The sequence below is a fragment of the Mesorhizobium monacense genome, assembly GCF_056781675.1.
Map to the genome: position 1 here is coordinate 1,016,343 of NZ_CM165567.1, position 115,343 is coordinate 1,131,685.

Sequence of the window (115,343 nt, forward strand, 5' to 3'; positions counted from 1 at the left end):
AAGAGCTTCTTCGAGGCGTATTTGCAGCAATTTCCGGGTGGCGCTTTTGCAGCCCTTGCGAGGTTGAAGATCGACGCGATCGACAAGCGCATCGAAACGGAACGGCAGGTGGCGCACCTGCCGGAGACGGAGCGCGCCACTAAGCCAACCGACGATGCCAAGGGGACGGAAGTCGCAAGCCTTCAACACCCCGACCCGCTGGCGCAGTCATCGGCACCTACCACAGACTCCAGCGAACTTGCGCGCGCCACTCAAACGGAACTCTCCCGCATAGGATGCCTTGAAGGCCGGGCTGACGGAAAATGGGGGGCCGCCAGCCGCAAAGCGCTTCAGGAATATGCGGGGCGGCAAGGTGTCAAGCTTGCATCGCTGGAACCGACAGCGGGACTTCTGGAAAGACTAAGGGCGGTCGGAACTCGTATCTGCCCGCTTACTTGTGAAGACGGAATGAAGGTGCAGGGCAACCATTGTGTGCCTCAGACGAGTGGGCTAAGCGCCTTTAATGGCACATGGAAATTGGTCAGACGAGCCACAACGAACTGCGGCGATTGGCGAGAACTCTCAACATTCGTCGTCATAAATGACGGCAGAATATCGTCTAGCTCCGGATTTACCGGAAGTATTTCTAGCAGTGGCGCCGTCAATATGAAACAGCCCTTTGTTTATAAAGGAAGAACAGGCGGGAACACCCTGAATGGTGTCATAAAGGGTAACAACGGAACCGGCAAATTTAGAGGGACCGGAGCTGGCAGCGGGTGTTCAGGAAAAATTATCATGGAGAGAATGTAGAAATAGAGAAGGTCGGTTCTGGGTTCGTGTCCCTCTACCACCTTCAAAGTCCAAACAATTCTCCAGTCGCCGCATGGCTTCCCGGAAGCCCAGCGTTTGCAGAGTGTGTGGCCAAAAGCTGGGGAGTGCCACAGCGCCCTGAGCGTGCAAATTGCTCTCTGAATGCCGATCATTCTCCGAAGCTGGGGAGTAGCCCCAAAAATCCCCAGGTTTTGACCACAGCAATATCAATGCCTTAGCGTCAGCCTTGCTGCGGACGGTTTTGCGGTTCGCTCGCCTGTCAAGAAAGACCACAACTAAGGCATCGCTCTCTAGGTCCGGCTTGCGCCCACCGCCGATTACGGCCATTAGTCGGACGTCGCGTCTTGGCCGCAACCGGACTTTCCGTTTTCGGGTGACTGGGCTAGAATGCGGACTGGGTCCAGGGTGTCGCGAACCGGCTTTGCCCGGTCAGCTAAAGCCTGCCCGGCAACACGTCTTTGGTCCTTCGTTGATCCGTCGTGGGGTTCGTGGCCAAGCGGAGGATCCAGACGATGTCCAGTGCCGACTATTTGCTGTCGGACAGCGCTTCAGAGCTTGAGCGCCTGCGCCTCCAGGCGCGCGTGTGGGAGCCGGAGACAGAGGCGTGGCTCGACAGCCTTGGCCCGATGGAGGGCTGGCACTGCCTGGATCTCGGTTGCGGGGCCATGGGCATCCTTGGGTCTCTGGCGCGGCGCGCTGGTGCGTCAGGGCGCATCGTAGGTGTCGACATCGATGCCATGCAGCTTCGCGCCGCCCGCGCCTTTATCGCCGAAAACAATCTGCCGAAGGTTGAGATCCTGGAAGCTGACGCCTACGCCTCCCCGCTTCCCGCCAACTCGTTTGACCTCGCGCACGTCCGTTTCCTCTTTGCGCCGGTCGGCCGGGATGCGCAGCTGATGGACGAGCTTTGGCGGTTGACGAAGCCTGGCGGCATCATTGCGATCCAGGAGCCGGACAGCGCGGCGTGGCGCTGCTACCCGCCGTCTGACGCGTGGGACCGGCTGAAGGCGGCAATTCTCGAAGCGTTCCGCCGCGGCGGAGGTGATTTCGACGCAGGCCGACGTACTCACAAGATGCTGCGCGAGCGGGGAGCTGAGGACTTGCGCGTGCGCGCGGCCGTTGTCGCCCTAGCGCCCGGTCACCCGTACCTGCGGCTGCCTATCCAGTTCGCGACGTCGCTAAGGAACCGAATTCTGGAAGCCGGCCTGATGACCAAATCCGAGCTGGATAAGGCGATCGTTGAATGCGAGCAAGTTGCAGGTGATCCACAAACCACGGGCCTGACATTCGTCGTCACTCAAGTGCGGGGTCGCAAGCCGGTCTGAAATCGCGCTCAAACGACACTTAGCTGCGCTCGCTTGCCGACAACAAAGTGCCTCCAACCAGGCGCTGAGCGTGGTTCGAGGGGCAGATCGATCTCGACCCTGACCGGATGGTGTTCAGTGCGGCGCCTATGGTCCAGCGACGACTACGGGTGGCCCGGTAATCTCCATATCGAATTGGGCCGCGATCGCTTTGACTTCTGCGAGATCGCGCGGAATCTCCAACCCCTGTGCGGCAACCGTCGGGAAAAAGCTTTCGAGACCACCCGGGGACAGAATGGCGATCCATCGTGCACGCTCAACGACGACGAACGTGTGCTCAACGCCAGCGGGAATGTAGAATACTTCTCCGGCGGTACGTTCGGAAGCTTCGAAGCTTCCCCGGCACACCAGAAGCGTAGCCACCCTTGGAGAATGACGAAGACTTCGTCGGACTTGGGATGGCGGTGGCGCGGCGGTCCATCGCCCGGACCAGCACCGGATGCAAATGCCCCAAACTTTCCGCCGGTCTCACGCGGCGTCAGAAGCACTTCGTAGTGCGTACCATTCCAATCGGCTTGAGTACCAGGTGCTACTCGCGTTTGCATCTTTCGCCACATGTGGTTGGTGTGAACTTGAGCTTGAGGGCCGTACGTCGAAGCTGCTGACCCTTCAGCCCCCTCGCTGACCACATCGCGAGAGTCGTCTGCCTCAAGAGGTCCCTTGTTTTCACAATGATCAGTGCTGGCCCAGGGCCCTGGGCCAGGGGCCGAGCTTCCTCAAGGTTGGCGGCCGTGTCGTCTACCGCCTCGAAGACATTGAGGCTTTCGAAGCACGCGGCCTTCATTCCATCGAGAAGGACCTCCGCTAATGGCTCGCGCCCACGAACGCGGCCGACTCGAGAGCTATGCCTGTGTGTTCGCGGTATTCGTCGCGCTCCGCGCCCTATCCGTAGTGTGGCGGGGAAAGTAGCCGCGAGCACCAGCGCTGCGGCGATGTTGCCCGCAATCCCACTTCAAGAAGGAGGCGCCATAGCGCGCTGCCACCCGCTTCGGATCTTGCATGACGCGCGCGTCCCCCTTGCTGCACGCCTCCTTCAAAGTCCTACTCCTGCGACCTTTGGCGATCGTATCGGTTGAATTTGGACAGCCGCCCCTTTCCAGGGCAAAGGCAGTGTGTCGGCTCTACCGAGAGGCCTTCAGCCATGTGTGCCGCTCGCGCGCCAATTGGGATGGCACCGCACCGGCTTGCGTCTCTCAGGGCCGGTTCGCTCGGCTCCGAGTCATGGGCGCTCCGCTCCGCTCACCGGACGTCGAGACACAACACAAGGGGCCACGTCTGGCACGTTGTCTCGACGCACACGACGACCTGTGTCCGAATGACCGCGAGAAATCCAATATCCAAGCTCATGGATCGTTGCGCCCGGCACAACTGTCATGCAATGCGATGGCACGCGCCACAATGCGCATCCCCGCCGACTGCTGCCGTCGATTTCGTTAGCTTTGAAGGGTTCATGCGATCCCCGCGTATCTCAGTCCCGGCAACTACCAGACATGGTTAGGGCCGCATGCGGACTGGCAGCTTCGAGGTTCGGATTTTGAGAAGCGGACACTCCCGGTAGCCGCAGGCGTCGACGTGATCTGACCCAACGCGGACCTTCGCGGTAACGGAGATGACCGTCCTCCTTTAGGAGCCAAGCGGTCGTTGGACGCTTCCCCAAAGCCACGGCAGCAAATCTCTGGTAAGAATGAAGTCCAGTCTGTCGATCGGATCAAAAGGGAGGAACCGATGTCGAATAGCGTCTACAAGATTATCGAACTGGTTGGCACGAGCACCAAATCCTGGGACGACGCTGCGCGCGCCGCTGTGGAACGCGCCTCGAGTAGCTTGCGTGACCTGCGCATCGCCGAGGTAGTGAAACTCGACCTCCAAATCAAGGACGGGAAGGTCGAGGCCTACCGCGCCAAGGTCAGCGTATCCTTCAAATACGAGGACAAAGCGTAGCGAGACCGCGCCCGCGCGACCTGGCCCGGCTTGTCCGCGGGCGCTCGAAACCGACAGGAGATAGGCACGCGCCGCAACCCCAGGGCCACCCTCGCTCGAGCAGGCATCTGATCGCCGAGCGCCCCACCGCGGCAGGAGGAAGCCTGTCATGATGAAACGTGTCACGGTAATATTTCTCTCAGCAGCCGTGCTTTCTTACGGTGCCGTTCTACATGCCGGGGAGATTGAGTTTCTGAAATCCATGAACGGTAGTTGGAGAGGGAATGGTACGGTCAAAATCCGCGTCAATTCTCTGCCACTGAACATCTCTTGTAAATTTACCTCGGGCGCTACCGACACTTCGCTTACGCTGGCAGGCAAATGTACTGGTTTCATGGGCCTTTCCCGAGCCATTGGTGCAGACATAAGGACGAATGGGTCAACTTACACCGGCTCCTACGTTGGAGCGGGCACGGGCATCGCTGGTGTGAACGGCAAGCGCTCAGGCAATGCCATCAAGCTCGCCATCCGTTGGGCCAAGGCTGTCAATGGTGATCGCAGCGCTAGAATGACAATCGAGAAAATCGGAAGCGATGGCATGCGTCTGACCACAGTCGATACCGATCCGAGAACCGGCAAGAGCGTTGTCACCAGCCAGATAAATCTGCGCAGAGGCCCCTAGCCGTTTACGCTGACGATATTTGCCCTATCCCGATTCAAGTGGCTACCAGGCCCTGGGCATCCGCCCCCCTTTTGATCCGTGCCAGACGAGAGGAATGGCAGCATTCCACATCCAAAACAGAAGTTCGTTCGACGGCGGTCGAATTCACACCCGTGACCCCAAGTGGGCTTTCGGCGTGACAGTGTCCAATGTCCCGAAAGCGTAATGGAGTGGTCATTGCCCAGCTATGCCCGCTGGCGGGCCTCGATCTCACCCCAGTCGCTCTGAGTAGACCCGAAAGTTCCCTCCTTTCCTATGTCTTCCTGCTATCGTGGAGACGAGGAGATGCCCATGAGCGAGAATCGCAAGCTAGCCGCAATCCTGGCCGCCGACGTGGTCGGGTACAGCCGGCTCGCTAGCGCGGATGAAGATCGTATTCTGGCGAGGTTGCGCGCACTGCGCAGCGACCTGATCGACCCGACGATTGCCGTGCACAACGGACGCGTGATCAAGCGCACAGGGGACGGAGCGCTGGTCGAACTCCGCAGTGTGGTCGACGCTGTGCGCTGCGCTATCGAGGTACAGAACGGCATGATTGAGCGCAATGCCGGCGTGCCGGAGGACCGCCGGATCGAATTCCGGATCGGGATCCATCTGGGCGACGTCGTCGAGGAAAGCGATGGCGATCTGATCGGCGATGGCGTCAATATCGCCTCGCGTCTGGAGGGCGTCGCGGCGCCGGGCGCCACCTGCCTCTCGGAGGACGCCTATCGCCAGGTTAAGGCGAGGCTCGACCTTTCGGTCAGCGATCTTGGCAACACCCAGCTCAAGAATATCGCCGAGCCGATTCGGATATATTAGCTGCGGGTCGGCTCTGCCGAAAAAAGGCAGCGGCGACCTCGGAATTTTCGGCAACCCAGCCGCCGCAGTCGAAGCTCTCGATCGCCGTCTTGCCTTTCGCCAATATGAGCGGCGATATGGAGCAGGACTATTTCGCTGACGGAATCTCGGAAGATCTCATCACTGCCTTGTCGAAGCTGTCGCAGCTCTTTGTCATCGCCCGCAATTCGTCGTTCACCTTCAAGGGCAAGAACGTCCATGTGCGGGAGGTGGGCACAATACTCGGGGTGCGGTATGTACTTGAGGGCAGCGTCCGCAAATCCGGCAACAGAGTACGCATCACCGCGCAGCTCATTGATGCGACCACGGGCGGACATTTGTGGGCGGAGCGTTTCGATCGCGACCTGACCGACATCTTCGCCGTACAGGACGACGTGACGCAGCACATTGTCGGCGCGCTCGCGCTCAACCTGACGGAGCGTGATCAGCAGCGGATCGCGACCGAGCATACCGACAATTTGGAAGCGTATGACTGCTTTCTGCGCGGCCGAGAGCAGCTGTGGCGGTTCACGAGAGAGCAAAACACGCAAAGTCGGGAACTGTTGCAACGGGCCATTGAGCTGGACCCGAAATTCGCTTCCGCCTACGCGATTCTCGCTATCGCACACGGGCTGGACTACATAAACCGATGGAGCAGGTCCCCGTCGACATCAATCGAACAAGCGGAAAAGATTGCGACACGTGCAGTGGCGCTCGATGATCGAAATCCTTACGCGCATTGGGCGCTGTGCATCATCAATCTGCATTTGCGACGGCATGATATGGCTATCCGCGAGGCTGAGCGTTCGATCTCGCTTGCCCCAAATCTTGCGGAGGGCCACGAAAGCCTTGGCAATACGCTGCACTATTCGGGTAGGTCCGAGGAGGCACTTGCGTGTTTTGACCGGGCAACGGCCCTGAACCCGTACTATCCGGACATCTTCCTGCACTTCCAGGCACAAGCGATGTTCCAGTTGGGCAAGTACGAAGAGGCCGTCGTTTCTCTCAAGCGGCGACTTGTTCGTAACCCTGACACCGACGTTTCACGTGTGCTCCTGGCGGCGAGCTATGGTCAGTTGGGCCGCTTCGCGGAAGCGCGCGAGCAGTGGCAGGAAGTCTTCCGTGTCAATCCCTTGATATGCATGTGCAATGCACGTGCATTGCACGCGCAACGGATGACTAGAGTGCGTCAACACTCCAGCCAGCCTGACCACAACCAAGCTGATTGGAGCTCGGATCATGGGTGATTCCGACAATAGCATGACTCTGCCTTTCGTCACCCGCAGGCGACTGCTTGCGGGAGGGATGATCACGTCCACCGCATTGGTGCTTGAGAAAAGTACGTTTGCCGGCAACAAAACTGCAACGAGTATGCCCCCCGACCCAGCGCTGGCGCTTTGGTGGGAATGGGAGACAGCCCACAAGGTAACCGAGCGGCTTTGCCGCAGGCAGCAGCGTCTGGAGACGAGCCTTGTCGAGAGCGTCGGTTTTCCTTGTGTAACCGTCCACCTGCCAGAGGGTGAGGACGTGACGGTCCACTCGATCGGGGCGCTTAACGACGTGTTCGGCAAAGGCCCCGATATGGCGGCTCCACGCCAGACGGCCGAAGCCGAATTCGCGGCGCATCAGTCACGCTGGGATGCGGCTGCCGAGGAGACCGGTTATACCGCCGCGCTCAGAGCGGAGCGCGAGGCTGGCGACCGGGCGGAGGATCTGCTGGAAGCGTTCTCAACGACCCCCGCCGCGACTCTCGCCGGTGTCGCGGGCAAGCTCGATGCTGTGTTGCGCGAGGGCGAGGCCTGGGAGGAATGCTCCGAGTTCCCCTGGCCGCAAATCCGCTCGGCGCTTAGCGATCTCGTGCGCATCGCCCGGCAGACGATGCCGGAACAGTTCTTTCACGGCGAGCGGCGTCGCAAGCTCCGCAGGCGGCAGGCTGGCTGCTGTTCTCGCGCCTGAAAGACGAAGATGGAGACGAGCCATGAAGAACCGTCCAACCCGACTTCTGGCTTCAGCCGAGAACCCCTTAACCTGCAGCGAAGCGTCTATCTCCCGTCACCCTTCAACCCCAGGGAGTTAGCAGCACTGGACGCTCCTGCGTCTCACCATGCGGCGGTGGCCGATCCCGATCTGCTGGACGCCTTCAGCCGCGACGCCGCCTTGGAAAAATGGACCGTGCCTGAAGCTGCCGAGGCGGCAAAAGCCCTGTGGGGAGAGGCAGCCGCGACGGCAATGGCCTGGTGCGCCGTGTCGGCGCACTGCGACGGGAGGACACAGGAGTTCCGATTCTGGTTTCGGGCATTCGCCTGCCTTCAAGCGGGTTCGCCCGATTCCGAATCGAAAGCAACCTCCGGGAAGGCTCGTCTAGGCTCTTCCCGAAGGGAGATTATGTCCAACGACGGAGCTGCTTGCTTGTCGAGAGGAAGTCGGATCGTGTCACCTGGTGATACCGAGCGCGGTATTTAGCTTGGCTTCGGAATTCCCAGGTCGCAGCGCGCAAGTATTTGCACGCCACCGCACGACCGAGCGAGTTTTGACCTTTTTGTTGTGATCGTTTCGCGCCTCAATGCCTGCTTGATCTCCACAGAAGAGCAGGCATCGCCATGATGGATGAGACCAAACCGGCCAATGACAACCAGGGTGCTGGTATTGCCGACATTGCGGCACGCGACAAGGTAGACAAGGTTGTGTTGTCGATCGCCCGCCTCATCGGCCGCCAGATCGCGCGGGAGCATGTCGAGGCGCAGCAGGGAGCCAATGACAATCGGATGTCCCCCAGCCGAGCAGAAGCACCACGCGACGGGAGCGGGAGCGGTGCAGAGAACGAAGCAGGGTAGGGGACGAGGAGGGAGATCAGCCGATGGCCCGTGTAGCACTCTATGCGCGCTATTCTTCCGACAATCAGAGCGAAAGCTCGATTGACGACCAGTTCCGCCTTTGCCGACTGCAGGCGACGCGTGAGCAATGGGAGGTGGCCGGCACCTATCATGATGCCGCGATTTCCGGAGCGAGCACGATTCTGCGGCACGGCATCCAGCAACTCGTCCGCGAGGCCCAGCGCGGCCTATTCGAGGTGGTGCTGGCCGAAGCGCTCGACCGGATTTCCCGCGACCAGGCCGATGTCGCCAGCCTCTTCAAACACCTGCGCTTTGCCGGCGTAAGGATCGTCACTCTAGCGGAAGGCGAGATTTCCGAGCTTCATGTCGGCCTGAAGGGTACGATGAATGCGCTGTTCCTGAAGGACCTTGCCATGAAGACCCATCGCGGCCTGCGGGGCCGGGTGGAGAAGGGCAAGGCTGGTGGCGGGCTGTGCTACGGCTATCGCGTGTTGAAGAAGACGGATTCCGGCGGCGAGCCGATCCGCGGAGACCGCGAGATCGTGCCGGAGGAAGCGGAAGTCATCCGCCGCATCTTCCGCGAGTTTGCTTCCGGCAAGAGCCCAAGGGCCATCGCCGTCGATCTCAACAAGCATGGCATCCCCGGCCCGCTCGGCCGCGCCTGGGGCGACACCAGCATCCGCGGCCATGCCTGCCGAGGCACCGGCATCCTCAACAACGAGCTCTATACCGGCGTTCTGGTGTGGAATCGGCAGCGCTTCGTCAAGGACCCATCCACCGGCAAGCGCGTGTCGCGCCCGAACCCGCAGAGCGAATGGATCAGGGCGGAGGTGCCGCATCTGCGGACCGTTGACAACGAACTCTGGCAGGCGGCGAAGGCCCGCCAGCAGCAAATCGCCATGCTCTTCGAGACAACGACGACCGGGGTGCGGGAGGCGAGGGCGAAGCGGCTGCACGCCGCACGCCGGCCGATCTCGCTTCTTTCCGGCCTGCTTACATGCGGCTGCTGCGGCGGCAAATATGGTCTCATCCTGCGCGACCGCTTCGGGTGCCTCAACCATCACCGGCGCGGCACCTGTAACAACAACCGCACCATTGCTCGTCCCAGGATCGAGGAGCGGGTTCTTTCCGGTCTCAAGGACCGGCTGGTCTGCGCCGAGTCCGTCGCAGAGGCGGTACGTGCCTATGCGGAGGAGATGAACCGCCTCAACCGCGAGCGGCGGGCGCAGACAGAAGCGGACCGCGAGGCGCTGGACAGGATCGAGCGCGCCATTGCCGGCATCGTCGCGGCGATCGAGGACGGCATGTATCAGCCGGTGATGAAAGCGCGCATGGGGGAACTGGAGCGGCAAAAGGCAGAGATCGTCGGCCGGATGGCTGAGGCGCCGGCCGACATGCCGGATGTTCATACCAACATCGCCAACATCTACCGCGTCAGGGTTGTTGCCCTCGCTGAGGCGCTCAACGATACGGTCGGTGGCCGGGAAGCGGCCGAGGCGCTGCGCTCGCTTGTCGGGGAGGTGGTTCTTTCGCCCGGCAGTAAGCGGGGCGAGGTCATCGCCGAGCTACGCGGCGAACTGCTCGGCATCCTTGACTTTGCCAATCCTCAGCAAGATCACCGGGTCGGAGAAGTTATGACAAAGGTCGAAGCCGGTCCCCGCAACCAAATTTCGAAAACGGCCCGCCTTGTGCGGGCCGTTTTCGTTTGGGAACATGCAAGAGGGAAATTGCGGAACCCCAAGAGGGCAGCAGACAGTTCCCGTACGCATGCACACAGGAGCCGTCATGGACGCCAGACCCAATTCCCCTGAAGCCCGTGACATACGCTACCATCTGCATGGCTATACCAATGCCCGCAAGCATCAGGAATCGGGCCCGCTCGTTATCGAGAAGGGCGATGGCATCTATGTCGAGGACGCGGCCGGCAATCGCTACATCGAAGCGATGGCGGGCCTGTGGAGCGTAGCCGTCGGCTTTTCGGAAAAGCGGCTTGTCGACGCCGCCACGAGGCAGATGTCGAAGCTGCCCTATTATCACGACTTCGGTTCGAAATCGCATTCGCCGCTGATCGACCTGGCTGAAAAGCTGGTCCAGATGGCGCCGGTCCCGATGAGCAAGGCGTATTTCACCAATTCGGGCTCCGAGGCCAACGACACGGCCATGAAGATGGTCTGGTACCGGTCAAATGCGCTCGGCCAGCCGGGGAGAAAGAAGATCGTCAGCCGCAAACGCGGCTATCACGGCGTGACGATTGCCGCGGCAAGCCTGACCGGGCTGCCCAACAACCATCTGTCATTCGACCTGCCGATCGCCAACGTGCTCCACACATCGACGCCGCATTACTGGCGCGAAGCGGAACCGGGCGAAAGTGAAGAACAATTCTCGAGCCGTCTTGCCGAGGATCTCGAGACGCTGATCCTTGCGGAGGGACCGGAGACCATCGCCGCCTTTATCGGTGAGCCGATCATGGGCGCGGGCGGAGTCATTGTTCCGCCCGCAGGCTACTGGGCGAAGATCCAGGCGGTGCTGTCGAAATACGACATCCTGCTCGTCGCCGACGAGGTCATCTGCGGCTTTGGCCGGACAGGCGAGATGTTCGGCTCGCAAACCTTCGGCATCAAGCCCGACATCATGGTGCTGTCCAAGCAGATCTCTTCCTCCTACCTGCCAATCTCGGCCCTGCTCATCAATGAGAAGGTTTTTGAGCCGATTGCGGACGAGAGCGACCGCATCGGCACGTTTGGGCATGGCTTCACGGGCGGCGGCCATCCAGTCGCCGCGGCCGTGGCGCTGGAGAATCTCAAGCTGATCGAGGAGCGCGACCTTGTCGGCAATGCGCGTACGGTCGGTGCGCACATGCAGGCACGGTTGCGCAAGCTCGCTTCGCATCCGCTCGTCGGAGAGGTGCGCGGCGTCGGCCTGATCGCCGCCGTCGAACTGGTCGTCGACAAGGCCAGCAAGGCGCCGTGGGGCAAGCCCGGCGCGCTTGGCGGACTGGTCAACGGGTACCTGCAACAGAATGGCGTCATCTCGCGCAATATGGGCGATGCGATTGCCTTCTGCCCGCCGCTCATCATTACCGAGACCCAGGTCGATACGCTGATCGATGCTTTCGAACGGTCGCTCGCCGCCGCCCTGCCGCAAGTTCGGCCGCCGGGCTGAACAAGGTCTGTGATTGCCTCCGAGTTTGAAGTGCCCGATCGTGATCGAACAACTCGGCGGGACAGGAGAAGTCAAATCCTGTCGGTGTGGCGGAACTATGCGGGGCGTTGCGGGAAGATTTCTGATTTTGGCCCACGAAAAAGTCAATAAAATCAACGATGCTGTCACATCCTCCGGGCCCACCAGATTATTACATATCAACGGCTTACGCTTAATTCTTTGAGTTTGAACTGAGCGCTATCGGGTAGGCCTGCGACTTTTGGGTGAAATGGTTTTGGGCCCGTTCGTCAATTTTCTCCGTCTCGTTGATGTACCCGTCACACGTAGCTCAACACCGCCGGTCCCGAAAGACCCTGCAACGATGCGTGCGGTAATCGGCGGCACCGACGTGCAATTGGGCCGGTTCGGATTTCGGCCGCAGGCTTAAGTGCTCGAAGGCGCTCGCCATTTTCTGCCGATTGGACAGCCGATCGCTAGTGTCACCGGCGCTGGGGGCGCAGAACCCGATCCTGATTTCCCGTGATCGAACTCTCTTGCTAGTTGGGTGGAGGGCGTGTGATCAAGTTTCGCGCGCCACGACTCGGAATTCTTCGCCCTCTAAATCGGTGGGCTCTGTTAGGCGCCCATCCACGATTTTCCATGATGGCGTGATTCCCTTGATCTAAATACCTAGCGTCAGCGTGCAACTGTTGTTCAGGAGCGCCAAATCTCGCACGCCAAGGCCGGCGATACTATTCGCGTTCGCACGCCCTCGACCTCCGCGGCGTCTATGCCGCAGCGATCACGCGTGTTGGCGGTGCGCGGCGCGCTTGACGCCGAACTCATTGTCCAACCATGCGTTCGGCCGCGGCGATCGAATCCGCAACGTCCATTGATCCGTAATCCAGCATGCGGCCAGCGCCTGGCCGATCCTGTCGTTGCTGATGTCGGCGACCTGACTCAGACAATCGAGCAGGCCAAGTGCGTGCAAAACAGCGCATGCTGCAAAGTCTATTTCGCAGCAGATGTTATCCTCACCATGCGAGTTCGAGGCCGCGTCCACACCCTGGTTTGTTTGAGGGGCAGACATGATCCGGATGATATCGACCGGGAGGAGGGAATCGGCGGACGAGGCGCCGGCTCAATACCGTGGCCCCGCGACCATCCGGGCAATCCGCGTCATGTCGGCGCTCATTTCGCGGTCGTCGTCGAGCGGGCTGACGAGCGCGCGCACGGCGGCATAGGTGCGTTGCGGCCCTTCGCCCATACTGTCGACAACGCCGCGCAGTTCCACCCCGGTCGCGGCAAAGATCAGTTCCATCGCAACCAGGTAGCGCATGCGCACGATGATCTCGGCCGTCTTTGCCACCACCCGCGGCGCCATCGACGACTGATCCTCGATGCCGTCCGAAACGGCAAGCGGGCTGAGCGACATCGGATTGGCCAGATGCCGGATCTCGGCCTCCAGGCCGGCAAGCGGTTTCTGCAATTCGGCATAACCCTGGCGGCTGCCGCCCCTGGCCGACAGGAAGCGCGGCAGTTCCGCCACCGTCGGCGACATCAGCTTCATGCAGCGGTTGGCGGTGCCCACCGCACAATGCGCGAGGGCCTGCCCGAGCTGTTCCCAGGTCAGCGTCAACGCCGTAAGGTCGAAATTGCCGTTCGAGATGACCCGTTCGGCAGCAGGCAGGATCACCGGGTTGTCGCCTGAATGGGTCAGCTCGATCTCGGTCGCCAGCCTTGCCTGTTCCAACACGTAGAGCAGGCCGCCCCACACCTGGGGCACGCAGCGATAGCTGAGCGGGTCCTGGATGCGCCGCGCCGCATTCTCCTGCCACAGCCCGCTTCCCTCGAGCTCCGCCCGCAGGCGCGCGCCGATCTCGCGCTGGCCGAACGCCGGTCGCGCCGACAGCGCGTCCTCGTCGATTGCGGTCAGCGACGAACGGAAGGCCTCGTAGTTGAGCGCCACCGCGGCCATCGACCAGTCGATGAGATGCGCGACGTCCTCGAGGTAGAGGCAGGCCGTTCCGGTCGAAAGGCTGTTGGCGACAATGATGGCGTGGCCGTCCTTCTCGCGCAGGTCGAGCGGCGCGAGCCCGGCAAGCGCGAGCCCCTCGGCAGACGGCATGACCTTGCCCTGGAACTCCACCTCGCCATCGCCGCGCAGCGCCCTCGCCATATGGCCGAGAGGCGCGAGGTCCGCCGCCCCGATCGATCCCCAGGCGGGGATGACCGGGTGGACGCCGGCGTTCAGCGCCGCCACCAGGCCCATGACCACACGCTCGGAGGCGCCGGTGCCGCCCGCGGCCATGCCCGAGATGCGCGCTACCATCATTGCCCGCACGGCATCGGTCGCCAGCGCCGGTCCGATGCCCATGCTGTGGCTGAGCGGCACGCTATGCTGGAAGGCGATCAGATCGGCCTGCGCCAGCGGCGTGTCGACACAAGCGCCGAGGCCGGTGGTGACGCCGTATATCGGCTTGCCGAGTTGCGCGAGACGCTCGATGACGGCACGGCTCGCGCGGATGCGGCGCATCGCCTCCTCGCCCAGAATGAGGCGAGCATTTCGACGTGCGATCTCGGCGACATCGGCCGCGCCGAGCGGCTTGGCGTCGAGGAGTATCATTCTGAGCGTCATGTCCTGCATGTATCCTATGAATCGATGTCCCGAAACGGGAGCTTGTCGCCAAGTGGCTCGGGCCGGACCGCCTGCGGTAGGCCACGCCGCTTCTGATGGCCTCTCCCACTGGACTGCGAGCCATCAGGCTTCTCCGCTCAATTCGTTCGCTGTGGACACAGCGGCGCGGTCCAGCTCTATCAGGGTCTGGAACAGCACTGCGGCTCCGGTGGCGATGTCGGCACTGTCCGTCCATTCGTCGGGGCAGTGGCTGCGCCCGCCCTTGCAGGGCACAAAGATCATCGCGGCGGGCGCTATCTTGCTGATCCATGCGGTATCGTGGCCAGCGCCCGAGACCATCCGGCGCGAGGGGGCACGCAGATGGCGCGCGGCGGCTTCCAGACGGTCGCACAGATCGGTTGCGCATGGGCAGGACGGGTTGTCGGAAATGATCCGCATCGGCGCTTCGATGGCTCGATTGCGCTCGGTAAGCCAGTCGAGGAAGCCCGTCATGGCGGCTCGTTGCGAGGCGCGTGCGTCGATAAGCATCTCGACCGCGCCGGGCACGACATTGGCCGCGCCGGGCGAGATCGTGAATTCGCCGACCGTTGCCGTGAAATGACCCGGCCCGTCGGCGGCACGGCGCAGGGCTTCGGCGCGGATATCGAGCACGAGTTGGGCCGCTTTCACCAGCGCGTCGTCGCGGGCGTTCATCGGGGTGGTGCCGGCATGGTCGGCGCGGCCGGGAATGTCGACGGCGACGCGGGTTATCCCCGCGATCGCAGTAACGATGCCGATTGTCTCGCCTTCGCTCTCCAGCACCGGCCCCTGCTCGATGTGAAGTTCGAGGCTGGCCAGGATGTCGGCGCGTGCGCGGAGGTCGTCGGGACGGCCGCCCACCTCCGCTATCGCCTCGCGCAGGCTGCGCCCGTCGTGTTGCCGCGTCAGCCATTCCGCCGGGATCTGTCCCGTCATCGCTCTGCTGCCGACACAGGACACACCGAACACCGAAACTTCCTCGGCAAGGAAATCGACGATCTCCAGGTCATGATCCAGTTCGATTCCTGCGTCGGAAAGGGCGCGGGCGACCTCAAGACCAGCGACCACGCCCGCCACGCCGTCGAACCGTCCCCCGTCGGGCACGGTGTCGGAATGCGAGCCGATGATCAGCGTTCCCGTTCCGGGTCGCCTGCCGGCGCGGTGTCCGATCAGATTGCCGCCCACGTCGATGGAGGGTACGAGGCCGGCCTCGCGCATGCGGCGTTCGAGCCAGGCGCGGCCCTCAAGGAAAAGCGGGGAGAAGGCGCGACGGGTCCAGGGGCGTCCGGGTTGCTTTATTTTGGCCATGGCGACCAAGTCGGCCTCGATCCGTGCGGCGTCGACCGGCAGGTTTCCCTTGCTCATTCATTCGTCTCCGGCCGAGGGCTTGAGACGAGGGGCCGGGTGGCGTCGATGCTGGACGGTGGTGTGACGAACCGACCGCGCCCCGGTTCCGCCACGACCCTGGTGCCGTCCCACACCATCTCGCCCCGGTTCCAAACACCCGAAACGCGCAAGGGCAACATTATGCCGTCATAGGGCGACCAGCCCGAAACGCTATTGCCCGAGGCTGCCGTGTCGATCATGCGAGGCTCGGGCGTCAGTACCACTATGTCCGCGTCGCGGCCGACACTCAGCGCGCCCTTGACATGATCGATGCGGAAATGGCGCGCCGGGTTCTGTGCCATCAGGCGCGCCGCCCAGGTGAGGGGAACACCGCGTTCCAGCGCGCCCTTCACGAAGAGCGGGAGCATCACCTCCAGCCCCGGCAGGCCCGAGGCGTTCGAGAGCATGTCCGAGTTCGTCTTGCGTTCGAGAGACCAGCTGACATGGTCGGTCGAGACCAGCGTGACGTTGCCCTTGACGATCTGATGCCACAGACCCTCGACCGCGGCACGCGGGCGGACCGGCGGGTTGCACTTCGAACGGCCGCCGAGCCGCCTGGCATCGGTCTCCTCGTCGAGGACGAGGTAGTGGATGCAGCATTCGGCGGTCGCGGCATGGCCTTGTGCCCTATAGCCTGCGGCGATCTCGTAACCGCGTGGCAGCGAGCAGTGCACCACATGCGCCGGGCAGCCGGTGTAGGCGCCGATCTCATAGATCTCGTGCATCGCGAGAAGCTCGGTCAGAGGTGGGCGCGACATGCCATGCGCGCGGTAGTCGGTGATGCCCGATGCCTTCACCGCCACCATGGCCTCGCGCACATATTCGTCGTTCTCGTTGTGAACGCCGGCGGCGAGGCCGGTCTTGGCCACCTCGGCGAAGCATTCCGCCATCAGGGCCGGGGGGATGCGCGGGAACCGCTCGGGATCGGTGCCGAAGGTGGAGAACTTGAAACCCGCGACCCCCGCTCTTGCCTGCTCAGCGATCCGGCTCGCGCCCTCCGCGGGCCGGATCGTGCCGTAGAGCGCAAAGTCGACCCGCGCCTGCTGCAGGGCATGGCCGGCCTTCTGCCTCACCGCCTCGGCCGAGCAGACGAGATTGCCTTCGTCATAGGGCATGTCGACAATGGTGGTCACGCCGCCCGCCGCGGCGGCCTTGGTAGACCAGACGAAATCCTCGGTGCCCTTCTGGCTGAGCGAATGGACCTGCGCGTCGATCGCGCCAGGCATGATCAGCGCCTCGCCGAGATCATGGCTCTCGCGAGCCGCGGGCGCGGTGCCCTGACCGATATGTCCGACCTTGCCGCCCTGGACGCAGACATGGCCTCGCGCGACGACGCGGTCGGGCAGCACCACGGTTCCTTTCAGGACCAGATCGAAATCGGACATTGTCGGTCCTGCCTTGCCTGCGCCGGCCGGCGCGCCCCGGGAACATGATAGGGTGCTGTATAGGGCGCGATGCAAGAAAGGGGCATATCCCATTTCCCGGACAAGGGATGAGGGTATGCGATCATGCGGCGGGTTTTGCGGACGGCGGGCGATCCTTCGGGATGGCGCTGTTCATGCCTCGGGGGCCTGCTGCCTTCCGCCGGCATGGGAGACTCGATGATCTTCTTGCCCTGATGCCCGGAACAATCGTGCGGTTGCAGGCGCTGGCGCATCCGGGACAACCGCCGAATCGGGACGAGACACGGCTTCTCGACCACATCCGCCGCCACTTCGGGGACGCCGGCTCGCCTATGTCGGCCGGCTGAGCGGTCCTGCCGCAGTAGCCGCCGTGCCCCGGCAGGCCTCACCGCGTCCTTCAGCTGTCGAGAAGTCCGCCTTCCATCAGGATGCGCCGGGCCGCGACCGCGGCGTCACCGTTGCCGCCGCTGTTCCAGGCCAGGCAAAGCGGGATTCCGACCTGTCCGGGCAGCGGCAGCGCGCGGGTCTCGTTCTCGATGCCGCGCAGCGCCCACCGCGGCAGCAAAGTGATGTAACCGTGTTCGATGACGAGATTGGCGATGACCGGGATGGAATCGACCTCCATATAGGAGATCCGCGCACGTTCCTCGCGCGTCATGATTTCCTCGATCAGGGTCATGAACTTCTGCCGCAGGCCGCTCTTAAGGCTCGGAACAGCAAGGGGTGCACTGAGGAGGAGATTTCGCAGGTCCCCCTTGCATGCTTCGATGAGGGCTTCCCGTCCGACCAGCGCCAGGCTCGATCGCGACACGATGCAGTGGTCGACCCCTGGCGGAACATCCGCGGTATCGAGGAGCACGAGGTCGTACTGGCGGTTGCGCAGCCCGGAGAGAAGCTCCTCGGCATTGCTACTGGAGATGAAGAGCGGGCTTCGCGGCAGGCGCGTATGCCAGCGTGCCGCGAGCAGCGCCAGTATCTTGGCGATATGGCTTTCGTGCCCGAGCGGGGCGACCGATCCGAGTCGGGTGGTCATGCTGACGCTGCGGAAACGTTCATTTGCACTGTCGAAGAGGCGCGACCAGATGGCTTCGATATCTTGAGCCAGGGCGACGACACGTCTGCCGGCTTCCGTCGGCACCGTTCCGGCCGCCGTCCTGCGCAGCAACTCCATCCCGAGTTCGTTTTCGAGGACCCTGATCTGGCGGGTGAGTTGGGGCTGTCCGATGCCGATCTTCAGCGCTGCGCTGCGGATGGAGCCGGTGCGCACCACCACCAGAAAGCGGAACAGCGAGAGTAGCGAGACCGAGGAGCGGGCGGCGACCCGTTCGGCGCCTGACACCCCGATCTGCCCTTTACCCAACGAGACCAACTCCAGGACCAGATCGGCGGCACGCTGGAGTTCGGGGCTCAGCCTTCGTCCTTCGAACGTTGGCATGATGCGATTGCCGACGGTCTTCGTGAGCGGTTTTGCGATATGCGACTGAAGGCGCGCAAACGCGGCGGACACGCTGGACACCGGGCGGTCGAGCGTCCGCGACGTTTCCCGCACGCAACCGAGCGACAGGACATAGTGGCTGATGACAAGTGTCGCGACGTCCATAAAATTTCCCTCGGCGCGCGATGAATGGGCAGGCAGAGCTGCATTGTATGTTCAGGATATGGGATATCCATATCTTCCTCAAATTCTCCTATCGTCTTAGGGTGGTTGGGGTGGGCCGACCCGCTCCTCTTGCTCTCTCGGCCGGCGCTCGTCGATCCGCCCGCAGCGTCGACAGGTTCATTTCCAAGTGAGGTCATCCATGTCCGACACCAGTTTCGCCCAGAGCTTCCGAAGCGTCCTGCAGCGGCTCGAGACGCTGGGCGGCTTGCACCGCATCGAGCGCTCGGTGGATCCTGACTTCGAGGTCAGCTCCGTCCTGTCGCTGCGTGACCTCGGGCCGGCGCAGCTCTTTACCAAGGTTGCCGGGCATGACATGCCGATCATCGGCAATGTCATGAACAGCCGGGCGCGCGTTGCCGGGCTTCTGGGCATTGCTCCGGAGGCGCTGCATACCGCCATCCTCGGCGCGCTTGCCCACCCCATCCCTCCGCGCCTGGTCGGGGCCTCGCCGGTGCAGGAGGTCGTGCATCGCGAGGCGATCGAACTTGCCCGCCTGCTGCCGGTTCCAAAGTGGTTTGAGCACGAGACCGGCGCCTAATCACGGCCGGGGTGATCATCGCCCGCGATCCCGAAACCGGACGCCGGAACGTTTCGATCGCCCGGCTCCGCCTCGACGGCGGTGGCCGCGTGATGGTTGGCATCGCCAAGAACCACCACCTCAATCTTCTGGCGGAGAAAGCCCGCGCGCGCGGGGAAAAGCTGCCCATCGCGGTGGCGATAGGCAACCACCCGGCGGTGCTTCTCGGCTCGCAGATGTATCTGGGGCTGGGGGACGATGAATACGATATCGTCGGCGGGCTGCTTGGCGAGCCGCTTGACCTCGTACCCGGTCTCACTGTGCCACTGGAGGTTCCGGCTGGGGCTGAGATCGTCCTGGAAGGCGAGATCGATGCGGGCAATCCCGTCGAGGAAGGGTCGGTTTCGGAGTTCCACGGTTTCTACGTCAACTACGGCCCGGGCATCGGCGGTACCATCCGCTGCGTCACCCATCGGCGCGACGCGGTGTTCCAGGCGATCATGCCGGGGCCAGGGTCCGAGCACTGGCTCCTCGGGGCGCTCGCCATCGAGGCGACCTGCTGCCAGGCCTTGCAGCGCATGATCCCTGCCGTGCGACGCGTGGTCGTCACGCAGGGCGGCATGGGGCGGCTGCATGCGATCATCGTCATGCATCGGCCGCGCCTGGGCGAGGGCAAGCGCGCGGTCATCATGGCCATTGGCCAGGTGAACCTGCTCAAGCATGTGATCGTGGTCGAGGACGATATCGATCCCGAGGATCCGCTGCAGGTCGAATGGTCGCTTGCCGCGCGATTCCGCGGCGACGAGGATCTGATCGTGCTGCCCGGAATGAGGGCCGACCGTGCCGAGCCGGTGCATCGCAATCTGACCGTCACCAAGCTGGGCATGGTGGCCTGTACCCGCCCCGGCGACGGCGAGCGCGGCAGCCTCTCGGAACTCACCTGCCCGCCCGCGGACGTGCTGGCGCGGGTGCGCGCCGATCTTGACGCGTATTGACGGTGCCCGGGATGGCTGTTTCCAGGCGTATCATTGTCGCGATGACCGGGGCGTCCGGCTTCGACTACGGCGTGGCGATCTTGAAGATGCTCGCTGACGAGGGGATCGAGACCCATCTCGTCGTGTCCCGGGCGGCCGTCACGGCGATGGCTCACGAGACCGAGTGGACCCTGGGTCGTATCAAGGACCTTGCCACTTATTGCCATGACAGCCGCGACATTGCCGCGCCGATCGCCAGCGGCTCCTTCCGCACGGCGGGGATGATCGTTGCCCCCTGTTCGGCCAAGAGCCTCGCCGAGATCGCCATGGGGACGGGAGGCACGCTCATCCCGCGTGCGGCGGACGTCGTGCTCAAGGAGCGGCGCAGACTCGTCGTCCTGTTCCGCGAGACGCCGCTTCATCTCGGCCACTGTCACAACATGCTGCGTCTGACGGAGATGGGCGGCATCGTCATGCCTCCAGTTCCGGCCTTCTACCCGCGTCCTCAGACGGTGGAGGACATCGTGACCTACACCGCGGCAAGGGTGCTCGACCTCTTCGACATCGAGATTCCAGTCGCCGGACGCTGGAAGGAAGGGTGACCCCGTAATCGTCTTCCGCCCTGCACATTGGCGGTAGTGCAGCGCGTCGCAAGTAAATTGCGCTTTTAAATCAATCTGTTACCGTGTCCTGAAACAGTCCAGTTGGGCATCATGTCCGCGAACATTGAGCACGCCGCAAGAACAGCATGTACGTTGTGATCGAGAAGCTGGATAGACGGATTCATTCCTCCTTAGTTCTCGGTTCGCCAGGCCATTTGAGAACATACGAAGGATATGGCTTGGCGAACCACCCGCTAACACATTGATTTTGTGTAGAAAACGGTGACCATCCGGGCCCACCAACAATTTAACTTATTGATTTTGTTATATTTTATGACCATATTCACCTCGGCGTTTTGGACTCGAACCCCTTGAGCCTTCGGTATCTTGCAAGCAGGTGAAGAGCTTCGTGATTCCCGTTGCAATGAAGCGGTCATCAGCGCCTAGTTGGGTGGGGTTGCTGCCTAGCTGATAGGCCGGCAAGACCCAAACTCGTACAACTGGTGCCACCGGATCGCCTATTTTGTCAGTCGCGGAACCGGCAACGCGGTTGCCTATTCGTAGACGAGGCCTTTGCGCTGCAGGCGCTCGCGCATCTCGCTGACATCGAGGCTTAGCTTACCGGCTGCGTAAAGGCTTCGCTTTTCTTCTTCCATCGCCTCGCGCTTGCGGGCGGCTTCAAGAACCCTTCCCGCGGTTTCACGCGGCACGACACACACGCCGTCGTCATCGGCCACGATTACGTCGCCCGGCCGGATGTAGGCATCGGCGCAGACGATCGGCACCTGGACGTTGCCGAGCGTTTCCTTGACCGTCCCTTGTGCGCTGATTGCCTTCGACCAGACCGGGAAGGCCATGGAGCGCAGGGTCGAGACATCGCGCACGCCAGCATCGATGATCAGGCCCTTGATGCCTTGCGCCTTGGCCAATTCGGCCAGCAGGTCGCCGAAATAGCCGTCCTCGCAGGGCGAGGTCGGGGTCACGACCAGGATATCGCCCGGCCGCGCCTGTTCCAGCGCGACGTGGATCATCCAGTTGTCGCCCGGCGCGACTTCGCACGTCAGCGCGTTGCCGCCGATCCTGGCGCCATCGTAGATCGGTCGCAGCCGAGTGGCGAGCAGGCCTGTCCGGCGCTGCGCCTCGTGGACCGTGGCCACGCCGAGCTGGCCAAGAGCCTCGCAGATCTCGATCGGCGTGCGCTCTGTTTTCGTGACGACTCTGGCCATGGGTGTTCTCCTGGAGAGATGAGTAAAGCGTCTGACGCCGCGGCCGAACGGTGATCGTTGGGCGCGCTAGCGCCCTTGCGCCTTCAGCCGCGCATCAAGCCTCGGATAGACCTTTCGGACATTGCCTTCGAACACGGCTTGCCGCTCGGCATCGCCAAGTGAAAGCTTGTCGATGTAGCGCCGCGTATCGTCGAAGTCGAAGCCGGTTTCCGGGTCGATGGCCTTGACCGCTCCGAGCAACTCGGAGCCGAACAGGATGTTGGCCGGGCCGACGACGCGGAACAGCGTGTCGATGCCCGCCTGATGATAGACGCAGCTGTCGAAGAAGACGTTGCGCATCAGGTGCTCGCCCAGTCCGGGCCTGTCCAACATCATCGCCAGGCCGCGATAGCGGCCCCAATGGTAGGGCGCTGCGCCGCCGCCGTGCGGGATGATCAGCCTGAGATCGGGAAACGCGCTGAACAGGTCGCCCTGGATCAGCTGCATAAACACCACGGTGTCGGCGTTGATGTAGTGCGCGCCGGTCGTATGCAGGCAGGAGCTGCAGGAGCCGGAGACATGGATCATGGCCGGCACCTGCAGCTCGACCATTTTTTCGAAGAGCGGATACCAGTAGCTATCGTGGATCGGCGGCGCCGACCAGAAACCGCCGGACGGATCGGGGTTGAGGTTGCAGCCGACGAAGCCTAGCTCGACGACGCAGCGCTCGAGCTCGGCAAGGACCGGCTTCAGGTCGCCGCTCATCGATTGCGGCAGTTGGCATACGCCCGCGAAGTTGGCCGGGAACATGTCGACGATGCGGGCGATCAAGTCGTTGGAGATGCGCGACCATTCGGCATTGTTCTCGGCGCTGCCGATATGATGGCCCATGCCTGAAGCGCGGGGCGACAGGATGGTCAGGTCCGAGCCTCGCTCGCGCTGCTGGCGCAACTGGTTCTGCTCGATCGTCGCCCTGAGCACATCGTCGGCGATGCCGGGATAGGCGGGCATGGCGTCGCGCCTGCCTTCGACGAACTCGAGCTGCGTCTTGCGAAAGGCATGATGCTCCGGCGGTTCGCTGGTGTAGTGGCCGTGGCAATCGATGATCATTTCGTTCTCTTCACGCACAAGCTGGCGCATTGTCGATCCGCTGCGCCGTTCCGCGGTTGCCGGCAAGCGGCGGACGGTGAAGCCCGCCGATGCCGATGGTCCCGCCTACGGTTCGAGCACGTAGTTGGTGAAGCCGCCGTCACCGGAGGCGACGCCATTGATGGCCTCGTTGATCCGCTCTAGCGGATACGTCCGCGCCTCCAGCACCGAAAGATCGATCGCGCCGGAGCCCACCATTTCGGCGACCTCCATGCCCTCGGCCGTGGTCAGCCAGGCCGAGCCGAGAAGCTGCATCGAATTGTCCATCCACCATTTGGTGTTGAACAGCATGTCGCTGCCGGTACCGCCGATGTTGACGATGCGGCCGCCGCGTTTGACGCCCATCATGGCGTCCTTCATGGCATTGACGTCGGCGACCGCGCCGAGGCAGTCGAGCATGAAGTCGGCGCCGAGACCGCCGGTCTGCGAGCGGACCCAGTCGGCGACCTTGCCGTCCTGGTTGGAGAAAGTCTGGATCCGGTTCGGGGCAAGCTGCTTCAGCCGCTCGAGCAGGGGCTTGCCGCGTGCTACCGCGTAGACCGTCGAAACGCCCATGGCGAGCGCGAAGAGTGTCGCGCCGACGCCCAGCGTGCCGGTCGCGCCATTGATGATCAGCGACTTGCCGGCCGGTATGCCGAACTTCTTGAGCGCGGAATACGCCGTGCCGAGGTAACCCATGCGGGCCGCCTGCGGAAAGGTCATGTTGTCGGGGATCTTGACGATCGCATTCTGGGGCGCGCGCATGAACTGGGCGAAGCCGCCTTCCGGATAGCGCTTGTAGATCTCGAGGCTGTTCCTGTTGAAGCCGAAATAGCCGTTGAAGGTGAAGTATTCGCACTTCGCCTGATGGCCGCTGACGCAGGCATGACATGCGCCGCAGGAGCGCAGCGGATTCACATACACGCGGTCGCCGGGCTTGATCGCCACGACCTGCTCACCGACCTGATGCACGATGCCCGCGGGGTCGAGGCCGAAGATCGCGGGCTTCATCGGCAGCGGCTGATGCGGGTACCAGGTCTCCCAGTTGTTGAGCACGTTCGCGAGGTTGGGCACCATCCCGCACGCCTTGACCTCGACGACCACATCCGTGCCGGATGCCATCGGCTTCGCCACGTCCTCAACACGCATCGGCTCGTTCACGGCATGAAGCCGTGCCGCCCGCATCATTATCGTCATCGTCTGTTCCTCCCAATATGCCAGTTCGCGGAGATGTCTCGTTGACATTCCTTGTAGACTGTGGATACCGTATAGTATCTGGATTGGGTGACGCAAGAGCCGATTTCCACCGACGATAGCATTTGCGGGAAATGTCGGCGAACGCCGCATCGGTTGCGGCCTGGCGACAAACGCTTCGGCTCCGCTGGATGAGAGAACGTCGCCCGATATGGCAAACAAGGACGGGAGGAAGGGCCGGGCGGTTCCTTCGACGTTCTACACGGAGGAATCAGTGCCGGAGTTCATGCTAACGCCAATCGATCTCCTGCGCATTCTGTGCGGGGTCTGGTTCGTTCCGCATCTCGTCGGAAAGATCAGGAATTTCGAAAAGGCGACGAAGACGTTCGAAGCCGCCGGGCTGAAGCCCGGGAAGCCTTTCATCGTGCTGACGATAGCGCTGGAGGTTCTTGCTTCCGTTGGAATGGTGTTCAACATTTATCCGCGGTGGGGCGCCGCCTGCGCCGTGGCTGTCTTGCTGGGCGCAGCCTATGCGGTGGTGCGCATCAATGGACCGCGCTGGCGCTGGCAGCTGATGGGCCCCGAATACCCGATCTTCTGGGCGCTTGCCTGTATTGTTTCGGCCTTCTAACCTTCGGCCAATTCGGATACCAAAGGTATCCCGATGGATAGCTTGGAAGGATAGAGGATGGCGCGACTGACGCGCGAACAGAGCCAGGCTCTGACCCGTGAGAAGCTTTTGCTGTCGGCGAGCGAAGTCGTGGCTCGCGACGGCTATTCCGGCGCGACCATTGAACGTATCGCGGAAGAAGCCGGCTACTCGAAGGGCGCCTTCTATTCGAACTTCGAGAACAAGGAAGACATCTTCCTTCAACTGCTCGAGCGCCATGCCGGTGGCGACGTGGTCGAGCTCACCGGTCTGCTCGACGGCTATGATGACCCGAAAGAGATCATCGATACGATGTGCGATTGGGCCAACCAGCGGGCGAAGGACAAGCGGTGGGGAACGCTTGCCATCGACCTGTTGCGGATCGCCCGCCGCGACAACACACTGGAAGAGCGGCATCTGCGCCTGTTCAAGGACCAGTGGGAAGGTCTGGGCAAGTTGCTGTCCGGAAAGCTTTTTCCCCATGGCGGTTCCGATATCGAACCACTTTATGTGGGCGGCGTCGTTCTGGAACTCATCTATGGCGGTCTCTCCAGCTTCATGAAGGACGATTCGCCAGGCGAGATGGTGAGGGCTACGCTCACCTCAATGCATCTGGCCCACCTCTACCGCCACATGAAGCAGCCAGCCGCACACGGATAGGCGCTTCCGACGCGTTCCGGCCAGTCTCGCACCACCGATGCATCGTCATTTGCCGGATGTCGCCAGCATCGTCCGCAGCTGACACACGAGCTGCTCGGCCTCGCTTGCGTCAGCTGCCGTACCGAAAACCACATGGTCGGGCCGCACCAGGGCGGCGCGCGCGCCCTTCGAGGTCAGCCAGTCGACGAGGACGCGGTCCTCTTCCACCAGCAGCGAAGGGTAGGATTTCTCCTGCGCGACGCGATGCACGGCAATGCCCACCTCCCGCACCTTTTCCAACAGGCTGGGCGAGGGGTCCATGTCGCCGGCGATGAGAAGCTGGAATCCTGGCGGCAACGCATCGTCGAGCCGCATCCGGCCGAAAGGCCCGATAATCCAGGGTTGAGGACATGGCTCGCCGGCGCCAGGGCTCGGCGAGCCATCGATGTTGCTGGCGACAAGCCCATGGCTGATGGGCGGGAAGAGGTTCTGCCGGACCTGGACACCTTGGCCCGCTTGCATGGCCGCAGCCATCTCGGCATCGCGCGCCTGCGCCTTGTCCGGATCCAGCTCGCAGATGAACTGTCCCAGCCGCTTGGTGACGTCGATGACCTCGCGCATGAACGGCCTGCGCTCGGTCTGGTAGGTATCGAGGAGGTGCTCCGATCCGCCGCCGATCACATAGGCCAGCTTCCATGCAAGATTGGCAGCATCCTTGATGCCTTGCACCATTCCTTGCGCGAGAAACGGCGGGGTCATGTGGCAGGCATCGCCGGCAAGAAAGACGCAGCCCACCCGCCACTGCTCCGCAACAAGAGCGTGGAAGTTGTAGGTCGCCGAGCGCCATAGCCTGGCTTGATTCGGCCGGAGCCAGGGCGAAAGCAATTGCCAGATCCGCTCGGGGTGATTGATCTCGGCCGGACTTTCACCCGGCAGGATCATGAACTCCCAGCGTCGTAGCCGATCAGGCCCGCACACAAATGTGTGTGGTCGCGCGGGATCGCAGAACTGGACGTTGGTCTCCGGTAACGGCGCGCGCCGGTCCTCCAGTATCATGTCCACGACGAGCCACGGCTCGTCGAAGTCGAGGTCCTCCAGCGCGACGCCGAGGCTGCGCCGGATAAAGCTGTTCGCGCCGTCGCAACCGACGACATAGCGCGGGGTGCGCCTTGTGTGCCTGCCGCTCGCCTTGTCGCGCAGCGTCAGGACCGGTCTTTCGGGATTCTCAAGGCTGACGACCTCCATTCCTGTGCGCAACGCCAGGTTGGGGAACCTCTTGCCGTTGGCACGCAGAGCCCGTTCAAGCTCCGGCTGCAGGAAGGTCTGGTAGGGCGGCCAGGCAAGCGGGTAGGGCTCGGAAGGGGACTCGAACCGGCGCAACAAGGTCCCGTCGGCGGACCTGTATTCCGACGGGCGATATTGCCCCGTGGCCGCGGCCACGGCGTCGGCCGCGCCGATGTTCTGGAAGATCCGCATCACCTCGTGGTCCATGCCGATCGCGCGAGGCAGTGCATAGACGTCGTCAGCGGCGTCAACGCCTCCTACCCTGACGCCTGCTGCCGCAAGAAGATTGCACAAGGTGATGCCGACCGGGCCGAGCCCGACCACTACGACGTCCACCTCATCTTGCGTCATCGGTGAGACCCCCGTTGGTTTCGGTCCTCTGTTGACCGGCTTGGTGCGAGCTGCCGCGCGGCCATCACTGCAGGAAAGTCGGCACCGTGAGCCCCAGCCGAACGGCTGCATCGGCGAGATTCCTGGCCGTGCCCTTCGCCAGCGGGATGCCGTTGGCGGTGCGCTCCCGCCCGGTCTGGAAGCCGCGTTCGCCGGGTAGTTTCACGCCATCGGAGCCGGCTGCCGGATCGAGCGCATGGATCGCGCCGGCGAGGCTTTCCACCGAGGCGAGAAAGGACGACGGGTCGCCGAAGGCCGCGGGATCGATGGCAAGCATGAGGCCATTGAAGCCGCCTTTCTGCTCGCCGCGCAGGAACGGCGCGATGACGGCGTTGCCCACCAGCACGCTCGACAGGATTTCGATCATCAGCGACAGTCCGGATCCCTTCGGCCCGGCCATCGGCAGGATAGCTGCCACCTTATGCGGGTCCTGCGTTTCAACGCCGTTGGTGTCGATGGCCCAGCCTTTGGGGATCGGGTTGCCCGAATCCTTCGCCGCCATGATCTTGCCAAGCGCCACGGCGGCAGTAGACATGTCGAGCACGACCGGATCGGCGCCACCAGACCGCGGAACGGCGATCGACAGCGGATTGGTCGACAGGGCCTCGCCCTTCGCGCCAAAATAGCTCATGAGCGGTCTCGACGCGGTCATGGCAATGCCGATGAGCCCGCGTTCGGCCAGTTGGGTGGTGAAATAGCCGATCGCGCCGGCATGGGATATATCGCGGGCGCCGCACCAGCCGATGCCGAACGCTTCCGCCAGATCGCCGGCTTTGCCGGCCGCATGCATCATGGCGACGGCGCCCGGCGCCTTTCCGTAATCGAAGACGCAGGTCGCCCCGAACTCCCGGATCAGCTTCGGCTGTTGACCGGCGCGCACGACAGCGGTCTCGATCATCTCGATGTAGCGCGGGATCCTGAGGACACCGTGCGAATCCGCGCCGCGCAGATTTGCCCATACCAGCAGCCGCGCGCTCTGTGCCGCCTCGTCCGGCGTATAGCCGGCAGCATTGAGCAGCGCGGTCGCAAACTCGGTCAGTTCGCTTTCCTGGGCGACGGGCATGCCGAATGTCTCCTGGTCTGGCCGCATCAAGCTGTCGGCGTTGCCGGGAAGAATTTGTCGAGCCAGCCCTTGAGCATCATCTTGGTGCGTGGCGCGTCCTCCGGTGCGAGCGGGAAATGGGCCGTGCCTGTGATCAGCATCAGTTCCGCCGGCTGCCCGGCCTTCTCGAACAGGCGGATGGACTGCTCGGTCGGCGTGATGATATCGTCGGCGGTGTGGAAGAACAAAGCGGGCCGGGGCGCGATGTTGGCAACCACATCCTCCGCCCTGAAGTTCATCATGCTCCATGCCGTCTCGGTCGGGATTTCCATGATCGCCTTGGGCGACAGGTTCTTGCGCAATTTTTCCGGGATCGGCACAGCGTCGAACCGCGAGATCCACATGCTTTCGCCCGTCGCGCGCTTGTGCTCGCGCCCCTTCTCGAGCAGGCCCATGAAACGCTCCCAGGCTTCGGGGGTCGGGTGCTGGCCACGGAATTTCCGCTCGCCGTGACCCCAGCCACATGAGGAGATGACGCAGGCGAACCGCTCGTCGACGCCTGCCGTATAGACCGAAACCGCGGCGCCGAAGCTGTGGCCGGTGATGCCGATTCGTTTTGGGTCGATCTCAGGGCGCCTGGCGAGGAAGGTCAGCGCGTTCTTTGCGTCCGCGACCTGATCGAAGCAGCGCACCTGGGCGCGCTCGCCCTCGCTCTCGCCGCAGCAGCGGAAGTCGAAGCGCAGCGCGGCGTAGCCGAACGTCTCCATCATCTCCGCCTGGATCTGGGCGTGCGACTCGTCCTTGGAACCGACGAAGCCGTGGGAGACGATGAAGGCCGGCAGCTTCTGTCCGGGACGGTGGTTGTCGGGAATGTGCAGTACCGCCGACAGTTTCAGGCCGTCGGATTCGAACGTCAGTTTTTCCTGCATAGCAATCTCCTATCCGAAGCAGCGCCCCGCCCGAGTCGAGTTGCTTCGCCTTGCTTCCCTGTGTGGTCTGCCGCCGCGCCTTTCGGATCAGTCGAGCCTGGCGAATGGGAAATGGTGTTCGCGCCATTCCTGGGGTGCGGGAGACCCCCAGACATTCATCTGGCGGACGTTTCCTGGACGCTCCAGGTTGGTGATGACGTTGGGCACGAAATGGGCGTCGTCGGCGACCGTGTGCATGGCGCCGGAGCACTCGACCATCGCTCCGCTGGCATCCAGATAGTAGGCGTAGGTGTTGTCGCCCGGACGATGGCGGCCCGGCCCCCAAAGAACCTGGCGGTCGAACCCGTCGAGAATGTCGCCGAGCCGGCAGTAGTCGCTGAAGTGGCTGAATTCGAAAGAGTAGTGGTGAAGCCCGACCGGACCCTTCACCAGGCCCAGAATGTGATGCTGGCGATTGCCGCCATGCATCCAGCTCAGCGCCTCGTTGACCATCCGCTCGGTAAGCTGCATGCCGCAAATCTCGGAGAGCTGCCGTCTTGTGGCGACCGGGTCGGGCGTGATGAGATTGATGTGGTCGAGCCGCCGCGGCTTGATGCCGTTGGTCGGGTAGCGCGGATTGTACATATCGTCGCGCGCCGGGGTGTGAACTTCGAAGCGCAATCCATCTGGCGTCGCGAATGTCACGCCTGCGTCGCAGCAGGCCAGACTGGGTTCGTGCGAGAGGATCCTGCAGCCGGCATCGTCGACGCGCGCGGCGGCTTCCGCGACAGCCTCGGCGGTCAGCGCTTCGAGCCCGACCGTGTGGCAGGAATTCTCATCGGAGTGGAGAAGCACGAGTTCGGCCTTGCGGCCGTTCGAACTCAGCCATGTCTCGCCTGCATCCTGCCTGGTGACCCGCAAACCGAGGATCTCCGTCGAGTTCGTGGATCACGGCTTCTACGTCACGGACATTCAGCTTTATGTGACCGACCCCAAACACCAGGTGCATCACCATTCTCCTCTTGCGGCCGCTACTTGGCCCTGGCGACCTGCTTAGATCAAACTCGGCTCGATGGCAACAAATTTCGAAAATCGTATTTTATTACGAAATATTAGAACTCGAAGCTGTCTGCGACCACCGTGTTGCGCAGGGTTCCAATGCCCTGGATTTCGATCTCGACCTCATCGCCGGGGAAAAGGAACTCCGGCGGGCTGCGGCTGGCGCCGAAGCCCGATGGGGTGCCGGTAACGATGACGTCGCCAGGGTCAAGCGGAGCAAAGGTCGAGATGTAGGAGATCAGCCAGGGGATATCGAAGATCATGCGGTCGATCGCGATCGACTGCCTGGTCGCGCCATTGACCCGGCTCTCCAGACGGAGACGTGCCGGATCCGGAATCTCGCGCGCACAGACCATCCAGGGGCCGAACGCGCCGCTGTGGTAAAAGTTCTTTCCGGCCGTAAACTGGCTCGAGTGTCTCTGCCAGTCGCGTACGCTCCCCTCGTTGAAGCATGCATAGCCGGCGACGTACGCCATCGCTTCGGCGCGCGCGATCTTGTGTGCGCGGCGGCCGATGATCACCGCCAACTCACCCTCGAAATCCAGCTTGTCGGAAACCGCAGGCTTCAGGATCGCGCCTCCATGGCCGGTCTGTGCTTGCGCGTGGCGCATGAACAGCAGCGGGAACTGCGGCGCCGGCTTGTCATCCTCGTGGAAGTTGGTGGCGACGCAGAAGATCTTGCCTGGGTTGGGAATTGGCGGCAGCAGGCTGACTTCAGCCAGCGGCAAGGCTTCGAGATCGCGTTCATCGGGCGTGAGGTCGGGAAACCGGCTATCGAGATAGGCTTTGAGATCCGGCGGCGCGCCGGAAACGGAATCCAGCCGCAGGATGATTTCACCGTCAACCATTCCGTAGCCGGCACCGTTGCGTTCAGCGAAAGAAGCGAATTTCAAAGGCTCACCCATTTACGACGTACCCTGAAAGCAGGTACTCCCGACTCGGAGTAAACCGGATTTTCGAAAATAGGCAAGTCATCGTAGGAAGGGGCAAAGCAACCGATCTCAAGCCGAAATGGGGCCCGATCACTGCTTGGGCGCGGTGCCGAGCCTCGGTCATCGTCACAAGGTTACGAAAAATGATTGATATTTCGAAAAAACTATGCGACCACCGATCTGGCCTCGGGAGGAGGCCCATGTGTGCGCCGAAAAGCACGGCCTGCACTGGTTTGAGCGAACGGGAGGTATCGACGTGACAGCAATTCCGCAGACGATGAAGGTCGCGCGCATGCACGAGATCGGCGGCCAGCTGAGGATCGAGGAAGTGCCGGTCCCGAAGCTTGGGTCGATGGACGTGCTTGTTCGCGTCAGATCGTGCGGCATCGTGCCGAACCTCGCCAACATCCTGGCGATGTGGCCGACCTGGTTTCCCCACATGCCGCAGCCGCCGCTGCCCGCGATCTTTGGACTCGACCCGGCCGGCGAAATCGCGGCAGTCGGCAGTCAGGTCCACGCTTTGAAGCCCGGGGATCGCGTCTACGTTAATCCGGGGCGCTCCTGCGGCAGCTGCCGTCATTGCCGGCGCGGCGATACGATCTCCTGCCGCCACTACGCTTTCCAAGGTTATTTCGGCTTCAGTCACGATGCCCTTCAGACATTCGAAGACTACCCGGTCGGCGGCATTTCCGAGTACATGGCCGCGCCGGCATCGGCGATCGTGGCACTTCCCGACAACATGACCTTCGATCAGGCGGCGCGGCTCGGCTACATGGGCACCGGCTATTCCGCTCTGAAGAAAGCGCAGGTCGGTCCCGGCGACACGATCCTTGTCAATGGCATCTCCGGCACGCTCGGCATATCGATCGCGGTGTTCGGCCCGTCGTTCGGGGTCAAGAAGATTCTCGGCACCGGTCGCGACAGGAAGCTGCTGAAGGAGATCGAAGCGCTGGCGCCCGGTATCATCGAGACACATTCGCTGGACGACGGATCGCCCGACGAATGGGCGCGTTCCAGGACGGCGCAAGGCGAGGGGGTCGACGCCTTCATCGACTGCAACGGTCCCGGCACGCCGCAAGAGCCTTTCCTGGCGGGCCTCAGGGCGCTGCGCCGCGGCGGTATCGCCGTCGACATCGGCGCCGTGATGGGCGCGGTTCCCATCGACGTGCACATGATGATGGACCGCAACCAGCGTCTCATCGGTTCGGCATGGCTGACGACCTCCGAGGGTCAGGAAATGGCCGACCTCGTCGGGATCGGCAAGGTCAGCTTCGATCTCCTGGAAACCCAGGCGACGCCCATGAGCAAGGTCAATGAGGCCATTTCGGGTATCGCCCAGCGCCATGGCGGGTTCTCGAATTTTGTGATCCATCCGTAATTGCATACGTATGGGTATGCTGATACCGGATGGTATCCATGTTGTCTGGGAGGATCAAGACATGAACATTCGCCGCGTCGTCACCGGAAAGAACGCAGCAGGAAGATCGGTATTCATCAGCGATGGCGCCTCGCCACGCGAAATGGCGCTGCAGCACACGCCCGGCTTCGTTTCGTCCCCGCAGTGGAAGATCGACGGGACGCCGGATTTGACCAAACAAGGCGGCGTCGATCCGATGGCGAGCGAGAGCACGATGCTCGCTTCGGTCGGGGGTTCGGTATTCTGGATGATCACCTTTCCGCCGGACAGCGTGATGATGTCGCCCGATTGGAAGCCTGAGCTGGCGGGACCGGAGCATCTGAAGGCGGCGCCCGGCATCGCCGAGCGCTTCGAGATGGACAATCCCGGCATGCACCAGACGCCGACGGTCGACTACGTGACAGTCGTCAAGGGCCGGCTCGTCCTCGAGCTCGACGACGGCAAGGCCGTCGAGTTGAAGCAGGGCGATACGGTCGTGCAGCAGGGCGCGCGTCACGCCTGGCGCAATCCCTTCGCCCAGCCGGTGACGGTCTCGGTCGTCATGCTCGGCGCGACCACGGTCTAGGCGGCGGCACTCCCGGGCGGATCGTCTATCCGGCGCGGTCTGTCCCGGCACAAAGCGCGTCCCACACCTGTGCTCCGCTTGCGCGGCACGGCTTCGTCTGCCCCAGATTTACTGTCCGCCCGGCAGGCGGTCATCCGGTCTTGTGCGAATCCCCGTCGCCAAGATTCTGCTCGGCGACCTCGGCCAGGATCTGGCGAGCCCAGCGATGCAGGCCGGAATGGTGCGTGCGCTCGGTCCAGTACATGTCGACCTGAATGAAGACATCCATCGGGAAGGGACGCAAAGCGAGCCTGTCCGAAAGGCGACGCGCCAGTCGATACGGAATCGTGGCCACCAGCTCCGAGCCCGGAATCAGCCGCTCCAATATGTCGTGGCTCGACACGGTGACTTCCGGCTGGAGTTCGATGCCTGTTGCGCGCAACGCGGCGAAGTAGAGAGCCTCCCAACGCCCATTGTGCGTGACCGCGACATGCCGCGCGGCGCAGTAGCGGTCGAGTGCTGGCGTTCCCCGCGCCAACGGGTGCGCCGGGTCCATGACGCAGGCGTAGTGATCGGTGAACAGTTTCCTGCGGTAGTAGATGTCGCCGAGGATCGCTAGGGGTCCCAGCACGATGTCACACGTGTTCTGCTTTAGCTGCTGCTTGCCGTCGACGGCGGATTCGAAGACGTGGATCGTCGCTTTCGGCGCCTCCGCTTGCGCCCGGCGTACGAAGTCGGGAATAACGAACATGCGCTCATGGTGGTTGCAGGAGACCGTCACGCTTCCCTCGGCCGTGGCCGGGTGAAAACCCGAAGGCGAAGAGAGCGCCGCCATCTGTTCGAGGATGCCGCGCGCATGCTGGGCGAGCTCCTCGCCCTTGTCGGTTGCCACGATCGCGTTGCCCTGGCGGACGAACAGCGGATCGTTGAAAGCCTTTCGCAGCCTCTTGATGGCGTAGCTTATGGTGGACTGATTGACACCGAGAAGCTGGGAAGCGTCGGAAAACGAGGCGCGGTCCTGCACGGCGACAAGCGTCTGCAGCGCCGCGAGATCTATGCTGGCAAGGTCGTCGGAGAGCACGGCCATTTCCTCCATGCAAATTTTCGATGACATCTATCTAACCCATCGCATTGCTGAATACACGCCGATTTCGTACCTCGTCGCCTGACAGGGAGGAAATCATGAGCGAAGCCGTGAAAGTGGTCGACGACGTTGCGTTCGAAGACCTGCTTGCCAATCCGTATCCGGTCTTCAAGCGCGTCCGCGATCTCGGGCCGGTCGTCAAAGTCGAGGCGGCCAACATCATGATGGTCACGCGCTTCGACGACGTCATGGCCATCGAACGCGACCCCGAGACGTTTTCCTCCATCAATCCGCAGTCGCTGCTGAACACGGTGATCGGGCCGAATTTGATGCGCAAGGACGGCGATGACCATGCCCGCGAAAGAGCGGCGATGGATCCGAGCCTGCGGCCTGGCGTCGTCAAGCGGTGCTGGGCCGACCCCATGCGGGCCATTTGCGACGACGTTATTTCGCAGATCGAGCACAAGGGCGAGGCCGAGCTTTTCGAGGAGCTCGCGGCGCCGATCGCGGCACGCGCACTGGCCGACATATTGGGTTTCGACGGCGTCGACTGGCGCACGATGGCACTGTGGTCGCAGTCGCTGATCGACGGTTCCGGCAACTACTCGCACAACCCGGAGATCGCGCGTAAGGCGAAGGAGGCAGCCAGCGGCGTCGAGAGCGCCGTCGACAGGATGCTTCCCCATCATCGGGACAATCCAAATCCTTCGATGCTGTCTTCGATGCTCCAGGCCGATCCTCCGCAGACGGTCGAGCAGATCTACGCCAACATCAAGGTCGCGATCGGGGGCGGGCTGAACGAGACCCGCGACTCGATCCTTACGCTGATCCTTGGCCTGCTGCAGAACCCGGACCAACTCGCGCGCATTCGCGCCGAGCCTTCGCTCTGGGCGCAGGCCTTCGAGGAAGCGGTGCGCTGGATTTCGCCGATCGGCATGTATCCGCGCCGCCTGACCCGCGACACGGAGATCTCGGGGACCCTGGTCCGCGAGGGCGAGCAGGTCGGTCTGTGCGTCGGTGCTGCCAACCACGACGACCGCCGTTTCAGCGATCCGGAGAAGTTCGATGTGTTCCGGGAGAAGAAGTCCCACCTGGCGTTCGGCGCCGGATCGCATTTCTGCGCCGGCACATGGGTGTCGCGCGCGCTGGTGAGCCAGATCGCCGTGCCGACGGTGTTCGAGCGGCTGCGTAATCTCAGGCTCAAGGATCCGGAACTCGTCCGCATCCGCGGCTGGGTGTTTCGTGGCCCCACGCACATGCCCGTTGTCTGGGACGCTTGAGGGAGACTGTCATGCCGAAAATCAGGTTCCTCCTCGCGGACGGCGCGGAACTCGCCATAGAGGCCCAGAACGGCCGCACCTTGATGGAAACCGCACTTGAAAACAGCGTTCCGGGCATCATCGCCGAATGCAACGGCTCGGCCGCCTGCGCCACATGCCATGTCGTGCTTCCCGAGGAAATCATGTCGGCGCTCGGACCCATCAGCGAGCATGAAAACGACATGCTGGACTTCGCCGAAGCGCCGCGCGAATCCGGTAGCCGGCTGAGCTGCCAGATCAGGGTCAGCGACGTGCTGGACAACGTTTCCGTCCGCGTTCCGGCCGCCTAGCGGTTGCGGCTGGCCATGTTCCGCGACACCGATCATCCCGCCGCCGCCATACCCGGCAACGAAAGCAGCATCGTGATCGTCGGCGCCGGACAGGCCGGCCTGTCCACGGCCGAAAAGCTGCGGACGAACGGCTTCGCGGGATCGCTCACCCTGATCGGAGATGAGCCCGATGCTCCCTACCAGCGTCCTCCGCTGTCGAAGGCCTATCTTCTCGGCGAGCTCGAGCGCGACAGGCTGAAGCTGAAAGCGGAGGACTGGTACGCAAAGAACCGGATCGCGTTGCGCCTGGGAACGCGCGTCGCATCCATCGACCGCGCCCCGCGGCGCGTATGTCTCGCCGATGGCGGCATGCTTGCCTACGACCGTCTCGTGCTCGCAACGGGATCGACCGCTCGAAAGCTTCCGCAGTCGATCTCGCGCGACCTCGCGGGCATCTTCACGATTCGCACGCTCGCCGACATCGATGCGTTGCGGCCCGCGCTTGAAACGAGCGGCAAGCTCCTTGTCATCGGCGGTGGGTATATCGGCCTTGAGATCGCTGCGGTCGCGCGTGGGCTCGGCATGACAGTGGATGTGGTGGAAGCCGCCGATCGGCTGCTCGCACGGGTGGCCTCGGCGGAGACGGCGAGGGCTGTCGAAGAACTTCACCGCTCCAGGGGCGTGACGTTTCATCTCGGCAAGGCGGTGAACGAGTTGTTGGGCACTGACCACGTGGCCGGCGCGAGGCTCGGCGACGGTACGATCATCGCCGCCGACGTCGTCGTGGCGGGAATCGGCGGCATGCCGAAAACGGCGCTGGCGGCCGAGCTGGGCCTTGCCGTCGACAACGGAATTGCCGCCGACGCGTACGGGCGCACGGACGACCCGTTCATCTGGGCCGCCGGCGATTGCGCCAATTTCTCCTTACCGGGAGGAGGGCTGCGGATGGAGAGCGTCGGCAACGCAATCGACAGCGCCGACCTGGTCGCCCGCAACATCATGGGCGCGCGCCAGCCCTACAAGCCGAAGCCATGGTTCTGGTCGGATCAATTCGATCTCAAGCTGCAGATCGCCGGCCTGTCCAGACCGGGCGATACGGTGGTTGTCAGGCAGGGGGCCGGCCCAGGACGGTCTCACTGGTACTACCGCGAGGGGCAGTTCGTCGCCGTCGATGGGCTGAATGCGCCGCGCGACTATCTGATCGGAAAGCGCCTCCTTGCCGTGTCGGCCAGCCCCGACCCCGCTCAGGTAGCGGATCCGGTGCTGGCGCTCGAGGCTTTGGCGAGCTCGAAATGAGGCCGGCAAGCCCCGCGTTTCCGCATCGCCTGACGGACAAAGCAGGGAAGCAGAGCGCACCGGCAGACTTTTGATATTGACATCCTGTATCGTATCTGAATACTATATGGTATCTTGATGATGTGAGGCGGAAGTGGTCTTGGGCGGGCGCAACTGTCGTGCTCCGGCCAAGTCGCCTCGGGTCGGGCGAGGAATATCGTCACTCGCAAAAAATAACGAAAATATTGGATATTGCGAAATTAACTGGATCATCGGAGGAAAATGGCCTAAGCAATTTCGCTAGGAGGATCGGGCGATCACCTCGTTCTCGCGAGCCGCGAGGCGAGGGAGCGCCCACTGCAACCAGAACTGGGAGGAATCGATGTTGCGACGCAGTTTCAACGTACTCATGCTTTCGGCGGCCTTGGCGGTCGGCATGTTCGGCGCCGCCTTGGCGCAGGACCCGGTCAGGATCGGCGTCAGCGCCTCCAAGACCGGGCCGCTCGCGGGCGGCGCGTCAGGCGTGCTTTGGCCGAACATCAAGCTGTGGGCCGAGAAAGTGAACAAGGCCGGCGGCCTCAAGGTCGGCGATCAGATGCGGCCGATCGAGATCGTCGAGTATGACGACAAGTCGTCGCCGGAAGAGGCGGTCAAGAACATCCAGCGTCTCGCCACCCAGGACCAGGTCGACCTGATCATCCCGCCATATTCGACAGGCCTCAATCTCGCGACTGCCCCGCTGATCGCGAAATATGGCTACCCGCAGATCGTCTCCACCGGCAATGCCAACGATCTCGACCAATTCGTCAAGCGCTGGCCGAACACGTTCTGGCTGCTCGGTCCGGCGCAGGGCATCGCCGACGGTATCGTCGGCACGCTCAAGGATCTGCGCGACGCCGGCAAGATCGGCAACCGCGTCGCGGTGGTCAACGTCTCCGATGCCTTCGGCCTCGAGATGATCAAGACCGGCAAGCCCGCGCTCAAGCAGGCCGGTTTCGATATCGTCTACGAAAGCTCCTATCCGCTCGGCAACCAGGACGTCGCTCCCGTGATAGCAAGCGCCAAGGCGGCGAATGCCGACGCCTTCGTCGCCTACTCCTACCCGCCGGACAGCTTCGCTCTCACCGAGCAGGCGCAGTTGCAGAAGTTCGACGTCAAGGCATTCTTCGTCAGCGTCGGCGGCAATCTCGACGCTTACGGAAAGCGCTTTGGCGCCGCTGCCAACGGGGTCTTGATCATGGGCGGCGTCAATGCGAGCGACCCCGTCTTCCAGGCCTATCGCAAGGAGCACCTAGAGCTGACGGGTCAGGAAGCCGATTGGTGGGCGAGCCCGGTGGCCTATGCCAGCCTGGAGATTCTGCAGCAGGCCGTCGAGCACGTCGGCAGCCTGGACAAGGAAGCGCTCAACAAGGAAATCCAGTCGGGCACCTTCAAGACCGTCATTGGCGATGTCCACTTCGACAACAACATCAACAACAACAACTGGACGGTGGGCCAGTGGAGCGATGGTGTCGTTCATGGCGTCAGGGCGACGGGCAACCTGCAGGGCGCGCAGCAGCCAGTGATCAAGCCCGCCTGGCCCAGCAACTGATCCGATCCTCCCAGGGGCCTCGGCGTCCTCGTGGCGCCGGGCCCTCACTGCGAGAGTACCAATGCTCATCCTGCTGACAGGCCTGCTCCTTGGGGGCACCTATACGCTCATCGCGCTCGGGCTCACGCTCCAGTACGGCGTGGCGCGGATAATGAATCTTGCCAACGGCGAGACGCTCGTAGCCGCGTGCTTCGTCACCTTCTGGCTGTATACGGGCTACGGGATCAATCCGCTTGTGGGCCTGCTGGTGATCGGCCCCGGCGCCTTCGTCATCAACTGGCTGATTTATGCCTGGCTGATGCAGCCGCTGGTGAAGCGGGCCAAGAACCGCGGCATGCTCGAGGTCGATTCGATCCTGGCGACTTTTGGACTGCTGTTCCTGTTCCAGGGGCTGATGCTGCAGGCCTTCGGCGGGTCCTATTTCAACTATGAGTTCCTCGCCCAGCCATTCTCGATCATGGGCAACTCGTTCGGCCTGAACCGCGTCGTGGCTTTTGTCGCCGCGGCCGTCATTGCCGCGGCACTCTACGTCTTCCTCTACCACACCGACCGCGGCACGGCGGTTCGCGCCGTCGCCGTCGATCCGCGCGCCGCACGGCTCGTGGCAATCGATGTGCGCAGGACGGCGGCCTTTGCCTTTGCCCTGGGAGGAGCGATCACGGCCTGCGCCGGCACGCTGCTGTCGACCTTCTATACGTTCAACACGTCGATGGGCGTGCTGTTCACCATGAAGGCGCTGATCATCGTCATCATGGGCGGTGTCGGCGACATTCGCGGCGCGGTTCTTGCCGCCCTCGTGCTTGGCCTGACCGAGACGCTCGTCGCCAGCCTGCTGGATCCGGGGCTGACGCTGGCGGCCAACTACGCCCTTTTCATCCTCGTTCTGCTGCTCCGGCCGCAGGGCATCTTCGGAAAGCGGCCGGCGTGATGAACATCCCGCGCAATGAACTTCTGGCTGTTGGCGCCGGCCTGGCCAGCGCGGCTGTGCTGGCCATTCTTCCCTTGGTCACCGAGGGGTTCTGGTTGTCGCTCAGCGTCAACATCATGCTCTATGCGGCCATATGCACGGCCTGGGCGCTCTTTTCCGGACCGACGCATCTGGTCTCGCTCGCAAGCGCCGCCTTCTTCGGGGTCGGAACCTATTCGGTCGCGATCTTCGTCGACGTCCTGCCTTTCCCCGCCCTTGTCCTCATCGCCGTCGCTGCCGGTGCCTTGCTGGCCATACTGGTCGGATTGGCGACGCTCAGGCTGTCGGGCGTCTATTTCGTGATCTTCACCCTCGGCCTTGCCGAGCTCATGGGCCAGATCGTGACCTGGGTGCAGACCAATTTCGGTGGCACGATCGGGCTCTACGTCTTCACCGATCTCACCGAGGCGCATCTCTACTGGATGCTGCTTGCGCTGACGGTGATCGTGTTCGTGACCGGATGGCTCATCAACAGGTCCCGGCTCGGCCTGGCCTTGCGCATCATCGGCAATGACGAGGCCGTGGCGCGCCATGTCGGTGTCGACACTGCTCGTGCCAGGATCATCCTGTTCGCGGTCTCGGGAGCCTTCATTGCCGTGGCCGGCGCGATCATGGCGCCCCGTTATTCCTACATAACGCCGGACGCGGCGTTCAATCCGATGACGTCCTTCTTCGTGGTCATCATGGCACTGCTTGGCGGGACACGCCGCCTGTGGGGTCCCCTTGTCGGCGTTGTGCCGTTCACCCTGGTGATGGACTTCATCTCGGGCCACTTCCCGAACCAGACCGCAGTGATCGTCGGAATAGCCTTCCTGGCGATCGTCTATGTGCTTCCCGACGGCGTCACGGGACAGCTGGAAAGCCTGTTCCGTCGCCGCCGCCCAACCGACAAAAGCTTGCTGACGACGACCATCGAGGAGGGCAGATGAGCGTTCCTCTCCTTACCATCAATCGGGTGCGCAAGGCCTTCGGCGGCCTCGTCGCCGTGAATGACGTGAGCTTCGACGTCGCCAAGGGCGAACTGCTGGGACTGATCGGCCCGAACGGTTCGGGCAAGACCACGATGCTCAACCTGATATCAGGGGCGCTGTCGCCCACGTCGGGCGGTATCTTGCTGTCCGGTCAGCCCATCGCCGGGCTGCCGGCCCACAAGATCGCCCGGATCGGGGTCGCCCGGACCTTCCAGTTGGTACGCGTTCTGCCGTCGATGAGCGCGCTGGAGAACGTCGTCGCCGGCGCCGTCTTCGGGCACAACAGGCTCTGGGGTGACGAAGCGCTGGCGCTGGCCCGCGATCTGCTGGAACGGGTCGGGCTGAAGGGTCGCGAGGACGTTCCAGTCACGGCGATGACCTACATCGACCAGAAGAGGATCGAGCTCGCCCGTGCCCTTGCGGGCAACCCTCACGTCCTGCTGCTCGACGAGTGGCTCGCCGGCCTCAATCCCAGCGAGCTCAGGATCGGCATGGAGCTCATCCGCGAGATCAGCGCGCAGGGCCGGACGATCATCATGGTCGAGCATGTGATGGATGCCATCCGCTCGCTTTGCCAACGCTGCGTGGTCATGAATTCCGGTACGAAGATCGCCGACGGCATCTCGGCCAACGTCCTGGCCGATCCGGAGGTTGTCCGCGCCTATCTGGGGGATGACGACGATGCTTGAGGTCTCCAATCTCGGCGTCCGCTACGGACGCCACGTCGCGCTCGAAGGCGTTTCCGCACGCGTTTCCAAAGGCGAGATATGCGTCATCCTGGGTGCCAACGGCGCCGGAAAGTCCAGCTTCCTCGGCGCTGTCGCCGGGCTCGTCGGGACGGAGGCCGGCACCAGGATCGTCATGAACGGCAAGGACGTCACGAAACTCGACGCCCATCTGATGGTGGAGGAGGGGATCGCGCTCGTTCCGGAAGGCCGAGGCATCTTTGGCGAGCTCACCGTGGCGGAGAACCTGCGACTTGGAAGCCATGCCAGGCGCGCGAAGGCTGACGCGGCCAAGATGTTTGATTTTGTCTACGGCCTGTTCCCCCGCCTCGCCGAACGCCGTCGCCAATTGGCGCAGACGATGTCGGGAGGCGAGCAGCAGATGGTCGCGATCGGCAGGGCGCTGATGTCGAAGCCGGACATACTGATGCTGGACGAGCCCTCCCTCGGTCTGTCGCCGCTGCTGTCCAAGGAGCTGTTCAAGTCACTGGCCATCATCGCCGCCGAAGGTTTCGGCATTCTGCTTGTCGAGCAGAACGCGCGGCTGAGCCTCAAGACCGCCGATCGCGGCTACCTGATCGAAACGGGAAGGATCGTGGGAGAGGACACGGCGCCGAATTTGCTCAACGATCCAAAGGTCATGAGCGCCTATCTCGGCGCCGTCGCCGCGACGGTCGCGCATTAGCGCGCTGCCGCACGCCAACACAATCTGATCCAGGAATGAGGATGCCCCATGCGCTTGCTTGAAACCGAGATCGTCATCGACGCGCCGCCACAGACCGTGTGGGCCGTGCTGGACGACATCGAGCGCTATGCTGAGTGGAATCCGGCCTTGCCGGCGCTGCGCGGACGCACGACGGTCGGACAGCGGGTCGTCGGGACCCTGCGCCAGCCCAACGTACCCGAGCGCGAGGTCACGCCGACCATCACCCGCATCGTGGGGGCGCGGGAACTGCGCTGGTTGAGTCAGGCGCCCGGAGGCGTGTTCAGCGCGGAGCACATCTTCATCTTGGAGCCGACCGGAAATGGCGGCACGCGGGTCCGCCACAACGAGGTCTTCGATGGTCCGATGGCCGACGAGCGCTGGCCCAGCATCGATACCAACCTGCGAACGGCCTATCACGACCTGAACCGCGCGCTGAAGGCGCGGGCGGAGGCGCTGCGCGGCGAGACCGCCGTGCTGCACCCGGCTGTCGGTCGAGACGCTTCCGCTTCGGCGGTTGGCGCATTCACCGCGCGCTGCAGATGTGCCAGCGAGCCGGTGGAGATCGCGGTGGACCAGGCGGTGGCGCATAACCATCTGTGCGGCTGTTCGAAATGCTGGAAGCCTGCCGGTGCCGTTTTTGCGCAGATTGCCGTCGTGCCGGCCGGCAGCATCTCCGTCGCGGTGCAGGGCGACAAGCTCGAGGCCGTGGACGCCACGCAGAAGATCGAACGCCACCGCTGCAGGTCTTGCGGGACGCATATGGTCGGCAAGGTGTCTGATCCGGATCACCATTTCTACGGGCTTGAATTCGTGCATCCCGAATTGGCGACGGACGGGCACCAGCCGACGATCGAATTCGCGGCCTTTGTGTCTTCGGTCGTGGAAACCGGGATGCCGGCGACCGGCATGGCCAGCGTGCGTCGCGCACTGGCGCAGGCGGGGGTTCCCGCCTATGACGCATTCTCGCCGGAACTGATGGACATCATCGCCTGGCACAAGGTGAAGCTCGCGAAAGCGGTCGGCTAGCGGCGGTCCGTGCCCGAGCCGTTAAGAACCGCTTGTCGACGGCAGGCCTATGCGAACAAAAAATTGGAGCAAACGCATGAAAACGCGCGCCGCTGTCGCTGTTGCCGCCGGAAAGCCGCTGGAGATCATGGAGGTCGACCTCGAAGGCCCGCGCGATGGCGAGGTGCTGGTCGAGATCAAGGCGACCGGCATCTGCCACACCGATGAATTCACGCTGTCGGGCGCCGATCCGGAAGGCCTGTTTCCGGCAATCCTCGGCCATGAAGGCGCCGGTATCGTCGTCGATGTCGGCAAGGGCGTCACCTCGGTCAAGAAGGGCGACCATGTCATCCCGCTCTATACGCCCGAATGCCGCCAGTGCCCGTCCTGCCTGTCGCGCAAGACCAATCTGTGCACCGCGATCCGCGCCACGCAGGGCCAGGGCTTGATGCCCGATGGCTCGTCGCGCTTCTCGATCGGCAAGGACAAGATCTTCCACTATATGGGCTGCTCGACCTTCTCGAACTTCACCGTGCTGCCCGAGATCGCGCTGGCCAAGGTCAATCCCGACGCCCCCTTCGACAAGATCTGCTACATCGGCTGCGGCGTCACCACCGGCATCGGGGCTGTGATCAACACCGCCAAGGTCGAGCAAGGCGCTACTGCGGTGGTCTTCGGTCTCGGCGGCATCGGCTTGAATGTCATCCAGGGCCTGAAGCTTGCCGGCGCCGACATGATCATCGGCGTCGATCTGAACAACGACAAGAAGCCCTGGGGCGAGAAATTCGGCATGACGCATTTCGTCAATCCGAAGGAGATCGACGGCGACGTCGTTCCTCATCTGGTCAACATGACCAAGCGCGGTGCGGACCAGATCGGTGGCGCCGACTACACATTCGACTGCACCGGCAGCACCAAGGTGATGCGCCAGGCGCTGGAAGCCTCGCATCGCGGCTGGGGCAAGTCGGTCGTCATCGGGGTGGCCGGCGCCGGCCAGGAGATCTCGACCAGGCCGTTCCAGTTGGTCACCGGGCGCACCTGGATGGGAACCGCCTTCGGCGGCGCGCGTGGCCGCACCGATGTGCCGCGGATCGTCGACTGGTACATGGACGGCAAGATCCAGATCAATCCGATGATCACCCACACGCTGAAACTCGAAGACATCAACAAGGGCTTTGATCTCATGCATGCCGGTGAGAGCATTCGCAGCGTTGTGGTTTACTGATCGCCTCGCGTGACACGCCCACTTGAAGGCACTGTGCCCTTAGAATGCTGGTGCCGCCCCGACATCGGGCAATCTGATCCACCAGGGTTGCCGTGGCCGCAGCCGATGCCGTAGATGGCTATCATTTTGGCGCTTGGAATTGGTGGAGAAGGACGACATGCCGGAACCCATGAAGACCATCTCCCAGGCAAAATCCCATGGCGGGGTGCAGGGCGTCTATTCGCACCTGTCGACGAGTTGCTCTTGCGACATGACGTTCGCCGTTTTCGTGCCTCCACAGGCTGAGGAAACGCCTTGCCCGGTGGTGTGGTATTTGTCGGGTCTGACCTGCACCCATCAAAATGTCATGGACAAAGGCGAATACAGGCGCATGGCCGCCGAACTTGGCCTGATCATCGTCTGTCCGGACACCAGTCCGCGCGGCACCGAAATCCCCGACGAGAAGGACAATTGGCAGTTTGGCTGCGGCGCCGGTTTTTACCTCGATGCGACGCAGGAGCCTTATGCGAAGAACTACCGGATGTATTCCTATATCGCCGAGGAACTGCCGGCGTTGATCGCTGCGAATTTTCCGGCAGACATGTCGCGCCAGGCCATCACGGGCCATTCGATGGGCGGACACGGCGCACTGACCATCGCCTTGAAAAACCCGGAGCGGTTCAGGAGTTGCTCGGCCTTCGCACCGATCGTGCAGCCAAGCACAGCCGGCTGGTCGAGGCCGGCCCTCGAAAAATACCTCGGCATGGATGAAGCCTCGTGGCGGATCTACGACACCACATCGCTCATTGAGGATGGGCACCGCTTTCAGGAATTTCTCGTCGACCAGGGGACATCGGACGGGTTCCTGAATGACGGGCTAAGGCCCTGGCACCTGGAGGCGGCCTGCGCCAAGGCCGGCATTCCGCTGAAACTGCGCATGCAGGATGGATACGACCATTCGTATTTCTTCATTTCGACCTTCATGGACGACCATCTGCGCTGGCATGCCGAGAGGCTGTTGCTTAACGGCTGAGACCCAACACGCCCGCCTTGGCCGGTATCCCGCCACTTCGATGCGACAGGTTTGATTATTTCGAAAATCCGCAGTAATCTCCGCGATAATTCAATGCGGAGTCGTATGCATGGGTAACACCTTCAAGCCCGCCGGAGAGACACGCGCCGGGGATGTGTTGGCGCGCATGCGGAGCGACATCATCAGCTGTGCCTTGAAGCCGGGAACCAAGCTGCGCTTCGAGACGCTGCGGGAGTTGTATGAAGTCAGCTTTTCCACCCTGCGCGAAGCCCTGTCGCGGCTGGTGGCCGAAGGCCTTGTTGTGGCGGAGGGGCAGCGCGGATTCCTGGTCGCGCCGGTCTCGCTCTTCGATCTCAACGATCTGACGGATGTCCGTGTGCTCGTCGAAAGGCAATGCATCAAGCTGGCGATCGATCGTGGCGACGATCGCTGGGAGGCGGACATCATGGCTGCGTTCCATCGGATGGATCGCCTGCAAAGCCGGCTTGGTGCGAGCTACTATCTCTCCGACGAATGGGCAACGTTGCACAGTGCGTTCCACCTGTCGCTGGTCGCTGCATGCGGCTCGCCCAATCTGCTCGAGATCCGGCAGAAGCTCTTTGAGCGCGCCCACCGCTACCGCAGGATGTCCTCGCAGTTTCGCCCGCAATGGCGCGCAAAGGACGTCGAGCACAAGATGATCATGGACAGGGTCATCGCCCGCGACACCGCCACGGCGCAGGATCTGGTCGACCGGCATATCCGCGAGACGACCGAGAACGTCATTGCCCATGCAAGCCACCTTTTCGCGCAAGGTGGGTCGGGCGATCCTTTCAAGCGTTCGGATCCCGTGGCCGCAGAGTAGGCCGCGGCAAGTTTCACCTGGCGCAATCCGATAGGATCGGCGTCTTGCCATCGCGCGCAAGCAGAGTGTCCGGCAGGCTTGTCGCCTGCCGGGAAGTCACTGCGGATTACGAGTGGGCACGTCCTTCAACCTGAATCACGAGGCTCACCTCGTCGCCGATCATTCCAAGCGCGGCCTTCATGCCGAAGTCGCTGCGTTTGATCGAAGTACGCGCACTGAAGCCGACGACATGGCTCTTGTCCCACGGGTTCTCGCCTTCCTTGTTGAAGGTGACGTCCAGCGTGACGGGTTTGGTGACGCCGGCGATCGTTAGATCGCCTGCGATCGTGCCGGACTTGGCGTCGACCGCCTTGAATTCGTGCCCGACAAAGGTGATCTGCGGGAACTCTGTCGCATTGAACCAGTCCGCGCCCTGGATGTCGCTATCCCGCTGGGTATTGTTCGTCGATATGCCGGCAACTTTCACCGCAACCTCGAGGCTGCTTTCCGCCGGGCGGGCAGGGTCGAACTGGAACGAGCCCGAGAATTCCTTCGCGATTCCGATCACCTGCGAGAAGCCGAGATGATCGATGAAGAAAGCGATCCCTGAATGCACGGGATCAATATCGAATGTCCCAGCCGCTGCCCTTTCGGCGGTCAGCGGCAGCCAGGCGATGGCGGCGGCAAGCAAGGTGGTACGCATTAACTTCGACATGGTTGTGATTTCCTCCCTGTTGATGGTTCCGACAGTTCTCTCCCGGGTCATACCGGGAAGCTTGAGCCGTACCGCGCGATCACAGTCGCCAGGGCTGCGCCGACAGGCAGCAGGCACATCCCGACAAATGCGGCGATTCGGACGACATTGTTCGTGGCGCGGACCCGGCGCAGGACCGGATCGACGACAAAAGGCGTGACAAAGACCAAGGTGAGCACGGCCAGCGCCAGCATGTCGGTCTTGCGCGTGATGAGCGTGACGGTTTGCGCGACCGCGATCATGCCGCCTGCTCCTCCAAGGAGGGATGTGGAGCGAAATCCGAAATCTGGATTCGAAATATTGGCTGCGACAATGGCCGCGATGGCGGCTGCAAAAAGCAGGCTGAGCTGGAAGCTTGAGGATGACGCTCCCAATAGCGCGATCGGCGCGAATCCGACGCATGCGATGCCGAGCAAGGCGGTGCGTCTCGTGCCGGATTCGTCGTCGACCTTACCCGTCCCACCGGAAAGGCCATACATCACCAGCAGGCCCCATAGCGCAGCCGCCACCACTTCCAGGAGCGCATCGGGCAGCCGAGCCGTTCCTATATACGCCGCGGACGCGATTGGCTGAGCAAGGGCAAGCGCGCGACCCAGCCTGCCACGGCCCAAGGAGGCCAGGACACCGAGCGCCGTTCCAATCACGGCGATGAAGAAGATCTTGTTGACCGCACCTACTGGCGGGAAAGACGGCACCTTGTTGTAGGCCAGCCAGTAAGCGACAAGGAAGGAAGCGGGCACCAGGAGGTCCGTCCAGAGCCTCCCGGCGCGAAGCCAGCGCAGCAGCCCAGCAGCCACAAGCGCCAGCAAACCAGCCGTGACCATGCCCAGGATCAGCGCTTCCTGTGGCGATCGCGCCAGGCCGCTCATGTCAGCTGTTCCGCAGCGCTTCGAACTGTCGACTGCGGATATCGGCGACACACTTTGTGGGGCGCATGTTTCCTCCTTCGGCTCGATGTTGCATCAGCCGACTCCCTCGTTCGGTATGTTGACATACCGTATGTTTTTTAGATACTAGATAGTATCTCAAATTGTTATGGGTCTGTCAATATGCACGGCGTCACGGCCGTAGAACCGCATCTCGCCAGACAGAGGCCGGTGCCTGCGCCGGAAGTTTCAAGGGAGGATATCGCCATGACTGACCAGGAACCTGCCGGCCTCGCCGATCTTCGGCTCGCTGGCGGCGCGCAGGGGTTCAACTGGCTTCCTATCTTCGTCGCCGACGAACAGGGCCTTTTCGCAAAGCACGGCGTGCGGATCGTCTACAAGCGCATGGGCAGCGTCGAAAAGGCGACCACGGCCGTTCTCGAGGGTGAAGCGGACCTGGCGATCACGCCACCGGAAGGCGCCGTCGCCAACTTCGTCAGGGGAGGAGAGCTGCGTATCGTCGCGGCCAACGCAGTGCGCCTGCCGATGTCCATTGTGGCGCGCCCGGGCATCAACTCGCTTGCCGAACTGAGGGGCAAGAAGGTAGGCACCTCCTCGCTGACGGAGGGCACTGCGATCTACACGCAGATCATGCTGGCCGCGGCAGGGCTGCACTATCCCGGCGACTACGAGTTTGCCCTGGCCGGCATTCACACCAAGCGGTGGGAGGCGCTGCAGGCAGGCGAAATCGACTGCGCTCCGCAGCCCGCGCCATGGAATTTCCTCGCGCAGGACAAGGGCTACAATCTGCTCGGGGAAGTCTGCGCCGCAATCCCCGAGATCGTCTTCACCGCCGTCATCGGCAAGGCATCCTGGCTCGCAGCGAACCGCGATCTTGTGACCCGCTTCCTCAAGGCGCTGATCGAGGCGCATGCGGTCACGAATGACGCGGCCAACCATGGCATCACCCTGCCGATCTTCCAGCGCATTACCACACCCGACAGCGAATCCCTGGCGCGACGAGGCCTGGAATATATGCGTGGCATGGGCATGTGGCCGCAGGGCCTTGCCGTGCCAGACAAGGCGCTCAAGACGACGATCGACCTGATGGTCAGGGCGAACCTGCTCGACAAGTCGAAGCGCGATGCTGCCGAAGGGGTCTTCGACAGGCGCTATTTGGAGGACGCCGTGTGATCGGCGGCGGCCGGTGAAAGCCTCGATCCATGCGCGACCAGCCGCGAGGCGACGGCCGCGCGGTGCCCCGGTGGTTCCTGCTGCGAAGCATCAGAAACACTTTCTCATCCGGTTCCGCGGTCCCCTCTGAGCACAGCCGTCTCGTCTGCGGCCTCGATATCGGGGCCGCATTCCAAGATGGTCTGGCCATGTCTGGCAAACAGCGGGCGGCAGCTCGATCCGAGCCGTGCCGGCATCGGTCAGCGTGTCAGTGCTTGCCGGTCTTGATGACCTTGTCGAGGTAAGGAGCCGGCGCGACCTTCGCCCGGATCTCGCGGACCTGGTGCTTCTCCACCGTGTTGCGGCGCGACACAAGTGTGACTTCGGTTCCCGGCTGTGCATGTTCGAGGTCGACAAGCCCCAGCGAGATGAAGCGGTTGGCGTTTGCGGTGAAAGACGGCCAGGTCGAGATGCCTGCCACCTTGCCCTGCTTCATGACGGCGTCGACCTGGAATGTCGCGTACATGGGCATCGGCATGTTGAGGAACTTGGCAGGGGTCCCGTTGGCCGGGAAGATGGAGTCCTGCATCACGGCGGCCGCATCCTCGTCGTTCCACTCGAGCGTCACCTTCGTGCGGCGCTGGTTGTTCGCCTTCTCAAGCAAGGCGTCGCGGCCGATGAAGTCGCGACCAAAGTCGATCACGTTGCTGTAGCCGAGCTCGATCGGATCGACGTAGTAGTCCGTAATGTCGTCCGACACGAAACTGCCGCCGAGCGAGGCGACCGACTCCAGGAAGTAGTTGCTCAGCCACTCGCGGTAGGGCTTCATGTCGTCGCCGTGATAGATGGCCGGCAGCGGCATCGGCACCCAGCCGGACTCCTGTGCGGTGGTCGAGTAAGCGAGCGCGCCGATCTTGCGCAAGCCGTACTTCTCCCCAGTCTTCTCCAGCGCCTCGCGCACCGCCTGCTGGTCGTCCCAGGCTCCGTAGATCTCGAAGCCGGGTTCGCCGGCCATGCCGTGCCGCAGGGCCCGGACGGGTTTCCCCGCGATCTTGAACTCACCGATGTTGAAGAACTTGATCTCCGGCAGGCTGCCGCCCGTCACGTCGCGCATCAGCACGAGGGCGTTCGGCCCCTGGATCTGGACACGGAACACCTCGCGGGTGCCAGAGCGGATCGAAAAATTGTCGTCCTTTTTCGCCTCGACGTCGTAGTTGCTCATTTCGGCGTTGTAGAGCACCCAGTCGCTTGCGAAGGGAGCGCCGACGATGCGGAAGAAGTCGTCAGCTTCCCGGAAAATGATGGCGTCGGCGATGTAGTATCCGTCATGGCCGGCCAGCACGAGCTGTTTGGCGCGCAGGACCGGAAACGGGTCGAACTTGTTGACCGCGATCTCCGAGAGGAAGGGGATGACCTGCGATCCGCGCAGTTGCAGTTCGGTCATGTGGTAGGACTGCTCGAGCAGCGCGCAGCCATCCTTCCACGCGCGCACTTCGTCGCGCCAGTTCGTGAACTCCGGCGGAATGACGGGAAAGCGGTAAGGGCCGAGGTTTGAGCCGCGCAGCAGGTTTACCGGTCCTCCCGCCGTTTTCAGGATGCTCTCAAGGCTCTTCGGTGCCTCATTCGTCGTTGCCATATTGGTCTCCTCCATTTGTCTCTGTCATGTCACCTGGCTGCCCCGAACGCTGGCGTGGGCTTCAGCATGTTCGCCTCAGAACAATGCAGCGCCCCCCTCTGCGCGGGCATCTTCCAGCGCAACCATCCGCCGCGGCGCCGGCATGGCGCTCGCTTCGCGCGGTGAGAGGCCGTGCGGAAAGCCAAGATATCCTCCCAAACGAGCGTCGACTAAGCTGCTGGGTCCGGTCGTGGGGGTGCGGGGACAGAATCCAGAACTTGGAAACTCACTAAGATGCTACAAGGTATCCAAAAACCAATCAGAATGTCAATGTGGTTCGCTTGCCGAATGTTGGCCGCGCCGCGGGCCTCGATCCCGTCCACATAGGGGTTCGGCTGGCTGAAGAATGGCGCACGATTGATTGTCTGGAAGTCTTGAACTGGACCAACGAAAAACAGTGCCATTCCTTGTGAGGCCAAGTCGGGATGCTTCAAAAACTTGCCGACATAGAGCCTGTCTGTCGACCTGTCGTCCTTCATCCAGATGAGCGCTTGGGTCATTGAATCAACCCCGAAGCGCCGCAGTCAGAGCGACAGCTGTACCCGGCTCGATCTGAGCGTATCGTCTCCGGCCGACCAGCCTAACCAAGCGCGGAACCATACAGAACGATGCGGGAAAATTTCTGATTCTGGCCCACGAAAAAGGCAATAAAATCAAAAGGAAATGCGACGTCCTCCGGGCCCACCATAGTATTAAATGTCAACCATTTGCATCTACTTCTTCACAAGTAGATGCATCGATCTCTGCCAATGCCATAGCGTTCCAGTGAAACTGGTTGGGCCTTTGTCCGTCAATTTCTCCTTCTCGTCAAAAGCACTGGACGCAGACCCTAACTCAAGAATTCTGGCTTCGAAAGACCTCCCTGCAGTGCGTGCGGTGATCGGCGGCAACGACGTGCCAATGGGCGGGTTTTGGGAATCCTCACGATTCCGTCACATCACAGAATGCTCTAGTCGTTCAGCTTTCCGCCACGGTGTCCCATCGTCATCTTGGATGCGTACATCGTCGGTGAGCGCTTGCCTGGAAGGTTCGCCTCGAGGACGATCTGCTCGACGAACCCCTGGTTCATTTCGAATTCGACGCATTGGTTGAGCTTGTCCACGATCCAGACCGCGTAGCCCTCTAGCCGCTTCTCGTCATATCCGGAGTCATCGTCGGGAATCATTGGTTCCGGAGCTGCTGGTATCAGCATGATCTTGGGTTTTGGCAAATCATACGTGTGCCCTTCATATGCGTAACCGAATATCACCCCGGAGGTGAATTCCGTCTTGGGCTCTGATGGCATGACGTCGATTGCGCCGATCATGACCATGTAGTTGGCTATTATCGAATTGACAAAAACGTATGAACTATTGGTTTTATTGCTAGCAAATATATTTTTCAGAAATGTCATCGTGTCATCGCTTGCAGGGGGATCAATGCTAGCAGGGGGATCAATTCCGATTCTCGCGCCAACAAGAGCAAATTTATTGTTTATGATTGCAGTATTTATATCTGCTATATCATTTGTTGTTTTCAATCGCGGCAAGCCCGGTATTCCATACAAGCGTACTTGCGTGGCATTGAATGCACTGTGGGGATCGCGCGTAGTGTAGGTTGGCCTGCGATAATCGTCGCTCATTTTCCTCGCTCCTTTTTGGTACGTCGTTCAGCTCACAAGATCTCCCGCCAGCTGAAGTTCTCATCGAATTTTTCCGCGAGCATCGGCGCGACCCTGTCGCTGACGTCCACCACCATCACCGCGGCCTTTTCGAACGACAGGTCATCCGCATCGAGGCGTGGCCACGCCTGTGCAAGGGCGAGAGCCACCTCGTCCCTTGCTCTGATCAGCATGCTCTTGAACATGAAGGGCCGAGTGCGAAAGGCGCGGGACGTGAAATCCGAGATGCGCTGCATGTCGGACTGGTCGACATCCTTGATATCGATCCCCAGCAGCCGCTCGTCGGCCAACCCCTCGTGCACCAGTGCCGCGTGGTAGACGTCGACGATCGTGTCGAACACAGCCCCCGTGAACGGCCGTGACCTGTCATGGATTTCCGCCGTCACCTCCGACATGCGGCGTGCGTTGCTGGCGAGGCGGATCTGCCGATCGCCAGTCAGCTCGGCAATCCGGTTCAATTCATTGAAAACAAGCAGGTTGCCATCGCAGTGCCGCAGCAGCCGGTCCATGCCGCTGTCGAAATTCAGGAAGGACAAGAGCGAGACTAGATCCGAGCTGGCCTCGTGGAACGGTCCGAAATCGCCTTGGGTCAGGCCGCCGGCTGGTGTCCCGAACAGCGAAAACAAGATGGCGTGGCCGACCTCATGTGCGATCACATCGAAGTTGAGTGCATAGGGATAGTCGCGTCCGTCGATGCCGCGCTCGCGGCCGAGTTCCAGATAGCCATAGCCCGATTGCGCATTCTCCCAGTCGACGAAGGGGATGATTTCGAGCCGCTCGTACGTCTCGGCGAAGTACCAGACAATCGGTTTGCCGAGGTAGCTTTCCCAGATGTCCAGCACGCGGCTGACCGAGGCGAAAGCGTGCGCAGAAAGGAACTGCCGCGAGGTCAGGGAAAGCTGATCGAAATGGCCGTCAAAGCCAGCCTCTGCAGGCGGAAAGATTTCGCCGATAAACGGTGGCAGATAAGGGTAGTCGTAAGGCTCCTTGTCCAGGAGCGGATCGCGAACGTAGATGCGGTGATCTTCTGGGCCGGAGCGGATCAGATCGGGTGGAGTAGAAATCCATACTGTTTCGGGTGTTCCGTAACCCGAAAGGTGAGGGACCTGCGCGTAGACCAGGAACCGCGTTCCCAGCAACGCATCTTGCGCAACGACACGATCGACCGCGTCCAATTGCTTGGCTCCCTCTCACGCTACCACGCTATCACGGCGCTTACGTTGCGTAAATCGTGAGCCGCCAAGAGGTCAGGGCCTACAGCGCCAGCCCCGCATCATCCATATCCTTGGAGAAGGCCGAGGTTAGCTGCAATTCCGGCATGGGCTGCGCTTTTTCAAATGCTCGCTCCCGCAGAAGGTCGAGTGCCCGCAGGGCATCTTGCTTTTTTTGCTGGACGAAAGCCGCGCCGAGCTCCCTGCACAATTTCTCGACGTCGTCCTTGCCGTCGTGCGCATCCCGGACCATGCGTGCCAGGGTGCGCTCGCGAAAGTTGACGGCCTGTGCCGCACCCTCGAGCCTCGCCTGCTGTTCGGGTGAAATCACGCCGCGCCGGCAAGCAGCGCGAAGGGTCCGGCGCAGGTCAATCAGCGCATGCGTCAAGGGAGCGAAATTCACCTCGGCCGGTCCATGCAATACCGCTACTGCGTCGTCGGGTGCAAAGGCGAAGCGGCGATACCATCGGTAGATAAGCCCGACGCCTTGCATATGGGGGAACAGCTCGGCTGCTCGAAGAGCACCCATGCTGGCCGCGCCGACGACATGAATGCCGCGGCTGAGGGCCCACAGGATTTCCTTGTGCCGAACCGCGGGCTCGGCCTGAAAGCCGCCGTCGATGATGAGGATCGCACTCGGGTCGAAAAGCTGCACGGCCGAAACGATCGAGCCTTGCACGGCCGGGGGAAGGCAGACCGCATCGACGACCTTCAGCGCGTCGGCATGGGACAGGGTAGGGCCGGTGAAGACTAGTTTCGGGCGCATGGTCTCTATCCCTGCAAGAGCGGCTGCAAGGCAGGGATGACGATCCTGACAACCGACAGGGCGTCGAGCGGTTTCGTTATCACCCGGACCAGGTGAACTGCATCGAACCCTCTCTCTTCGAGAATTGCCAGGAGGACCGACAGCCGGTCCGACGCCGTGTTGAACTTCTGCTCGGCGAGCGCACGGAAATCCACGCTGCGCGGGCCGTCGCGGAGGAGCCGGCGATGCGCTGCGATCATCTGCCGATCGGGGTATTTCGGATAGAACGCGCGCGTCAGGTCATCGCGCGCGCCCGAGATCGCCGCCAGACGGGCCTGGGCCGCTTCGTAGATGGCGTGCGCCGCCGCGCCGGCGGGACTGAAACCGGCAGCCGAACCATCAGCCGGATGATCCAGAAGGACCGTTTCCGTCGGTTCGTCTTCCAGCAGATGGCACCACACCACCGGTATGCCCAACGGCGACAGAGCTTGCCAAAGGCCGACCAGCACGTTTTTGGCCGCCAAAGTCTCCAGGAGATCGCGGAGCGACGGATCATCGATCGTCTCGGGATCGATGCGTTGACGGTGAAAAAAACCGTGGGTCCGGTATGCCGTGGCGATCGCGTCGCGTTCGATGCATTCGAGCATGCCATGAACGATGGCATGCGGCTCCTCGAAGCCTGCGGCCAGACCGCTCGTCGATGCCGCGAAAATGCCGTCGTGGGGCAGTGACGGCAGCACATATGCGGTGTGCACGAGCTCGAACGGGACCAGGTCGCGGCTGCCGGTGAGAAGATTGTCGGTGGCTACCCACGCCGTCTCCCTGCCGCGCCATCCGGGCGCGGTGCCGTCCTGGAGATGGCTTTCGAAACGATCGGGCGGGATGCCCAATTGATCGGCGCAGCCGACGACTGTGTCGAAATTCGCCACCTGCTCTGCAAAGAAGCTCTCAGCCAATTCCAGCATGGCCGATATGGCGGCTTGCGCCAGGGTGGCGCCCTTGCCTTGCGCGACCGCGTTGGAGAGCGAGAAAGGCCTTGTCACCTGCACGACGGGGATGCCGAGCTGGTCGAGCCCGGTAATGTCTGCGATCCGCGTGATGCCCAAGGCTTCGCGCATCTTCATCAGCCGCGCCAGCGCCTCGTCGGGCGGCGGACCCAGGCGTTCATATCGCTCCAGCATCGCGGATGCTCTTGCAGGCCGGCTAGTGCCGAACGGCCGGTTCGGGATTGACGATCAGTGCGGCGCCCGGCTCGAGAGCGGATTTCGCACGTTCGACCCGGTCGCGATAGCGCGACGACAGTTCAGGTGACAGGCCTGATGATTGAAGGGTCTCGTATGCACTGACGAGGAAAGGCACCGCGCTTTGCTCCGCGGCTATGGCGATGCTCTTTTCGAGGGCAGCGATCACGTCCGCCTCCGCGTCGCCCTGGAGAAGAAGTAGCTCCGCCCTTCGCCGGTAGAGCTCTGCCAGCCAGAAGCGGCTGCCGCCGGCCTCGGCCTGCGCCGTAGCCGAGCCCAGCAGCGCGAGCGCCTCATCGACCTCGGCAGTTCGTGTCAAAAGCTCTGCCAGCATGCCGCAATAGACCGGTTCGTCCTCGGGTGTCTGGAACTCGCCATGGAGGCCAAGACCTTGCCGCATTTTTTCCCTGCCGCTCTCGACCTGGCCGGCGTTGCCGTCGCACCAGCCTTCGAAGATTTGCGCTGCGGCGGCGAGGGCGGGCATATGATGGCGCTCCGTCAAGTGGCGCAGATCCGCTATCACGCTTCGCAGCGCCGAAAAATCGCGGCGATAGCAATGCAGCATCGCCTCGTTGAGGTAGGCATGCGCGATGCTGCCGGCATGTCCGGTTTGCTGCGCCCAGCTCCTGGCTTCCGACATCGAATGGATCGCGCTTGCCGGCTTTCCGACGAACCACAAGGACAAGGCGCGGTGAGCGAGCCCGCAGACCCTCGCGTCATGCCCGCCGAACAACGCAGCATTCGCTTTGCCCTGGCCGTGCTCATAGAGCGAAAGCCCGACGTCGACGGCCGCGATGCAGTGGTCGTGACGGCCAAGATTGAAGTCGATGGCCCACACGCAATGCCTGGCCTGGAGTTGCACTTCGGCATCCTCGACATCCCTGAGATCGCTGAGCACGACTTCCGCGCGCTCGCCGTCCATGACGGTATCGGTGAACCACCAGCCCCAGTAGATCGGGAACCACCTGGCCCGTTCGGCTACCGGCCGCCGCCGGGCGATCACCACGCCGTCCTCGTATAATTTGCGGGCGGGCGCCGAGTTCGGCCCCTCGACAGCGGTCAGGATGGGACCGAGCACGACCATTGCCGATAGCCGCAGCGCGTCTCGCGTGTCGGTCGCGGCAACCCGCTCGCAGAGCCCCAAAGCATGTTCGAGTATCTGCCTTGCTTCCGCCATTGCCGAGCGGGACGAGCTTTCCGTGCCTGCGATCACAAACTGATCGATCGCTTCCTCGATAAGGCCAGCGCGTTCAGCATGTTCTGCCAATTCAGCCGTACCCAGCCACGGGGCCAGATTTCGGTCGCGGGCGACAGCGGAGAAAAGCGACTGATGGAGGGCCCGCCGTCTCCGCCGCAGCAATGCATTGTAGATTGTCTCCCCGATCAGGGCATGACGAAATCCATAGTCGGGCTCGCCGGAAGGCCTGACCCGGATCAGGAATCCCCCCTCGATGAGGGTGTCCAGTGCATTCCCGATCGTTTCGTCACTGTATTCCGGCAACAGCTTCCGGAGCAATTCCAGATTGAAACGATTGCCGGCGACGGCGGCCGCTCGTGCCACATCCTTTGCAGGGCCCAAGGCTTCCAGCCTGGCTTCAAGGATGCCTTCAAACACCGATATTCGGCTTGATGAGCCGGCTGGCGCAAGGCGATCCGTTATGGAGGCCGCATTCTCGGCGTTCCATTGGCAGATTTCCTCGATGAAAAGAGGCACGCCCCCGGTTACCTCCTCCACCATGCCAATGAGTTCCGAATGCGCGGCTGACCCGATTTCCGGCCGCATTGCCATGATTGCCTGTCGCGTTTCCTCGCGATCGAGCGGCTTCAGAGTAATATGCGGCAAGTCCCGGAACTCTGAATAGGTCTCAGATCCAGGTCGCGCAGTCATTATGAGAAGCACGGGCACCCGATGAATGAAGAGTGCAAGTTCCGCCAGCAATTGCCTCGACGTGAGGTCGATCCAATGTATGTCTTCGACTACCAGGATGAGTGGTCCGCTTTCGCATATGGCTTCGATGCTTCTGCGAACCGCCCAGGTGGCTTTCTCCCGGATGACCTTGAGATCAGCCTCCTTCAGAGCTGGATTCGATCCTTCAGCCCCAAGCAGAAACGAGAAGATGTCGACAACTTCGTCATCGTGAACGCTTTGATTTGCGAAGACCTCCGCTACGTCTGAAGTCTCCAGCCGACCCTCTTTGCCAGCCAGGTCACTCCGAACATTTTGCAGCAGAGGATAAAGGGCCGAGTGGGAGCCGCCGGGCTGACATTGAAAAAGCAGCAGTTTTGCCCGCTGAAAGCGTGTCCTCTTGCGGACTTCATAAAGCAGGCGGGACTTGCCGATACCGGCCTCACCCTGAACTAAAATGACGCCGCCCTTGCCGGCGACGGCATCATGCCAACATGCGGCGATGGTGGCCAGTTCGTCCCCACGGCCTATAAACGTATTGTTCAAGCGCCCGAAGGCGAAGAAGCGGTCAACGTCCCGCTTGTGGCTAAAGGCACGCCAAGTCCGCTCCGGCTCCGCGAAACCCTTAATAACGTGAGTGCCACGAAAACTGAAAACGTGGGACCGCCGCGCCAGATTTCGGGTCTCGTCGGACACCAATATTGCATCCGGCTGAGCCATAGCCTGGAGCCGCGTCGCCATGGCCAAAGCAGGGCCCGTGACGCTGGCATGCGCCGGGTCACCGCCGTCCCCGTGAACGAGGGTCATGGATGTAGCAATCCCGACCCGAACATGTAGGTCCGTATGGTCTTTCTCCAGCCCGACCCGCTTGCACGCTTCAATGATTTCGCGTCCTGCCCGGATCGCTTGCGAAGCCGCGTCCTTTGCCTCCATCTCTGCTGGAAAAAGTGCGACACCGCCGTCGCCGGCCTCGCTCACGATAACGCCCGAGTACGATGAGATTGCCTGTCTTGCCTCACGCCGAAAGGCCGACATCAGTTCTTCATAGTCCTCGATATCCAGAACTGCGAGCAGGTCGGTTGATCCGACCAGATCATAACAGAGAGCTGTCATAACACGCCGCTCGCTGCGAACGTCGGACGCACTACTGTCGTCCTTGCTCAGAACGCCCTTGGCAAGGGCCACGATTGGAGGCTCCAATGGACGCTTGTCCGACATGCTACAGTGCCTTGGCTGGCGGAGTGGGAGCGATACTATCAAATGCGCTAATATTCACCAGAGCGCTCGGACGACCCTCATCTCATCATAAGCGATACTTCGGACGATGTGCGTCACGCTCCCTGACCGCCTAATCTCACGAGAATGCCGAAAGCAGGATGAGTCTCTCGCAGTTCGTGCAGCTCAGCCACGTGGAGTGGGCATTTGACTCCTTCGCACTACAGATTGCGTGAATATGTAGCACGAAGGTTGCAATCTTGCTTGGCTGGCTAAAACGTCGATCAACCAGGTGCATAATTCCCGACCTGCCTGGAGGCTCACGCAGCGCGCATTGATGCCTGGGCAGCAGCCTGAAGAGCGCGCGTACGAATGGGATGGTTTGACACTTAGGCAGGCGTGGTCAGACCGAGCGCTCAGCGTCTGCAAAAGGGTCGCGTCCCTGACACTCGGTCAGGGGCGGTTTTTGACCCCAAAACACGACAGCCAATAGGTCCGCTTGCGCCTAAGAACCTACGAAGCAAGCGGCGGTACGAATCTCGATCGGTGGAGGAACCCACGGTGACCTTGCTCCGAAACCGGTTTTCAAGACCGTACCTTGGCTAACGCGTGTCGTGACTGAACGGATACATGCGACGCGCCTTAGGTTGTTGCTTCATGTCGTTGTACCAGAACTGCTGCGCACTTTTGGGCGACATGCACTAATGCCCGGTTGCCGCGACCCTTTGCCGAAGAGACCTGACCGCCTCCAGCAGTTCGCGCTCGCTTGTGTGAGCATTTCGAAAAATGGCCACAACAGTCACCGCCAAGATTTCGGTGTCCGGGTCCAAAGGGTCGAGATGCTCATCCGTGCAGACCTGATCGAACACGCGTTCGCAAATAGCCAGATCGTGAGGGCTGAGACAGGTGCGATTGAAACGCCGACGAAGCATCTATGCGAACCTTTCAGGGCCCGCTACCCGTGCTTGCCGCGGGCTTTCTTGCTGATGAACCGCTGAAGCGATGGGCTGCTTAAGTGACAATATCGCCCGCAATGTATTGGAATCAGTTCACTTGTTTCCTGATGACTGCTCTGTTATTAATCCCAAAATAAGTGCACACTCATGAGCTTTATACTGTCCGGCAACCATAAGCTGGTAATAATCTTGCCGTTTGTGTTCCGGGACATGAAAGCCGCGCCGAAATTCCGCCGCCTCTTTCGGAGTTCGAGTGCAACCGATTTTACTAGCGGTGACTTTCAAACTCGCCAGTGAGCATCCGATCTTTGCCGCAATATCTTTCAACGGTTCGTTGTTACCGTATCCGTCAAGAATTATCCTGCGACGAGCTTCGCTGTTGAGCTTTGTGGTCATTTCGGTGGCTTCCTCAACTAATATTTCACGATGCCCGATTCTATACGCGCCAGGTTGAAGAGTGTCGTTGGCTTCGCATCCAGAAACTTATCTCGGAATGCATTTCTTACCGTAATCCAGCGTGATCGCCGTTTCAGTCGACTCGAGTCCACCAGTCTTGCCAGATGCCTGAGTTACACCACATGATTGAGAGGGGCATGGGCATAGCCAATTCGGATATGGCACCACGCGATGGACGCTAAAAGGCAAGGCAAGACCTCTGCGAAGCAGGCGCTGGAGCGTGATCGACGTCGTTGGCCCCGTGAAGCTCAACCTCACAATGAGGCTGCTCCGTTACTCGCGCCGGCGCTCGAACCTCTGCCCTTTTCAACGCTCGAACTGGCGCCAGAGGATCAATTCGCCGCTTGGCAAGCGCATATGGCGCCGCTTGTCGAGGTCAGGTTGCCGGATGACAGATCGCTGGACGGTGGCTTTCCCGCCGACCACACGGCTTGGAACCTCGGTGGTATGCTGATCGTCCAACAGCACGCTCCGGCACATAGTTACATCCGTTCTGCCGCCAAGCTTCGGTCCAGCTCGATCGATCACTGGTGTATCGTCTTGCCACGCACTGGTCGGTCGTGGACGGAGGTCGATCGCCGCGTTGCAGAAGGCCAGCCGGGAAAATTGGAGATCAGGTCGCTTGGCTATCCGTTTCGCGGGAGGACGACGGACTCCGAAAGTCTCTTTCTCTATCTACCGCGTGATTTGTTCTCTGATGCGGCGGCAACCCTCGACGCAAAGAACAATTCAATTCTGTCCGGCAACTTTGCCAACCTCTTGGTTGACTACATCAACAGCATCGAAGCAAGACTGCGCGGTCTCACGGCCGAAGATCTGCCTCGCATCGTACACGCAACACGCAGCATGATCATTGCCTGTCTCACGCCTCCGGCGGAACATGTTGCGGCCGCCGAACAATTGACGAGTGTCGCGCTGATGGAGCGAGCGCGTCGATACGTCCAAAACAATCTGGATGCGGCTCATCTGACACCGGATACAATGTGCCGGGCGCTCGGCGTATCACGCTCCCGTCTCTATCAGTTGTTCGAACCGAGCGGTGGTGTTCTCCATTACATACAAAGTCGCCGCCTTCTCGCAGCCCATATTGCGCTTAGCGATCCGGCGGACAGCCGGCGCATCGTTGAAATTGCTGAAGCCTTCGGGTTTAGTTCTGCGGCTAATTTCAGCCGGGCATTCAGCAAGGAATTCGGTTACAGCCCCCGCGAAGGCCGCACTGCTGTGGTGTTGCCGCGCCCCGCCAACTCTGTTTCGCTTGCCGGACACGAGAAGGCCTCTTCCTTTGAAGGTTGGCTCAAAGCGCTCGGAAACTGAATACAGGATCGGCGATCTTGGGGCGGGGCTCAAAACAGGCTTGCCGGCGCGGGGAAGGCCACGCCGCTCATGGACCACAATATTTCGTGTCGCGTCCACCGCGGGGTATCAATCATATGGCTAGTTCCCGCCAATTCCCGATTTGTTAACGAATTGCGACTGTTCATCGTTATTGATAATTTGCCGTCAATTGCAGCGCAGCATACATTGCAACTAGGCCGCATGCGGCGCTTGTTAAGACTGCGAGTTGAAAGTTTGCCAAGCTTGATAGTTATGCTATTTCTTGACTGGGGGACGCGGATTTGCACCGCCTATGGAGGTGGCTCTTGCATCCAGAGGCATCAGGCGTCGGCACGGTGAGTGAGGGGCCTTCCCCGAGCAATGTTCCAAGTGCCGGCGAAGCGCTTCTCGCTGCCCTTTTGGCGAACACGACCGAACTTTTGTCGTTCTATGACCGCGACTTCAACCTGACGCACTACGCAACCAGGCTCAAAGGCGTGTACGGAGGCGTGGTGGCGCCGGGCGCCGCCGTTTGGGAGATCTACCCGAGCTTCCTCGATGCGAGGCATCGCGACGAATTTCTTCGTGTGCTCCACGGCGGCTCTCCAGCCAGCATCGATTTGCCGCGATCATCTGGCCAAGCGCCACGGACCGCTTTCGTCTTCGCTACTGCAAATGGTGTGGGAATCATCGAATCAAGGGAGCACGGCGGGCGGAGCGCGGCAGAGGAGCAGGAGCACGTAATTCTGCTCCACCAGGCGACGCACGACGTGCTGACCGGCCTGCAGAATCGGCGGAGATTCGGCGAGCGGCTGCAGCAGGCACTGGAGGCCATCGGCGGACCAAAACCGAAAGCCGCCTTGCTGCAAATCGACCTTGATGATTTCAAAGCGGTCAACGACACGCTCGGCCATGGAGCAGGCGATACGCTTCTTCAACTCGCGGCAGGTCGAATCCGCGACGCGCTGCAGGACGGCGAATCCGCGTATCGGTATGCCGGCGATGAGTTCGCTGTCATCCAATTGGGAAAGGATCAGCCCGCGGAAGCTGAGCGCCTCGCCGGATCGCTGGTCGACGCGTTCAAGGAGCCGTTCGTCATCAACGGCATTGCCGTCTTTGTCGGCTCGAGTATCGGAATTGCTTTCGGGCCGGAGCACGGGACCGATGGCGAGCAGCTGATGAAAGCTGCTGACATTGCACTTTACGCAGCCAAGACGGATGGGCGCGGTTGCGCTCGAACGTTCAACCGTTCGATGCTGCTCTTGCTCGAGCAACGCGAGAATCTGAGGCGCAGCCTTCGAACCGCGCTGGAGCGGGGCGAGCTTTATCTGGAGTATCAGCCGCTCATTCGGCCTCCCTCGTCGGTGATCGGTTTCGAAGCGCTGCTGCGGTGGCGGCACCCGGAGATCGGAATCATTCCGCCCAGCGTGTTCATACCGATCGCCGAAGCCGACGGTCTGATGGACGAGATTGGACGATGGGTGCTCGAGCAAGCCTGTCGCGAGGCATTGACGTGGCCCTCCTCGCTGACGGTCGCGGTGAACCTGTCGCCGGCTCAGTTCCTTAGCGGTTCGCTGACGGACACGGTCGCTCAGGTCATCGACGCAGTTGGAATCCGAGCAGACCGACTTGAACTCGAGATAACCGAGACGGTTCTTCTTGAGAAGACGATCGACAATATCGACACGTTAAATACCCTGAACGTCTTGGGGATACGAATATCGCTCGACGATTTTGGAACATACTATTCATCGTTGAGCTACCTTAAGAACTTTCCTTTCGACACGTTGAAGATCGATCGATACTTCATCGCGGACCTGGAGACCGATCTCAAAAGCCAGACCATCGTGCGATCGATCATGAATCTGGCGCACGGCCTGGGAATAAGCGTTACCGCCGAAGGGGTCGAGACGTCGGCACAGGCACGGTGGCTGATCAAGGAGAATTGCGATTGCCTGCAAGGGAATTTCCTGGGACGCCCGCTCGGAGCCGAGGCAACCAGCGATTTCATCAGGCGGTCCCCGCTGAGGGTGGTACGAGCGATGGAGGGAACAAATCGGGCGGTCTAGGGTGTGTTCAGATTGAGGTCCAGGCCGGCGTCATGAATATCAATGCACCCCTTGCACCCTTTGTTAACGGTGAAGTGGAGATTGTGGAAACGATCGAGGCAGATACCGCGCAATTCTTCGAGTCGATGCGAGACTGACTCATAACGGGGCGCGGTGAAATTTTCCGCCTCGGAGGTCATCGCCCCACCAGGGCTCACTATTGATGGAACAAGGGAGGATGTCGATGGGACCTGTTCATCATGACCTGGCTGGCGGGCCGACTTTTGAGCCCATGATCCAGATTGACATGGAAATCAAAGCTTTCGTCTCCGCCTGGAGACACTGCGATTATGTCTCGACATACATGGCCCGGATGATCAGTCAAAACAGGTCAGACTCGGTCCGGCATTTGAATCTCTTTTCGTCTGCCTTCAACGAATTGCTGGAAGTCGCCTTTCGTACGCGCCATGCCGACGGCGAATTGGCATGCAGGGTATCTCGCCATGGCGCGACGGACAGGATCGAGTTGACATTCCCTTGCGTGGCAGAGGAGCGCCAATTCTACGAAGAAGCCGTCTCGCAAGTCGCAGGAACAGAGGCCAGGGAGCGATACCTCAATTCGGTGTCTGGGGATCTCGCGCCCAGCCGGGAGGTCGTACTCCTGGAACTGGCTGTCGACTTCAACGCGACACTCTGGGTCGAGGAAGCCGACGGTGATACGATCAAGCTTGTCGTGGATCTTCCGCTCGAGGGCCTGCAAAATTGACCCCTTACGACCTTCTCCCGCGTTTCAAGGCGCAATATGACGCCAACAGCCAGGAGTTCTCCATATCGGGGGTAGTCCGTCCTCAGGCGATCGATGAGCTTGGGCCTAGCATAGCATTGCTCCGCGATGCGATCGGCCGTGTGCGCGGCGTTCTCTACGTCAATGTCAGACGGCTGACGCAGATGAACAACGCTGCGTTTCACGCCTTTTCGAGGATCATCCTCGACGCCTGCCGCGCTCGACTCGATCTCAGGTTCGTCGTCATCACGTCAAGCGTCGTCGGATGGACGTCGCGAAAATTCGGTCGCTTGAGCGGAATCGAACCGAACATCACGGTCGAAGAGTATGACAGCGAATTCTATCCGGGGCAGGGCTTCCTCGAGGACGGCGGGTTCGTACCGATCCTGCGCACACAGACAAAGATGACCTGGCGCCACGAGCGCGCAATCTTGCCGCGACACGGCATGAGGCCCGGAATCGTCATGGCCGACATCTGTTGCGGAATCGGCGATTTCGCCGTGCTCGTGCAAAAGGAGTTCCAGCCATCGCGGATCGTCGCCCTCGACCACTCCAGGTCGAGCCTCGCCTATGCGCGAAACGTGGCTGCGGAGTTCGATATCAAGGGCATCGAGTACACTTATGGCGATGCATCAGAGATGCTGCTCGAGGAAAATCAGTTCGACCTCGTCACGTGCCGCCATTCGCTGCAGGTGTTCAACAGGCCCGAACTGATCCTCAGGGAGCTGTTTCGCATCTGCAAGCCGGGCGGACGCGTCTACATCACCAATGAAAAAAATTCGCACTGCCTGGGCGAACCACGCGCCGACAGCATCCAGTGGACCTATAACGAGGTCGCCAAGCTGTGGGCGCACTTCCAGATGGATATTGAGCTTGGCCCGAAGAGCCAACGCTACCTGACCGAAGCGGGGCTCGAAGACATTCGGGTCGAGTCCTTCATGGTCACCAACCGCGACGGCGATCCACAGGACTTCGCGGACGTCATAGCGGCATGGGAAAATGTCTATGCAGGCGAGATGGCTACCAAGCGAGGTGACACACCGGCGTTTATCAGGCGGTTCCGACAGGGCTTCCAGGACCACATCTTCGCTGCGCTCCACTCCAAGGGCTATGCCGGCTGGCCGATCTGGGTTGCATCGGGACGCAAGCCGCTATGACCGATTTGGATGCAACGCCGCCTAGACCCTGGCCTGTCCTCCGGCTTAACAGCTTCCGCGCGAAATTCTTGATCGTTGTGGGTGGGGCGGTGCTGTTCGACCTCCTCGTCGGCGGCGGCGTCGCGCTGTGGAATGTGAACCGGCTTTCCCGGGACGCGACGCACCAGATCGAGAGCGGCCTCACCAAGGCAAGCCAGGAATACCTCCAGAACTATATCGAGACGACGGCGCTGCGCGCGGATCTCCTCTTCGGCCGCATGCACTCCGAGGTGACCGCACTTGCAGGCTCCATGCAGAGACTAATCGATTATCCGGAAGCGAAAGATGCGATCGGCAAGGCGTTGGCGAGGAACCCCAATTTTAATGCGCCGCTTGTATATGACGCCACGGGAAACTGGGTGCAGACCCGGCAAGGGTCACCTTCGGTCATGAGTGTCTGGGGATATCTCCTCTCCGCTGATCACCAACCGAAGCCCGAAATTCTCCGCGACATTCAGGAGAGTGCGATCTTCGATATTTTTGGCACAAGCCAGATGGCAACTGGCGCCAAGAAGCTGCAGGTCTATTACGTCGGGCCGAAGGCAGGGCCGATCATGCGCACAATTCCTTATTCCGATCAGGCGCAGACCTTCGACAAGCTCTATCCAGGCCACGACAAAGCGAATTTCTGGGATTTCTTCTTTCCTGGCGTCTATGAAGGCTGGGAAGGCTGGATCAGGGAGCCGGATTCGCGCCCCGTAAAGGGCGATGACATCACTGCGACTGCTCCTTATATCGACGCGATTACCGGCAAGCTCATCGTGAGCTTCTTCCACCCGCTCTGGACGAAAGACCGCAGTGATGTCGCCGGCATGGTCGCTGCCGACGTGACGCTCGATCAGCTCGCTGACATCGTCGAAAGCGTGAAGGTCGCCGATACGGGCTTCGGTTTTCTCACCATGTCGAACGGCAATGTGCTCGCGATCAAGCCTGAAGGCGAGAAAATGCTCGGGCTCAAGATCGCAAGTGGCGCGGCAGGTCAAGGCGTTACCGGCCTCGATCGCTCGCTCAAAAAGAGTACGCACGCGACCGTCGCAGCGCTCGAACTTCCCGCCGACGACAAGACAGTCATTAAGCATATTTCGATTGAGGAGAACGGCAAGGCCCAACCATACATCGTCGCACTTCGCCGGCTAAACGCAGTCAATCTCTGGAATAGTAACGGGTCCATCACGGCCGAAACCCTGATGCTTGGCTTCGTCGTCCCCGAACGGGAAATCTATGCTTCCCTCCTTGCAGCGCAGCAGAGCATTTCCAGCGCGACCAACCGAATCCTGATCACCCAGGTCGTCGCAGTTATCGTTTCGCTCCTGATCGTCTTTGCGGCTGTCTTCGGAATTTCAAAGCGGATCACTGCAGGCCTCAGTGCGCTTGCCGGGGCCGCCAAGCGGTTGCAGGCGAAAGACTATTCAGTCCGGGTAAGCATTCCGACGCGCGACGAGGTTGGAGCGGTGGGGGTTGCTTTCAACCGCATGGCTGAGCAGATCAGCTTTCACACGGAAAACCTCGAGCAACTCGTCGACGAACGAACCAGAGAGCTCGGGGACGCAAATCAGGAGATATCCGCACTCAATGAAAAGTTGCGGGACGAGAACGTCCGCCTCGGTGCCGAGCTCGCAGTTGCCAGGCAGATCCAGATGATGGTTCTGCCGAAACCATTCGAGCTCGAAGCGATTCCGGGGCTGGAGATCGCAGCCTACATGCGGCCTGCCGACGAGGTCGGCGGTGACTACTACGACGTCCTGCAGAACGGGTCACGGGTAAAGATCGGCATCGGCGACGTGACCGGTCATGGTCTCGAGAGCGGCGTGCTGATGCTGATGGTCCAATCCGTTGCACGCGCGCTGCAGGAGACCAACGAAGCGGATCCGCACCAGTTTCTGGATCGGCTGAACAGAGCGATCTACAAGAACATTGAGCGGACGAACACCGACAAGCATCTCTCGCTGGCCTTTCTTGACTTTGAGGATGAGCGGGTAACGCTATCTGGCCAGCATGAGGACGTTCTGGTCGTCCGTGCGGGTGGGGAAGTCGAGCGCATCGATACGCTTGATCTGGGTCTGCCGGTTGGTCTGGAGCATGACATCTCGCAGTTCATTGCCACGCGTGACATCCTGTTCGGGAGTGGCGACGTGATCGTGCTGCACACCGACGGTGTGACCGAGGCGGAAGACCAAAGCCGAAGACTGTTCGGGTTCGAGCGCCTCTGCCAGAGCGCACGAAAACGTCATGGCAGGAGCGCAGAGGAAATCAAAACCGGGATCATCGAGGATCTTATGGCCCATATCGGGATCCAGAAGATCCACGACGACATCACCCTCGTAATCATAAGGCACACATAAGAATGACCACGCTGTTCGGTACCCCTGACATTGCAATCGGGATGAAGGAGAGCGTCAGTCGCGTGCGGTTGTTCGACGGACCTCTCGACTTGAGTTGGCGTCATTGTGCTACGACTTCGGACTTCATCGCCGATCTTTTCGCGTTGCGCTTTCAGTCGTCCCGCAATGACTACAGGGAAGCGCGGCACAGCATCGGATATCTGGTCAACGAGCTCATCGAAAATGCCGTCAAGTTTCGCGCACCGGGTGAAATCGTGATCGAGGCGTCGATGGATTCGGAGTGCTTCAAGCTCAAGGTGTCGAATGACCTCGATGGTGAAAACGCGTCCGAGTTCCAAAGTCTCCTGGCGGACATCACGGTTGGCGACCCCAGAGACCTGCTGATACAGCGAATTGAAGCGAATGCTGCGAACCCCGACGTGGTACGCTCCGGACTCGGATTGCTGACGTTGATGAGCGACTATGACGCGCGCCTGGCGTGGATATTCAGCTCTGCCGACGAAAGCGATCGGATTTGCCTAGAGACATATGCCTCCATTCCGATCTCGCAAACTCACAACTAGATGAAACGAAGCCAGGCTATGGAAATCAAGACAGACGACTACCGCGTGTGGATTGAAGGATGCGATATCTTTTTCGACGGTGCAATGCGGCTTGCCAGTTCCGAGGCTGGTGCACCCATCATGGCTTTGGCGATCAGTGTTCTTGCCTCAAATCCCTCTTCCGTTACGCTCAATTTAAAGGACCTTCAGTTTCTCAATTCTTCCGGCATCAACCTGCTGGCGAAATTTACTATCGAGGCGCGCAAGCATCCCGATGTTCGACTTATCGTGCGTGGAACGCCCGACATACCCTGGCAATCGAAATCATTGCCGAATCTGAAGAAGCTGCATCCCGCTCTGATGCTTTTGATGGACTAACCAGGTCACCCGAAATTTGCCCGGGGGACTGCGTGGGCTTGCGGCAACCCGAGATAGCATAGGCCAGCCGGGGAACGGTGCGGGAGCCCCGTACCGACAGTGAGAACGGTGCAGGATCGCCGCCTACAGCGAGATATGTACACCAGGACAAGTATTTGGATGCGAAGCTAACGACAATCCGGCCTCGTGCGTAGATGCTCGTAATGGCTCGGCGGGGGCTCGGCACAGGCGGCAGGCGTCCATGTTGGGGGGATGTCGGGCCGCCTGTGCCGATCATGCCACCGCCACGCGGTCAAAGGTGGTGTCATTGAGTAAGCGTGCCAAGATCAGCAGCGGCCGGCTGGAATTCATTCCGCCGCAGATCCCGACTCCGGTCGAGCACCCGCCCGAAGATGAGGGATGGGTTCACGAGGTCAAGTTCGACGGCTACCGGACACAGATCATCATCGACAAAGGCGGCGTGCGTCTCTACAGCAAGAACGGCCGCGACTGGACGACAAAATACTGGCCCATCGCGCTGGCCGTCGAGCTGCCGTGCAGGGCTGCCATTCTCGACGGCGAGGTCATTGTAGCTGGCGAGCAGGGCACTCCCGATTGCCCTGCACTGGAAGCCGCGATCTGGAACGAGCCGAGCCGGCTGGTGTTCGTCGCATTCGACATCCTTCATCTCGACGGTTGCAACCTAGCCTCCTTGCCCCTGCTGCAGCGCAAGCAGGCGCTGTGGCAACTGGTTGAACCGGGCCTCGGCAAGATCCGGTACAGCGAGCATTTCGAGGGCAATAAGCTAACGATCTTCCGCGCCATTGAGAATATGGGGCTCGAGGGCATCATCTCGAAGCGCACCGACAGCCGCTACAGGAGCGGACCGTCGAACACATGGCTGAAGGCAAAATATCTTGAGGAAGCCGATTTCCGAATTGCCGGGCGTCGTTCGCGAGCCAGCTACGGTTTCAATGACCCTGATGGCCGGGCATGACGGTGGGCGTTACTGTGACAAGACGAAAAGGATATAAAGCTATCTGGCAGCAGACTGGTTGAGGAAAGCCCCACCGTCATGAAGCCGATGAAAGAAGAGCATCTCGCGGTTCTACGCAGGCACATGGTCGAGGTGATTGCGATCCATGCCGACCTTGCAAGCGAAGAACTCGGCAAGGCAACGCTCGATGAGCGGGTGATGGCAGCGATGCGGCGGGTCCCGCGGCATCTCTTCGTGCCAGCCCCGGTCGCGCCTTATGCCTACCAGGACATGCCGCTGCCGATCGGTTTCGATAAGACCGTCTCGCAGCCCTTCATTGTCGCTCTGATGACCGATCTCCTTGCTCCCCAACCGCACGAGGCAGTGCTCGAGATCGGCACCGGCCTGGGCTACCAAACCGCAATCCTCGCGGAACTTGCCGGACAAGTTTGGAGCGTCGAGATCATCGAGGAATTCGCAAGCCTTGCCGAGGCTTTGCTGCAGGGCCTTGGCTTTTCCAATATCGCCATTCGTGTCGGAGACGGGTCTCGCGGCTGGTCCGAGCACGCCCCGTTCGACAAGATCCTGGTTAGCGTGGCAGCTGAGCGGACGCCGCCGGCTTTGCTGAAGCAGCTCAAGCCGGCGGGACGTCTGGTTCTGCCTTTGGTGTCTGAAGAAGATCAGTTTCTGACTGTCATCGACAAGGATGCGGCAGGGCAACTCGAGACTCGGAAACTCATCCCGGTTCGGTTCAGCCGGCTCGAAACCGTCTGATGAGGTGCGCACAACTGGCGTGACCGCGCTTTTCCGACCGTCAAACCAGATGCCAGCCTTCCGCGCTTCTTCGCCCTTGGTGAACGCGAAGAAACGACCCCTTCCGGTCCTTGGCTCAACAAAGGGGAAAGACAGGATATTTATCTGGCGTCGAACGGCAGGCCAGCCGCAGGCAATGCTGTCCTAGAGTTGATTGCTCACCTCAATGAGGTTGCCGTCGGGGTCCTTGAAGTAAACCGACAGGATTGCACCCAGCGCACCGGCCCGCTCGACGGGCCGTTCCACAATCGCTACGCCCTGACGCTCAAGATGCAGGATGACCGCTTCCATAGGAGTATCGGTTAGCAAACAGAAGTTGCCGCTTCCCGGAACAGTGTCGCGTGCAATGGCTGGCGATGCGTGGGCATCCTGAAGGCTGATCTTGCTGATACCGAAATGCAGCGACCACTTGCCAGGACGCTCTTCCCGCGACTGCATGTTCAGCACGCGCTCGTAGAATCGGCACGTGGTTGCAATATCGCTAACGCAAAGCACAATATGATCGAGCGCGCGCATTTGCATGCCGTCAGTTTATCCCTCTCGCAGATTAGGCGCGAGCTGGTGCGCATAGCGACCCTAAAAGAAGCTCGCTTGCTCCGGGTCAATTCACGGCCACCCGAAGCAGTCATAAATGGCAGCCTAACTCACCGGCTGGCTGAGAATTCTCGGTGATAGCCGGGCCTTGTCTCGAGCCTATATCACAAGCCAGGTCTTGGTCGCCGATGGCAGTAAGACGGCTGTCTGGTTATCCCCCCGCAAGACGCGGCAGCAGGAAAATTTCGGCGCCTTGTGGCAATTCCTTCGACCAGGTGTCGCGATAGATCACCCCGTCGATGGAGACAGCGATACCGCGATCGATCCAAGGCTCGAGGCCGGGATACTGCTCAGCCAGTTTTCTGAACAGCTCCCTAATGTCCTTGGCCTCGATGTCGACCTTGTTCTTGCCTCCGGCGGCGGTGCCAAGCGACCCCCAGAGCGTCACTTCGACCATCAGCCTGCCTGTTCCGCCTCGAGCGCTGCCAGGATGCGCGGCGGTGACATCGGGATATGCGTCATCCGCACGCCCACGGCATTCGACACTGCATTGGCGATTGCTGCCAGCGGCGGCACGATCGACGTCTCGCCGACGCCACGCACCCCGTAAGGATGGTTGGGATTGGGGATCTCGAGAATCTGCGTGTCGATCATCGGCAGGTCCGAGCAGACCGGGATGCGGTAGTCGAGGAAGCCGGGGTTCTGAAGCCGCCCGTCCTTGCCGTAGATGTACTCCTCATTGAGCGCCCAGCCGATGCCTTGCGCAGCACCCCCCTGGTATTGGCCCTCCACATAGGTAGGGTGCACCGCCTTGCCGGCGTCCTGGACGACGGTGTAGCGCAGAACCCTTGTGGCGCCGGTCTCGGGATCGACTTCGATATCGCAGATATGGGTGGCGAAGGAGACGCCCGCGCCGTCGGCGACGAGTTCGCTGTGGCCGGCGATCGGTCCGCCGGTCTTGCCCGAAGCGGTCGCGATCTCCTTCAGCGACAGGCGTCCAAGATTGCCGTGCCTCTCGCCCTTGGCGATGGCGTGGCCCTTTTCCCAGACCACGTCGTCGACCGGAATGTCCCACATCTGCGCGGCGCGTTCCCGCAGGATCTTGATGGCGTTGCGGGCGGCCGAGATCGTCGCCATGGAGGAGGAGAAGGTGCCGCGGCTTCCGTCCGTCATGTCGTTGTAGCCGAGACTGGAAGTATCAGCGACGATCGCCTTGACCTGCTCATAGGCGATGCCGAGTTCCTCCGCCGCCACCAGCGATAGCGAGGCGCGCGAGCCGCCCACGTCCACGGTTCCGACGGCCAGCGAGACTGTGCCGTCCATGCCGATGTTGAGGTCGGTGCAGGTCTGGCCGCCGAAGTTGAACCAGAAGCCGCAAGCCATGCCGCGGCCCTGGTTCTTGCCGAGCGGCGCCTTCATGTGCGGATGGTTCTTCACCGCCTCGAGCGTCGGGCCGATGCCGATCGGGCCGTACACCGGGCCGTAGGAGGATCGGGTGCCTTCCTGAGCGGCGTTCCTGATCCGGAACTCGACCGCGTCCATGCCGATCTCCTTGGCCAGCTCGTCGATCGCGCTTTCCACTGCAAAGGCCGCCATAGGTGCCGATGGCGCGCGATAGGCCGCGGTCTTCGGCCGGTTGACCAGCACTTCGTAGCCGACAGTCTTGACGTTCTCAAGGTTGTAGCAGGCAAAGGCGGTCATGGCGCCGATCTCGGCCCACATGCCGGAATACGGGCCGCAGGAATAGCGGAGCGTCGCCTCGGCCGCGGTGATCGTACCGTCCTTGCGGGCGCCGATCCTGACGTCGATCGAAGTTGCGCTGGCCGGGCCGGAGGCGCGGAACACCTCGTCGCGCGTCATGACCAGCTTGACCGGCCGCCCGGCCTTGCGCGACAACGCCAGCGCGACCGGCTCGGCCCAGACATGAGTCTTGCCGCCGAAGCCGCCGCCGATCTCCGAGGAGGTGACGCGCAGCTTCGAGGCTTCCATGCCAAGCAGTTGGGCGCAGTGCTGGCGGTAGACGAAATGGCCTTGCGTGCAGACCCAGAGGTCGGCGGTGCCGTCGGAACTGACGCTCGCCACGCAGGCATGCGGCTCGATATAGCCCTGGTGCGTCTGCTCGGTCCTGAAGGAGCGTTCGATGACGAAATCGGCCTGCCCAAAACCCTCGCTGACATCGCCATGGCCAAACTGGCTGCGCTTGGCGATGTTGGACGGCTTGCTGGGCTTGGGCTCTACGCCCTCTGTGAATACGGTGTCTTGCAGCACGGGCGCAGTGGACTTCATCGCCTCGTCGACGTCGGTCACATGCGGCAGCACCTCGTAGTCGACCTCGATGAGCTTCAGTGCCTGCCTGGCCGTGCGGGCGTCGATTGCGGCGACCGCCGCCACCGCATGGCCGTCATAGAGCGCCTTGGTGCGCGCCATGCAATTGTCGAGGATGTCGTACATGGCGGCATCGCCATCGGTGAGGTCGGGCAGGTCGGCCGCGGTGATCACCGCCTTCACGCCTGGCAACTTCTCCGCCTTCGACGTGTCGATCTTCCTGATCGTCGCGTGGGGGTGGGGGCTTCTGAGAATGCGCCCAACCAGCTGGCCGGCCATGTTGAAGTCCGCGCCGTAGCGCGCGCGGCCCGTCACCTTGTCGACGCCGTCGGGACGGATGGGACGCGTGCCGACGGAAGTGAAATTGCGGTCCAGGTAGCGCGGATCGAAATTCATGGTCACGTTCCCTTCATTACGCTTGCGGCGTCCTGAACGGCACGCACGATCTTGTCATAGCCGGTGCAGCGGCAGAGGTTTCCGGCGAGGCCGAAGCGGATTTCCTCCTCGGTCGGATCGGGGTTCTTGTCCAGCAGGTCCTTCGCCGCAATCAGGAAGCCCGGCGTGCAGATGCCGCATTGCAGCGCCGCGTGTTCGAGGAACTTCTGCTGCAGCGGATGCAGCCTGTCGCCACGCGCCATGCCTTCGATGGTTTCGACGCGCCGGCCTTCAGCCTCCGCGCCGAGCACCAGGCACGAGCACACCAGCCGGTCGTCGAGGATGATGCTGCAGGCGCCGCAATCGCCGGTGCCGCAGCCTTCCTTGGCGCCCGTCAGCCCCAGGCGATCCCGCAGGACGTCGAGCAGCGTCTCGTCCGGCTGGCAAAGGTACTCGACGTTGTCCCCGTTGATTGTCGTTGAGACTGCAACTCCAGCCATCATTTGCCTCCTGCACGCGCATAGGCGGTCGTGGCGGCCCGCTTGGCCAGCACACCCGCAACCTTTCTCCTGAATTCGACGGTGCCCCGCTTGTCGTCGATGGGGCGGCAGGCCCCCGAGCAGACCTTGGCGAGCCTCTCCAGTGTCGCTTCGTCCAGCTTGGAGCCGATGAGAACCTCGGCTGCCTCCGCCACCAGAAGCACCGTCGGCGCCGCGGCGCCCACTGCCACGCGGGCCGCGTTGACGACACCTTGCTCATCGAGCGTCAGGTTTACGCCGGCGCTGACCACCGCGATATCCATCTCCGTGCGCGGAATGAAGCGCAGATAGGCATCGCCCGAGCGCGGCGGGCGCTTGTCGAGGAGGATCGCCTCGATGATCTCGCCCTTGGCAAGCGAGGTCTTGCCCGGCCCGGTCGGCACGGTCTCAACGGGAATGGTGCGCTTGCCTGCCGGCCCGGCAACCAATGCCTTGGCGCCGGCGGCCACCAGCGCCGGCACGCTGTCGGCCGCCGGCGAGGCGTTGCAGAGATTGCCGACGATGGTGCAGCGTCCTTGCACCTGCTTCGAGCCGATCAGCTTGGCCGCTTCGACGACGCCCGGCCATGCCTTCGTCAGCGCCGCGCTCTCTCCCAATACGGCGCAGGGGACCGTGGCACCGATGCTGAAACCGTCGGCCGTTTCCCTGATTTCACCCAGTCCGTCGATCGCCTTGATGTCGACGATCAGGTCGGGTTCGACAAAGCCGCCTTTCATCCTCACCAGGAGGTCGCTGCCTCCAGCGAGGATAGTGGCCGTGCCGGCCGACCCGGCCAGCAGGCCAACGGCATCGTCTATTGAATGAGGACGTATGTAACGCATCGTCTCCCCTTGATTATCGCAATTTCAGCGACCGTTATAAAGAGTCTCCTGATAATGGCCATCCGGTTCCTCATCTGCGGCGATAGGCCAGACGCCGCAAAATGCAGTCCCAAACAGCGCTCCGTGCCGCAGCCCAACACCGCCGCGCCTCAGCGCGGTGACGTTGTCGCGCTTACCGATCGCGCAAGAGGGGGCGTGAGATCACATTCTCGGACCGTCGGACAGCGCGGTGTCGGGCGCGGTTTCCCGGTCATATTTGATGACTGCCTTGGCGAATGCGGAAATGGCGACGGCAAGCGCCAGCAACCAGCGACGGTGGCAGACGCCGGGCTCGCTGGCCGAGAATTCGGCAAAGGTTTCTGCCCCCTTCATGGGAAGAAAAACGCACACGACATGGCTCCGTCACGGCTGATCCGCACATTGTTCCGAGGATGCCTGCGCGAAATTTCCCGCGCCCGTGCGCACTCAGAGATCGCCCTTCCTGACTTTGCCGTAAACGATGTTCCTGTTCGATCCATAATACACTTGGGCTTCGAAGGAACCCTTGCCGATTGCGGCATCGATGATGCCCCACATATCGTCAGCCGAACGCAGGATGAGTGGCCAATCCATGAAGGTCTCCATGTAGCCATCCGTCGTGATCTCATCGCTGAAATTGGCAAACAGGAACTCGCCTCCAGGCTTGACCAATTCCATCGCCCTCTGAAGCAGGCGGACGCCGATGGCACGCGGCAGGTAGTCGTATAGCCCCGATGCGTAGACGAGATCGAATGTACCAAGTGAGTAGGCGCGGCGAAGAATACCACGTACAGAGCCGTGGAGTGCCTCGACTGCAGTGCCGGCAAAGTCGTGGTTCACCGTGGTTACGCTGACGGGGTCTTGATCCAGGCCGACCCAACGCTGCAGTTCTTGCCTGGCGAGCGCCTCGGAGCATTCAGCTTCTCGTAGATGACCGCACGCAATTGCCAGCACCTCCGCTTTTTCCACCCTACGGGCCGTTTCGTCCACAGTTCTGGTTAGTATGTCCCGCCGCTCGCGTCCTGCCACCGAACTCGCCGCCTCACTGGTATAGGCGTAAATCTGTCGGCCAAGCGAGGTCGACGAAGCCACGAACTCTTCGGCAACGGGGTGCTTGTAGTAAATGTCCAGCAGGCTTGCATCGCCCGAATACCCGCGCGGCTTTTCGACCGACCAGCGCGTAAACGGATCTTGGACCAAGTATTCCGCCACGGGATGTTGCTGAGCCAAGGGGATGAGTTTCTGCCAGACCGCGGGAGCAACCTGCCTGCGAAGCTTATGGAGTCTCCCTGCCAGGCGATCGACGGTCAGGCCGGCCGGTTTGTGCCGCACGAAAGCTTGATTCGCGAGATCCAGCATGAGTGCGAGCTGGGCCGTGCTGTTCCGCAACTCGTCGGCATCGACAGCTTCGTCAGATGTCGTGGCATGCCTCTCATCAACTTAGTCGTTACGAGGCTGTATTCGTCGAGTTGCAATTCTGCGTTGAGCCGCATGCCGTATACCCTCCGGTCCACGGCGAACAACTATAGACGCGGTGCGGGATGATGCGAAAGATTTTCATAAAATTTCATGCAGTGGCGGGGGCTGCTGCGTTGACCCGACCCCGCTAAATCCGAACTATCCCTGTTTACTGGTGGTTAGCGATGTTCGGCCTTTTTTGCGGAAAGTGATGCCTTCATCCTGCGTCCGATAGGCGACCTCGGCTATTCCATTCGCTACCGGGGGTCGCAGGGGAGCGTCATAATGCAACTGACTGAGGAGGTGGCTCAGAGGGTGGTCGCAGCGCTCGCGCGCCCGCGGTGGCATTCGCCCGATCCGACACTTTTAGCAAGGGGGGCAAAAGCTGACTGAAATCGCGGACACGGATCCGCTCACGGGAATGAAAAATCGCCGGGCGATCATTCGAGAATTCTCGGAGATGCGCAACGAATGGGCCGCAGACGACGACGAAATAGGTCTCATCCTGATCGACGTGGACTACTTCAAGAGATTCAATGATGGGCTTGGTCATCAGGCCGGCGATGATTGTCTGATCAAACTTGCCCATGTCCTTTCCGAGACGGCAGCTTCGAACAACGCCATCGCGGCCCGTTATGGCGGCGAAGAGTTCGTTGTCCTGTGTAAGGTCACTGGGCGTGCTCATCTTAATGAGCTCGCGCAGCAGTTTTGTCGCGCTGTAGAGGATTTGCATATCCACCACCCTGATCGGGGCGACAAGCTAAACATGGTCACCATCAGCGCCGGCGCCTCGTTGACGCGCGCCGATCAGAGCATGGAACTTCGCATCCTGCTGCAGGAAGCTGATCGCGCCCTTTACACGTCCAAGTTTGCTGGTCGCGCAACGTCCACTATTTACGACCCGCACGCTACCGATCGAGACCGCTCCAGCGAAAATCTCTCAGAACTGTTGAAGCTCGCAGTTTCCAAGCAACTCGTTTCCGTCGCCTATCAGCCAATTTGCGACCTAGCGTCCGGACGAGTGTTGGGCCATGAGACGCTCATGCGCGTGTGCGACTTCGACGGCACCATGATCAGTCCATCCGTGTTCATACCCGTTGCTGAGCAAACTGGCGCGATAGTGGAACTGGGTACGTGGTTAATTGATCAAGCCTGCAGTGACATGGTGGAATATGGATTGGGCTCGGTCGTGACGGCGAACGTGTCCGTTCGTCAGCTCAAGGCTCCTAATTTTTCACTGCGGATCACTGAGATCCTCGGTCGGCACGGCCTTGCGCCACAGAAGCTTGCCATAGAGATCACCGAAGGAAGCGACGTCTTTTTGGAGGCGCAAGCCGTAAGAAACATGGAGCGGCTGCGAAACCTGGGCGTTCAGATCTGGCTGGATGACTTCGGAACGGGATTTGCGGGCCTTTCTTGGCTCCGCCGTTTCAAATTCGACGTCGTCAAGATCGATCGCAGTTTCCTCCACGATTGCCAGACCTCTCGTGGCCTAAGCCTGTTGCAGGACATGGTCGGGCTTCTGCGCAATCTCGACCATGCCGTGCTCGCCGAAGGCGTCGAAACTGAAGAGCAGCAGATATTGCTGCAGCGCTTGGGGGCACATTCGATGCAGGGCTTCCTCACCGGGCATCCCGTCCCGATCGAAGAGATAACCAAGTTAGGCCAGGCCTCGTCGCCTAGTGGGGATATCCGGAATCCAGCGTTGGTCATCGAGCCAACTCTCGGAAGGCGAGGAGTGTTCCCGATCAGGGTCGAATAGCCTTATCGGCCAGGCGTCATTCCGCCTTGCCGTCGCCCGCTTATCGGGAACATCGAGAGGCCTCACGAGTACTGCAGGGCTACACGAACCGCGGCGTGGAAGAGAGTCATCTCTGCTTCAGATCGATCATGCTGCCGCCTTATCCTCACGGAAAGCTGCAGCGTACTATGGCGTGCAAATCGGCGGCCTGCTTGGCGGACTCAGCCGGCCTTGACCGCCGATGCCGCGTCGTCGGTCTCAGCGGTCAGAGTTGTGGTGGCAGGGACGGCGACCAAGCCGTAGCGCCGGTGGCACAATCGGCTCTGCGCCACGGGATCGCCTCGTCGCCAGAGGAACGGACAGTCTCGTTGGTCTAGTTAGTCTTCAACTGGCCAACGCGGTTTTCGGCGATCCAGCGCGCGGCGAGCACCAGTGCGCCCATGCTGAAATCCTTGCCGTGGTTGGCCACCATTTCTTCCGACAGTTTGGCAAGTCGTTCGAAAAATTCATCCTTGCTGACATCCTCGGGGGTGGATTCGGTCTGCATTTCTTCCTCCTGTTTCCACGCGGCCCGCACCCGCTATTTGAACATCTGCGCGGGAAAAGTGACGATCGCGGCGGTGCCATCGACCGAACCTACCGCCAGGTGCCTTCCGTCGCCGGACCAGGCAAGCGCGGTGACGGCGTTGCCCAGAGGTCGGACGAGCAGTTCGTCGCGCGCGCCGATCTGGGAGATCGTGATCCGGCCATTGGCATAACCGGCCGCGACGAGTTTCTTTTCCGGATGCGCTGCCACCGTCTCGACCGGAACCAGCCCGGTGCGGCCCGTTTCCAGAGCGCCAGAGGCCTCGCCGTCAAGCGGCGGAGCGGTCATCGACCAGCCGGCGATCCGGTAAGCACCCGACGCGAACAGTGCATTCGCCGGCTGGCTCCAGCACACGGTCCGGACCGGCGATGGAAATCCCGCGACGATGCCGGCGCGGCGATCGGCCATGCCGACCAGGGCAAAGCCACCTGTCTCGAGCCCGCAGGCCAGCCATTCGCCGTCGCCGCGCCAGCGGATCGACACCGGGCGCGCCGAAAGGGAGACGTCGCGCATCGGGGCAGCGTCGCCGTCGACCACCCAGATTGACAGCCCATCATCGTGGCTGCAGGCGAGGCGGCGTCCGTCCGGCGAGAAGGCAATCACGTCCGTGGACGAAGTCGTAGCGTGTGGCAGTCTCACCGAATCGCCTCGGCCACGCGAAAGAAGGACATCCTGCCCGTTGCTGACGGCTGTCATGGCCGCCAGGGGGCTATGGTCGATGGCGGCGATCGGCCCGTCGATCTTGATCAGCGTCTCCGCTATGTCGCCGCTCGCGGCGAGATGCGCCGCTTCGCCGACAGCGGTCCCGACAAGAAAGCCGGACTGTAGATAGCTGGCGATTGGGACATTGCCGTCTCCCAAAGCAGCGGTGGCGATCAGTGGCGCCAATAACATCTCTCTTGGTCGGATCGACGTCTGTCCGAGATCATTGCTTACCCTGATCCGCGACTCCGGTGGCTCCTGGTCCGCGATCGCGGCTATGGCGACCGTTCCATCCACGCAGGCGAAGGCGACAGTCGAGCCATCGGCGCTGAAGCACAGATCGGCGATCGCCGAGGGGCGACGCCAGCTGCGCGCCAGCAGATCGAACAAGGTCAAGTTCTGCATCGCGTGCTGGTTCATGGTCATCCTCTTGTCAGTTTCCATCCGTCGCTGCGAGCGTACGATCGACGTCCTCGACGTCACCCTCCGCGGCGACGATGCGTTCCTCGCACGCCGCGCATGCGCTCCTGATCGCCTCGGCGCTCTCTTCCGCCTCATGCAAGTCCTGCACCAGTTGCGCGCTGGCGCCGTTCCTGCCGATCTCAAGCTCCAGGCGCAGCACATCCATCTCGATACCGGCGCGTTTCTGGTTAAGCCGCAGCGCCTCGGCAGTGAGCGCGGAGACATTGGCGACGAGTGCCAGCCGGCGGGCGAGCAGCGTGTCACGCCTGTCAGTTTGCCCCATCGGATCCTCCTGTCATTTTTCGCCCCCAGCCATCGGTCCGGGCGGTATCTCGAAAGCCGACAGCAATTTGGGCAGTGTGCCGGCCTGCGAATGGAACTGTTTTTCGGCCGTTTCGATGTGGCTCTTGAGTTGATCCCAGATGTCGACGCGGATCATCGATGTCGTATCGCCGGTGAGGCGCTCGATCTCGTCGACGCGGAACTGGCGCGACAGCGAAACGCCGGAAAACACGAAGTCGCGCAACAGGATCGCATGGTTTTCGATGAACAGATGGATCATCGGATGGGTTTCCGTGGTGACGCCACCAGCGGCAAGCTCGGCCCGGATGAAGTCCTGGAAATGGCACTGCAGGCGATATTGGCTCTCGCCCATGAAGCGCATGACAAAGACCAGGTCGCGGGGCATCAGCCTGACAAGATCGCCAGTAACACCATCGGCCTGGCTGGACATTGGCTCGGGCTGCCCCCGGCTGTCGTTGTCGTTCGCCACGGTCTCTCTCCAGTGCGAGGCCCTTCTGTGAGCCATCGCCTTCAAATAGTAGAGAAAGGAAAAGAATTGAATAGATGATATGTGCTTTTCAAATTTGCTGCGGATGCTAACTAAATATATTGCAATTGCGAATGTTCGTAAAATATTACATGCGACCTTTACAACTGTAAAAGAACGTTACAGTTGACCTCTGCTCCACCTGTCGAAAGAGCAGAGATTTTGTTTTTAGCGCCAGCCAGGAGCGTCATTCTCGAGTTGGCACGAAGCTTGCTTTGTACATTTCCATAAGAAGCCCATCGCGCTTTCGACGCGGTGCCAAAAGAACGAAGGAACGGAGGAAGCTGGGACCAGTCGCGTCCGCTTCGATACGCCCATCGCAAATGCGGTTGGCGCCGCGGATCTCTGCCAGACGCCTCTAAAACCTTTGCCGCGATCCACTTGAATGGCCGGACCATGAGTCGCGCCTGAACGCGCAACCCTTTGTCGTGCCGTTCGCACTCTCACTTGCGGCGCCGTGCGCCGCTTCATGCCGGGGTCAAGGGACCTGCGGCTCAAACCTGGTGGAGGCTTATGACCATGACGTCTCTGACGCTCAACAAGATTACCTCGCAACGCGGAATCTCCGTCGGCGAGGCGACCAAGAAGATCGCCGATCTCGGCTGGAATCCTTCCTACGTGCAGGAAGCGATGACGTTTCCGACCGACTACAAGATCAACAAGACGCCGCGCGACCCGATGAAGCAGGTCCTGCGGTCCTATTTCCCCATGCAGGAAGAGAAGGACAACCGCGTCTACGGTGCGCTGGATGCGGCATTGCGCGGCGACATGTTCCGTAATGTGGAACCGCGCTGGGTCGAGTGGATGAAGCTCTTCCTGGCCATCATTCCTTTCCCGGAGATCTCCGCCGCCCGCTCGATGGCGATGGTCGCCCGCATCGCGCCCGGCGAGGAACTCAGAACCGGCTTCACCATGCAGATGATCGACGAGTTCCGTCACTCGACGATCCAGATGAATTTGAAGAAATGGTACATGGAGAACTACATCGATCCGGCCGGTTTCGACATCACCGAGGAAGCCTTCGGAAAATGCTACGCCACGACCATCGGCCGGCAGTTCGCGGAAGGCTTCATCACCGGCGACACGATGACCGCCGCCTGCATGTACCTGACCGTGGTCGCCGAGACCGCCTTCACCAACACGCTGTTCGTCGCCATGCCGTCGGAAGCCGCCCGCAATGGCGACTATGCGCTGCCGACCGTCTTCCTGTCAGTGCAGTCCGATGAGAGCCGGCATATCGGCAATGGCCATTCGCTGCTGATGGCGGCGCTCAAGGAGCCGGAAAACCACCTGCTGCTCGAGCGCGACCTGCGTTACGCTTTCTGGCAGAACCACGCGATCGTCGATGCGGCCATCGGGACCTTCATCGAATACGGCACCACCAACCGCGACAAGAACAAGGAGTCCTACGCGGAAATGTGGCACCGCTGGATCTATGAGGATTACTACCGCACCTACATGCTGCCGCTCGAGAAATACGGCATCAAGGTCCATCACGACGACGTCCAGGCAGCCTGGGAACGCATCACCAAGAAGAATTACGTCCACAAGGTCGGGCAGTTCTTCGCGGTCGGCTGGCCGGTCAACTTCTGGCGCATCGAAGCCCAGACCGACAAGGACTTCGAGTGGTTCGAGCACAAATATCCGGGCTGGTACGCCGAATTCGGCGACTTCTGGAAATGGTACGCCAAGCTTAGCCACAAGGGCGAGAAGGTGCTGCTGTTCAACAGCGACGTCGGTTACGTCTATCCGCACCGGTGCTGGTCCTGCCTCGTTCCCTGCCTGATCCGCGAGGATATGGTTGTCGGCGAGATTGACGGCCAGTTGCACACCTTCGCCCACGAACTCGACAAGTGGACTGCCACCGTGGCGTTCGCCGACGAGTATCAGGGCCGTCCGACGCCCGCGATGGGCCGCTTCAGCGGCAAGCGCGAGTGGGAGACGCTCTATGACGGCTGGGATCTGGCCGATGCGATCAAGGACCTGAACTTCGTGCGCTCCGACGGCAAGACGCTCGTCCCGCAGCCGCATATGCGCTTCGACGACAAGGAGATGTGGACGCTGGACGACGTGCGCGGCAACAAGCTCGGGTCGCCGCTCAACGCGCTGCGTGCCATGTCGCCCGCGGACCGTGAGAAGCACCTGGCGGAATACCGGGCCGGCTTCACGATCAATCCCTGCAACTGATCAGGCCAAAGGGGGGCGGGTTCGTCCCGCCTCTTCCTTTCACTGGAGGTCCGTATGTCGGAAACCCACACGGTCAGGCTCAGCCCGGTCGGCGTCGAATTCGATGTCGAAAATGGCGAAACGGTGCTCAACGCCGCGTTCCGCCAGGGCATCGCGCTGCCGCACGGTTGCAAGGAAGGGCAATGCTCCGCCTGCAAAAGCGTGTTGCTCGAAGGCGAAGTCGACATGCTCAAATACTCGACCTTCGCACTGAACGACATGGAGAAGGAGAGCGGCCACGTCCTTTTGTGCCGCTGCGTCGCCTACTCCGATCTGGAAGTCGAGCTTCTCAACTACGACGAGGAGATTTTGGCGAAAGCGATCGCCGTGAAGACGTTCAAGGGCCGGATTGCTCGGATCGAGCACCTGACCCACGACATTCGCGGCATCGAGATCGAACTCGGCTCGCCGATAAAGTTCTGGGCGGGGCAATATGTCGACATCACGGTTACCACGCAAAAAGGGGAGACGATTACGCGCTCGTTCTCCATGGCAAATACGCCGGACCAAACCCAAAAACTCTCCTTCATCATCAAAAAATACCCTGAGGGAAAGTTCTCCGGAGAACTCGATTCCGGAGGAATCAAGGTCGGAGCAGAGGTCACCGTCGTCGGACCCTACGGAACCTGTTTCCGCCGGGACGAACGGCAAGGACCCCTGATCCTGGTCGGGGCCGGATCGGGCATGTCACCGATCTGGTCGATCCTCAACGACCATCTGAAGAGCGGCGAGAAACGTCCGGTCTATTTCTTCTACGGTGCCCGCACCCGCAACGACCTGTTCTATCTCGACAGAATCGCCGAGCTGGTCGGTCAGCATTCGGAAGTCACATTCATTCCGGTGCTGTCGCACGCGACCGATGACGCCGAATGGGAAGGCGAGCGCGGCTTCGTACACCAGAGTGTCGACGCCAAGCTCAAGCAACTGGCGGTCGACGGGCAGGGCGATGTCCATGCCTGCGGCCCGCCGCCGATGATCGATGCGCTTCAGCCGGTTCTGTTCATGAACGGGTTCGAGACGGAGCGGATCTTCTTCGACAAGTTCACCACATCGGCAGGTGCAACGCCGGCCCACTGAGGGGCTGCCACGCAACTGTAACCACAACTGCAACAAGGGAGTGAAGACTATGCCAGCTACCTCGAGTTCAGTCGGATCCGGAGCCGCCGGCGCGGCGATCTTTGCCGACTCCGACAGCCGGAAGTACCGGTATTTCGACCCGAAGGGCCAGCGTGCCACCCACTACGAAGACATGACGGTCGACGTGCAGCCCGATCCCGAGCGTTACCTGATCCAGGACTGGATCATATCCTTCGCCGACGGCAAGGGCGCCTATGTCAAGCAGAACACCGCCGCGCAGAGCTCCAACTGGCATGCCTTCCGCGCCCCCGATCAGGAATGGGAGCGCACGCACTACCAGCGCCAGTCGAAGATCGAGACGATGGTGCAGAGCGTCATCAACAATGCCCGCAAGTCCGGTGCACCGAAGACCTTCGACAAGGCGTGGGTCAAGATCCTGCAGACGCAGCTCGGCGCCTGGAAACACGCCGAATTCGGCATCGGCACCTCGCTGATGCAGGCGCAGCGCTACGGCTACACCCAGATGATCAACAACGCTACGCTGACCAACTCGTCCTACAAGCTGCGGCTTGCGCAGGACATCACGCTCTACCTTGCCGAGATCGGCATGGACCTTCCCGGCTGGGATGACGAACTCGGCAAGAAGACCTGGCTCGAGGACAAGAACTGGCAAGGCACGCGCGAAGCGGTCGAAACCATCATGGGCGCGACCGACTATCTCGAGCAGTATTTCGCCATCAACATCGTCTTCGAGCCGCTGGTCGGCGAAGCCTTCCGCTCAGGCTTCCTGATGCAGATCGCGGCCGCCAACCATGACTTCATCACGCCTGCGGTGATCTCGGCAGCCGAGGCCGATTACGAGCGCAACCTCGCCAACACGATCGACCTCATGCACTTGCTCGCCAACGACGAGAAACACGGCGCGGCGAACAAGAAGCTCTTCCAGGGCTGGGTCAAGAAACACGGCGCGCTCGCCGACAAGGCGGCCGTCGGCCTGCAGCCGATCTGGTCGATGCCGCATTCCAAGCCAGTCGCGTTCGCGGACGTTCGCGCCAAATCCGAGGAACGGATTGGCCAGATCCTCGGCGAACTCGGCCTCAAGCGCTGACACAGGGAGAAATGTCATGTCACTAGCAGCACGCGACGCAACGCATTCCAACATCTTCAAGGAGATGAAGGACATCACCTTCGAACAGACGATTTCGCATCAGTGCGGCGTCACCATGAACAACTCGGTCGAGGCCAGGGCTATCGCCGAATTTATGGGAAAGAAGCCGGGAGTGACCATCACCTACCAGCCGGCGCTGATCCGTATCGACGGCGATGGCAAGCTGATCTTCAAGATGGACGCGATCGGTGAATATCTCGGCCGCGAGATTTCAGCCGAGACCTTCGAGGTCAACACCTCCACCCACTACGGCCGCATGGTTCGCGTCGACGACAACACCGTGATCCTGTTCGGCAACATGGACGAGATGTTCGAATACATCGAATAGCCGCCAAAAAATCGGGCGCGCCGCCTGGTTGCGGCGCGCCGAACCGATCAACGCCCATCTCGCGGAGGGAAAAATGTTTAGGACACCGGAAGGCAAGGATATCTTCGTGGTCGACGGCCACACCCATTTCTGGGACGGCAGCCCGGACAACCAGAAAAATGTCCACGGCAAGCAGTTCATCGATTGTTTCTACGCCTATCACACCGGGCTGAGCCCCAAGGATCAGCTTTGGGAGAAGAGCAAGTTCGAGAAGTACAGCGCCGACGATCTCTATCGCGACCTTTTCATCGACGGTCCCGACGACGTGGCGATCGTCCAGTCGACCTATCTCAAGGATTTCTACAAGAACGGCTTCAACACGATCGAGCGCAACGCCGAGGTGGCCAAGCGCTATCCGGAGCGTTTCATCGTCAACGGCGCCTTTGACCCGCGTGACGGTGAGAAGGCACTCGAGTACATCCACTTCCTCAAGGAGACCTATGACGTCAAGGGCGTGAAGATGTACACGGCCGAATGGAACGGCGCCTCCAAGGGCTGGAAGCTCACCGATCCCGATGCCTACAAATGCTTCGAACTTTGCGACAAGCTCGGCATCAAGAACATCCACGTCCACAAGGGTCCGACGATCATCCCGCTCAGCAAGGACGCCTTCGACGTGCATGACGTCGACTATGCGGCGACGGATTTCCAGGGCCTCAACTGGATCATCGAGCATTGCGGCCTGCCGCGTCTCGACGATTTCTGCTGGATCGCGACGCAGGAAACCAACGTTTATGGCGGGCTGGCCGTGGCGCTGCCCTTCATCCATTCCCGCCCGCGCTATTTCGGCGAGGTCATCGCCGAGCTGCTGTTCTGGATCGGGCCGGAGAAAATCCTGTTCGGTTCCGACTATGCGATCTGGACGCCGCGCTGGCTGGTCGAGAAATTCTGGGCCTATCAGATCCCGGAGGACATCGCCGCTGAACGGGGCGTGCAGCTGACCGACGAGATCAAGGAGAAGATCCTCGGCCTCAATGCCGCGCGCCTCTACAACATCGACATCGAAGCCAAGAAGAAGGCGCTCGCCGGCTCGCCCTTCAGCATCGCGGCGGAGTAGGGGCCATGGCAACCGCCAGCGTTTCCGGCAACCGCGAGAACGAACTCTGGCGGTGCCTTGGTGCGGTCAATGACCCGGAGCTCGACGAACCGATTACCGAGATGGGCTTCGTCGAGCGGGCTGCGATGACGGGCGATGGCAGCGTGGAGATAGACTTCCGCCTGCCGACCTACTGGTGCTCGCCCAACTTCGCGTTCCTGATGCTGGACGGCGTCCGCAAGGCGCTCGACCAGCTCTCCTGGGCGCCGGCCTATCGCGTCAGGCTGCACGACCACATGTTCGCGGAAGAGGTCAATCGCGGCATGGAAGCCGGCAAGACATTCGGCGATATTTTTGCTGAACTTGCCGAGGATCAGGATCTCGGCGCTTTGCGCGAAACCTTCAGGATGAAGGCATTCAAGCGGCGCCAGGAGGCAGTCCTGCGCGGGCTGCGGCAGCACGGTCTGACGGACCGGGAAATCCTCGGCATGGACCTGCCGGCATACGACGTCGCGCGGTTCGAGCCGGGCGAAGCGACCAAACAGAAGCCGAGATACAGGGCGGCTCTGCTTGAGCGTTTTCCCGATCGCCGGGCGGATGATCCTGTCTTCGTGACATGGGAAGGGCAACACATACCGCCTGGCGCACTCGGTGCCCATCTCGCCGAACTGCGCGGTGTGCGCGTCAATATGGAGTTCAACGGCGCGCTTTGCCGTGGGCTCAAGCAGACCAGATACAAGGAACTGGATGTGGTCGAGGGCGAACCGACGCTGGTCGATTTCATCATGGACCGCGTGCCGGCACGAGCCGCGACGACCGCCTGAAGCAGATCTGAAAGCAACGGCCTCCCTCGCACGAGGCCCCTAACCAACAACCCGCCCGTAAGGCGGAAGGAGGAATCATGCCCAAAATAATGCTTCACAATTCCGAGGCCCGCCGTGCTCTCGCCCGCGGCGTCTTTCGCCTGGCCGCTGCCGTCGAGCCGACGCTCGGCCCCAAAGGCATGAACGCCATGATCGACCGGCCGATCGGCACGCCGATGGTGACTCGCGACGGTGTCAGCATCGCCTCGGAGATCGAGTTGCACGACCGTTTCGAAAACATGGGCGCGCAAGTGGTCCGCGAGGTGTCGATGCAGACCAACGAGGTCGCCGGCGACGGTACAACGACTGCCATCGTGCTCGCCAACGCGCTCATCCAGGGTGGTGTGGAGGCGAATGAACGCGGCGTGAAATCCGTCGATCTGTGCAAGGGCATCGACCTTGCCGTGGCGACGGTGGTGGCGGCGCTCAAGGCTTCGGCCAAGCCCGCAAAAGGCAACGGCATCCTGGCTTCGGTCGCCAATATTGCCGCGACCGACACGAAGCTTGGCGCGCTGGTGGCGGAGGCCCATCAGCGCGTGGGAGCCGAAGGTGTCATCACCACGGACTTCAGCGTCACCACCGAGACCACGCTCGATGTGGTTGAGGGCATGTCCTTCGAACGCGGCTATCTCTCTCATCACATGGTGACCGATCAGGAGAAGATGGAGGCGGTTCTCGAACGGCCCTACATCCTGATGACCGATCTCAAGATCAAGGAGCCCGAGGCGCTGGATGCGGTTCGCCGCATTGCCGACCAGGATGGTCGACCGTTGCTTATCGTGTCCGAGGAAATGTCGCCGGAAGTTGTGGTGACCCTGCTCGGCAAGCAGGGACCTGGAAAATACCTCGTCGTCCACCCGCCGGAGTATGGCCATTGGCGCAAGGCGATGATGGAGGATCTGGCAATCATCACCGGCGGCAAGGTGATCGCGCGCGACCTCGGCGGCCGGCTGGAGGACATCACAGCCGACGACCTCGGAACAGCCGACCGGGTGAAGACCAGTTCGTCCTACACCTCGATCATCCGCGGCGGCGGCGATCATGCGGCAATCGCATCGCGCCGCGCCCAGGTGCAGCGGCAGTATGAAGCTTCGCCGCCGAACATCGACCAGGACAAACTGCGCGAACGCCTTGCCAAGCTCTCCGGCGGGACGGCGATCCTTTATGCCGGCGGTGTCACGCCCGTCGAGCAGAAGCGAACCATTCAGCTCATCGAGGATTCGCTGAATGCCGTGCGCGCCGCATCCGAAGAGGGCGTTGTCGCCGGCGGCGGCTCGGCGCTTGCCCAGATCGCGCCGCTGCTCGACAAGGTGGCGACCGGCGTCGACGGCGATGTCGCCGAAGGCGTGCGCCTGGTGCGGTCGGTGCTGTCGCGGCCGCTCTGGCGCATAGCCGCCAATGCCGGCGCCGATCCCGAGGCAGTCGTGGCGGAAGTTACGCGCATCAACGGCGGCTACGGCTACAACGCGTCTGCCGGCAGCTACCAGAACATGTTCGAGGCAGGGATCATCGATCCGGTCCGCGTCACCTACACAGCACTCGCCAACGCAGCTTCGGTGGCGACGCTGATCCTGACCACCGAAACACTGATTGGCCATCTCGCCGAGGACGAAGATCCGACGGCCGGACCGGCCCGCGGCGGCGGCTCTGAAAAGCTCGGCCGCGCCTAAGCAATCCGAACAATCTCGACGTTGAAAGGATACGACGATGAAAGCTGCGAGACTGTACGAATACGATCCGCATATGAACGTCCAACTCAGGATCGAGGAGGTCAAGGCACCGACGATCACCGCCCCCGACGAGGTGATCGTGCGGGTCGGTGCCGCCGGCCTCTGCCGCACCGACCTGCACATCATCGAAGGCGTATGGAAGCCGACCATGGACCCCGAAGGCACGCTGTTGCCTTACATCATGGGCCATGAAAATGCCGGCTGGGTCGAGGAGGTCGGCAGCGGCGTCAGGTCGGTCAAGCGCGGCGACGCCGTGATCTGCCATCCCTTCCGTTCCTGCGGCATCTGCCTCAACTGCCGACACGGCGAGGACATGTACTGCGACAACGGCCAGTTTCCCGGCCTTGGCATGAATGGCGGCTTCGCCGAGTACTTCATCACCAGCGAACGTTCGCTGATCAAGCTGAACGCCAACATCACGCCGATCGAAGTGGCGCCGCTGGCCGACGCCGGCATCACCGCCTACCGCGCCGCCAAGCGGGCGGCCAAGCTGCTAAGGCCAGGGAGTTACTGCGTCCTGCTCGGCATCGGCGGGCTTGGCCATATCGCGCTGCAATCGCTGCACGCGATCTCGGGCTGCCGCATCATCGCCGTCGATCGCGAACCGGCGGCGCGTGTGCTGGCCAAGGATCTGGGCGCCGACTTCGTCCTCGATGGCGGGCCGAATGTCGTCGAGGAGGTCAGCCAGATCACCGGCGGCGGCGCCCATGTGGTCATCGATTTCGTCGGCGAACTCGGCGTCGAGAACATCTGCTGGAAGATGGTGCGCAAGGGTGGGCAACTGTTCGTCGTCGGCTATGGCGGCGCGGTCAACGTGCCAACCGCGCACCTTGTCATCGAGGAGATCAACATCGGCGGCAGCCTGGTCGGCAACTTCACCGAGTTGGTCGAGCTGATGGAACTCAACGCCGACGGCAAGGTGAAGATGCACTACACCGAATACAACCTCGCCAGCATCAACACCGCGCTCGACGATTTCAAGAACCGGCGGTTCACCGGGCGCGGCGTCATCGTGCCCTGAAGGCCTTTGGACGTGGCGCGGAACGGGTGCCGCGTCATGACTGATGCCATGGCGTTTTCCATATCGGGACGTAAGCGAAGCGCGATCCTGAAATGAGATTTTTGCTTCGCGAAAAATGGGAGGACAGTATGGATCTTGTTACAGGGTTGGCCGTCGTTATCGGCATTATGGGTGGTATCGCGACGTGGGCGGCGATCACGATCGGCAACCCCTATCTACTGATCTGGGCGGTGTTTGTCGGCTGGGGGAGTTTCTATCACTGTGGCGGCAAGGAAGCCGGGTTCAAGAATTCGGCGGTTGCAAATCTCTGGGGAGCGATCTGCGCTGCCGGCGCATTGATAACCCTGACATCTATTGGTGTGACGGCGATCATGGCCGGCATTTGCGTCGGCATTTCAATCATCGTTCTGATTCTCGCCGCCAAGCTGCCATTGCTCAGCGCCATTCCGTCAGCGGTCTATGGTTACGCAACGACCGCCGCGCTTTTTCTGCTTGGTGCCGCCGCTTATGGCGAAGGTGCTGGCGGCATCACCAAGGTCGCGGCCGCTGTGGTGATCTCGCTGATCATCGGCAACATCCTCGGCTATGTCTCAGAGAAAGTGACCGGTGCTGTCGTGAAGGGCTGATCATACCCCGCGATAGCCCCAGTCGATTGACTTTCCCCAACCTCGTGGCGCGAATGCCGCGAGGTTCTTTTGTGCCCGCGACAGGTTCTGGTCCTAGATTAGACGAACCCGCGGCGGATGCCGTGCTGGTCGAGCTTGCGATAGAGCGTCGGCCGCGAGATGCCGAGCCGTCGCGCGACACGGCTGAGGTTGCCGCCCTCTGCTTCCAGTGCGTTCTTCATTGCTTGGCGTTCCGCCTCGGCGAGTGTGCCCTCGAGCTCTTCGACTGAGGTGGCCGACTGCGAGCCCGGCCCAGAACCCGAGGTCTTGATTTCCTCGGGAAGGTCATGAAGGCCGATGTCGCGACCACGCGCCAGGACATGCAGTCTCCCGACGAGGTTCTTCAACTCGCGCACATTGCCCGGCCAACGATAGGCGAGCAGTGCATCCATGGCTTCATGCGAGAATTCCAGCGGCTCCTCGCCTGATTCAGCGGCGATCTTCCTGTTGAAATGTTCGGTCAGCAGCAGCACGTCGTCGCCGCGTTCGCGCAGCGGCGGCACGGTGATCGAGACCGCGCCAATGCGATAGTAGAGATCGCGGCGGAAGCGGCCCGCGGCAACTTCCTGTTTGAGGTCGCGATTGGTCGAGGCGACCAGGCGCACGTCCACCGGGCGGCCCCGGCTGTCGCCAATGCGGTGGATCACGCGCTCTTCCAGAACACGCAATAGAAATGGCTGGATCTCGAGTGGTAACTCACCGATCTCGTCGAGACTGAGCACGCCCCCGTTGGCGAGTTCGAAAACGCCCGGCTTGCCTTCACGCGAGGCGCCGGTAAAGGCGCCGGCGACATGGCCGAACAATTCGCTGCCGAACAGGTCCCTGGTGATCGCCCCGCAATTCATCGCGATGAACGGATCGGTCGCCGTGCGTCGGCTGCCGGCATGCACGAGCCGCGCAAACAGCTCTTTCCCGACGCCTGTTTCACCTTCGACCAACAGCGACGCAGCGCTGCTCGATCGGGCGACGCGGCATGCGACGTCGATGGCGGCCTGCAGTGTTTCACTTTCGCCGACGATCATGGCGACAGCATCCTGAAGATGCTTGTTCACCTCCCGGTGGACCACCGCCACGCTGGAGACTGCCGGAACCGAGGGGAACACCAGCGCCGCGCCGCGGAGGTCGCCGTCCAACTTCAGCGGCGTTATGTGGCAGGATCGCAGATGGGCCGGTAGTGCCCTGGCAAGGTCAGCGTCGGAGCCGGACGACGGAAGGTTCATCAGCCAGCGGCCCCGGCCAGGCTCCATCGGGCCGTCCATCATTTCGGCTTTCTCGCCGTCAGGCACGTTGTTGCAGAAGATCGCGCGGCCCCGATGGTCGACGATCACCAGCCCGTCTTTTCGGCGGTAGCTGGGAGCCGAGGAAATGAAGGCTTCGAGCAGACGCGTGCGCTGTTCCTGCTGCTGTTCGGCAAGCGCCTTTTCAATCTGCCGGGCCGTGGCAGCGACCAGGGCAGTGTTATGCGGCCGGAAGATCGGCGAATAGCCTGACAGGTCGACGACGCCGATGATCTTGCCGTCGAGCGGGTCGCGGATCGGCGCGCCGGCGCAGGTCCAGGATTTGATGCCGGCGCAGAAATGCTCGGCCGCGTGGACGAAAGTGGGCTCACCCGTCCACAGCGCCGTTCCGATGCCGTTGGTTCCGACGGCATCCTCGTTCCACTTGCCGCCGATGGCGAGGTGGATATCCATGCCGTCATGCAGCGTCTTCTTGTCACCGATGGCGTCGATCAGCACGCCGTCGCTGTCGGCCAGAACCAGCATCGCGCCTGTCCCGTCCAGCAACTGGCCAAGGGAGGCGAACGATCGCCGCGCCGCCGAAAGCAGTTCTGCATTGGCCCGGGTCAGATATTCGATCTCGTCGCGACTACTGCTCAGCGGCGCTTCAATCCCTTGAGCGTTGATGCCGCCGGTGGCGCTGCGATACCAGGAATCGTGAATGAGGGAGCGGACGTGGCTCGGGTGGACTGGATCGCGGGCACATTTGGGATCGTCGGCCAGAAAACTTTCCCAGGCGCGCATGGTGGCACGCTCGTCATAGTCGATGTTGCCCAGAACCATTTGCCCCGCGGCCAGCGACGCACGCGCCGGAAGAGCATTGATCTTCGTCCGATTGGGGCCTAACTCGCGTTTCATTCAGTCATCACAGACCTTTTGGGCCATGCCATTTCTGTTTGCAGTCGCGTCGTATGCTGCCACGGACTGGACGTGCAGAAGCACGCCCAGTCAGTCTATGCCGAGTTTCGCGCCGATATCGGCGGCAAGCTGTTCTTCGGTATAAGTGGCGGCGAGGTGGGATCCGTCTAGTTCGGCAAGCGCTTCGGCGACGGTTTCGTCGACGGGCGAGAAGAAGCCATTCTGCTTCGTCGCCAGAACGAAGATCTGGTCCCCGTCACGGTTGCGGATATCGCCGATGTGATGAAGTTGGCGGCCTGTATTCTGATCTTTCGAGATCACGCGGCCGTTGATGGTGACCTTGATGCACGGTTTGGCTTCGGCCACAGAGGCAAGACTGCCGCCAACGTGGATGATCAGACCTTCTGCCTTTGGTTGCTGGCGTGGTTTCCTGGAAGCCGAATAGCCACCGCCGCTGATCTGGTCGGCAAGGCGAACGATGGTCGAGCGGTTTTGCTCAATCAGTCTTTTGACTTGTACGTCCTCGCGCCGCGGGCCATCCCGCTTGGAGATAATCTCAACCATGAATCCTCCCAGATTCGCTCGGCGTTGCCGTTAGTACGGCTTATTTCTTTTGCGATGAACCCTACACCGCCTCGTTCAAGTACGCCATTCACATCACATAACGCCGAAATTCGAGTCGCTGGTAGCAGGTGGCTGCTACACGGGAATTCCGGTATCGGAGGTTTTGTGTGTAAATGCCACCGCGGTGGTCTTTGCAAACAGTTCGGCCGGCGGCCCCTTGCGGTCGACCCGCCGAAAATGAAGCCCACATCGCATAGCGCGCTTCGAGCCCACCCGCAGGGCTACGTGCCGTCGGATACGTAGGAGGCCTCCACCTCGGCTGGGCAATACGCGTTTCAATGCCTCCCCTGTCGTTTCCGCAAGGGCGTGAATGAATTTGGGGTGGTGATGGCATCTTGCCCGATGCGGTCACTGCCAGCGCTGAGAGATTGTATGAACGGGCCGGCGTTTTGCGCCGGCCTGCTCGCGTATCCGGATCAAGCTGCCTTGATCTTCATGTCTTCCTCGCTGCGCACCATCTTCGTCACGCCGGCGAAGTCGAGCTTGCCGGAACCGAGTACCGGCACTCTTTGAACGATGCGCACTTCGGCCGGCACCATCAGGTCCATGGCGCCGTTGGCCTTGGCGAAGGCCAGGAATTCGGCGCGCGTGGCGTTGGCTGCCTCGGTGATGAGGATCAGCTTTTCGCCCTTGCGGGCATCCGGCACCGTGGCGACGGCCGACAGCGATCCCTTCCACAATTCGCCGGCCAGCACTTCCACGGCAGCCAGCGAGATCATCTCGCCGCCGATCTTGGCGAAGCGCTTGGCACGGCCGCGAATGGTGATGAAGCCGGCCTCGTCGACGGTGACGACGTCGCCGGTGTCATGCCAGCCGCCTTCGAGCGGCTCGAGCACGCCAGGCTTTTCGGCGCGCAGATAGCCCGACATGACATTGGGGCCACGCACGTAGAGCCGTCCGCCATCATCGACGCCGGGCACCGGATCCAGGCGATACTCCATGCCGGGCATGATTTTGCCGACGCTGCCGGACCTGTTGTACATCGGCGTGTTGATGGAGATCACGGGTGCTGCTTCGGTCACGCCGTAACCTTCGAGGATGCGCAGGCCGAACTTCTCCATGTAGGTCATGCGCGTCGCCGCCTTCACCGGCTCGGCGCCGGCAAAGCAGTAGCGCACCGAGCGGAAGTCATAAGGATGCGCCGTGCGCGCATAGCCTGAGAGGAACGTATCGGTGCCGAAGATGATCGTCGCATTAGACGCGTAGATCAGTTCCGGCACGATGCGGTAGTGCAGAGGCGAGGGGTAGAAATAGACCGGCACGCCGGAGATCAGCGGCAGCACCGTGCCCGCCGTCATGCCGAAGGAATGGAAGATCGGCAGGATGTTGAAGACCTTGTCGCCCGAGTGGAAGTCGATGCGCGACGCGGCCTGGGCGGCATTGGCCAGGATGTTGCGGTGGGTGAGCACCACGCCCTTGGGCGTGCCTTCGGAGCCGGACGTGAACAGGATCACAGCCGCATCGTCGGGCTTGCGGGCAACCCGCGGCGTGCTCTTGCGCAACAGGCCGAGCAGCTTGTCCTTGAGGCCGATGGTGGCCCGCAAATCGTCAAGCCAGACGATGTCCACCGCGCGGCCGAGTTCCTCGACCACCGCGCCAAGCTTTGCCTGTTCGACAAAGGCGCGCGAGGTGAGCACGGTCCGCACGTCGGCGGCCTTGCAGGCGGACAGGATGTTCGCGGCCCCTGCGGTAAAGTTTATCATCGCCGGAACCTTGCCGGCCGACATGACGCCGAGCAGCGTCGCGCAGGCGCCGTTGGCGTTGGGCAGCATGATGCCCAGCGTCTGCTGGTCGGCGTAGAGGTGTTCGAACTTCTCGCCGAGCACCGCGGCACCCGTCAGCAACTTGCCGTAGCTCAGCGAACCGGTGACTGGGTCCTCCACGGCAAGCTTTTTCATGCCGCGCTCGTTCGCCGTCTGGATGATCTTTTCCAGCACGGTCTTGTCGATATCCTGGGTGCGGAAGACGAGGTCCGACATGACCTGGTAGAGGGCAGCGCCGGCCGCAGCGCGGCGCTTGCGGCCCTTCAGCTCCTGCGCAACTTCGAGCTTCACCGGCTCCAGGATGGTCACCTTGACCTTCGGGAACAGGCGGCGGCGCACATGCTGCGACGTCAGCCGCGAAAAGTAGCTCTTCTCCAGCCCTTCGATGCGGACGGGTACCACCATCGAGCCGGTCTTGTCGGCGACCATGGCGGCGCCGTCATAGACCTTCATCAGGCCGCCGGTGACGGTGATGCGGCCTTCGGGGAATATGACCAGCGGATCGCCGCCTTGTACGATCTTGATCAGCGTGCGGGTCGACATAGGCTTGGCCGGATTGAGCGGCAGAGCGCGGGCGAGCTTCAGGAACGGCTTCATCCACCAGGCCTGCGCGATGGTGTGGTCGATGGCGAAGACCGGCTCCTCGTCGGTCAGCGTCAAGGCCAGCGGACCGTCGAGGAAGCTGACATGGTTGAGCGCCAGGATCGGCGCCGGACCGGCAGCCTTGAGGTTATCCAGCCCCTCCACCTCCAGATGATGGAAGGCGCGGAACAGGATGGAGACGAAATCGCGGAAAGCATTCGTCGGCAGGTATTTCAGCATCAGCCATGCGGCGACGGCATTGATGACGGCGAGGCCGAACAGCACGCCTGCTATGGAGACGCCGGCTGCCTGGATGGCGGCGACAAGACCGCCACCGATGGTCATGAAGCCGGCGCTGACGACGTTGACCGCGGCGACGACACGGGCACGGCGATCCTCCGGCGCCCAAGCCTGCACCGCCGCAAAGGTCGGCACGACGAGGAAGGCGCCGGCAGTCGCCAGGCCGGCCAGGTCGATGGCGACACGGATGGTGTTCTGGCCGGCAAAGAAGGCGCTGAGCGTCTGCGCCTGGGCAGAGGCTTGCAAGCCCCAGACGCTCCAGCCGAGATCAAGTCCGAACAGGGCCATCAGGGCCGTGCCGACCGGGGCGGGCAACAGCACCATGCGCCCCTGTGACATCCACGCGGCAATGGCCGAGCCGATGGCGACGGCGACCGCGAAGACGGCGAGATAGGCGGTCACGGCGATTTCGGTGCCGCCGAGCGAATCCTTGACCATGGGGGGCAGGATGGACAGGATGATGGCGCCGACCAGCCAGAACCAGGACGCCATCAGCGCCGCCCGCCAGATGCGCTGGTTTGTGCGCAGCTCGCTGACCAGCCGCCAGGTGGAGCGCAGGACGTTCTTGTCGATCACCAGGTTCGGTGCTGCCGATCCGGTCGCCGGTATGTAGCGGCTGACGAACCAGCAACCGACGGCGAGGATCATCATCATCGGACCGAAGACCGCGATGCCGATGCCGTCGGCCGAGACAATGCCGCCGACGATCGTGCCGCCGAGGATGGCGGCGAAGGTGGCCAACTCGATCCAGGCGTTGGCGCGCGGCAGCTCCTTGCGCTCGAGGTGATCCGGCAGGATGCCGTATTTGATCGGGCCAAACAGCGCCGAAATGACGCCGAACAGGAACAGGGCCGTCAACAGCACCGGGATTGACGAGAGCGCGATGCCGGTGACCGCCAGCAAGGCGGCGCCGATCTCGACGAACTTCAGCTTGCGCGCCACGGCAGCCTTGTCGAAGCGGTCGGCGATCTCACCGCCAAGTGCAGACAGAAGCAGGAAGGGCGCCATGAAAACAGCACCCGCCAAGGTAACCAACGACGCCGCCTTGTCCGCCGACAGCGTGAACAGGATGAGGAACACCAGCGTGTTCTTCAGGAAATTGTCATTGAAGGCCGAGAGGAATTGCGTCCAGAAGAGAGGCGCGAAGCGCCGTGACGTCATCAGATGGTTGTTCATGGCAATTTCCATTGGGCAAGGCGTCGAGCAATCCGAATGGATCGAGCGGTTGCTTGCACGGTTTGAGCCTCGTTGTTAGCGGGAACCGGATTACACTTCGTTACTGCGGTTGATATCCATCAGCAGCTTTTCGGTCTTGGCGTCTTTCAACCTGCTGATGAACCGGCCCGCTTCCTCCGCGTCGCGCAACGCCCTGGTGATGGTGACGGAGGTTTTCCAGGTGCTTGAATGGTTGGGAGCATAGCTGGGCATGGATATGTTCCTTTCGTTTCAGGGTTAGGTTGGGTCGGCGCTGGTCTGTTTCAGGCCGGAAACAATCAGGCCGGCTTCGTCGTCCGTTCGAGCACTCGTCGACACTGCTCCTGAGCGGTGCGCCGCGACCGGCGGTTTGACTACCTCCATGAACGTTGTTCATGAGTGCAACATAGCACACCGTGAACGGCGTTCAAGAGAAAAATGAACGCCGTTCAAAAAATTCAGATGGAGAAGGCTAAAGAGGACGAAAGGGGGTGGATGTCAGGCCTCGCCGGCGAGTCGGCCGTTGATGTCATCGCCGGTCCGGACCTTGTGTCATACTGGTTTTGTCAAATCGCGGCCTCGGCCAATCCGAGATGGCGTTCGATCGTGTTGGCCGGTTCGACGATGCGGCTCATCGCGGACCGGCTGAGCACGCGTGGCGCCGGTCCCGCCTAGGCGTCTGAAACGTTCCGGCCCCCGGGGCGACCCAGCAACCTACGATCTCACTCCTCCGCCGGCCCGTAGAGGCCGAACTGGTCGAGCAGCGCCCGTTGCCGGTCAGCACTTTCGACAAGCAGCCCGGTGTAGCGATCGATGATCCGGTTGCGATGATCCGGATCGGAAACGGAGGAAAGTGTACCCACGATCGCTGCGACCTTTTCCGAGGCCTGCCGCAGTTCGTCCAGGAGCTCCGCCTTGCCGCCGACTTCAGCAACTACCTGCTTCGTCACCTTGCCGATGCCGGCGGGCGTGCGGCTGCCGACTGACACATAACCCTCCGGCAGATCTCCCTTGAGGTTGGTGACCGACTTGAAACGGATGACGTCGAAGACCTGGTCGACTGCCTGCTTAGCACCGGTCACCCGAGAGGGATGGTCGGTGTCGGCGGCGGCGTGCGGCAGCAGCTCGAGCCTGCCCTTATGGCGCTCTTCGAGCGGCAGGTAAGGAAGCATCGGCCCGCTGAGTTTGCCGGTCGCTGCGTCTTTGAAGAGATCGGCGTCGATCGCCGCGTGCACGATCTTGCCGGACGACAGCGCCTCGTCGAGCGCGGCGGCATCGACGACCTCGCCCCGGTCGTAGTTGACCAGCACCGCGCCGTCGTTCATCACGTCGAACACCTTCGCATCGACGGTTCCGGCGTTGGAATAGACGCTTCTCGCCGCATCCAGGCGACCGAGACCGATGTGCACGGAGAGCACGTCCGCGCCGGTTGCCGCGGCAACCGGACTTGCGGCATGTTCGAAGCCTTCCGCCTCGATCCAGCGCTTGTGATGCTCGCGGGCATAGATCGCCACCTTCATGCCGAAGGCCTTGGCGAGCTTGGCGACTTCGCGGCCGATGTTGCCGTAGCCGAGAACGGCGATCTTGCGGCCCTCGAGCTTAGCGGTGGGAAAATCCTTGAGCTGTCGGCCGGTGTCGAAGTCGCCGCCGGCGACCATCCGGTGGAGCCTGCCAACCGGCAGATCCGGAACAACTCTCAGGATCGCCTTCATCGCCATCTGGGCGGTCGCCCGGCTGTTGATACCCGGCGTGTTCATCAGCGGCGCTTCGCCGCCCTCGCCATTGCCGCCGCCCCAGGAGGCCGAGCCCATGTTGCCGGTGCCGGCGCCTATGCGCACGCCACCGAGCGGGAATACGGAGTCCTTCGGGATGAACGTCGCGGCCGCGATCAATGCGTCGTACTGGCCCTTGTCTGTCTGCGGAAGGATCTCTGCCTCGGTACTCAGGTTGGGCTGGTAGAAGAAATGGATGCGGCCCTTTTCAAGCGCCGACCGCCCGCCGAGCGGTCCGAGGTGGAAGACGCCCCCCTTTTCCTCGATATAGGCCTTTATCTCGCTGTGATCCGGCTGGCCGTCGGCGCCGAAGCGCAGGCCGACCAGATCGGCGATCAGCACCGCATAGGCGCGCGCGGGGTCGTCCTTGCGGACGCCGTCGCCTGTCTTGGCCTGGGCCTCGAAAACGACGCCGTTCTTCGCCAGTTCCTCTTCGAGAACGACGATCTTGGCGCGCAGATAGGCGTATTGCAGATTCTCCAGCAGCGCGACGATATCTTCGGGCTCGCGGATGCCACCGACCCAGGCGCGATAGTCGCCTGGCGTTCCCGGGAAGGCATTGACGTAGCGGGCCGCGTCGAGGCCGGGCTCATATTCGCTGTTCGGATGGGTGATACCCTCATAGCCGAGCAGTTGTTTCGACCGGGCGATGATGCGGGTGTGGATGCCGGGGTCGGTGATGCCGTCGTCCTCAACCTTAAGGAGCGTTACCGCCGCGCCGCGCCGTTCGGCATCGGTGACTGTCAGCGATAGCATCGGGTGCGACTTGACCCACTCGTCGATCACCTTGCGATTGGTGGCGGAACGGCGGTTGAGCTCGACGACGGAGCCGACCCGAGCCTCCGACTGTAAAAGGCCGAAGGTGGTCTCGGCAAAGGCAAGTGCGCTGTAGGTGTTGATGACGCCGCCGAGCATGCGGTCTTCTGCGGCGTCGTAGAATGGCCCGGCATCTACGGAGCGCTTGGCCGAAAGCGGTAGCTTAGGGTCGATCGGCGGCGCGATCTTCAGCTGGCGCGGGATCGCCCAGGCGGGATCCTGCTGGTTCTTTTCGATCAGTGCCAGGGCGTGAGGCGTGAAGGAGGCGACAAAATAGCCCGACACCCCGCCGATCGCCTTCTGGAACGGCATGAACAGGCAGCACTTCGCCATCACGGCGTCGACGAGTTCGGGCTCCCACGGCATGGCACCGAGCATCGAAGTGGCATCGAACACCGCATGGCGGTTTGCCGGATCGCCGTCTATCCAGCTCAGCAGTTCGTGGATCTCGGCACTGGTATAGGCATTGGCCCCGGTCGTCTCGTGGCCGACGCCGACAAAGATCGAGACGCCGAGGGCGGAGAGCTCGGCTGCCGTCGGGATCACGCCTTCTGAGACGGCGAAATGAATACGGCTCTCGCAGCCTTTTTCGGCGAAACGCTGCATCTCGATCAACTGGGTGGCCCAGGACTGGCGGAAGAAGCCAGCGGCCCTGGATAGATCGCTCTCTGGCTGCGGCGTATCGACATAGACGCGTTGGGAGGCGTCGTTGGCATTCATCAGGTGCTGGACGCAGACAGTGAAGCCACTATGGCCACCGCCGAGTCCCACTGCCATGCGGTTCGTCTTCGGGAAGTGGAAATACCGATGGATCGCCCGCATCATGTCGGTCAGGATCTTGTCCGCCGGATAGCCGCGGTGCATGCTGCGGGAAATCTCGGCGGTGGTGAAGCCACCGATGTCGTTACCCCTGTCGTCGAACTTCCGATAGGTCTTCTCAATCCAGGCGTCGAAGGCGATGCGCCGCAGGCGGCTGTCCACTTCGTCGGTGGTCGCATCGGTGATCGGGCCGACACCGAAGAACGGGTTCGACGGCAATTTTGGCGCGCCCGATCCGGTCAGTCGGAGTGCCTTCAGTCGCTGTTCCTGCATCTGCGCGATATTCATGATGATCTGCCTATCTGTTTTCCAGGGCGGGGGGCGGATAGTGGATCGAACACGAAAGAAAAAAGACGCTAACTGCGCCGAAGCGCACGCTGAATGCGTCATGGTTGCCCTGCAACGAGGAATTGCTGCCGCACGGGCGCTTTGGGGCCTCTGAACAGAGGGTGCCAGCCTCCATTATGAAATATATTTCATATAGTGAATTTTATTGACAGCGTCAGAAAAGCCGGTAATTGTCGGGGCGTCGGGTTTCTGGAGGATGTCCGGCGTCAATCAATCCAGACAGCGAGACGCTGCGGCGTTCGCGATTGTCATTGAGCATGGCTTCGGCCAAGGGAGGAATCTTGCGCAAATTTCTGAGCACGCTCGCCATGGCGGCGGCTGCGTCGACCATCTTGGTCTCGACCCAGGCCTACGCCGAAACCGGCAACCCGTTCAAATGCGAGCCGGGTGAAAAATATGTCATGAACGTCATGGTCTCGGGCGTCGAATATTGGTTCCCGGTCTATGAGATGTTCAAGCAGGCCGGGCAGCAGTTCGGCTGCGAGACCGAATACACCGGCACGCCGGAATATGACGTGAACAAGCAGATCGCCACTTTCGACCAGGCACTGGCGCAGAAGCCGGCCGGCATCCTCGTGCATCCGATGAATTCCGATCCGTTCATCGAGCCGATCAACCGCGCCACCGACGGCGGCACCGCAGTGGTGACTTTCGCCGCCGACTCGCCCAATTCCAAGCGTGTCTCCTACATCACCTCCGACAATGTCGCCGAAGGCACATATGCCGCCGACGCCGTCGCCGAGGCGATGGGCGGCAAGGGCGAATATGCCGTTCTCGAGAACCCCGGCCAGGACAATCATGACAAGCGCATCTCGGCCTTTGTCGCCCGCATGGAAGCCAAATGGCCTGATATGAAGCTGGTCGGCCGCGCCGCGTCCAACCAGGACCCGACCAAGGCCTATCAGGCAGTGCTCAGCCTCGCCCAGGCCCATCCCGATCTCGGCGCCGTCTTCATGCCGGAAGCCAATTCGGCGATCGGCGCAGCACAAGCGGCCAAGGAAGGTGGTGGCAAGATCAGGGTCATGCTGGCCGACGTCAATGCCAAGATCCTCGACATGATCAAGGCCGGCGAAATCTTCGGCTCGGTCAACCCCAACCAGGGCATGCAGGGCTATATGGGCTTCATGCTTCTGTGGCTGGCCAAGCATCCCGAGTTGATCGACCCGATGAACGACGCCAAGCGCGCCGGCGCCAACGCGATGAAGGTGCCGTTCGTCGACAACGGCTTCTCGATCGTGACCAAGGACAATGCCGACGATTTCTATTGGGACAAGTATCTCAAGCGGCGTGGCACCAAGGGCATCGAAGAGTAATCTCGAGCCGAGCCGCATCAGGGCCGGAAGGGGGGGGTCCCTTCCGGCCCCCTTCAGAACTCTTTCGCAGGAGCATGGCGTGAGCGACGCGCCCGTCCTTCAGATCCGCAACCTTTCCAAGGCGTTCGGGCCGGTCCAGGCGCTGAGTGGCGTGCAGTTCGAGCTGCGCCGCGGCGAGGTCCATGCGCTGTGCGGAGAGAACGGCGCCGGCAAGTCGACGCTGATGAACATGATCGGCGGCATCCTGCAGCCGGACGAGGGCGACATCCTGATCGACGGCAAGCCGGTGACGATCGCATCGCCCGCGGCGGCGCAGAAGATGGGCATCGCGCTGGTGCATCAGGAAATCGCGCTCTGCCAGGATGCGACGGTTGCCGAGAACATCTGCATGGCGGCGATCAACGGCCGGCGCGCGCCGCTGATGAATTTCCAGCAGGTCCATGCAGACGCCGAGAAGACGATGAACCGGCTTGCGCCTATTGCGGTGCGCACCAAGGTCGCGGACCTTTCCATTTCCAGCCAGCAGCTGGTCGAGATCGCCAAGGCACTGACGCTGGACTGCAAGGTGCTGATCCTCGACGAGCCGACCGCAGCACTGACCGAAACCGAGGCGCAGCGCCTGTTCGCAATCGTGCGCGGGCTGAAGCAGCGCGGCATTTCAGTCATCTACATCAGCCATCGCATGGCCGAGATCTTTTCGCTGTGCGACCGCGTCACCGTCTTCCGCGACGGGCGCTATGTCGCGACCGAGGCCATCGAGGCGACGTCGCCCAACGACGTGGTCCGCAAGATGGTCGGCCGCGAGATCACTCAGCTTTATCCCGACAAGCTTCCTGCCGATGCAAAGCCTGGCCGCGTACTGCTCTCGGTGAGTGGCCTGTCGGATGGTATCCGTTTCGCCAATGTCGATCTCGAATTGCGGGCCGGCGAAATTCTCGGCATCGGCGGCCTCATCGGCGCTGGTCGCAGCGAGATCGCGCAGACGATCTGCGGGCTGAGGCCTGCGACCGCCGGCAGCGCCGTACTTGGCGGAAAAAGCGTTGCGATCCGCAGCTATGCCGACGCCGTGCGCGCTGGCCTCGTCTATCTCTCCGAGGATCGAAAGGGTTCCGGCGTCTTCCTCGATCTGTCGATCGCGGCCAATGTGTCGGCACTCGACCTCGGCAAGCTTACCGGCCGTTTCGGCCTGCTCGACCGCCACGCCGAAGCAGATCAGGCGACCAGCCTGGCCAAGCGGCTCGGCGTGCGCATGGCCGGCATCGATGCGGCTGTATCGACGCTTTCTGGCGGCAATCAGCAGAAGGTGGCGATTGCCAAGCAGCTTTCAGTCGCACCGAAGGTCATCATCATGGACGAGCCGACGCGCGGCATCGATGTCGGCGCCAAGGTCGAAATCCATCGCCTGCTGAGAGACCTCGCCAATCAGGGCGTCGGCATCATCGTCATCTCCTCGGAACTGCCCGAACTCATCGGTCTGTGCGACCGGGTAGCTGTGGTGCGCGAAGGCCGCATCGCCGGCGAGCTTGGGACAGGTCAACTCAACGAAGAAGCGATCATCATGCTGGCCTCCGGCGTGCAGCCGAACGCAGTGCATGAGGGGCAGGCCCAGAATGTCGCCTAGCACGGGAGAAACCACGATGCATGCCGAGATCAGGATGGCGGATGCCAGCCGACGTGTCAGCTTCGCTCGGCTCGCCTCGATGCGCGAAGCCGGCTTGATCGTGATCATCCTGGCGCTGTGCATTGCCATGAGTTTCGCCTCGCCGCATTTCCTCACCTGGGGCAACTTCCGCGCCATGCTGATGAGCTTCTCGATCGAAGGCATCGTCGTCGTCGGCATGACCATCCTGCTGATCGTCGGCGGCATCGACCTTTCAGTGGGTTCGGTTGTCTGCTTCTCGATGGTGGTTTCGGGGGCACTGTTCCTGGCCGGGCTGGATCCTTGGACGGCGAGCCTGATCGGCATTGCAGTAAGTGCGCTGATCGGCGCGGTGATGGGCTTCTTCGTCACGGTGGTCGGGCTGAACCATTTCATCACCTCGCTGGCGGCGATGGTGATCGTGCGTGGCCTGTGCCTGGTCATCACCAAGGGTACGCCACTGTCGTTGTTCACGCTGCCGCCGGAATTCAAGGCGATTGGCCAGGGCAACCTCCAGGGCGTTCCCTATGTCATCATCATCTTTGTGGTCGTGGTGGCGGTCTTCGATTTTCTGCTGCGGCGCGCCACCGCCTTCCGCAAGGTGTTCTACACCGGCTCGAACGAGAAGGCGGCGCAGTTCTCCGGCATCAAGACTAACCAGGTGAAGTTCTGGGTAACGGTGCTGTGCGCGACGCTCTCCGGCTTTGCGGGTGTGATCTACATGGCGCGTTTCGGCGCCGCCACGCCGACCTTCGGCGCTGGCATGGAGCTCAACGTGATCGCGGCGGCCGTCATCGGCGGCGCCTCGCTCAAGGGCGGCTCGGGCACGATCTTCGGCGCCATCCTCGGCATGGCGCTGTTGTCGGTGGTCACCAGTTCGCTGATCCTGCTCGACATCTCCGTCTACTGGCAGGACATGATCAAGGGCTGCATCCTCCTGGCGGCGGTGTCGGCCGACCACTTCCTGCACCGTAAGAAGTCCTGAGTTCGAGACGATAGAGCGATCATGGCACCCCCAAACACACGCGACGACATCTCGACCGTCCGCCAGATGCATCAGGCACTTGTCCTCCACTACATGGAGGGCAAGACGCAGGCCGAGATCGCCAGGGAACTCGGCATCTCGCATGCCACCGTCAACCGTCTGATCAAGCGCGGCCACCAGCTCGGCCTGGTCGAGATCAAGATCAAGTCGCCGATCGATCATCTGGTCGATCTCGAAGCGCGGCTGGTGGGGCTCGGCGGCATCGAGCGTGCGGTCGTGGTGCCAACGGTCTCGGAAAACCCGCAGACGGCGCTGCTGCGGGTTGGCGAGGCAGCCGCCAACCTCCTGCTCGAAACGATCAAGGACGGCGACACCATCTCGATCACCGGCGGCAAGGGCGTCAGCGCGCTGGTCGCCGGGCTGAAGCCCGGCCGCAGCTATGACGTCGAAGTCATTCCGGCGACCGGGCTCGTGCAGGGAAAACACTACACCGACGTCAATCACGTCGCTTCGCTGATGGCCGACAGACTGGGCGGCCGCGCCTACCAGATCCATGCGCCGCTATTTGCCGACACGCCGGAACAGCGCGAGATGCTGATGGGCGTGCGCGCGGTGGCGGACGTATTTCGCCGGGCGCGTGAGGCCGATGTCGCGGTGGTCGGCATCGGTTCGATCCTGACCGACGATTCCAGCTATTACGACCTGCATCCCTCCTCCAGCGCCGACCGCCAGGCTATCGAACGCTCGGGCGCATCCGGCGAATTGCTGGCACACCTGATCGACCGAAACGGAAAGCTCAGCAACTACACGCTCAACCGCTCGCTGGTGTCGCTCACCCTTGACGAATTCGCCACCATTCCGCGCTCCATCGGCGTCGCCAGCGGCCCGAGCAAGATCGCGCCGATCCTCAGCGCCATGCGCGGCAATCATCTCGACATCATCGTAACCGACGAGGCCACCGGCCTTGGCATTCTCGACCTTGCCGAAAGAGAGGCAGCATGAGTTCAGAACAAATCCTGCGTGCGATCGGCGCGTCCGGCATCCAGGCATCCGCCGTTGGTCTCGGCACTTGGGCGATCGGCGGCTGGATGTGGGGCGGAACCGACGAGCAAGCCTCGATCCGCGCCATCGAAGCCTCCATCGACGCCGGCGTCAGCCTGATCGACACCGCGCCTGCCTATGGCCTCGGTCGCAGCGAAGAAATCGTCGGCAAGGCGATCAAGGGCAAGCGCGACAAGGTGGTGATCGCCACCAAATGCGGGCTGAACTGGCATTCCGGCAAGGGCAACCATTTCTTCGACCAGGACGACAAGCCGGTGCACCGCTATCTCGGCGCCGACGGCATCGTCTATGAGCTGGAACAGAGCCTGAAGCGGCTCGGCACCGACTACATCGACCTCTACATCACCCACTGGCAGGACCCGACCACGCCGATCGCCGAGACGGTGGCGGCATTGGAGAAGCTGAAGGCGTCCGGCAAGATCCGGGCGATCGGCGCAAGCAATGTCAGCACCGGGGACCTTGAGCACTATGTCGCTGCCGGCCAGCTCGACGCCATCCAGGAACGCTATTCGATGATCGACCGCGAGATCGAAGGCACGCTGTTGCCGATCACGCGCAAGCATGACGTGGCGACGCTGAGCTACTCCTCGCTGGCGCTCGGCCTGCTCACTGGTTCGGTCGATCCGGGGCGCAGCTTCACCGGCGACGACCAGCGCAAGGACAATCCGCGCTTCTCGGCCGGGAACCGGCAGAAGGTGGCGGCGCTCAAGCAGGCCATCCGCCCGATCGCAGAACGGCACGAAGCCTCGATGGCGCAGATCGTGATCGCCTGGACCCTGGCGCAGCCGGGCATCACCTTTGCGCTATGCGGCGCCCGCAATGCCGATCAGGCGCTCGACAATGCGCGTGCCGGCGAGATCAGGCCCAGCCGCGATGAACTGGCCGCCATAGACACAGCGATAGCCATGCATCTCTCCCAGATGGCTGCCTGAGCAGACGAGGCATTTCCGCAATGAAGCGCAACGAAACACTCGCCGCGCTGCTAGAGCGGCCCGACATTGCCGTGCTGATTATCGGCGGCGGCATAAACGGCATCAGCGTCTTTCGCGAGCTTGCCCTGCAAGGCGTCGACGTGCTGCTCGCCGAGAAGGGCGATTATTGCAGCGGCGCCAGCGCCGCGCTCTCGCGCATGGTGCATGGCGGCCTGCGCTATCTGGAGAATGGCGAGTTCAAGCTGGTCAGGGAATCGCTGCGGGAACGCGACCGGCTCTTGAGGAATGCGCCGCACTACGTCGCGCCGCTGCCGACGACGGTGCCGATCTTCGACATCTTCTCCGGCATCGCCAATGGCGCCGTTCGCTTCCTCGGCCTCACCCGGCGGCCGAGCCGGCGTGGGGCACTCGTCATCAAGGCCGGGCTGACGCTCTATGACGTCTTTACGGCATCGCGCCGGCTGATGCCGGCCCATCGCTTCCGAGGGCGCAATGAAACGCTCGAGACGTGGCCGGCCATCAATCCGGCGACCCGCAGTTCGGCGACCTACTACGACGCCTGGGTGAGTCGACCCGAGCGGCTTGGCCTTGAGATGCTGAACGACGCGATGGCGGCTTCACGCGCCGCGCGTGCGCTGAACTATGCGCGGATCGGTTCCGACGAAGACGGCCTCGCGCTGACCGATACCGTTTCGGGAGAGACCCTGCCGCTGCGCCCGCGCCTGGTCATCAATGCCACCGGCGGCTGGATCGACCTGACGAACAAGGCGATCGGCGCGCCAGCACCGCGCATGATGGGCGGCACCAAAGGCTCGCACCTGATCGTCGACAACCAGGAGCTCCATGACGCGCTTGGTGCGAACATGGTCTATTACGAGAACGAGGACGGACGCATCTGCATCCTGTTTCCCTATCTCGGCAAGGTCCTGATCGGCTCGACCGAAATCCGCGTCGACGATCCCGACACCGTGCGCTGCGAGGACGACGAACTCCAGTACATCCTGCAGTCGCTGGCCTTTGTCTTCCCATCGATCAAAATCGCCAAGCATGAGATCGTCTTCCGCTTCTCCGGCGTCAGGCCGTTACCAGCCAGCAAGGACAGTTTCACGGGCCGCATCCCGCGCGACCATTTTTGCGAATTCGTCGAGCCGGTTGGCAACCTGCCGGCGACGCTCTGTATGATCGGCGGCAAGTGGACGACGTTCCGCTCGTTTGGCGCGCTGGCAGCCGACGTGGCGCTGGAGCGGTCGGGGCTGGTACGCACGGTCGGTACCGAGGATCTCGCCATCGGCGGCGGCCGCGATTTTCCTTCCGATCCCGCAGACTGGTGCGCCAGGCTGGCGGTGGAGCACGGATTGACGATGCCCCGCGCGCAAAATCTTCTGGAGCGCTACGGCACATCCGCAGCCGGAATTGCGGCGGCAATTTCGGCGGTGCCGGACCCGATGTTGCCTGGCACGGATTATTCCACCGGCGAAATCCGGCTGATCATCGAGCGTGAGCACGTCGAGTCGCTGGCTGACATTTTCCTGCGTCGTACCACCATAGCCATAGCAGGCGACTTGACATGCCAACTGGTCGATGCCGTGCTTTCAATCCTGGCCATCTGCAAAGGCTGGAGCACGGCTCAGGCCGATACCGAACGCGCCGCCTTTCTGTCGCTGCTGGAGCGTCAGCACGGCGTCCTTCTGCCGAACCTTCCCGGCGAAAACAACAAAAGGAGCGCAATATGCGCGTGAACAAGAAAGTCCGCATGAACCGGCTGTTCGGAAAAGGCCGCTGCCTCGACGTTGCCATTGATCATGGCGTCTGCAACGAGCCAAGCTTCCTTGTTGGGTTGGAAGACATGGCCGGCGTGGTCGAAAAGCTGGCGAAGGCCGGGCCGGACGCTATCCAGATGAACTATGGGCAGGCCGACCTGCTGCAAAACTTGCCCGGCAAGGACAAGCCGGCACTGGTGATGCGCATCGACATGGGCAACCCGTACAACAAGGTTCGCCACCGGGCGATGTGGGCGGTGCTGCAAAACGAGGTCGAACCGCTGATCGGCGCCATCGAGATGGATGCCGCCTGCGTGGTCGTGAACCTGTTCATGCTGCCTGACGAACCGGATCTCTTCCGCCAATGTGTTCAGAACATCTCCCGCGTACGCGCCGACTGCGAAAAGTACGGCATGCCGCTGATGATCGAGCCCCTGGCCATGCTGCCGGTCGCGGAGCATGGCGGCTACATGGTCGACGGCGATGCCGGGAAGATCGTCACGCTGACGCGGCTGGCGCGCGAGATGGGTGCCGATGTCATCAAGGCAGACCCGACGACCGACCCCAACGACTTCCACCGCGTGGTCGAGGCGGCGCGCTGCCCGGTGCTCGTACGCGGCGGCGGCAAGGAGGATCTGCACGCCGTGTTCGACAAATCGGCAACGCTGATGGCGCAAGGCGCACTGGGTATGGTCTATGGACGCAACATCTATCAGCACGCCAGTCCGAGCGCCGTCGTGCGGGGCCTGATGGCGATCATCCATGACGGCGCCGACGGCGCCGCTGCCTGGGATCTGTACAACCAGGCGTAAGGCGGCCGACTGCGGGAGGAGCCAATGAGCGGTTACATTCTGGGCCTTGATGCAGGCAATACAGTCATCAAGGCGATCATCTTCGACATGACGGGACGCGAATTGGCGCTCGCGGCGCTCGACGGGCATTCGTCGATGCCGAAGCCCGGCCATGTCGAGCGCGATCTCGGCGAGCTCTGGCGCAACGCCGTCACAGTGATCGGCCGCTGCATCGCGGAGGCCGGCATCAACGCCGGTGACATCGTCGCAATCGGCTGCGCCGGGCACGGCAACGGCCTTTATGCGCTCGACCGGGCGGGTGCGCCGCTGATCGGCATCCAGTCGCTCGACACCCGCGCCGTCGGCATGGTCGGCGAATGGGCTAAGAGTAATGTCGGCGACCGCACATATCAATTTTGCCTGCAAAAACCCTGGGCCGCGCAGACGCCGACCTTGCTCGCCTGGCTGAAGCGGTTCGAACCGGAGCTGTTCGGCCGCATCGGCACAGCATTCTTGTGCAAGGATCTTATCGTCAACAGACTGACCGGCGCGCGTTCCACGGATGCCACCGACATGTCCGGTTGCGGTTTGCTGTCGATGCCGGGACGGCGCTACGAGCAGGATTTGCTCGAGGCCTATGGCCTTGGCGACTGCGCCGACCTGCTGCCGCCAGTCCTGGAATCGGCCGAGATTGCCAGCCATGTCACTCGCGATGTTGCGTCGCTCACCGGCCTGCGCGCCGGCACTCCCGTCGTGGCAGGCCTGTTCGACGTCGTCGCCAGCGCCATCGGGTCCGGCGTCACTCGCACGGGTGCCGCTTCGATCATCGCCGGCACCTGGAGCATCAACCAGGTCATCACCGACGAGCCGATCCGCGAGCCGTCGATCTTCATGCTGTCGACCTTCGACCCGACGCGCTATCTGGCGATTGAATCCAGCGCTACTTCAGCCACCAATCTGGAATGGATCGTCCGCGAATTCCTCGACCATGCACCGGAAGGAAAGTCGCCGTTCGAACTGTGCAGCGACCTTGTCGCTTCCGTCGATCCGACCGGCGACATCCCGATCTACCACCCCTTCCTCTACGGCTCACAGAAGAACGGCAAGGCGCGCGCCGGCTTCTATGGCATGGCGGGCTGGCACACGCGGGCGCATATGCTGCGTGCCCTGTTCGAGGGCGTTGTGTTCGAACACAAACGACATATCGAAACGCTCTATGCAGCGGGCGCGGGGTTCGATGAAGCGGTGTTATCCGGCGGCGGCTCACGCAGCGACGTCTGGGCGCAAATTTTTGCCGACGTGCTTGGCGTGCCGGTCACCGTCGCGAAGAGCCGCGAAACCGGCGCGCTGGGAGCGGCGATTGCAGCAGGCACCGGCGTCGGCGTCTTCGCGAATTTCGCTGCCGGCGCCACGGCGATGACCTCGGCCGCGCGCCGCTATGCGCCGAACGACGCGGTTGCCCCAGCCTATGCCGCGCGCTACCAGCTCTATGGCGAGATCAACGAGGCGATGGCCCCGATGTGGGAACGCATTGCCAGCCGACGGGCGCTCCAGTGACCGTCGCTCGTCCATCTGATTTCGGTGAGTTCGACTATGTCGTCGTCGGCGCCGGTTCGGCGGGCTGCGTGCTCGCCAACCGGCTCTCCGCCGACCCGCGAAACAAAGTCCTGCTGCTCGAAGCCGGCGGCAGCGACCGCTACCATTGGATCGATATCCCGATCGGCTATCTTTATTGCATGGGCAACCCCCGCACCGACTGGCTGATGAAGACCGAGCCGGACCTGGGGTTGAACGGACGCAGTCTCAACTATCCACGCGGCAAGGTGCTTGGCGGCTGCTCCTCGATCAACGGCATGATCTATATGCGCGGCCAGGCCGCCGACTATGATGGCTGGCGGCAGGCCGGCAATGCCGGATGGGGCTGGGACGATGTGCTGCCTTATTTCCGCAAGTCGGAGGATTATCACGGGGGCGCCAGCGCGATGCATGGCGCCGGCGGCGAGTGGCGTGTCGAGCGGCAACGGCTGTCCTGGCCGATCCTCGACGCTTTTCGCGATGCTGCCGAAGAGCTCGCAATTCCGCGCACTGAAGACTTCAACCAGGGCACGAATGAAGGCTCGGGCTATTTCGAGGTCAACCAGAGGAAGGGTATACGCTGGAACGCTTCCAAGGCCTTCCTGCGTGGCATAAAGGGCCGCACCAATCTTTGTATCCTGACCGGCGCCGAAACGGAACGGCTCGAGTTCGACGGCCGCCGCGTCACAGGCGTCGTCTTCCGTCAAGGCGGTACGCTGCATTTCGCCAGCGCCCGCGAAACCATTCTGGCCGCCGGCGCCATCAATTCGCCGAAGCTCTTGGAACTCTCCGGCGTCGGACAGGCAGAACTCCTGTCGCAGCTTGGCATCCAGGTCCGGCACGCCTTGCCGGGTGTCGGCGAAAATCTGCAGGACCATCTGCAGATACGCATGGTCTTCAAGGTCAAGAACGCCGTTACCCTCAACCAGCGCTACCACAATCTTTTCAGCCGCGCGGCGATGGGGGCCGAATATGCCCTGTGGCGCAGCGGGCCGCTGTCCATGGCGCCAAGCCAACTCGGCATCTTCGCCCGTTCCGATCCGCGGCTCTCAACACCCGATCTCGAGTATCACGTGCAGCCGCTCAGCACCGACCGACTGGGCGAGCCGTTGCATCGTTTCCCGGCCGTGACCGTCTCGATCTGCAACCTGCGCCCTGAGAGCAGGGGCACCGTGCATATGGCAACGCACGACCCGCGACAGCCCGCGAAGATCCGGCCGAACTATCTTTCGACGAATGGCGACCGCAGCATCGCAGTGGCCTCGATCGAGCATGCTCGGCGGCTGATGAAGGCGAAGGCCATTGCTCGCTTCTCGCCGGAAGAGATGTTGCCAGGACAGCAATTCTCCAGCCACGATGATTTGGTGCGCAAGGCGGGCGACATCGCCACGACCATCTTTCACCCGGTCGGAACCTGCAAGATGGGGGCGGACAGGATGGCCGTGGTCGACGACCGCTTACGCGTCCATGGCCTTGCCGGCCTGCGCATCGCCGACGCCTCGATCATGCCTTCCATCGTTTCCGGCAACACCAACTCGCCGGTCATCATGATCGCCGAGAAGGCGGCGGAGATGATCTTGCAAGACGCGTTGCGGTAGCCTGGGTTTCCGCCACACCACCGAGTCTCGCCAAATCGCCGACCTCAACGAGAGGAACATGCGTCCCCAAAACGGCCAAGTCAGTTTGAAATCTCTGACCTGAACTTGCTTGGCGGCTGCCCGAACGTCTTGTGGAAGACCTTCGAGAAATGCGAGGCGTTTTCAAACCCGACCTCTATGGCAATCTCGATCATCGGGGCCTTGGTCTGCATCAGGAGGCGCTTCGCCCGCTCAAGACGCACTCTTAGGTAAACAAGTGCCGGAGAGTTCTTTGTTTCTTCCCTGAAGAGGCGCTCGAGCTGCCTCCGGGACAATCCGACAGATGCCGCCAATTTCGGTATGGAGAGTTTGTTGTCGACATGGTTCTCCATGATGATGAGCGCCGCCTTGAGCCGGGGATTTTTGCACTCTATGAAAGGCGGCCTGCGCGGCTGGATGTCCGAGGGCGAGCGTGCCTTCTCGATCTGCAACACTTCGAGGGCGTTTCTCTCAGCCTCATTGCTGATGTGACGCCTGACGATTGAAGCGGCCATGTCAGCCGCGCTGCTGCCCCCGGCACAAGAACCTCTGGCATGGTCAAGATTAAACAAGCGGTCCGCCCTGACGTCATGATCCGGGAAGCGCTGGCGGAAAGCCTCATAGTGGAGCCAGCTGACGCAGGTCCGATGGTATTTCATCAGGCCCGCCTCAGCCAGGATGAACGTGCCCGTGCAAACCCCGATCAAGGGAACCTTGCTGGCGGCCGCTCTCTTCAGGTAGGTGACTGTCTCGCTGTCGACCGGGAACTCATTGTTGAGCAGACCGCCGACGACAACGATGTAGTGCAATTCCCTCGGGTCCACGAAATCCGATGTCGGAGCGACCTGCACACCACAACTCGAGGTGATCAGGTGCCTGGTGCTCGCCAGCACCTGCCAATCAGCCAACACCCTACCAGACCTGTCGGTCTCGTCGCTTGCCAATCTGAGAGTGTCGACGAACAATGCGAACGCGGAAAGAGTGAAGGAACGAGCGAGGATAAAGCCGATCTTCAATCGGCCAACCCCCGGAGCTTCATTGGCTGCTTTCATGGCCTAACCCTCTGCCTATCTGGCCGCCAGCGCTAGAGCGGTTCAGCTTTTGATGGAATCGCCGACCCGCTCTAAGCTTTTGTTTTTACGCAATTCCGGACGGAAAACCGCTACGCACTTTTCCTGGAATTGCTCTAGCGCCGTCTGAGACGCTGCGTCCGGACCAGCTTCGATCGCAGTGTCGAAACCGTTTTCCCGCATCGCAATGATGCCAGCCGCTGTCGTCCCGTTGTGGTCCACGAACGACTCGACCGTCGTAGAACAAGTGCCGTCGATCGCCGCTCCTTGCCATTCAACTCCGCCGATCACACCCCGCGCCTGATGTCTCCGGCGCTCGACTTCGGCTACTTGATCTGGAAGCCGTGGGCCAACGGATCGCGATCGTCGACGAAGATAGTATTGTGGCCGATGATCCGCGCCCAGCCGCCGACACTGGGTTTTATGCCCTTGAAGCAGCCTATGTCTGCCTCCGCCTCGACGCGGCCCTCGAACGCCGTGCCGATCAGACTTTCCTGGCGGAACGTGTCGCCGACCTTCAGTCGTCCCTTGCCATGGAGTTGCGCCATGCGAGCCGAAGTTCCCGTGCCGCCGGGCGAACGGTCGATCGCCTTGTCGCCGTAGAACACCGCGCCGCGGCCGTCGGCATTGCTGCTCGATGGCGCGTCGCACCAGATGGCGTGATGCACGCCGCGTATTTTCTCGTCCTCGGGATGGACTGGATCGCAGACGGGTTCGAGCGCTTCGCGGAGAGCGCGGCTGAGGTCCACGATGTCGCTCGCCGATAGGCCGTCCAGGCCCTGCCATGTTTCCTGCGGCTCGACGACGGCGTAGTAGTTGCCGCCATAGGCGATGTCGACGACGAGCCGACCGAGACCAGGGACATCGACGGCGACGTCCGCGGCATGCAGATAGCTGGCAACATTGAACATGCGGACGGAGTCCACGAACTCGCCCGGCTTCTCGTATTCGATATCGACCCTGCCAGCCGGCGTCTCGATCGACAGCCTGCCCGGCACCCGGGGCGTTACGAGGCCTTCTTCGATGGCCGCCGTCACCAGGCCGATCGTGCCGGCGCCGCACATCGGCAGGCATCCGCTGACTTCGATGAAGATCACGGCGAAATCACAGTCCTGACGAAACGCGGGATAGATAATCGCGCCCGACATGATGTCGTGCCCGCGCGGTTCGAACATCAGTGCCTGACGGACCCAGTCGTGGTCGCGTAGGAGCAGGTCGCGCCGCTCGGCGATCGGGACATGGGGCAGTAAAGGGCCACCTCCCGCGACCAGCCGGACCGGATTGCCGCAGGTGTGGGCATCGAT

101 protein-coding genes and 1 pseudogene (2 of these 102 cut by a window edge) are annotated in these 115,343 nt (G+C 61.9%); 59 read left to right on the plus strand and 43 right to left on the minus strand.

Annotated elements, in window-relative coordinates; genetic code table 11:
• From AC1RUK_RS04820 to AC1RUK_RS04860, 10 genes and pseudogenes are all read left to right on the plus strand, one after another.
• Window positions 1–789: the 3' portion of a caspase family protein gene (locus tag AC1RUK_RS04820; RefSeq protein ID WP_481836570.1), read on the plus strand. 861 nt of this gene lie to the left of the window's left edge; the window shows 789 of its 1,650 coding nt (coding positions 862–1,650); its start codon lies off the left edge, out of view; the stop codon is at window positions 787–789.
• Between the two features lie 533 nt (window positions 790–1,322).
• Window positions 1,323–2,135: a methyltransferase domain-containing protein gene (locus tag AC1RUK_RS04825; protein WP_481836569.1), complete on the plus strand. Its 813-nt coding sequence runs from the start codon at window positions 1,323–1,325 to the stop codon at window positions 2,133–2,135.
• 1,764 nt (window positions 2,136–3,899) lie between these two features.
• Window positions 3,900–4,115 (plus strand): dodecin family protein, encoded by a 216-nt coding sequence (locus AC1RUK_RS04830; RefSeq protein WP_258122659.1) that lies wholly within the window; start codon window positions 3,900–3,902, stop codon window positions 4,113–4,115.
• Between the two features lie 151 nt (window positions 4,116–4,266).
• Window positions 4,267–4,776: a hypothetical protein gene (locus tag AC1RUK_RS04835; protein WP_481839576.1), complete on the plus strand. Its 510-nt coding sequence runs from the start codon at window positions 4,267–4,269 to the stop codon at window positions 4,774–4,776.
• Between the two features lie 330 nt (window positions 4,777–5,106).
• Window positions 5,107–6,767, plus strand: a pseudogene (locus tag AC1RUK_RS04840) (adenylate/guanylate cyclase domain-containing protein); the annotation flags it as partial.
• A gap of 106 nt (window positions 6,768–6,873) precedes the next feature.
• Entirely contained in the window at window positions 6,874–7,590 is a 717-nt protein-coding gene (locus AC1RUK_RS04845; RefSeq protein WP_481836568.1) for a hypothetical protein, read from the plus strand.
• A gap of 9 nt (window positions 7,591–7,599) precedes the next feature.
• Entirely contained in the window at window positions 7,600–8,097 is a 498-nt protein-coding gene (locus AC1RUK_RS34465; protein ID WP_488656672.1) for a Y4oE-related protein, read from the plus strand.
• Between the two features lie 137 nt (window positions 8,098–8,234).
• Window positions 8,235–8,468, plus strand: a complete 234-nt coding sequence (locus AC1RUK_RS04850; protein ID WP_481840189.1) for a hypothetical protein — start codon at window positions 8,235–8,237, stop codon at window positions 8,466–8,468.
• Between the two features lie 23 nt (window positions 8,469–8,491).
• Window positions 8,492–10,279 carry a recombinase family protein gene (locus AC1RUK_RS04855; RefSeq protein WP_481840190.1) on the plus strand — a complete coding sequence of 596 codons (1,788 nt, stop codon included), beginning with the start codon at window positions 8,492–8,494 and terminating at the stop codon, window positions 10,277–10,279.
• Entirely contained in the window at window positions 10,254–11,630 is a 1,377-nt protein-coding gene (locus AC1RUK_RS04860; protein WP_481840191.1) for an aspartate aminotransferase family protein, read from the plus strand. The genes AC1RUK_RS04855 and AC1RUK_RS04860 overlap by 26 nt, the downstream gene beginning before the upstream one ends.
• A 781-nt stretch (window positions 11,631–12,411) precedes the next feature.
• Here AC1RUK_RS04860 and AC1RUK_RS04865 read toward each other — a convergent pair.
• The 5 genes from AC1RUK_RS04865 to AC1RUK_RS04885 all read right to left on the minus strand — a co-directional run bounded on the left by AC1RUK_RS04865 (window position 12,412) and on the right by AC1RUK_RS04885 (window position 18,654).
• Window positions 12,412–12,699 (minus strand): hypothetical protein, encoded by a 288-nt coding sequence (locus AC1RUK_RS04865; protein WP_481836564.1) that lies wholly within the window; start codon window positions 12,697–12,699, stop codon window positions 12,412–12,414.
• Window positions 12,700–12,750: 51 nt separating this feature from the next.
• Window positions 12,751–14,247, minus strand: coding sequence for an HAL/PAL/TAL family ammonia-lyase (locus AC1RUK_RS04870; RefSeq protein WP_481836563.1), 1,497 nt, complete (start codon window positions 14,245–14,247; stop codon window positions 12,751–12,753).
• 123 nt (window positions 14,248–14,370) lie between these two features.
• Window positions 14,371–15,630 (minus strand): Zn-dependent hydrolase, encoded by a 1,260-nt coding sequence (locus AC1RUK_RS04875; RefSeq protein ID WP_481836562.1) that lies wholly within the window; start codon window positions 15,628–15,630, stop codon window positions 14,371–14,373.
• Window positions 15,627–17,036, minus strand: coding sequence for a hydantoin-5-propionate amidohydrolase (gene ertD / locus AC1RUK_RS04880; RefSeq protein WP_481836561.1), 1,410 nt, complete (start codon window positions 17,034–17,036; stop codon window positions 15,627–15,629). Before ertD ends, AC1RUK_RS04875 begins: the two co-directional genes overlap by 4 nt.
• Before the next feature lie 415 nt (window positions 17,037–17,451).
• Window positions 17,452–18,654, minus strand: coding sequence for a LysR family transcriptional regulator (locus tag AC1RUK_RS04885; protein ID WP_481836560.1), 1,203 nt, complete (start codon window positions 18,652–18,654; stop codon window positions 17,452–17,454).
• Window positions 18,655–18,853: 199 nt separating this feature from the next.
• Here AC1RUK_RS04885 and AC1RUK_RS04890 point away from each other — a divergent pair, with 199 nt between their 5' ends.
• Genes AC1RUK_RS04890 through AC1RUK_RS04900 form a run of 3 tightly spaced genes read left to right on the plus strand, consistent with a single transcriptional unit; the run spans window position 18,854 to window position 20,807 of the window.
• Entirely contained in the window at window positions 18,854–19,252 is a 399-nt protein-coding gene (locus tag AC1RUK_RS04890) for a hypothetical protein (protein ID WP_481836559.1), read from the plus strand.
• Window positions 19,253–19,263: 11 nt separating this feature from the next.
• Window positions 19,264–20,226 carry a UbiD family decarboxylase domain-containing protein gene (locus tag AC1RUK_RS04895; protein WP_481836558.1) on the plus strand — a complete coding sequence of 321 codons (963 nt, stop codon included), beginning with the start codon at window positions 19,264–19,266 and terminating at the stop codon, window positions 20,224–20,226.
• Between the two features lie 11 nt (window positions 20,227–20,237).
• Window positions 20,238–20,807 (plus strand): UbiX family flavin prenyltransferase, encoded by a 570-nt coding sequence (locus AC1RUK_RS04900; protein ID WP_481836557.1) that lies wholly within the window; start codon window positions 20,238–20,240, stop codon window positions 20,805–20,807.
• Between the two features lie 554 nt (window positions 20,808–21,361).
• Here AC1RUK_RS04900 and AC1RUK_RS04905 read toward each other — a convergent pair.
• The 3 genes from AC1RUK_RS04905 to AC1RUK_RS04915 form a co-directional block, all read right to left on the minus strand.
• Window positions 21,362–22,033, minus strand: coding sequence for a 4-carboxy-4-hydroxy-2-oxoadipate aldolase/oxaloacetate decarboxylase (locus AC1RUK_RS04905; RefSeq protein WP_481840192.1), 672 nt, complete (start codon window positions 22,031–22,033; stop codon window positions 21,362–21,364).
• A gap of 66 nt (window positions 22,034–22,099) precedes the next feature.
• A complete protein-coding gene (locus AC1RUK_RS04910; RefSeq protein ID WP_481839575.1) occupies window positions 22,100–23,122 on the minus strand; it encodes an amidohydrolase family protein in 1,023 nt (340 codons plus the stop codon).
• Between the two features lie 105 nt (window positions 23,123–23,227).
• A complete protein-coding gene (locus tag AC1RUK_RS04915; protein ID WP_481836555.1) occupies window positions 23,228–24,337 on the minus strand; it encodes an alcohol dehydrogenase catalytic domain-containing protein in 1,110 nt (369 codons plus the stop codon).
• Between the two features lie 283 nt (window positions 24,338–24,620).
• Between AC1RUK_RS04915 and AC1RUK_RS04920 the strand changes: the two genes are divergently transcribed.
• Window positions 24,621–24,965, plus strand: coding sequence for a DoxX family protein (locus tag AC1RUK_RS04920; RefSeq protein ID WP_481836554.1), 345 nt, complete (start codon window positions 24,621–24,623; stop codon window positions 24,963–24,965).
• Between the two features lie 57 nt (window positions 24,966–25,022).
• Entirely contained in the window at window positions 25,023–25,643 is a 621-nt protein-coding gene (locus tag AC1RUK_RS04925; protein ID WP_481836553.1) for a TetR/AcrR family transcriptional regulator, read from the plus strand.
• 45 nt (window positions 25,644–25,688) lie between these two features.
• Here AC1RUK_RS04925 and AC1RUK_RS04930 read toward each other — a convergent pair whose 3' ends face one another.
• The 5 genes from AC1RUK_RS04930 to AC1RUK_RS04950 all read right to left on the minus strand — a co-directional run bounded on the left by AC1RUK_RS04930 (window position 25,689) and on the right by AC1RUK_RS04950 (window position 31,153).
• The gene (locus AC1RUK_RS04930; RefSeq protein ID WP_481836552.1) at window positions 25,689–27,257 is read right to left on the minus strand and encodes a bifunctional 3-(3-hydroxy-phenyl)propionate/3-hydroxycinnamic acid hydroxylase; all 1,569 of its coding nucleotides are present in this window, start codon (window positions 27,255–27,257) and stop codon (window positions 25,689–25,691) included.
• Window positions 27,258–27,321: 64 nt separating this feature from the next.
• Complete coding sequence (locus tag AC1RUK_RS04935) at window positions 27,322–28,359, minus strand: Ldh family oxidoreductase (protein ID WP_481836551.1); 1,038 nt, start codon at window positions 28,357–28,359, stop codon at window positions 27,322–27,324.
• A 26-nt stretch (window positions 28,360–28,385) separates the two neighbouring features.
• Complete coding sequence (locus tag AC1RUK_RS04940) at window positions 28,386–29,267, minus strand: alpha/beta hydrolase (RefSeq protein WP_481836550.1); 882 nt, start codon at window positions 29,265–29,267, stop codon at window positions 28,386–28,388.
• Between the two features lie 87 nt (window positions 29,268–29,354).
• Window positions 29,355–30,167, minus strand: coding sequence for a VOC family protein (locus AC1RUK_RS04945; RefSeq protein ID WP_481840193.1), 813 nt, complete (start codon window positions 30,165–30,167; stop codon window positions 29,355–29,357).
• A gap of 191 nt (window positions 30,168–30,358) precedes the next feature.
• Window positions 30,359–31,153 carry a fumarylacetoacetate hydrolase family protein gene (locus AC1RUK_RS04950; RefSeq protein WP_481836549.1) on the minus strand — a complete coding sequence of 265 codons (795 nt, stop codon included), beginning with the start codon at window positions 31,151–31,153 and terminating at the stop codon, window positions 30,359–30,361.
• 361 nt (window positions 31,154–31,514) lie between these two features.
• Between AC1RUK_RS04950 and AC1RUK_RS04955 the strand changes: the two genes are divergently transcribed.
• Window positions 31,515–32,615, plus strand: a complete 1,101-nt coding sequence (locus tag AC1RUK_RS04955) for an alcohol dehydrogenase catalytic domain-containing protein (protein ID WP_481839574.1) — start codon at window positions 31,515–31,517, stop codon at window positions 32,613–32,615.
• 61 nt (window positions 32,616–32,676) lie between these two features.
• Window positions 32,677–33,219: a cupin domain-containing protein gene (locus tag AC1RUK_RS04960; RefSeq protein ID WP_481836548.1), complete on the plus strand. Its 543-nt coding sequence runs from the start codon at window positions 32,677–32,679 to the stop codon at window positions 33,217–33,219.
• A gap of 130 nt (window positions 33,220–33,349) precedes the next feature.
• Here AC1RUK_RS04960 and AC1RUK_RS04965 read toward each other — a convergent pair whose 3' ends face one another.
• Window positions 33,350–34,312, minus strand: coding sequence for a LysR family transcriptional regulator (locus tag AC1RUK_RS04965; RefSeq protein WP_481836547.1), 963 nt, complete (start codon window positions 34,310–34,312; stop codon window positions 33,350–33,352).
• A 68-nt stretch (window positions 34,313–34,380) separates the two neighbouring features.
• On the opposite strand from AC1RUK_RS04965, the gene AC1RUK_RS04970 reads away from it, so the two are divergent.
• From AC1RUK_RS04970 to AC1RUK_RS05025, 12 genes are all read left to right on the plus strand, one after another.
• On the plus strand, window positions 34,381–35,562 hold the full coding sequence (locus tag AC1RUK_RS04970; RefSeq protein WP_481836546.1) for a cytochrome P450: 1,182 nt from the start codon (window positions 34,381–34,383) through the stop codon (window positions 35,560–35,562).
• An 11-nt stretch (window positions 35,563–35,573) separates the two neighbouring features.
• Entirely contained in the window at window positions 35,574–35,891 is a 318-nt protein-coding gene (locus AC1RUK_RS04975) for a 2Fe-2S iron-sulfur cluster-binding protein (protein WP_481836545.1), read from the plus strand.
• A 72-nt stretch (window positions 35,892–35,963) separates the two neighbouring features.
• Window positions 35,964–37,166: an NAD(P)/FAD-dependent oxidoreductase gene (locus AC1RUK_RS04980; RefSeq protein WP_481836544.1), complete on the plus strand. Its 1,203-nt coding sequence runs from the start codon at window positions 35,964–35,966 to the stop codon at window positions 37,164–37,166.
• Between the two features lie 361 nt (window positions 37,167–37,527).
• Entirely contained in the window at window positions 37,528–38,736 is a 1,209-nt protein-coding gene (locus AC1RUK_RS04985; protein WP_481836543.1) for an amino acid ABC transporter substrate-binding protein, read from the plus strand.
• 61 nt (window positions 38,737–38,797) lie between these two features.
• On the plus strand, window positions 38,798–39,664 hold the full coding sequence (locus AC1RUK_RS04990; protein ID WP_481840194.1) for a branched-chain amino acid ABC transporter permease: 867 nt from the start codon (window positions 38,798–38,800) through the stop codon (window positions 39,662–39,664).
• On the plus strand, window positions 39,664–40,632 hold the full coding sequence (locus tag AC1RUK_RS04995; protein WP_481836541.1) for a branched-chain amino acid ABC transporter permease: 969 nt from the start codon (window positions 39,664–39,666) through the stop codon (window positions 40,630–40,632). Before AC1RUK_RS04990 ends, AC1RUK_RS04995 begins: the two co-directional genes overlap by 1 nt.
• Window positions 40,629–41,363 carry an ABC transporter ATP-binding protein gene (locus tag AC1RUK_RS05000; protein WP_481836540.1) on the plus strand — a complete coding sequence of 245 codons (735 nt, stop codon included), beginning with the start codon at window positions 40,629–40,631 and terminating at the stop codon, window positions 41,361–41,363. Before AC1RUK_RS04995 ends, AC1RUK_RS05000 begins: the two co-directional genes overlap by 4 nt.
• Complete coding sequence (locus AC1RUK_RS05005; protein ID WP_481836539.1) at window positions 41,356–42,084, plus strand: ABC transporter ATP-binding protein; 729 nt, start codon at window positions 41,356–41,358, stop codon at window positions 42,082–42,084. Before AC1RUK_RS05000 ends, AC1RUK_RS05005 begins: the two co-directional genes overlap by 8 nt.
• 48 nt (window positions 42,085–42,132) lie before the next feature.
• Window positions 42,133–43,131 carry an SRPBCC family protein gene (locus AC1RUK_RS05010; RefSeq protein ID WP_481836538.1) on the plus strand — a complete coding sequence of 333 codons (999 nt, stop codon included), beginning with the start codon at window positions 42,133–42,135 and terminating at the stop codon, window positions 43,129–43,131.
• Window positions 43,132–43,207: 76 nt separating this feature from the next.
• Window positions 43,208–44,335: an S-(hydroxymethyl)glutathione dehydrogenase/class III alcohol dehydrogenase gene (locus AC1RUK_RS05015; RefSeq protein WP_481836537.1), complete on the plus strand. Its 1,128-nt coding sequence runs from the start codon at window positions 43,208–43,210 to the stop codon at window positions 44,333–44,335.
• A 157-nt stretch (window positions 44,336–44,492) separates the two neighbouring features.
• Entirely contained in the window at window positions 44,493–45,347 is an 855-nt protein-coding gene (fghA, locus tag AC1RUK_RS05020; RefSeq protein ID WP_481836536.1) for an S-formylglutathione hydrolase, read from the plus strand.
• A gap of 109 nt (window positions 45,348–45,456) precedes the next feature.
• A complete protein-coding gene (locus AC1RUK_RS05025; protein ID WP_481836535.1) occupies window positions 45,457–46,191 on the plus strand; it encodes an FCD domain-containing protein in 735 nt (244 codons plus the stop codon).
• 106 nt (window positions 46,192–46,297) lie between these two features.
• On the opposite strand, the gene AC1RUK_RS05030 is transcribed toward AC1RUK_RS05025, so the two are convergent.
• Both AC1RUK_RS05030 and AC1RUK_RS05035 read right to left on the minus strand, forming a co-directional pair.
• Window positions 46,298–46,885, minus strand: coding sequence for a YceI family protein (locus AC1RUK_RS05030; protein ID WP_481836534.1), 588 nt, complete (start codon window positions 46,883–46,885; stop codon window positions 46,298–46,300).
• A 47-nt stretch (window positions 46,886–46,932) separates the two neighbouring features.
• Entirely contained in the window at window positions 46,933–47,793 is an 861-nt protein-coding gene (locus tag AC1RUK_RS05035) for a hypothetical protein (protein ID WP_481836533.1), read from the minus strand.
• A 264-nt stretch (window positions 47,794–48,057) separates the two neighbouring features.
• Between AC1RUK_RS05035 and AC1RUK_RS05040 the strand changes: the two genes are divergently transcribed.
• A complete protein-coding gene (locus AC1RUK_RS05040) occupies window positions 48,058–48,984 on the plus strand; it encodes an ABC transporter substrate-binding protein (protein ID WP_481836532.1) in 927 nt (308 codons plus the stop codon).
• Window positions 48,985–49,231: 247 nt separating this feature from the next.
• On the opposite strand, the gene AC1RUK_RS05045 is transcribed toward AC1RUK_RS05040, so the two are convergent.
• The 8 genes from AC1RUK_RS05045 to AC1RUK_RS05080 form a co-directional block, all read right to left on the minus strand.
• Window positions 49,232–50,599: an aminomethyl transferase family protein gene (locus AC1RUK_RS05045; RefSeq protein ID WP_481836531.1), complete on the minus strand. Its 1,368-nt coding sequence runs from the start codon at window positions 50,597–50,599 to the stop codon at window positions 49,232–49,234.
• A 209-nt stretch (window positions 50,600–50,808) separates the two neighbouring features.
• Entirely contained in the window at window positions 50,809–51,138 is a 330-nt protein-coding gene (locus AC1RUK_RS05050) for a hypothetical protein (RefSeq protein WP_481836530.1), read from the minus strand.
• Window positions 51,139–51,587: 449 nt separating this feature from the next.
• Window positions 51,588–52,259, minus strand: a complete 672-nt coding sequence (locus AC1RUK_RS05055; RefSeq protein WP_481836529.1) for a hypothetical protein — start codon at window positions 52,257–52,259, stop codon at window positions 51,588–51,590.
• Window positions 52,260–52,291: 32 nt separating this feature from the next.
• Entirely contained in the window at window positions 52,292–53,473 is a 1,182-nt protein-coding gene (locus AC1RUK_RS05060; protein ID WP_481836528.1) for a gluzincin family metallopeptidase, read from the minus strand.
• Window positions 53,474–53,552: 79 nt separating this feature from the next.
• Complete coding sequence (locus AC1RUK_RS05065) at window positions 53,553–54,275, minus strand: TfuA-like protein (RefSeq protein ID WP_481836527.1); 723 nt, start codon at window positions 54,273–54,275, stop codon at window positions 53,553–53,555.
• Between the two features lie 5 nt (window positions 54,276–54,280).
• A complete protein-coding gene (locus tag AC1RUK_RS05070) occupies window positions 54,281–55,435 on the minus strand; it encodes a YcaO-like family protein (RefSeq protein WP_481840195.1) in 1,155 nt (384 codons plus the stop codon).
• Window positions 55,436–55,457: 22 nt separating this feature from the next.
• Window positions 55,458–58,586, minus strand: coding sequence for an ATP-binding protein (locus AC1RUK_RS05075; protein WP_481836525.1), 3,129 nt, complete (start codon window positions 58,584–58,586; stop codon window positions 55,458–55,460).
• 1,079 nt (window positions 58,587–59,665) lie between these two features.
• Complete coding sequence (locus tag AC1RUK_RS05080) at window positions 59,666–59,968, minus strand: hypothetical protein (RefSeq protein ID WP_481836524.1); 303 nt, start codon at window positions 59,966–59,968, stop codon at window positions 59,666–59,668.
• Between the two features lie 231 nt (window positions 59,969–60,199).
• Here AC1RUK_RS05080 and AC1RUK_RS05085 point away from each other — a divergent pair, with 231 nt between their 5' ends.
• The 9 genes from AC1RUK_RS05085 to AC1RUK_RS05125 all read left to right on the plus strand — a co-directional run bounded on the left by AC1RUK_RS05085 (window position 60,200) and on the right by AC1RUK_RS05125 (window position 70,361).
• Complete coding sequence (locus AC1RUK_RS05085) at window positions 60,200–61,342, plus strand: helix-turn-helix domain-containing protein (RefSeq protein WP_481836523.1); 1,143 nt, start codon at window positions 60,200–60,202, stop codon at window positions 61,340–61,342.
• 326 nt (window positions 61,343–61,668) lie between these two features.
• Window positions 61,669–63,411 (plus strand): putative bifunctional diguanylate cyclase/phosphodiesterase, encoded by a 1,743-nt coding sequence (locus tag AC1RUK_RS05090; protein WP_481836522.1) that lies wholly within the window; start codon window positions 61,669–61,671, stop codon window positions 63,409–63,411.
• A 223-nt stretch (window positions 63,412–63,634) separates the two neighbouring features.
• On the plus strand, window positions 63,635–64,156 hold the full coding sequence (locus AC1RUK_RS05095) for a ubiquinone biosynthesis methyltransferase UbiE (protein ID WP_436172790.1): 522 nt from the start codon (window positions 63,635–63,637) through the stop codon (window positions 64,154–64,156).
• Complete coding sequence (locus AC1RUK_RS05100) at window positions 64,153–65,331, plus strand: methyltransferase domain-containing protein (protein WP_436172789.1); 1,179 nt, start codon at window positions 64,153–64,155, stop codon at window positions 65,329–65,331. Before AC1RUK_RS05095 ends, AC1RUK_RS05100 begins: the two co-directional genes overlap by 4 nt.
• Complete coding sequence (locus AC1RUK_RS05105) at window positions 65,328–67,712, plus strand: SpoIIE family protein phosphatase (RefSeq protein WP_481836521.1); 2,385 nt, start codon at window positions 65,328–65,330, stop codon at window positions 67,710–67,712. Before AC1RUK_RS05100 ends, AC1RUK_RS05105 begins: the two co-directional genes overlap by 4 nt.
• Before the next feature lie 2 nt (window positions 67,713–67,714).
• The gene (locus AC1RUK_RS05110; protein ID WP_481836520.1) at window positions 67,715–68,275 is read left to right on the plus strand and encodes a slr1658 superfamily regulator; all 561 of its coding nucleotides are present in this window, start codon (window positions 67,715–67,717) and stop codon (window positions 68,273–68,275) included.
• A gap of 18 nt (window positions 68,276–68,293) precedes the next feature.
• Entirely contained in the window at window positions 68,294–68,632 is a 339-nt protein-coding gene (locus tag AC1RUK_RS05115) for a slr1659 superfamily regulator (protein ID WP_436172786.1), read from the plus strand.
• Window positions 68,633–68,939: 307 nt separating this feature from the next.
• The gene (locus tag AC1RUK_RS05120; RefSeq protein ID WP_481836519.1) at window positions 68,940–69,608 is read left to right on the plus strand and encodes an ATP-dependent DNA ligase; all 669 of its coding nucleotides are present in this window, start codon (window positions 68,940–68,942) and stop codon (window positions 69,606–69,608) included.
• A 78-nt stretch (window positions 69,609–69,686) separates the two neighbouring features.
• A complete protein-coding gene (locus AC1RUK_RS05125; protein WP_481836518.1) occupies window positions 69,687–70,361 on the plus strand; it encodes a protein-L-isoaspartate(D-aspartate) O-methyltransferase in 675 nt (224 codons plus the stop codon).
• A 183-nt stretch (window positions 70,362–70,544) separates the two neighbouring features.
• On the opposite strand, the gene AC1RUK_RS05130 is transcribed toward AC1RUK_RS05125, so the two are convergent.
• The 7 genes from AC1RUK_RS05130 to AC1RUK_RS05160 form a co-directional block, all read right to left on the minus strand.
• Window positions 70,545–70,922 (minus strand): VOC family protein, encoded by a 378-nt coding sequence (locus tag AC1RUK_RS05130; protein ID WP_481836517.1) that lies wholly within the window; start codon window positions 70,920–70,922, stop codon window positions 70,545–70,547.
• A gap of 223 nt (window positions 70,923–71,145) precedes the next feature.
• Entirely contained in the window at window positions 71,146–71,391 is a 246-nt protein-coding gene (locus tag AC1RUK_RS05135; RefSeq protein ID WP_120013749.1) for a MoaD/ThiS family protein, read from the minus strand.
• Window positions 71,391–73,655, minus strand: a complete 2,265-nt coding sequence (locus tag AC1RUK_RS05140; protein WP_481836516.1) for a xanthine dehydrogenase family protein molybdopterin-binding subunit — start codon at window positions 73,653–73,655, stop codon at window positions 71,391–71,393. The genes AC1RUK_RS05135 and AC1RUK_RS05140 overlap by 1 nt, the downstream gene beginning before the upstream one ends.
• 2 nt (window positions 73,656–73,657) lie before the next feature.
• Entirely contained in the window at window positions 73,658–74,134 is a 477-nt protein-coding gene (locus AC1RUK_RS05145) for a (2Fe-2S)-binding protein (RefSeq protein ID WP_481839573.1), read from the minus strand.
• Entirely contained in the window at window positions 74,134–74,994 is an 861-nt protein-coding gene (locus AC1RUK_RS05150) for an FAD binding domain-containing protein (RefSeq protein ID WP_481836515.1), read from the minus strand. The genes AC1RUK_RS05145 and AC1RUK_RS05150 overlap by 1 nt, the downstream gene beginning before the upstream one ends.
• Before the next feature lie 201 nt (window positions 74,995–75,195).
• Complete coding sequence (locus tag AC1RUK_RS05155) at window positions 75,196–75,384, minus strand: hypothetical protein (RefSeq protein ID WP_481836514.1); 189 nt, start codon at window positions 75,382–75,384, stop codon at window positions 75,196–75,198.
• Between the two features lie 75 nt (window positions 75,385–75,459).
• Window positions 75,460–76,371, minus strand: a complete 912-nt coding sequence (locus tag AC1RUK_RS05160; RefSeq protein ID WP_481836513.1) for a class I SAM-dependent methyltransferase — start codon at window positions 76,369–76,371, stop codon at window positions 75,460–75,462.
• A 520-nt stretch (window positions 76,372–76,891) separates the two neighbouring features.
• Here AC1RUK_RS05160 and AC1RUK_RS05165 point away from each other — a divergent pair.
• Window positions 76,892–78,232, plus strand: coding sequence for a putative bifunctional diguanylate cyclase/phosphodiesterase (locus tag AC1RUK_RS05165; protein ID WP_481836512.1), 1,341 nt, complete (start codon window positions 76,892–76,894; stop codon window positions 78,230–78,232).
• Window positions 78,233–78,584: 352 nt separating this feature from the next.
• Here the strand turns inward: AC1RUK_RS05165 and AC1RUK_RS05170 are convergent, their stop codons facing one another.
• From AC1RUK_RS05170 to AC1RUK_RS05185, 4 genes are read right to left on the minus strand one after another with little or no spacing between them, the layout of a single operon-like run.
• A complete protein-coding gene (locus AC1RUK_RS05170; RefSeq protein ID WP_481836511.1) occupies window positions 78,585–78,758 on the minus strand; it encodes a hypothetical protein in 174 nt (57 codons plus the stop codon).
• A 33-nt stretch (window positions 78,759–78,791) separates the two neighbouring features.
• Complete coding sequence (locus AC1RUK_RS05175) at window positions 78,792–79,919, minus strand: WD40 repeat domain-containing protein (RefSeq protein WP_481836510.1); 1,128 nt, start codon at window positions 79,917–79,919, stop codon at window positions 78,792–78,794.
• Window positions 79,920–79,932: 13 nt separating this feature from the next.
• The gene (locus AC1RUK_RS05180) at window positions 79,933–80,244 is read right to left on the minus strand and encodes a hypothetical protein (RefSeq protein ID WP_481836509.1); all 312 of its coding nucleotides are present in this window, start codon (window positions 80,242–80,244) and stop codon (window positions 79,933–79,935) included.
• Window positions 80,245–80,256: 12 nt separating this feature from the next.
• Window positions 80,257–80,733 carry a hypothetical protein gene (locus AC1RUK_RS05185; RefSeq protein WP_481836508.1) on the minus strand — a complete coding sequence of 159 codons (477 nt, stop codon included), beginning with the start codon at window positions 80,731–80,733 and terminating at the stop codon, window positions 80,257–80,259.
• 570 nt (window positions 80,734–81,303) lie between these two features.
• Between AC1RUK_RS05185 and AC1RUK_RS05190 the strand changes: the two genes are divergently transcribed.
• The 9 genes from AC1RUK_RS05190 to AC1RUK_RS05230 all read left to right on the plus strand — a co-directional run bounded on the left by AC1RUK_RS05190 (window position 81,304) and on the right by AC1RUK_RS05230 (window position 90,904).
• Window positions 81,304–82,977 (plus strand): aromatic/alkene/methane monooxygenase hydroxylase/oxygenase subunit alpha, encoded by a 1,674-nt coding sequence (locus tag AC1RUK_RS05190; protein WP_376703428.1) that lies wholly within the window; start codon window positions 81,304–81,306, stop codon window positions 82,975–82,977.
• A 54-nt stretch (window positions 82,978–83,031) separates the two neighbouring features.
• Window positions 83,032–84,093 (plus strand): NADH:ubiquinone reductase (Na(+)-transporting) subunit F, encoded by a 1,062-nt coding sequence (locus tag AC1RUK_RS05195; RefSeq protein ID WP_481836507.1) that lies wholly within the window; start codon window positions 83,032–83,034, stop codon window positions 84,091–84,093.
• A gap of 49 nt (window positions 84,094–84,142) precedes the next feature.
• Complete coding sequence (locus tag AC1RUK_RS05200) at window positions 84,143–85,201, plus strand: aromatic/alkene monooxygenase hydroxylase subunit beta (protein ID WP_481836506.1); 1,059 nt, start codon at window positions 84,143–84,145, stop codon at window positions 85,199–85,201.
• Window positions 85,202–85,217: 16 nt separating this feature from the next.
• Window positions 85,218–85,589, plus strand: a complete 372-nt coding sequence (locus AC1RUK_RS05205; RefSeq protein WP_481840196.1) for an MmoB/DmpM family protein — start codon at window positions 85,218–85,220, stop codon at window positions 85,587–85,589.
• A gap of 73 nt (window positions 85,590–85,662) precedes the next feature.
• Window positions 85,663–86,685, plus strand: a complete 1,023-nt coding sequence (locus AC1RUK_RS05210) for an amidohydrolase family protein (protein ID WP_481836505.1) — start codon at window positions 85,663–85,665, stop codon at window positions 86,683–86,685.
• A gap of 5 nt (window positions 86,686–86,690) precedes the next feature.
• The gene (locus AC1RUK_RS05215) at window positions 86,691–87,488 is read left to right on the plus strand and encodes an iron-sulfur cluster assembly protein (protein WP_481836504.1); all 798 of its coding nucleotides are present in this window, start codon (window positions 86,691–86,693) and stop codon (window positions 87,486–87,488) included.
• 77 nt (window positions 87,489–87,565) lie between these two features.
• Window positions 87,566–89,197: a molecular chaperone GroEL gene (gene groEL, locus AC1RUK_RS05220; RefSeq protein ID WP_481836503.1), complete on the plus strand. Its 1,632-nt coding sequence runs from the start codon at window positions 87,566–87,568 to the stop codon at window positions 89,195–89,197.
• Between the two features lie 37 nt (window positions 89,198–89,234).
• Complete coding sequence (locus tag AC1RUK_RS05225) at window positions 89,235–90,278, plus strand: NAD(P)-dependent alcohol dehydrogenase (RefSeq protein WP_481836502.1); 1,044 nt, start codon at window positions 89,235–89,237, stop codon at window positions 90,276–90,278.
• A gap of 101 nt (window positions 90,279–90,379) precedes the next feature.
• Window positions 90,380–90,904, plus strand: coding sequence for a DUF1097 domain-containing protein (locus AC1RUK_RS05230; RefSeq protein ID WP_481840197.1), 525 nt, complete (start codon window positions 90,380–90,382; stop codon window positions 90,902–90,904).
• Between the two features lie 98 nt (window positions 90,905–91,002).
• Here the strand turns inward: AC1RUK_RS05230 and AC1RUK_RS05235 are convergent, their stop codons facing one another.
• The 4 genes from AC1RUK_RS05235 to AC1RUK_RS05250 form a co-directional block, all read right to left on the minus strand.
• Window positions 91,003–93,078, minus strand: a complete 2,076-nt coding sequence (locus AC1RUK_RS05235) for a sigma-54-dependent Fis family transcriptional regulator (protein WP_481836500.1) — start codon at window positions 93,076–93,078, stop codon at window positions 91,003–91,005.
• Window positions 93,079–93,168: 90 nt separating this feature from the next.
• Window positions 93,169–93,642: a hypothetical protein gene (locus tag AC1RUK_RS05240; protein WP_481836499.1), complete on the minus strand. Its 474-nt coding sequence runs from the start codon at window positions 93,640–93,642 to the stop codon at window positions 93,169–93,171.
• 476 nt (window positions 93,643–94,118) lie between these two features.
• The gene (locus tag AC1RUK_RS05245; protein ID WP_481840198.1) at window positions 94,119–97,523 is read right to left on the minus strand and encodes an acyl-[ACP]--phospholipid O-acyltransferase; all 3,405 of its coding nucleotides are present in this window, start codon (window positions 97,521–97,523) and stop codon (window positions 94,119–94,121) included.
• 90 nt (window positions 97,524–97,613) lie between these two features.
• Entirely contained in the window at window positions 97,614–97,775 is a 162-nt protein-coding gene (locus tag AC1RUK_RS05250) for a hypothetical protein (RefSeq protein WP_481836497.1), read from the minus strand.
• Between the two features lie 204 nt (window positions 97,776–97,979).
• Here AC1RUK_RS05250 and AC1RUK_RS05255 point away from each other — a divergent pair, with 204 nt between their 5' ends.
• A complete protein-coding gene (locus AC1RUK_RS05255; RefSeq protein WP_481836496.1) occupies window positions 97,980–98,216 on the plus strand; it encodes a hypothetical protein in 237 nt (78 codons plus the stop codon).
• Between the two features lie 47 nt (window positions 98,217–98,263).
• On the opposite strand, the gene AC1RUK_RS05260 is transcribed toward AC1RUK_RS05255, so the two are convergent.
• Window positions 98,264–101,239 carry an NAD(P)-dependent oxidoreductase gene (locus tag AC1RUK_RS05260; protein ID WP_481840327.1) on the minus strand — a complete coding sequence of 992 codons (2,976 nt, stop codon included), beginning with the start codon at window positions 101,237–101,239 and terminating at the stop codon, window positions 98,264–98,266.
• 338 nt (window positions 101,240–101,577) lie between these two features.
• On the opposite strand from AC1RUK_RS05260, the gene AC1RUK_RS05265 reads away from it, so the two are divergent.
• From AC1RUK_RS05265 to AC1RUK_RS05305, 9 genes are all read left to right on the plus strand, one after another.
• A complete protein-coding gene (locus AC1RUK_RS05265) occupies window positions 101,578–102,609 on the plus strand; it encodes a substrate-binding domain-containing protein (protein ID WP_481836495.1) in 1,032 nt (343 codons plus the stop codon).
• A 79-nt stretch (window positions 102,610–102,688) separates the two neighbouring features.
• Entirely contained in the window at window positions 102,689–104,230 is a 1,542-nt protein-coding gene (locus tag AC1RUK_RS05270; protein WP_481836494.1) for a sugar ABC transporter ATP-binding protein, read from the plus strand.
• A gap of 16 nt (window positions 104,231–104,246) precedes the next feature.
• Entirely contained in the window at window positions 104,247–105,233 is a 987-nt protein-coding gene (locus tag AC1RUK_RS05275; protein WP_481836493.1) for an ABC transporter permease, read from the plus strand.
• Between the two features lie 21 nt (window positions 105,234–105,254).
• Window positions 105,255–106,235 carry a sugar-binding transcriptional regulator gene (locus AC1RUK_RS05280; RefSeq protein WP_481836492.1) on the plus strand — a complete coding sequence of 327 codons (981 nt, stop codon included), beginning with the start codon at window positions 105,255–105,257 and terminating at the stop codon, window positions 106,233–106,235.
• Window positions 106,232–107,227, plus strand: coding sequence for an aldo/keto reductase (locus AC1RUK_RS05285; protein ID WP_481836491.1), 996 nt, complete (start codon window positions 106,232–106,234; stop codon window positions 107,225–107,227). The genes AC1RUK_RS05280 and AC1RUK_RS05285 overlap by 4 nt, the downstream gene beginning before the upstream one ends.
• Window positions 107,228–107,247: 20 nt before the next feature.
• Window positions 107,248–108,966, plus strand: coding sequence for a glycerol-3-phosphate dehydrogenase/oxidase (locus tag AC1RUK_RS05290; protein ID WP_481836490.1), 1,719 nt, complete (start codon window positions 107,248–107,250; stop codon window positions 108,964–108,966).
• The gene (locus tag AC1RUK_RS05295) at window positions 108,957–109,799 is read left to right on the plus strand and encodes a class I fructose-bisphosphate aldolase (RefSeq protein WP_481836489.1); all 843 of its coding nucleotides are present in this window, start codon (window positions 108,957–108,959) and stop codon (window positions 109,797–109,799) included. Before AC1RUK_RS05290 ends, AC1RUK_RS05295 begins: the two co-directional genes overlap by 10 nt.
• A 24-nt stretch (window positions 109,800–109,823) precedes the next feature.
• A complete protein-coding gene (locus AC1RUK_RS05300; RefSeq protein ID WP_481836488.1) occupies window positions 109,824–111,335 on the plus strand; it encodes an FGGY-family carbohydrate kinase in 1,512 nt (503 codons plus the stop codon).
• Window positions 111,332–112,951 (plus strand): GMC family oxidoreductase, encoded by a 1,620-nt coding sequence (locus AC1RUK_RS05305; protein ID WP_481836487.1) that lies wholly within the window; start codon window positions 111,332–111,334, stop codon window positions 112,949–112,951. The genes AC1RUK_RS05300 and AC1RUK_RS05305 overlap by 4 nt, the downstream gene beginning before the upstream one ends.
• 80 nt (window positions 112,952–113,031) lie before the next feature.
• On the opposite strand, the gene AC1RUK_RS05310 is transcribed toward AC1RUK_RS05305, so the two are convergent.
• The 3 genes in view from AC1RUK_RS05310 to AC1RUK_RS05320 are tightly spaced (at most 42 nt apart) and all read right to left on the minus strand, a layout consistent with a single transcriptional unit that may run on beyond the window.
• A complete protein-coding gene (locus AC1RUK_RS05310; RefSeq protein ID WP_481836486.1) occupies window positions 113,032–114,021 on the minus strand; it encodes a GlxA family transcriptional regulator in 990 nt (329 codons plus the stop codon).
• A 42-nt stretch (window positions 114,022–114,063) separates the two neighbouring features.
• On the minus strand, window positions 114,064–114,330 hold the full coding sequence (locus AC1RUK_RS05315; protein ID WP_481836485.1) for a hypothetical protein: 267 nt from the start codon (window positions 114,328–114,330) through the stop codon (window positions 114,064–114,066).
• Window positions 114,331–114,365: 35 nt separating this feature from the next.
• Window positions 114,366–115,343 carry the 3' portion of a 4-hydroxyproline epimerase gene (locus AC1RUK_RS05320; RefSeq protein WP_481836484.1) on the minus strand. The gene runs 21 nt beyond the window's last position, so only the last 978 of its 999 coding nucleotides appear in the window; the start codon falls outside the window, past its right edge; its stop codon occupies window positions 114,366–114,368.

Bases quoted from the DNA above. Each gene is read 5' to 3' on its own strand.
- AC1RUK_RS04825 (WP_481836569.1), top strand. From the start codon at position 1,323: ATGTCCAGTGCCGACTATTTGCTGTCGGACAGCGCTTCAGAGCTTGAG.
- AC1RUK_RS04830 (WP_258122659.1), top strand. From the start codon at position 3,900: ATGTCGAATAGCGTCTACAAGATTATCGAACTGGTTGGCACGAGCACC.
- AC1RUK_RS04835 (WP_481839576.1), top strand. From the start codon at position 4,267: ATGAAACGTGTCACGGTAATATTTCTCTCAGCAGCCGTGCTTTCTTAC.
- AC1RUK_RS04845 (WP_481836568.1), top strand. From the start codon at position 6,874: ATGGGTGATTCCGACAATAGCATGACTCTGCCTTTCGTCACCCGCAGG.
- AC1RUK_RS34465 (WP_488656672.1), top strand. From the start codon at position 7,600: ATGGAGACGAGCCATGAAGAACCGTCCAACCCGACTTCTGGCTTCAGC.
- AC1RUK_RS04850 (WP_481840189.1), top strand. From the start codon at position 8,235: ATGATGGATGAGACCAAACCGGCCAATGACAACCAGGGTGCTGGTATT.
- AC1RUK_RS04855 (WP_481840190.1), top strand. From the start codon at position 8,492: ATGGCCCGTGTAGCACTCTATGCGCGCTATTCTTCCGACAATCAGAGC.
- AC1RUK_RS04860 (WP_481840191.1), top strand. From the start codon at position 10,254: ATGGACGCCAGACCCAATTCCCCTGAAGCCCGTGACATACGCTACCAT.
- AC1RUK_RS04865 (WP_481836564.1), bottom strand. From the start codon at position 12,699: ATGTCTGCCCCTCAAACAAACCAGGGTGTGGACGCGGCCTCGAACTCG.
- AC1RUK_RS04870 (WP_481836563.1), bottom strand. From the start codon at position 14,247: ATGACGCTCAGAATGATACTCCTCGACGCCAAGCCGCTCGGCGCGGCC.
- AC1RUK_RS04875 (WP_481836562.1), bottom strand. From the start codon at position 15,630: ATGAGCAAGGGAAACCTGCCGGTCGACGCCGCACGGATCGAGGCCGAC.
- ertD (WP_481836561.1), bottom strand. From the start codon at position 17,036: ATGTCCGATTTCGATCTGGTCCTGAAAGGAACCGTGGTGCTGCCCGAC.
- AC1RUK_RS04885 (WP_481836560.1), bottom strand. From the start codon at position 18,654: ATGGACGTCGCGACACTTGTCATCAGCCACTATGTCCTGTCGCTCGGT.
- AC1RUK_RS04890 (WP_481836559.1), top strand. From the start codon at position 18,854: ATGTCCGACACCAGTTTCGCCCAGAGCTTCCGAAGCGTCCTGCAGCGG.
- AC1RUK_RS04900 (WP_481836557.1), top strand. From the start codon at position 20,238: ATGGCTGTTTCCAGGCGTATCATTGTCGCGATGACCGGGGCGTCCGGC.
- AC1RUK_RS04905 (WP_481840192.1), bottom strand. From the start codon at position 22,033: ATGGCCAGAGTCGTCACGAAAACAGAGCGCACGCCGATCGAGATCTGC.
- AC1RUK_RS04910 (WP_481839575.1), bottom strand. From the start codon at position 23,122: ATGATCATCGATTGCCACGGCCACTACACCAGCGAACCGCCGGAGCAT.
- AC1RUK_RS04915 (WP_481836555.1), bottom strand. From the start codon at position 24,337: ATGACGATAATGATGCGGGCGGCACGGCTTCATGCCGTGAACGAGCCG.
- AC1RUK_RS04920 (WP_481836554.1), top strand. From the start codon at position 24,621: ATGCTAACGCCAATCGATCTCCTGCGCATTCTGTGCGGGGTCTGGTTC.
- AC1RUK_RS04925 (WP_481836553.1), top strand. From the start codon at position 25,023: ATGGCGCGACTGACGCGCGAACAGAGCCAGGCTCTGACCCGTGAGAAG.
- AC1RUK_RS04930 (WP_481836552.1), bottom strand. From the start codon at position 27,257: ATGACGCAAGATGAGGTGGACGTCGTAGTGGTCGGGCTCGGCCCGGTC.
- AC1RUK_RS04935 (WP_481836551.1), bottom strand. From the start codon at position 28,359: ATGCCCGTCGCCCAGGAAAGCGAACTGACCGAGTTTGCGACCGCGCTG.
- AC1RUK_RS04940 (WP_481836550.1), bottom strand. From the start codon at position 29,267: ATGCAGGAAAAACTGACGTTCGAATCCGACGGCCTGAAACTGTCGGCG.
- AC1RUK_RS04950 (WP_481836549.1), bottom strand. From the start codon at position 31,153: ATGGTTGACGGTGAAATCATCCTGCGGCTGGATTCCGTTTCCGGCGCG.
- AC1RUK_RS04955 (WP_481839574.1), top strand. From the start codon at position 31,515: ATGAAGGTCGCGCGCATGCACGAGATCGGCGGCCAGCTGAGGATCGAG.
- AC1RUK_RS04960 (WP_481836548.1), top strand. From the start codon at position 32,677: ATGAACATTCGCCGCGTCGTCACCGGAAAGAACGCAGCAGGAAGATCG.
- AC1RUK_RS04965 (WP_481836547.1), bottom strand. From the start codon at position 34,312: ATGTCATCGAAAATTTGCATGGAGGAAATGGCCGTGCTCTCCGACGAC.
- AC1RUK_RS04970 (WP_481836546.1), top strand. From the start codon at position 34,381: ATGAGCGAAGCCGTGAAAGTGGTCGACGACGTTGCGTTCGAAGACCTG.
- AC1RUK_RS04975 (WP_481836545.1), top strand. From the start codon at position 35,574: ATGCCGAAAATCAGGTTCCTCCTCGCGGACGGCGCGGAACTCGCCATA.
- AC1RUK_RS04985 (WP_481836543.1), top strand. From the start codon at position 37,528: ATGTTGCGACGCAGTTTCAACGTACTCATGCTTTCGGCGGCCTTGGCG.
- AC1RUK_RS04990 (WP_481840194.1), top strand. From the start codon at position 38,798: ATGCTCATCCTGCTGACAGGCCTGCTCCTTGGGGGCACCTATACGCTC.
- AC1RUK_RS04995 (WP_481836541.1), top strand. From the start codon at position 39,664: ATGAACATCCCGCGCAATGAACTTCTGGCTGTTGGCGCCGGCCTGGCC.
- AC1RUK_RS05000 (WP_481836540.1), top strand. From the start codon at position 40,629: ATGAGCGTTCCTCTCCTTACCATCAATCGGGTGCGCAAGGCCTTCGGC.
- AC1RUK_RS05005 (WP_481836539.1), top strand. From the start codon at position 41,356: ATGCTTGAGGTCTCCAATCTCGGCGTCCGCTACGGACGCCACGTCGCG.
- AC1RUK_RS05010 (WP_481836538.1), top strand. From the start codon at position 42,133: ATGCGCTTGCTTGAAACCGAGATCGTCATCGACGCGCCGCCACAGACC.
- AC1RUK_RS05015 (WP_481836537.1), top strand. From the start codon at position 43,208: ATGAAAACGCGCGCCGCTGTCGCTGTTGCCGCCGGAAAGCCGCTGGAG.
- fghA (WP_481836536.1), top strand. From the start codon at position 44,493: ATGCCGGAACCCATGAAGACCATCTCCCAGGCAAAATCCCATGGCGGG.
- AC1RUK_RS05025 (WP_481836535.1), top strand. From the start codon at position 45,457: ATGGGTAACACCTTCAAGCCCGCCGGAGAGACACGCGCCGGGGATGTG.
- AC1RUK_RS05030 (WP_481836534.1), bottom strand. From the start codon at position 46,885: ATGTCGAAGTTAATGCGTACCACCTTGCTTGCCGCCGCCATCGCCTGG.
- AC1RUK_RS05035 (WP_481836533.1), bottom strand. From the start codon at position 47,793: ATGAGCGGCCTGGCGCGATCGCCACAGGAAGCGCTGATCCTGGGCATG.
- AC1RUK_RS05040 (WP_481836532.1), top strand. From the start codon at position 48,058: ATGACTGACCAGGAACCTGCCGGCCTCGCCGATCTTCGGCTCGCTGGC.
- AC1RUK_RS05045 (WP_481836531.1), bottom strand. From the start codon at position 50,599: ATGGCAACGACGAATGAGGCACCGAAGAGCCTTGAGAGCATCCTGAAA.
- AC1RUK_RS05050 (WP_481836530.1), bottom strand. From the start codon at position 51,138: ATGACCCAAGCGCTCATCTGGATGAAGGACGACAGGTCGACAGACAGG.
- AC1RUK_RS05055 (WP_481836529.1), bottom strand. From the start codon at position 52,259: ATGAGCGACGATTATCGCAGGCCAACCTACACTACGCGCGATCCCCAC.
- AC1RUK_RS05065 (WP_481836527.1), bottom strand. From the start codon at position 54,275: ATGCGCCCGAAACTAGTCTTCACCGGCCCTACCCTGTCCCATGCCGAC.
- AC1RUK_RS05070 (WP_481840195.1), bottom strand. From the start codon at position 55,435: ATGCTGGAGCGATATGAACGCCTGGGTCCGCCGCCCGACGAGGCGCTG.
- AC1RUK_RS05080 (WP_481836524.1), bottom strand. From the start codon at position 59,968: ATGACCACAAAGCTCAACAGCGAAGCTCGTCGCAGGATAATTCTTGAC.
- AC1RUK_RS05085 (WP_481836523.1), top strand. From the start codon at position 60,200: ATGGACGCTAAAAGGCAAGGCAAGACCTCTGCGAAGCAGGCGCTGGAG.
- AC1RUK_RS05095 (WP_436172790.1), top strand. From the start codon at position 63,635: ATGGGACCTGTTCATCATGACCTGGCTGGCGGGCCGACTTTTGAGCCC.
- AC1RUK_RS05105 (WP_481836521.1), top strand. From the start codon at position 65,328: ATGACCGATTTGGATGCAACGCCGCCTAGACCCTGGCCTGTCCTCCGG.
- AC1RUK_RS05110 (WP_481836520.1), top strand. From the start codon at position 67,715: ATGACCACGCTGTTCGGTACCCCTGACATTGCAATCGGGATGAAGGAG.
- AC1RUK_RS05115 (WP_436172786.1), top strand. From the start codon at position 68,294: ATGGAAATCAAGACAGACGACTACCGCGTGTGGATTGAAGGATGCGAT.
- AC1RUK_RS05125 (WP_481836518.1), top strand. From the start codon at position 69,687: ATGAAGCCGATGAAAGAAGAGCATCTCGCGGTTCTACGCAGGCACATG.
- AC1RUK_RS05130 (WP_481836517.1), bottom strand. From the start codon at position 70,922: ATGCAAATGCGCGCGCTCGATCATATTGTGCTTTGCGTTAGCGATATT.
- AC1RUK_RS05135 (WP_120013749.1), bottom strand. From the start codon at position 71,391: ATGGTCGAAGTGACGCTCTGGGGGTCGCTTGGCACCGCCGCCGGAGGC.
- AC1RUK_RS05140 (WP_481836516.1), bottom strand. From the start codon at position 73,655: ATGAATTTCGATCCGCGCTACCTGGACCGCAATTTCACTTCCGTCGGC.
- AC1RUK_RS05145 (WP_481839573.1), bottom strand. From the start codon at position 74,134: ATGGCTGGAGTTGCAGTCTCAACGACAATCAACGGGGACAACGTCGAG.
- AC1RUK_RS05150 (WP_481836515.1), bottom strand. From the start codon at position 74,994: ATGCGTTACATACGTCCTCATTCAATAGACGATGCCGTTGGCCTGCTG.
- AC1RUK_RS05160 (WP_481836513.1), bottom strand. From the start codon at position 76,371: ATGCTGGATCTCGCGAATCAAGCTTTCGTGCGGCACAAACCGGCCGGC.
- AC1RUK_RS05165 (WP_481836512.1), top strand. From the start codon at position 76,892: ATGAAAAATCGCCGGGCGATCATTCGAGAATTCTCGGAGATGCGCAAC.
- AC1RUK_RS05170 (WP_481836511.1), bottom strand. From the start codon at position 78,758: ATGCAGACCGAATCCACCCCCGAGGATGTCAGCAAGGATGAATTTTTC.
- AC1RUK_RS05175 (WP_481836510.1), bottom strand. From the start codon at position 79,919: ATGAACCAGCACGCGATGCAGAACTTGACCTTGTTCGATCTGCTGGCG.
- AC1RUK_RS05180 (WP_481836509.1), bottom strand. From the start codon at position 80,244: ATGGGGCAAACTGACAGGCGTGACACGCTGCTCGCCCGCCGGCTGGCA.
- AC1RUK_RS05190 (WP_376703428.1), top strand. From the start codon at position 81,304: ATGACCATGACGTCTCTGACGCTCAACAAGATTACCTCGCAACGCGGA.
- AC1RUK_RS05195 (WP_481836507.1), top strand. From the start codon at position 83,032: ATGTCGGAAACCCACACGGTCAGGCTCAGCCCGGTCGGCGTCGAATTC.
- AC1RUK_RS05200 (WP_481836506.1), top strand. From the start codon at position 84,143: ATGCCAGCTACCTCGAGTTCAGTCGGATCCGGAGCCGCCGGCGCGGCG.
- AC1RUK_RS05205 (WP_481840196.1), top strand. From the start codon at position 85,218: ATGTCACTAGCAGCACGCGACGCAACGCATTCCAACATCTTCAAGGAG.
- AC1RUK_RS05210 (WP_481836505.1), top strand. From the start codon at position 85,663: ATGTTTAGGACACCGGAAGGCAAGGATATCTTCGTGGTCGACGGCCAC.
- AC1RUK_RS05215 (WP_481836504.1), top strand. From the start codon at position 86,691: ATGGCAACCGCCAGCGTTTCCGGCAACCGCGAGAACGAACTCTGGCGG.
- groEL (WP_481836503.1), top strand. From the start codon at position 87,566: ATGCCCAAAATAATGCTTCACAATTCCGAGGCCCGCCGTGCTCTCGCC.
- AC1RUK_RS05225 (WP_481836502.1), top strand. From the start codon at position 89,235: ATGAAAGCTGCGAGACTGTACGAATACGATCCGCATATGAACGTCCAA.
- AC1RUK_RS05235 (WP_481836500.1), bottom strand. From the start codon at position 93,078: ATGAAACGCGAGTTAGGCCCCAATCGGACGAAGATCAATGCTCTTCCG.
- AC1RUK_RS05240 (WP_481836499.1), bottom strand. From the start codon at position 93,642: ATGGTTGAGATTATCTCCAAGCGGGATGGCCCGCGGCGCGAGGACGTA.
- AC1RUK_RS05245 (WP_481840198.1), bottom strand. From the start codon at position 97,523: ATGAACAACCATCTGATGACGTCACGGCGCTTCGCGCCTCTCTTCTGG.
- AC1RUK_RS05250 (WP_481836497.1), bottom strand. From the start codon at position 97,775: ATGCCCAGCTATGCTCCCAACCATTCAAGCACCTGGAAAACCTCCGTC.
- AC1RUK_RS05255 (WP_481836496.1), top strand. From the start codon at position 97,980: ATGAACGCCGTTCAAAAAATTCAGATGGAGAAGGCTAAAGAGGACGAA.
- AC1RUK_RS05275 (WP_481836493.1), top strand. From the start codon at position 104,247: ATGCATGCCGAGATCAGGATGGCGGATGCCAGCCGACGTGTCAGCTTC.
- AC1RUK_RS05280 (WP_481836492.1), top strand. From the start codon at position 105,255: ATGGCACCCCCAAACACACGCGACGACATCTCGACCGTCCGCCAGATG.
- AC1RUK_RS05285 (WP_481836491.1), top strand. From the start codon at position 106,232: ATGAGTTCAGAACAAATCCTGCGTGCGATCGGCGCGTCCGGCATCCAG.
- AC1RUK_RS05290 (WP_481836490.1), top strand. From the start codon at position 107,248: ATGAAGCGCAACGAAACACTCGCCGCGCTGCTAGAGCGGCCCGACATT.
- AC1RUK_RS05295 (WP_481836489.1), top strand. From the start codon at position 108,957: ATGCGCGTGAACAAGAAAGTCCGCATGAACCGGCTGTTCGGAAAAGGC.
- AC1RUK_RS05300 (WP_481836488.1), top strand. From the start codon at position 109,824: ATGAGCGGTTACATTCTGGGCCTTGATGCAGGCAATACAGTCATCAAG.
- AC1RUK_RS05310 (WP_481836486.1), bottom strand. From the start codon at position 114,021: ATGAAAGCAGCCAATGAAGCTCCGGGGGTTGGCCGATTGAAGATCGGC.